Consider the following 115,343-nt stretch of genomic DNA (forward strand, 5'->3'; position numbering starts at 1 on the left):
CCCTCGCGGTCAACGCGGTCCGGGTGATGGTCGTCGACGCCGGCTCCTATGCCGGCGACCCGGCCAACCGGCGGATCGCCATCGCCCGCTACCAGCACCCGCGCGGCGGCATCCTGGTCGGCGGCTCGCCGGTCACCGGCTCGCAGGACACCGGCGGCCAGCTGGCGTACGCCCGTACCTACCGCGCCGGGCCGCTCTACGCGCCGGTGACCGGCTTCGCCTCCCAGACGTACGGCACCTCGCTGCTCGAAGGCACCGAGGACGGGCTGCTGTCGGGCACCAGCTCGCGGCTGGCGTCGGTGCCGCTGTGGAACGAGATCACCCGCAACCGGCAGCGCCCCGGCGACATCCACACCACGATCGACCCGGCGGCCCAGAAGGCGGCCTACGGCGGGCTCGCCGGGCGGCGGGGCGCGGTCGCCGCGCTGGACCCGGCGACCGGGCGCATCCTGGCGCTGGTCTCCTCGCCGTCCTACGACCCGGCGCAGCTGGCCGGCACCGGACCGGCCGTCACCGACCAGTGGCAGCGGCTCAACGACGACCCGGCGCAGCCGATGCTGGACCGGGCCATCCGGCAGACGTACCCGCCGGGTTCGACCTTCAAGGTGGTGACCGCGGCGGCGGCGCTGGAGAGCGGGGCGGTGGGCGACCTGGACGCGCCGACCGACTCCCCCGACCCCTACCGGCTGCCCGGCACCACCTGGTCGCTGACCAACGAGGGCCGCGGCTGCGCCGACGCGAGCGTCTACGACGCCTTCCGGGTGTCCTGCAACACCGTCTTCGCCAAGCTGGGCGCGGACGTCGGCCTGACCGCGATGGTCCGGCAGGCGGAGGCCTTCGGCTTCAACGACACCAGGCTGCGCATCCCCCCGGGGGTGGCGGCCAGCAACTTCGACACGAAGATGAGCCCCGACCAGGTGGCGCTGTCCTCGATCGGGCAGTTCGACACCACCGCGACGCCCTTGCAGATGGCGATGGTGGCCGCAGCGGTCGGCAACGGCGGCGAGCTGATGACGCCGTATCTGGTGGACCGGGTCACCAACCACGGCGGCGCGGTCGTGTCGCACACCACCCCCGTACGGCTGCACCGGGCGGTCGGCGCGGGCACCGCCGAGCAGTTGCAGGAGCTGATGGAGGCGGTGGTCAGCGACGGCACCGGCACCAACGCGGCGATCCCGGGCGCGGTGGTCGGCGGCAAGACCGGCACCGCGCAGCACGGCGTCGGCAACAAGGGCACGCCTTATGCGTGGTTCATCAGCTACGCCAAACCGCCCGGCGCGAACCGGGCGGCGGTGGCGGTGGCCGTGGTGGTGGAGGACGCCGAGGCGGCCAGGGCGGACATCTCCGGCGGCGGCAGCGCGGCGCCGATCGCACGGGCGGTCATGCAGTCGGTGCTGGCGTCGCCGCGGCGGCCCTTCGCCGGCTAGCGGCCGGCGGCCCGGGGCTGTCTCAGCGCACCTTGGGGAAGCTGAAGGCGTAGCCCCGCTTGGCCAGCCAGGTCAGCGTCTGGTCCAGTGCCGCCACGGTCTGGCTGCGGTTGCCGCCGCCGTCGTGGAAGAGGATCGTCGGGCCGTTGCCGATCTCGTTCTTGACGGTGGCCACGATGGCGCCGACGCCGGGCCGGGCGAAGTCCTTGGTGTCGACGTTCCAGCCCAGCGGCCGCATCCCGTGCTGCGCGGCGAGCGCGCGGCTGGCCGGGGTGAAGGCGCCGCCGGGCGCCCGGTAGTACTGCACGGGGGCGCCGCCGGACGCCGCCTCGATCATGGCGAGGGCGTCCATGATCTCCTTCTGCTGGTACGCGAAGGACTTGTGGTCCATCGACTCGTCGTGGGTGACGGTGTGGTCGCACAGCCGGTGGCCCTCGGCGACGACCCGGCGGACCAGGGCGGGGTTGGCCTTGGCCTGCGGGCCGATCATGCAGAAGGTCGCGTGCACGTGGTGCTTCTTGAGGATCGCGAGGACCTGCGGGGTCCACTGCGGGTCGGGGCCGTCGTCGATGGTGATGTTGACGGCCTTGCCGGGCGCCTCGGCCTGGTGCTGGATCGAGTCGGGCACCGCGGCGACGGTGCTGGGCGGGGTGCTCGCCGGGGTGTGCGTGCCGGACGAGTCGGGCGGCACGGGGGCGTGCTGGGTGCCGCCCTTCTGGTCGCCGGTGGGCGAGGCGGCCGCCGCGTCGCCGCCACCGCCGCCGGGGGCCAGCAGCGCCGAGACGAGCGCGGCGATCAGCACCACCGCCACCGCGACGCCTATCACCGCCGCCTGCGGTGCGCTCTTGAACCGTGCGGGCGCGAAGCGCCCCAGGGATATCCGCCGTCCCGCCATGATGTGTGACCGCCCGCCCACGTCGTCGCCCGTCCCGTTCCCGCAGATCCGCGTCCGGTGCGGCCTGCGCACGGATAGATGCGGTCGCCCAGGGTACGGTTCCGCCACCGTCCCGCCGCCAGGGGGTCGTTACACGATCAGGACGTATCAGTGCGGAGCGGTCGCCAGGCCGGTACAGCCGCGCAGTTGCGCGTACCGGTCGGTGACGGCGGTGGCCGCGCCGCCGGTCTGCGGCTGCGGCACCCCGTTGCCGTCGACCAGGGCGGGGGTGAAGACCGCCTTGGCGACCTTGCCCTTGGTGACGGTCAGGGTGGTCACCCCGGTCTGGTCGGAGTGCGGGTAGGGCGAGGAGCCGTACCAGAGGAAGTTGCCGAAGCCGTAGGCGACATAGGTCGGCCCGAGCATGCCGGAGCCGAGCATCACATGGGCGTGGGTGCCGACGACCGCGGTGGCGCCGGCCTGCGAGAGGTCGGCGGCGATCGACTTCTGCTCGGGTCCCGGGCAGTTCTGCCCCTCGGTGCCCCAGTGCAGGTAGACCACGACCACGTCGGCCCGCCGCTTCGCGTCCCGCACGGCCTGGAGCAGCCGCGGCCGGTCCAGCGCGGAGGCGATGCCGGGGCGGTCGGGGCCGGCCCTGAAGGTCTGGTTGGTGTAGTCCTGGACCTGGCTCGCGGCGACCACCGCGAGGCGTACGCCGTTGATCGTGGTCACGTAGGGCCGGTAGGCGGCGGCCTCGTCGGCGCCGATGCCGAGCACCGGGATGGGCGAGGACGCCTGGGCGGCGAGGCTGTCCTGCAAGCCCTGGGCGCCGTAGTCGACGGCGTGGTTGTTGGCCATCGTCACCGCGTCGATGCCCGAGCGCTGGAGCGCGCCGAGCGCGGCCGGGGTGGTGCGGAAGTGGTATTTCTTCGGCTGCGCGGTGCCGCGGGAGGTGATCGCGCTCTCCAGGTTGACCATCGCGAAGTCGGCGGCGGACAGGGCGGTGGACATCGGGCCGAGCGCGGGGTCCACGCCGAGCCGGTTCGCGGTGCGCTCGGTGAAGTGGACGTCGCCGGCGAAGGCGAGGGTGACGGTGCCCGCGGGTTCCGCGGGCGCCTTGGTGGCGGACTTCGCGGTGGGCGTCGCCGCCGGGGCCGTCGCCGGGTCCGCGGCCTGGTGGGCGGCGGCGTCGGCGGGGCTGCCGCCGCGGCCGTAGACCGCCCAGCCGGTCGCCAGGGCGGCGATGAGCAGGACGGACGCGCCGACTGCCGCGTTTCTTCGGCGGCGGCGACGCGCCTTGGCCCGGCGTTGCGCGCGCCGCGATATCGGTCCGGTGTCCGTCATCGGACAAGCGTACGATCCTATGTGGCGCTGTCGGCGCCCCGGTCGATGGTTTCCCTGACCTCCGCGACCCGCGCGTCCTCCTCGGCGGCGAAGCGCTCGGCGTCCAGCCGCTCCGCGATCTCCTCGTCCTCGGTCATCAGCAGGTCCAGGTCGGAGTCGCCGAGGTCGAAGACCCCCAGGTCGACGTACGCCTGCTGGAGCCGCGGCCCCCACAGCCCGATGTCCTTCACGCACGGCACGATCCGGGAGAAGAGCAGCTTCCTGAACAGGTGCAGGAATTCCGACTTCTCGGTCAGCTCGGCCGCCTCCGCCGCGGGGATGCCGAAGTTCTCCAGCACTTCCACGCCCCGCAGCCGGTCCCGCATCAGGTAGCAGCCCTCGATCACGAACTCCTCGCGCTCGCGCAGCTCGGCGTCGGTGAGCTGCTGGTAGTAGTCGCGCAGCGCCATCCGCCCGAAGGCCACGTGGCGGGCCTCGTCCTGCATGACGTAGGCCAGGATCTGCTTGGGCAGCGGCTTGTTCGTGGTGTCGCGGATCATGCCGAAGGCGGCCAGCGCCAGGCCCTCGATGAGCACCTGCATGCCGAGGTAGGGCATGTCCCAGCGTGAGTCGCGCAAGGTGTCGCCGAGCAGCGCCTGGAGGTTGTCGTTGATCGGGTAGAGCATGCCGATCTTCTCGTGCAGGAAGCGGCCGTAGATTTCGGCGTGCCGGGCCTCGTCCATGGTCTGGGTGGCGGAGTAGAACTTCGCGTCCAGGTCGGGCACCGACTCCACGATGCGGGCCGCGCACACCATGGCGCCCTGCTCGCCGTGCAGGAACTGGCTGAACTGCCAGGAGGTGTAGTGCTGCCGCAGCAGCCCGCGGTCCCGGTCCGACATCGCGTCCCAGTAGCGGGTGCCGTAGAGCGACATCGCCTCGTCCGGGGTGCCCAGCGGGTCGTACGGGTCGACCTCCAGGTCCCAGTCGATCCGGCGGACCGCGTCCCACTGCTTGTCCTTGCCCTTCTGGTAGAGCGCCAGCAGCCGGTCGCGGCCGTCGTCGTACTCCCAGGTGAAGCGGGCCGAGCCGTGCGCGGGCACCTGCCAGGTCCACTCGGCGGGCGGTGCGGTGTAGCGGCCCTGCGTCGACATCGATGGCTCCTCTTCTTTCGCTCACTCGCCTCCGGGCGCTTTCGATCCGGTGTCGACGGTCGATCGTGCTCGGTCCTTCGTTCCTCAGGACCTCCGCGCTCCCCCAGAGCTTCGCCCGGGAGGTACCCCCATCCCTTTCGACACCGGCGCGCCCTTTGGCTCGTTCACTGCGGTTGCCGACCCCGGCCGGATCGTGCGCGGGGTCTTGACGGCCTTGTTGACACAGAGTCTCATAAGACCCGTACCGCAGGTAACCCTCGTGCACCGGAGGCCCGTTCGGCATGGACGCCACACTGACCGACCGCGAGAAGACCGCGGAACGCCTCCTCGCGGCGTCCGCGAAACACTCCTTCGACCCCGACACCGAGCTGGACTGGGACGCGCCCTTCGAGGACGGCCGGTGGTTCTGGCCCCCCGAGCTGGTCTCGCTCTACGACACCCCGCTGTGGACCCGCATGTCCGAGGAGCAGCGCATCGCGCTGAGCCGCCACGAGGCCGCGTCCCTGTGCTCGATCGGCGTCTGGTTCGAGACGATCCTGATGCAGCTGCTGCTCCGCCACACCTACGACCTCGACCCCACCAGCGGCCATGTCCGCTACGCCCTCACCGAGATCGCCGACGAGTGCCGCCACTCGAAGATGTTCGCCCGCGCGGTCACGAAGATGGGGACACCCGCCTACCGGCCCTCGCGGCTCGACGTGCGGCTCGGCCGGGTCCTCAAGACGGTGTCCACGACCCCCGGCTCCTTCACCGGCACCCTGCTGGCCGAGGAGATCCTCGACTGGATGCAGCGGCTGACCTTCCCCGACGAGCGGATCCAGCCGCTGGTGCGGGGCATCACCCGCATCCACGTCGTGGAGGAGGCCCGCCACATCCGCTACGCCCGCGAGGAACTGCGCCGCCAGATGGCCACCGCGCCGCGCTGGGAGATCGAGCTCACCCGCCTGTCCTCGGCCCAGGCCGCCCGCGTCATCGCCCGCTCCCTGATCAGCCCGCGGGTCTACGCGTCCGTCGGCCTCGACCCGCGGTACGCCGCGCACCTGGCGGCGGCCAGCCCGCACCGGCAGGACGTGATGCGGCAGTCCGCGAAACGGCTCATGGACTTCTTCGACGAGATCGGGCTGATACGCGGCCCGAGCAAGCGCATGTGGCGGGCCTCCGGCCTGGTCGCCTGAACAGCCGCCTGACGGCGTGTGCCCCTCCGCGCGAGGACCGGGCCCCTCGGGCCTGTCTGGCAAATCCCGTCTGGCTGGCGGGGCCTGGCAGGGACCGGCGCCTGGCGGCGGAGGACGCGGGCCGAAGGAGCGTGTGGGGGTACCCCCAGGCGAAGCTCTGGGGGAGAACCGCGCGGCCGGCCACAACGGCGGCCGCGGACAGGCAGCGCACCGCACGGGGCACCCGCCTACGGGGCCACCTCGCCGGAGGCGAGCAGGTGCGCCGCAGCCGGCGCCAGCGGGGCCAGGCGGGCCAGCAGGGCGCCCGCCGGGCTGTCGCGGGTCTCCTGCGGGAGCGCGCGGGCCGCGGCCTCCGCCGCCTCCGGGTCGGTGGTCGCGGTCACCAGCAGCAGCCCGATGAAGTGGTCGACCAGCCAGTCCCGCAGCTCCTCCACCGGCGGGCGGCGGCCCTCGTCGATCCAGATCAGCGAGACCGCCTCGACCGAGGCGATCCAGGACCGCACCATCATCGCCAGCCGCGGCCCCGGCTCGGTCACACCGAGGTGGTGCAGCACCTGCTCGCCGGCGCGGCGGCGTACGCCGTCCACGATCGCGCCGGTGCGGCTGGTCTCGGCGACGCCGCCACCGCCCAGCAGCGCGGCGTAGGCCGGCGCGTGCTCGTCCACGTAGGCCAGGTAGCGGTCGAGCGCCGCCGCAAGCCGCCCGGTGGGCGGGCCCTCCGACGGCACCGCGAACCGCCCGATCAGCTCCTCGGCCGCGCCGTGCACCGCGGCCTCGTAGAGCTGCTGCTTGCCCCCGGGGAAGTAGCGGTAGACCAGCGGCCTCGACACGCCCGCGGCCGCGGCGACGTCGTCGATCGACACGTCCTCCGGCCTGCGGTGCCCGAAGAGGTCCACCGCGGACCTCAACAGCTGCGCGCGGCGCTCCTCCACACTCATCCGGCGGTAGGCCGGCGCCGCACTGCCCATGGCCCCAGGGTACGGCGCCCCCCGCGCAGGGCGGCGCCGCGCGCGAGCGCGTGGGAAAGTGGCCCGGTGAGGCATGAGGAGTGCGAATTCGTCGGGGGCCCGCTCGACGGGCGGAGCATCGAGGTCATCGTGGGGATGACGGGCCAGCCGCCCAAGGCGTACACCGTGCCGGCCGGGGAGCTGACGTACGTCTACCACCGGGCGCACGGGGAGCGCGGCAAGAACCGCACCCCGTGGGTGTTCGTCTACGCGCCGGACGGGAAGCCCCCGGCGGGGCCGAAGTGGCCCTGGTCGAAGCGCGGCTGACGCGGCGGCGGGACTTTGGTCCGGACCATTGACACGATTGGTCTAAACCTGTTTGCTGCGCGGTGAGCGCCCCGCCCCCCACAGAAGGAGCAGCCGCCATGCTCGCCACGCCCCGCAGGAGAAGCCGCAGAAGATCGCTCGCCGCCGCCTCCGCGGCCCTCGCCGGCGCCGTGGCCGTCGGCGGCCTCGTCGCCCTCGCCCCGACCGCGAGCGCCGGGGAATTCCTGGCCAACGGCGGCTTCGAGAGCGGGAATCTGAGCGGCTGGAGCTGCGACGCGGGCGCCACCGCCGTCAGCGGGCAGGCGCACAGCGGGACCTACGCACTCCAGGGCGTGCCGTCCTCCTCCGCCACCGGCCAGTGCAAGCAGACCGTGAGCGTCGCGCCCAACACCACATACACGCTGACCGCGCAGGTCAAGGGCAGCTACGTCTACATCGGCGTGGACGGCGGCACCAGCACCTGGACACCCGGCACCGGCAGCGGATACGCCCCGCTGAGCGTGTCGTTCACCACCGCCGCGGGCCAGACCAGCGCGGCGGTCTACGTCCACGGCTGGTACGGGCAGCCCGCCTACCTGGCCGACGACATCTCGCTCCAGGGCCCGGGGGGCGGCACCACCACACCCCCCACGACCCCGCCGACGACACCTCCCACGACGCCGCCCACCACCCCGCCGACCACTCCCCCGACGTCGTCGCCGCCGCCGTCCGGCGGACTGCCGGCCCACGCCCTGGTCGGCTACCTGCACGAGACCTTCGCCAACGGCTCCGGCTACACCCGCCTCGCCGACGTCCCCGACAGCTGGGACGTCATCGACCTGGCCTTCGGCGAGACCGGCTCGCCGACCTCGGGCAGCATCCACTTCAACCGGTGCCCGGTCGCCGAGTGCCCCTCGGTCGAGTCGGACGCCGACTTCAAGGCCGCGATCAAGGCCAAGCAGGCCAAGGGCAAGAAGGTGCTGCTCTCCATCGGCGGCGCCAACGGCGAGGTGCAGCTGACCACCACCGCCGCGCGGGACGCCTTCGTCTCCTCGGTGAGCGGCATCATCGACACCTGGGGCCTGAACGGCATCGACATCGACTTCGAGGGCCACTCGCTGTCGCTGAACACCGGTGACACCGACTTCAAGAACCCCACGACCCCGGTGATCGTCAACCTGGTCTCGGCGCTGAAGACCCTCAAGTCCCGCTACGGCAGCGGCTTCGTGCTGACGATGGCGCCGGAGACCTTCTTCGTGCAGCTCGGCTACCAGTTCTACGGCTCGGGCCCCTTCGGCGGCCAGGACCCGCGGGCGGGCGCCTACCTGCCGGTGATCTACGCGATGCGCGGCGACCTGACGCTGCTGCACGTCCAGGACTACAACTCGGGCCCGATCATGGGCCTGGACAACCAGTACCACACCATGGGCGGCGCGGACTTCCACATCGCGATGACCGACATGCTCCTCACCGGCTTCCCGGTGGCGGGCAACACCGCCCACATGTTCCCCGCCCTGTCCCCCTCCCAGGTGGCCATCGGCCTGCCCGCGACCACCACCGCCGGCAACGGCTACACCGCCCCCGCCACCGTCGACCAGGCCCTCGACTGCCTGACGAAGAGGACCAGCTGCGGCGGCTACACCACCCACGGCCAATGGCCCGCCCTGCGCGGCCTGATGACCTGGTCGGTCAACTGGGACCGCTTCGGCGGCTGGGAGTTCAGCAGCAACTTCCACCACTACTTCGGCTGACCCCCGGGCAGCACCCCGCAGACGCGTACGGCTCGGTCCCGAGGGCGGTGACCGGGCCGTACGCTCGCGTGTCCGCGGCGGGGTGCGGCCGCTAGGCGTCCGGCAGCACCAAGGGCAGGCCGAACGACGGGAAGAGGTCGGGGCCGAAGGTGGTGATCTCGGCGATCGTGTCGCCGGTGATCCGCAGGACGTCGAATTTGAAGGCGCGGTAGGCGGTGTCGCCCGGACGGCGCAGGTAGCTGGCCGCCGTGGGCATGCGGTTGGCGCGGGTCGGCACCAGGCGCCAGTCGCCGCCCAGTTCGGGGCCGAAGGCCTGGGCCAGCAGCGGGGCGATGGCGTCGCGGCCGTCGTAGCACATCGGGAAGGGCGGCATCGTGACGCGCAGGTCCTGCGCCGAGATCGCTATCGCGGCCGCCGCGTCACCGCTCTCGTGGGCGGCTATGAAGCGGTCGAGCAGGTCGCGTTCGACCGCGCTGGTCTCCCCCGCGGTCCAGTCGCCGCGCCGGGACGGCAGTTGGAGCCGCATGGCGGCCCTGGCCCTCTGCAGCGCGCTGTTGGCGGCCGCCACGCTCGTCCCCAGCAGCTCGGCCGACTCCCCCGCGGGCCAGCCGAGCACGTCGCGCGCCACGAAGGCGGCCCGCTGGCGCGGCGGGAGCACCTGGAGCGCGGCCAGGAAGGCCAGTTCGATGGTCTCCCGGTCGACCACGACCGCGTCCGGCGACTCCGCGACCGGGGCGACCTCGTCCAACTGCCCGTCGGGGTAGGGCTGGAGCCAGGGCACCTCGGCGAAGGACGCCACCGTGGTCAGCCGGCGCGAGCTGCGCCGCAGCAGGTCGAGGCAGACGTTGGTGGCGATCTTGTAGAGCCAGGGCCGCAGCCCGGCGTCGTCGGTGAGGGTGTCGCGGGCCTTCCAGGCCCGCAGCAGCGCCTCCTGGACGGCGTCCTCGGCCTCGTCGTACGAGGCGAGCATCCGGTAGCAGTGGACGTGCAGTTCGCGCCGGTGGCGCTCGGCGCGCCCGGCGAATCCGCTGTCGTCGTCGGTCACCGGATCGGCCTGCCGGGTCGCGGGGGTCATGGTGTCGCCTCCTGTGTGCTCGTCGTGCCGTCGTCTACCGCAGAACGAGTCCGGAGGACACGTTGACCATGCCGCCGGTCATCCCCGCCGCGCCGTCCGAGGCCAGGAAGGCGGCGGTGGACGCGACGTCCGCGAGCCGGACGTTGCGGCGCAGCACCGACATGGCGGCGATGCCGTCGAGCGCGGTCTGCGGGTCGGGGGCATGGTCGCCGGCGACCGCGGCCAGCTTCTCCTTGGTCAGCGTCTCGGCGACGCCCGCGGTCCAGATGCCGCAGACCCTGACGCCCTGCGGGCCGTTCTCCGCGGCAAGGTAGCGCATGAAGGCCTCGGTGGCGGCGTCGGCCGGACCCGTACTGCCCATGCCGGGCATCGCGCCGGCGCCGGAGCCGCTGTTGAGGTGCAGGATCACCCCCGAGCCCCTGACCGCCATCCGGCGGGCCGCCCCGCCCGCCGTGTGCAGGGCGGTGAGCAGGCCGTTGTCGACGGCGCGCAGCAGGTCGGCCGCGGGCATCGCGGTCAGCGGGACGCCCTGGACGTCGCCGCGGCTGGCGAGGTTGAACGACACGTCGACGGCCCCCGCGGTCGCCACGACGTGGTCCAGGTGCGCCTCGACGGCCGCCTGGTCCAGGGCGTCGACCACCGCGGCCTCGGCCTGGCCGCCCGCGGCCGTGACCGCCTCGGCCACGGCGTCCAGGCTCGCCCGGGTGCGCCCGGTCACGAAGACCCTGGCGCCCTGCCGCGCGAATTCCGCGGCCACCGCGCCGCCGATGCTGCCGCCGCCGCCGTAGATGACCGCGGTCTTGCCTTCGAGGATGCCGCTGCTCATGTCCGCCTCCAGTGGGTGTTTCCGTGTGGCCGTGCTGTGGTCGTGCTGCTCGGTTGCCGGTGTAACGACACGGGGCGCGGAAACTCATCGGTGCGTCGGTGCGTCGGTGCTTCGGGGTTCTGTGGTGGCGGTGTGACAGTGAACGGGTGGGGAAGGGCGGAGAAGCAAGAGGAGACGATCACTCGTCGGAGTGACCCACTTGGGCGGAATTGCCCATTCCTGCTGTCGAAGATATGACAACCTATGACACGATCTTGAGTGATCGTCACAGGGAGGACAAACGGGATGCAGGTGGCCAGGACGACCAGGAGCCGGCTTCGCGCCGCCGTCGTGTGCGGGGCGCTGCTCGCCTCCGCCGCCCTCTCGCTGCCCGCCGCGCAGCGGGCCGCGGCGCGGCCGTACGAGCCGCCGATCCCGTCGCCCTCGGCCACCGCGCCCGCGCCGCAGGACCCGGACCCGACCGGCCCGGCCGCCGCGGTGCCCGCGCCCACCGGGACCGCGGACCCGGCCTCGCTGCCCGACCTGCTGCACCAGCTCCAGACCCTCTACCAGCAGACGGAGACGGCCACCGAGTCGTACAACAAGGCGAAGGAGACCGCCGACCAGCAGCGCGTCAAGGCGCGGGCGCTGGACACGCGGCTCGCCGCGCAGCGGTCGCAGGTCGTCGCCGGGCGGGACCAGGTCGGGCTGATGGCCAGGCAGCTGTACCGCAGCGGCGGGGTGTCCCCGTATCTGTCGATGCTGGGCGGCGAGACGCCGCAGGACTTCTTCGGGAGTCTGCACATCGCCCAGCGTGCCGTCGGGCACCAGCAGGACGTCGTGGCCGGCCTGACCGCGGACGAGCAGCGGCTGGCCGCGCTGAACGCGCAGGCGCAGCGGGCACTGGACGCGGCCCAGGTCGCGCAGAACAGGCAGGCCGCGCAGAAGACGCAGGTCGAGACGCATCTGCGGCAGGTCGAGGCGCTGCTCGCCGGGCTCAGCGGGGTGCAGATAAGCGAGCTGCAGGCGCTGGAGAAGCAGGGCGCGGACAAGGCCCAGCAGGAATTCATGGACTCCAAGGCGCTCGGCCCCGACGCTGCCGAGCGCGCGCCCTCGGCGGCCGGCGACCGTGCCATCGGCTACGCCTTCGAGCAGCTCGGCAAGCCCTACGTGTGGGGCGCCGAGGGCCCCGGGTCCTTCGACTGCTCGGGCCTGACCTCGCAGGCCTGGTCGCACGCCGGAATCCCGATCCCGCGCACCGCGGAGGAGCAGTGGGCGCGGCTGCCGCACGTGCCGCTGTCGCTGCTGCGCCCCGGCGACCTGGTCGTCTACTTCCCCGGCGCGACCCACGTGGCCCTTTACATCGGCGACGGCCTGGTCGTCCAGGCCCCGCACACCGGCACGGTGGTGCAGGTCTCCCCGATCGCCGCCAACCCGATCCTCGGCGCGGTCCGCCCCGACCTGGGCGCCCAGCCGGTCGCGGACTACCAGCCGCGCCCGATCCCGCAGCAGAAAGACCAGCCGCAGACGGCCCGGCCACAGGCCGACCAGCCCTAGACCCCGCCTAGGGAGCGGTGGCCGCCAGATAGTCCGCTGCCGCTCCGGGCTCGTAGAACCAGGGGTCGAAGCCGGCCGGGGTGTCGAAGCCGTTGGCGATACGGTCGGCGACCGGCGGGCGGCTCTCGGCGGCGGCCAGCAGGGCGTGGACGTGGTCGGGCTGCGGGGACGCCAGCATCGCGTTGGTCCAGCGGGAGGAGGGGCCCGCCTCGGACCAGAAGCGGTCGAAGGCGGTCTCCATCCACGGGCGGTCGAAGGGCAGTTCGCCGTGCCCGGCGATGCTCGCCAGGTAGGCGGCCGCGCATTTGGCCGCGTTGTTGGACCCCTGGCCGGTGAGCGGGTCGTTGGCGACGACCACGTCCGCGACGCCCAGCACCAGCCCGCCGCCGGGGAGTTCGGCGACCGGTTCGCGTACGGTCGGGGTGAAGCCGCCGACGAGCGTGGCGTGGGGATCGGTCAACTCGACCGCGGACGCGCGCTCGTACTCCCACGGGGTGAAGCGGCGCATCAGGTCCAGCGTCAGGCGCAGGTGGTCCGCGGGGTCCTTGACGGACTCGAAGGCGTCGACCGGGCCGCCGGGGACGCCCTCCCAGAAGAGGATGTCGCAGGGGCCCGAGGTGGTCAGGGCCGGGATGACGATGAGTTCGCCGACGCCGGGGACCAGGTTGCAGCGGACCGCGTGGACGTCGGGGTGCTCGGGGCGCGGGCGGAGGCCGTGGACGTAGGCGACGGCCAGTGCGCGCCGCGGGGTGCCGTACGGCGAGCGGGCCGCGTCGGGGCGGAACATCGAGACGGTCTCGCCCTTGCCCGCCGCGACCAGGACCAGGTCGTAGGCGAGCGAGAAGTAGTCGAGGTCGGCGGCGGTCGCGGCGTGGACGACGACCTTGCCGCCGCGCTCGGCGAAGGTCTCCAGCCAGCCGGCCATCTTCACCCGCTGGTCGACGGACTGCGCGGGGGCGTCCAGGCGGCCGAGCCAGTCGACGGCGCGGGCGGACCGGGGTCCGGCGGCGGAGCCGGGTCCGGCCGCGGACCCGGGTCCGGCGGCGGAGCCGGCCGCGGGGGCCGCGGCGACGGATATGCCGAGGCCGGTTATGCGCGGCGCGAGGTCCGTCCAGAAGTCCAGGCCGGCCGCCCGCTCGTGGGCCAGGGCGGCGCCGAACATGCACTGGGTGGAGGTGACCCGGCCGGTGCGTATCTCGTCGGCGGTGCGGTTGGACATCACGGTGACGTCGTAGTCGCGGGCCTGGAGGCCGAGGGCCAGTTGGAGGCCGGCCTGCCCGGCTCCGACGATGAGGATCTTGCGCACGGCGCCCCGCTTCGTTCGGCTCTGGTGATGTCGTCGGCCCAAGCGGCCGGGCTAGAAGGGCTGTTCGGCCAGCGCGTGGGTGACGAGCGAGAGCAGTGCCTCGACCACGGAGGACCGTTTCCGCGCGTCGATGATCTGCACCGGGATGTGCGAGGGCACCGCGAGCGCCTCGCGTACGTCCTCGCCGGTGTAGGCGGCGGTGCCCTCGAACTGGTTGACCGCGACCGTGTAGGGCAGGCCGGTGCCCTCGAAGTAGTCGAGCGCGGGGAAGCAGTCGGCGAGCCTGCGCGTGTCGGCGAGCACGACCGCGCCTATGGCACCGCGCACCAGGTCGTCCCACATGAACCAGAAGCGCTGCTGCCCCGGTGTGCCGAAGACATAGAGGACGAGGTCCTTCTCCAGGGTGATCCGGCCGAAGTCCATGGCCACCGTGGTGGTGACCTTGTCGGGGGTGGCGGCCAGGTCGTCGAGCGCCTCGCTGGCCTGGGTCATCACCGCCTCGGTGGTCAGCGGGGTGATCTCGGACACCGCGCCCACGAAGGTGGTCTTGCCCACGCCGAAACCGCCGGCCACCACGATCTTCGTGGAGACCGGCGCGCGGCCGCGCTCGTTCTGCCAGTCCTGCAGGCCGTCCGGCCGGTCAGAGCCTGCGAAGTCCACTGAGCACCCTTTCGAGCAGCGCGCGGTCGGGGCTGCCGGACCCGTGCCCGGTGCCGTACACACGAATTCTTCCCTGGTCGGCGAGATCGCTGAGCAGCACCCGGACGACGCCGAGCGGCATCCTGAGCAGCGCGGAGATTTCGGCCACCGACCGCATTCTCCTGCACAACTCCACGATCGCCCGCCTCTCGGGCAGCACGCGTTCCGCCCAACCACCCCTGGCGGGGGCGTAAGGCTCCTCCGGGCCCTCCACAGTGGCCACGAAGGTCTCGACCAGCAGCACGTGGCCGACCCGCGTCCGGCCGCCGGTCAGCGAATACGGACGGACCCGGTCCGTCCTGCGGTCGGCACCTCGCTGCGGCGCTCCGCGCCTGGGCAGTGCGGACATGGACGACATCAGTCGGCTCTCCCGGTGGCCTGGCGCAACTCGCTGCGGAGCGCGGGGGTCAGTACATGTCCGGCGCGGCCCACGAACAGGGCCATGTGATACGCGATCACGCTCAGGTCGCAGTCGGCGGTCGCGTGCACGCCCAGCAGCGACCCGTCGCTGATCGACATCACCACGAGCACTCCGTCCGCCATCGCCACGGTGGTCTGCCTGACCCGTCCGCCGTCCATCAGCCGGGCGGCGCCCACGGTGAGCGAGGCCAGGCCCGACACGACCGCGGCGAGATCCATCCTGCTCTGGCCGGCCAGACCCGGATGCGCGGGCGCCTCCGTCATATTCTGCCCGCTCTTGCCGTCGGAACCGTCGTCAGGTTCGGAACCGAGCAGCAGCAGGCCGTCGGAGGAGACTACGGCGACCGAGTGGACGCCGTGCACCTCCGCCACGAAATTGTGCAGCAACCACTGGAATCCGCGGGCCTCTTGGCTGAGCGCCCCGGGATGCGTGCCGACCGCGTTCAACGGGTCGCCTCCTCAACGTTTCCTGCCGGATCTGCCGGCTCCCGCGACCCTGCGGGCGCCTCGTCACGTTCGCGTACGGCCTCGGCCCGGCCCGCCCGCAGGCCGCGCTGCAAGCCTTCGAGCCTGCGCCGCAGTTCGGCCGCGTCCACGGGCGGCGCCGCGACGGGCGGCGCGGCCCGCCGGGTGCCCGCGGCCCCGCGCACCCGCTGCGGCAGCCCCTGCCCGGCGCTGCCGCCGGCGGGGCGGGCTATCGGGTAGGCGGCGGGGCCGGGTTCCGGGGAAGGCGCAAGTCTCGCGGCGGGCAGTGGCGCTGGTAGGAGAATGGCGCGGATGGGCGCGGGCACGAACGACGCGGGCGCGGGCACGAACGGCAGGGCCGGGGACGGTTCGGCCGGCGGGTCGGACGGCGGGGCCACGGGCAGGTCCGACGGCAGATCGGCGGGCAGGTCCGACGCCGAGTCGGCGGGCGGCGCGAAGCCGTGGATCTCGTCGGGGCCCGTCGCCTGCGCCGGCAGGCGCACGGGTCCGGCCGCGGAATAGCGGCGCGGGTCGCCGCCGGTGAAGGCGGCCGGGTCGAGCGGGGTGACCGGCGGCTCGTCGGGCCCGACCGGGGGCACCAGCAGGCCGGGCAGCACCACCACGGCCTGGGTGCCGCCGTTGCCCAGCGGGTGCAGCCGCACCCGGACGCCGTGCCTGCGGGCCAGCCGCGAGGCCACGTAGAGGCCCATGCCGGCGACCGCGCCGGGCGGCGACGGATCGGGGTCGGCGAGCAGCGCGTTCAGCTCGTCGATCCGCTCCGCCGGCACGCCGATACCGGAGTCCGCGACCGCGACGACCACCTCGCCGGTCTCCAGCAGCTGCCCCGACAGCAGGACTTCGGTGGTCGGCGCGGAGAAGCCGGTGGCATTGTCGAGGAGTTCGGCGAGCAGGTGCGCCACGTCGTCGGACGCCCGGCCGGCGACCCTGACGCCGGGCAGCACCTCGATGCGCACCCGCTCGTAGCGCTCGACCTCGGAGATCGCGCCGCGCACCACGTCGATCAGCGGGACCGGGCGGGCGGTGGCGCCGTGGCTGTGCTCGGTGCCGCCCAGCACCAGCAGATTCTCGCTGTTGCGGCGCATGCGGGTGGCGAGGTGGTCGAGCTGGAAGAGCGTCGCGAGCCGGTCGGGATCCTGCTCCTGCTCCTCCATGCCCTCGATCAGGGCCAGTTGCCGCTCGACCAGGCCCAAGGTGCGCAGGCTGAGGCTGACATGGGTCATGTGGGCGGCATTGCGGGCCGCCGCCGCGCTCAACTCGCGGTCCAGCTGGGTGACATGGGCGACCAGCTCGTCGTGGGCGCGACGCAGGGCGTCCTTCTCGGCGACGGCCCCGGCCAGCGCGCCCCTGGTGCCCTGGGTGGCGCCGCGCTGCGCGGTCAGCTCGGTGCCCAGCTCGGCGGCGCGGGCCCGCAGTGCCTGCGCCTCGTGGGTCAGCGCGTTGGCGCGGCGGGCGACGGCTGCGTATTCGTCCTGGCCGATCACCTCGACGCCCTGGCCGCCCTGCGCGTCGGAGCGCGACCAGCGGTGCAGGGCCGCCAGCGGGCGGGTCAGGCTGCGGAAGAGGGCGACCAGCACCGCGACGAGCAGCAGCAGGCACAACGCGGCCAGTGCGCACCGCAGTTCGAGGACGGTGACGGTGTGGTCGCGGTGGTGGGTGGCGGCCGCGGCCCGGTCGGCGGCGGCGGACGCCTCGACGCTGCGGAGCAGGCCGATGCGGGCGGTGAGCGCGGACCTGACCGCGGCGGCGCCCAGGGCGCGGTCGGTGCGGGTCAGTTCCGCCCCGTCGAGGAGCGCGGCGGTGTCCTGGTCGGCCTTGGCGACGTCGGCGCCGGTGACCGTCCTGGCGTAGCGGTCGCGCAGGTCGGCGGGCGCGGTGCCGCGGAAGTCGGCGAGCGCGGAGCGCTCCTGGAGCCTGGCCGCCTGCGCGGCGGCCACCAGCGCCGGCTGCGTCCCTCCCTGGGTCAGCGCGCCCACCAGCAGCCCGCGCTGCACCGAGGCGGCGCCCGCCAGCCGGGTGAGCGGGCCGGCGCCCGGCGCGTCCCCGGCACGCCCGAGCGCGTCGATCAGCGGCTGATACGCGGTCACGGCCGCCTGCACCCCGTCGCGGTCCGCGCGCGCGGCGAGCGCCGCCTTGCGGACGCCGGGCAGGGCGGCGAGCGCGGTACGCAGCTCGGCCGGCGGTCCCGCCGCGAGGACGTCCGCCAGCTGCCGGTCGGTCCGGGTGCCGTCGGCGGCGGGCAGCTTCGGCGCCTTGGCGCCCGCGGCGACCAGCGCGGCCACGTCGTCCCGCTCGTCGGCCAGGTCGTGCGCCAGGACGGTGGTGCGGGTGTCCAGGGCCGCGGCGGCGGCCCGGTCCTGCGCCGCCGTCAGATCGCCTATGCCGAGTGCGACCCCGGGTGCGGCGGCGGCCACCACCGCGGCCGCGCACACCAGGAGGGCGGCGAGCATGCGCTGTCCGACCCGACGCTCACGCGGTTGACGTCGTTCACGCACTTCTGGCTCGCAATCACGTATCGCCGGCGGGGATTCCCGAGGAATATGCAGGGGCTGACACGACCCTTGCAGTCCCGCCAGGAAGGGGGCCATCCCTCCCTCCTCCGGACACTCGAACGAGTGAATCGCACTGGCGACACACCGGACAAGCCGAGTAGACCGGACAGGGGTTCGGCGGATCGGGGGCACACTGGCGCCGCCGCGCCGCGTTTGGCAGGATGCCCGCCCACAGCCGCGCCGACCGAGCGTCCGGTCGAACGGTTCGAACGGGGCCTGCCGCACACTGAGTCCATGCGTATCGAGACGGCGACGGCGCCCGGGATGCCGGGGGCGCCCAACGAGGACTTCGCGGCGGTGGCGCTGCCCGCCGGGGGACACGGCGGGTCACTGGTGCTGCTGGACGGCGTGACACCGCCGCCGGACAACGGGGACTGCGTCCACTCGGTGCCTTGGTTCACCTCGCGGCTGGGCGGGGCGCTGCTCGAACTGTCCGTCTCGCGGCCGGACATCACCCTTGCCGACTGCCTGTCGGCCGCGATCGCCGCGACGGCGGAGGCGCACCGGGGCACGTGTGACCTTTCTCACCCGCTGACCCCGCAGGCCACCGTCGTGGCGGTGCGCTGGGGTGCCGACGAGGTGGAGCACCTCGTGCTCTCCGACTCCGTGCTGCTCCTTGAGGGCGCGGGCGGGGCCGTGACCGCGGTCCTCGACGACCGCATCGACCGGCTGCGGGCGGCGGGCACCCGGGTCGGCCCGCTGCGGAACCTGCCCGGCGGCTTCTTCACCGCCGCCGCCGATCCCACGGTGGCCTCGAAGGCGGTCACCGGCCGCACCCCGGTCGCGTCCCTTCGCGGTTTCGCGGCCCTCACGGACGGTGCCGCGCGGGGCGTCGAGGTCTTCGGCTCCGACGACTGGGCGTCGACCTTCGCCTTCCTGCGCAAGGCCGGGCCCGAGGCCCTCCTCACCCGGGTGCGCGACCAGGAGCTGGCCGATCCGGCGGGGGCGGCGGTGCCGCGGGGCAAGCCGTTCGACGACGCGACCGCCGTCCTGGTGGAGCTCTAGGGTCCCCACCGGGCCGGGTCACCCGGGTGGGTGACCGCCGGTCACAGGATTTCCGCCGTGGATTCGTTCAGGTTGTGCAGGAGCCGGGCGAGGTCCGCGAGGTCGGGGTGGGGCCAGGAGGAGAGCTGGCGGAGGTAGGCCGCGCGGCGGGCGTGGCGGACGTGGTTGAAGCGGTTGCGGCCGTCGGGGGTGAGGCGGATCAGGAAGGCGCGGCCGTCCGCCGGATCGGGCTCCCGGGTGACCAGCCCGAGGACCTCAAGTGCCCGCAGCTGGCGGCTCATCGTCGCCTTGCCGACGCCGAAGTAGGACGCCAGGTCGGTGGCCCGCTCCGGCTCGACCTCCTGGAGCCGGACCAGGAGTCCGTACGCCGCGGGTTCCAGCTCCGGATGCACCGCTCGGGCCAGCTCGCCGGAGGCCGCCCGGGCGCGGCGGAAAAGCACCGTCAGCTCCCGCTCCAGCGCGTCCATCGACGGGTCAGCTCCTGCCGCATCTGCCGCATTGCGCGCGTCGGTCACAGCATTCCCGCTTTCAACGCCTGAAAGTTGTCTTCACACACGGTGGTATCCGCAGTACGCCAAGTATTTCGCAGGAGTAGACCAACGGCGGTTACAGGACCCTCTTTCCACGCGCGTAGCGTCCCACGTACCGTCCCCATGTCATGACCATCCCAAGGTCATGCCGAGTCCCCCACCTGGAGGCACGCATGTCCCACGGAGCTATCTCCGTCGTGCACGGCAACGGCTCGGTCCGGACCAGGCTCGCGCTGCTGGCCGGTTCTCTCGTCACGATGCTCGCGATGGCGCTCGCCGCACCCGGCACCGCGCACGCGGCGAATTCCGGTCACATGACCCACCCCGACCTCGACTGGCTGGGCTCCCAGATCCAGATCCACGAGGGCAGGAGCGCCCCCGGGGACTCCAAGGTCGTCACCGCGGCGGTCACCCAGACCCCCGGGATGGACGTCTCCAGCTACCAGGGCAACGTGAACTGGGCGGGTGCCTGGTCCAACGGCGCGAAGTTCGCGTACGTCAAGGCGACCGAGGGCACCTCCTACACCAACCCCAACTTCACGCAGCAGTACAACGGCTCATACAACGTCGGCATGATCCGCGGCTCCTACCACTTCGCCCTGCCCGACGTGTCGACAGGCGCGGCGCAGGCCGACTACTTCGTGGCGCACGGCGGCGGCTGGTCCAAGGACGGCAAGACGCTCCCCGGCGCGCTGGACATGGAGTACAACCCCTACGGCGCCACCTGCTACGGCAAGACGGCCGGCGGAATGGTCAGCTGGATCACGTCGTTCTCGAACGAATACCACGCCAAGACCGGCCGCTACCCGACGATCTACACCTCCACCAGCTGGTGGAGCACCTGCACGGGCAACAGCGGCGCCTTCAGCGCCGGCAACGCGCTCTGGGTCGCCCGCTACGCCGGCACCGTCGGCACCCTCCCGGCCAACTGGGGCTACCAGACCTTCTGGCAGTGGGCCGACTCCGGCACCTTCCCCGGTGACCAGGACCGCTTCAACGGCGCGCTGGACCGCGTCAAGGCCTACGCCAACGGCTGACCGCCGCCGACAGCGAAGAGCGGCCCCTTCCCCCTGGCGCGGGGGGAGGGGCCGCTCGGCGTCCACGGCACGGGACCGTACCGACCGTCAGGCGGCCACCGCTACCTCGCGGAGGGCGGCGTCGGCCTCGGCCGGCTCCAGGGCCAGCGCCAGCACCTGGCGGACGTCGCCGACCGGGTGGACGTCGAGGGCGTCCAGGATCTCGGCGGGGACGTCGTCCAGGTCCGCCTCGTTCCGCTTGGGGATCACCACGGTGGTGATCCCGGCCCGGTGCGCGGCCAGCAGCTTCTGCTTGACCCCGCCGATCGGCAGCACCCGCCCGGTCAGCGAGACCTCACCGGTCATCGCCACGTCGGTGCGCACCCGGCGCCCCGACAGCAGCGACGCCAGCGCGGTCGTCATCGTGACACCGGCGCTCGGCCCGTCCTTGGGCACCGCCCCGGCCGGCACGTGGATGTGCACGCCCCGCTCCTTGAGGTCGCCGACCGGCAGCTCCAGCTCGGCGCCGCGCGACCGCAGGAAGGACAGCGCGATCTGCGCGGACTCCTTCATCACGTCGCCCAGCTGCCCGGTGAGCTGCAGCCCCGACCCGCCGGTCTCCGGGTCGGCCAGCGACGCCTCGATGTAGAGGACGTCACCGCCCGCGCCGGTCACCGCGAGCCCGGTCGCGACCCCGGGCACCGCCGTACGCCGCTCCTCCGGGTCCTGCGCGGACTCCGGCACATGGTGCGGCCGGCCGATCAGGCCGCGCAGGTCGTCGGGGCCGACGGCGAAGGGCAGCTTCTGGTCGCCCAGCTCGTGCCGCGCGGCGATCTTGCGCAGGATGCGCGCGACCGTACGCTCCAGCGCCCGCACCCCGGCCTCCCGGGTGTATTCGCCGGCCAGCCGGCGCAGCGCGTCCTCCTCCAGGGTCACCTCGCCGGTGTCCAGGCCGGCCCGCTCCAGCTGGCGCGGCAGCAGGTGGTCGCGGGCGATGACGACCTTCTCGTCCTCGGTGTAGCCGTCCAGCCTGACCAGCTCCATCCGGTCGAGCAGCGGCTCGGGGATGGACTCCAGGACATTCGCCGTGGCCAGGAAGACCACGTCGGACAGGTCGAGCTCGACTTCCAGGTAGTGGTCGCGGAAGGTGTGGTTCTGCGCCGGGTCCAGGACTTCGAGCAGGGCCGCGGCGGGGTCGCCGCGGTAGTCGGAGCCGACCTTGTCGATCTCGTCGAGCAGCACCACCGGGTTCATCGACCCGGCCTCCTTGATGGCCCGGACGACCCGGCCGGGCAGCGCGCCGACATACGTCCTGCGGTGGCCGCGGATCTCGGCCTCGTCCCGCACACCGCCGAGCGCGACCCGGACGAACTTGCGCCCCATCGCCCGCGCCACGGACTCGCCCAGCGACGTCTTCCCGACGCCGGGCGGCCCGACCAGCGCCAGCACCGCGCCGCCGCGGCGGCCGCCCACCACGCCCAGGCCGCGGTCGGCCCGGCGCTTGCGCACCGCCAGGTATTCGGTGATGCGCTCCTTGACGTCGTCGAGGCCGGAGTGGTCGGCGTCCAGCACCGCGCGGGCGCCGGCGACGTCGTAGGTGTCCTCGGTGGTCGTCTGCCACGGCAGTTCCAGGACGGTGTCCAGCCAGGTGCGGATCCAGCTGCCCTCGGGTGAGGCGTCGGAGGACCGCTCCAGCTTCTCGACCTCCTTCAGCGCCGCCTCGCGCACCTTCTCGGGCAGGTCGGCGGCCTCGACGCGGGCGCGGTAGTCGTCGGCCTCGTCCTCCGGGTCGCCGTTCAGCTCGGACAGCTCCTTGCGGACCGCGTCGAGCTGCTGGCGCAGCAGGAACTCGCGCTGCTGCTTCTCCATGCCCTCCTGGACGTCCTTGCGGATCGTGTCGGCCACGTCCTGCTCGGCCAGGTGGTCGCGCAGCCACTGCGTGGCCAGCTTCAGCCGGGCCACCGGGTCCACGGTCTCCAGCAGCTCCACGCGCTGCTCGGCGCTCAGGAAGGGGCTGTAGCCGGAATTGTCGGCGAGCAGGCTCACGTCGTCGATCTGCTGGACGCGGTCCACCACCTGCCAGGCACCGCGCTTGCGCAGCCAGCTGGTGGCCAGCGCCTTGTACTCCTTCATCAGCTCGGCCACCGCGCCGGGCGACTCCGCGACCGCGGGCTCCTCCATGACGGTGCCCTCGACCCACAGCGCGGCCCCGGGCCCGGTGGTGCCCGCGCCGATCCTGATCCGCGTACGCCCCTTGATCACGGCCCCGGGGTCGCCGTCGGACAGCCGCCCGACCTGCTCCACGGTGCCGAGCGTGCCGGCGGCGGCGTACTTCCCGTCGATCCGCGGCACCAGCAGCACCCGCGGCTTCCCGCCACTCCCGGCGGGATGCGCGGCCTGCGCGGCCTCCACGGCGGCACGTACCTCGGAATCCGACAGGTCGAGCGGCACGACCATGCCGGGCAGCACGACTTCCCCGTCCAGCGGAAGCACGGGCAGGGTCAGCGGGTTGGAGGGGATGGACTCAATCGGCATGATCGCTCCTCGTGCAAGCAAGTTGAGTACACCTGACTCAATGCAAGGCGCTCCGCCGGTGTTCCCGGATGAGTGTTCGCTCTGAGCGATCACCTCCGCGGCGCGCGTGACGGCCCCCGACCGCCGACCGCCGGCGACCGGGCCCGCCCACGGGCGTCCTGGCCGTGGGCCGGGAAAACCGGTTGCCGGGGGACGTAACGTCGGAAGGGTGAGTGAGGACGACGTGATGTTGTTGGCCGCGTATGACGCGCAGATGCGCGGGGTGCCGGCGGTGCGGCCCGCGGGGACGCGGTATGAGGAGGACGGGGGGCTCGTGCGGGTCGTCGGGCAGTTCCGGGGGCTCGTGACGGCGCCGCGGGATGTCGGCGTGCGGGGGGCCGAGCTGGACGCGCTGATCGCCCGGCAGCGGGACTACTTCGCCGCGCGCGGTGAGGCCGTCGAGTGGAAGGTGCGCGGGCATGACGTGCCCGCCGACCTGACCGAGCGGCTGCGCGCGGCCGGCTTCGCCGCCGAGGACCGCGAGACCGTGCTCGTCGCCCGCGCCGCCGAACTGGCCCAGGCCACCGCGGGCCGGCCGCTCCCCGACGGCGTCACCCTGCGGGAGGCCACCGCCGCGGCGGACCTGCGGGGCATCGGCGCGATGCTCAGCACCGTCTGGGGCATCGACATGCGCTGGCTCGGCGACGACCTGGCCGCCAGGATCGAGGCGGCGCCCGACCAGATCGCCGTCCTCGTCGCCGAGGCCGACGGCGGGATCGTCTCGGCCGCCTGGCTGGTCCACCGCCCCGGCACGCAGTTCGCCGGCCTGTGGGGCGGCTCCACCCTGGCCGGATACCGCGGCCGCGGTATTTACCACGCCCTCGTCGCCGCCCGCGCCCGGCTCGCCGCCGACCGCGGTGTCACCTATCTCCAGGTCGACGCGTCCGACGACAGCGCGCCCATCCTGCGGCGGCTCGGCTTCAGCGCCATCACGACGACCACGCCCTACGTATGGACGCCCCCCGCATGAGGCCGGGACTCGCCCCGGACGGCACGATCGTCCGCGAGGGCGCGCTGTCGAAGGTCCCCGCCGCCTACGCCCGGCTGCTGGACGAGACGCGGGACCGTATCCGCGCCGCCTTCCCCGCCGAGCGGCTGCACAGCGCGTACGTCTACGGCAGCATCCCGCGCGGTACGGCTCGCGCCGGGCGGTCCGACCTCGATCTGCTGGTCGTGCTGCGGGAGCCGCCGACCGCCGCCGACCGCTCCACCGCGGACCGCGTCGAAGCCGGCCTCGACGCGGACTTCGACGTCATCGACGGCGTCGGGCTGCTGCTCTCCGACGTCGGCACGCTGCTCAGCGAGCTGGAGCGGTTCGACCTGGGATTCTTCGTGGCGTGCCTCTGCACGCCGCTGCTGGGTGAGGATCTGGCGGGTGCCTTGCCGCGGTACGTCCCGGACGGGCTGCTCGCCCGGGAGACCAACGGGGACCTCGGGCTCGCCCTGGCCCGGTGGGTCGAGCGGGCCGCCGCGGCACGTACCGAGGCGGAGCGCTCGGCGCTGTGCCGGGGCGCGGCCCGGCGGATCGTACGGACCGGCTTCACGCTGGTCATGCCGCGGTGGGGTGGGTGGACCAGCGAACTTGCCCTCCAGGCCGAGGTTTTCGCGACCTATTACCCCTCCCGGGGGGTGGACATGCGACGGGCCGCCGTCTGGGCCCGTACTCCCACCGCCGATCCGGCGGCTCTCAGCCTTCTCCTCGGCGAGCTCGCCCCTTGGCTGACCGCCACCTATCTCGCCGTCCACGGCCCGAAAACTCCCCGCCCCGCGTCCTGACCCGCGCCTTGGTCGGTGGCTGCCGGTCTCCACACGACGGTCCGTCGTGGTTGCGCGCGCAGTTCTCCCCCAGAGCTTCGCCTGGGGGGACCCCCACGCGCCCCTGAAAAACGCGTGCCCTCTGCGGCAGAGCCCAGCCCCTGCCAGGGGCAACAGCAGGTCGGCGGAGGGCGCAGGCCAAAAGGGGCGCGGGGAACTGCGCGGCCAGCCCCCACCGGGCCGCAGGCAGGACGCGGCGCGACGAGCCAGGGCGCGGCCGCGGCCTAAAATGGGGCGATGTTCGCGCAAGACGACGCGCCGGTCGTGGTGGACCGGCAAAACGGCCCTGCCGGGGAAATCGTGCTCCGCAGACGCCGACGCGAGTACGAGATCATCGCCAACGGCTGCTTCCTGATGGACACCTCCGACGGCAGGTCGGAAAGGCTCCTGGTCGACGCCGCGCTGGAAGCGCTGGAAGCGCTGGGAAGGGACGCGCCCAGCGTCCTGCTCGGCGGCCTGGGAATCGGATTCTCGCTGGCCCGGGCGGCGGCCCAGCCGTGGGGGCGGATCGAGGTCGTGGAGCGGGAGGCCGCGGTCGTGGGGTGGCACCGCGAGGGGCCGCTGGGGGCGTATTCCGCGGGCGCCCTGGACGATCCGAGGGTGACGCTCGTCGAGGACGACCTGCTGGCGTACCTGCGGACGAGCACCGCCGGGTACGACGCGCTGTGCCTGGACATCGACAACGGTCCGGACTGGACAGTGACCGAGAACAACGGCAGTCTCTACAGTCCCAGCGGCCTCGACGCCTGCCGGAACCGGCTCACGCCGGGCGGCGTCCTCGCAGTGTGGTCGGCGCAGCCGTCGGCCGCTTTCGAGGCGGCACTGCGGTCCGCGGGGTTCGAACGGGTGCACACCCTGGAGATCCCGGTGATCCGCGGGGTGCCGGATGTCGTGCACCTGGCACACCGGGCGTCGTAAGGCGTGATGGTCACGGCAGCGGCCCGCCCCGTACGCTGCCGGGTATTCCAGGACGATTTTGTGGGGCGGAATTGGACGGCACGCAGATGACGGGCGCTCAGCGCCGGGTGCTGGTGGTCGAGGACGACCAGACGATAACTCAGGCCATCGCGGCGCGGCTGCAGGCCGAGGGCTTCGCGGTACGGACCGCCGGCGACGGCCCGGCGGCGGTGGAGGCCGCGCACTCGTGGTCGCCCGACCTGCTGGTCCTCGACGTCATGCTGCCCGGCTATGACGGCCTTGAGGTGTGCCGCAGGGTGCAGGCGGACCGGCCGGTGCCGGTGCTGATGCTGACCGCCAGGGACGACGAGACCGACATGCTGGTCGGCCTCGGGGTCGGCGCGGACGACTACATGACCAAGCCCTTCTCCATGCGGGAGCTGGCCGCCCGGGTGCATGTGCTGCTGCGCAGGGTGGAGCGGGCCGCGACGGCCGCGCACAGCCCGCGTGGTGCCGCGATCCACCTCGGCGACCTGGAGATCGACCACGCCCAGCGGCGGGTCAGGGTCGGCGGCGCGGACGTGCACCTGACGCCGACCGAGTTCGAGCTGCTGGTGTGCCTGGCGCAGCAGCCCAGGGCGGTGCTCTCCCGCGAGCAGTTGCTGGCCGAGGTGTGGGACTGGGCGGACGCGTCGGGCACCAGGACCGTGGACAGCCATGTGAAGGCGCTGCGCCGGAAGATCGGCGCCGACCGTATCCGTACGGTGCACGGCGTCGGGTACGCGCTGGAGATGCCCGCGAAGTGAGGCGCATCTGGCGGTGGGTGTGGGCGGCGCTGCGGCCGTGGGATCCGTACCGGTCGATCAAGGCCGCGCTGCAGGCGCTGGTGCTGGTGTCGGTGCTGATCACCACGGGTCTGGTGATCCTGGCGATCCACTCGGCGACCGAGCTGCGGGTGATCACCATCTTCTCGGCGATCGCGTCGCTGCTGATCACCCAGATCGTGGCGAACGGCCTGACGGCGCCGCTGCGGGAGATGACGGCGGTCGCCAGGGCCATGGCGGGCGGCGACTACAGCCGCCGGGTGGCGCGGGTGCGCAGGGACGAGGTCGGCGAGCTGGCCGAGACCTTCAACCGGATGGCCGCCGACCTGGCGGCCGCCGACCGGCACCGCAAGGAGCTGGTGGCGAACGTCTCACATGAGCTGCGGACCCCGATCGCGGCGCTGCGCGCGGTGCTGGAGAACGTGGTGGACGGGGTGTCGGCCGCCGACCCCGAGACGATGCGGATCGCGCTCCAGCAGACCGAGCGGCTGGGCAAGCTGGTCAGCCAGCTGCTCGACCTGTCGCGTCTTGACAGCGGGGCGGCGCGGCTCGACGCCAAGCGGTTCGAGGTGTGGCCCTACCTGTCGGCGGTGCTGAAGACGGCGAGCCTGGGCATGGGCTCCGGCGGCGGGTCGCGGTCCCGGGCGCGCGCCGACGTCCCGCTGCACCTGGACGTCTCGCCGCTGGAGCTGACGGCCTTCGCCGACGGCGAGCGGCTGCACCAGGTGGTGGCCAACCTGGTGGACAACGCCGTCAAGCACAGCCCCCCTGGCGGCCGGGTGACCGTACGGGCGCGTGGCGGCACGGCGCCCGGCAGCCTGGAGATCGACGTCGTCGACGAGGGCCCCGGCATCCCGGAGGCCGACCGCGTACGGGTCTTCGAGCGCTTCCACCGCGGCTCCCATCCGGGCGGCGACGGCGGTACGGGGCTGGGTCTCGCGATCGCCCGCTGGGCGGTGGATCTGCACGGCGGACGGATAGAGGTGGCCGAATCTCCTCGGGGCTGCCGGATTCACGTCACCCTTCCGGGTGCCGTCCCGGCCGCGCTTTGACGCAAAGTGCCGGTCGTGCACGTGCAGCGTGACGACGACTTCCGGCCGGGGAACCCTCAAGAGGGACCAATTTCCCGCCAGGAACCGCTCCGAAACCAGATTTCGGGTGTGACTTGCGCGACGACTGGGCCCCGGGCCTGCGGCGGAGGCTCCGGTAGGCGTAGCCTGTATTTCCGCTGTCCACCATCTTGTGAAGCGGAAGAGGGCGGTTACCGCCGTGTCGCCACAGTCCCCCAATAGCTCTAGTGTCACGACCGACCACGAAGCGCAGGGCGAAGGCCCCGCAGCGGGTTTCGGCCCGAACGAGTGGCTTGTCGATGAGATCTACCAGCAGTACCTCCAGGATCCGAACTCGGTAGACCGAGCCTGGTGGGACTTCTTCGCCGACTACAAGCCGGACGGCTCCGCCGCCACGGCGGCCCCCTCGGGCCAGGGCGGGGCGTCGGGTGCCGCGGCACGCGCGACCTCCGCACCGGTGACTTCCGGCCAGCCGGTGCCGTCGGCTGCCGCGCCCGCGGCCCCCGCGGCCACTATCCCGGCGCCGCCGGCCCCGGCGGCCCCGGCTCCCGCGCCGGCCGCACCCGCACCCGCAGCGCCCGCGCCCGCACCTGCGGCCCCCGCGCCCCAGCCCGCCGCACCCGCGGCGCCGGCTCCGGCGCCCGCCGCCGCGGCACCTGCCCCGGCCGCAGCTCCCGCCGCGGCCCCTGCCGCGGCGGCCGGGCCCGAGTTCGTGACCCTGCGCGGCCCGGCCGCCGCCGTGGCCAAGAACATGAGCGCCTCACTCGAACTGCCGACCGCCACCTCGGTGCGGGCCATTCCGGTGAAGCTGCTGTTCGACAACCGCATCGTCATCAACAACCACCTCAAGCGCGCCCGGGGCGGGAAGGTCTCCTTCACCCACCTCATCGGCTACGCCATGGTGCAGGCGCTCAAGGCGATGCCGTCGATGAACCACTCCTTCGCGGTGAAGGACGGCAAGCCGACGCTGGTCAAGCCCGACCACGTCAACCTGGGCCTGGCCATCGACCTGGTGAAGGCCAACGGCGACCGCCAGCTGGTCGTCGCGGCCATCAAGAAGGCCGAGACGCTGAACTTCTTCGAGTTCTGGCAGGCCTACGAGGACATCGTCCGCCGGGCCAGGTCCGGCAAGCTCACGATGGACGACTTCCAGGGCGTCACCGCCTCGCTGACCAACCCCGGCGGGCTCGGCACCGTCCACTCGGTGCCGCGGCTGATGCCCGGCCAGAGCATGATCCTCGGCGTCGGCTCGATGGACTACCCGGCGGAATTCCAGGGCACCTCGCAGGACACCCTGAACAAGCTCGGCATCTCCAAGATCATGACGCTGACCAGCACCTACGACCACCGGGTGATCCAGGGCGCCGCCTCCGGCGAGTTCCTGCGGATCATGAACCAGCTGCTGCTCGGCGAGAACGACTTCTTCGACGACATCTTCGCCGCGCTGCGCATCCCGTACGAGCCGGTCCGGTGGCGCACCGACATCGACACCGCGCACGACGACGACGTCACCAAGGCCGCCCGGGTCTTCGAGCTGATCCACTCCTACCGGGTCCGCGGCCACGTCATGGCCGACACCGACCCGCTGGAGTACCGCCAGCGCAAGCACCCCGACCTGGACGTGCTGGAGCACGGGCTCACCCTGTGGGACCTGGAGCGGGAGTTCGCGGTCGGCGGTTTCGCCGGCAAGTCGCTGATGAAGCTGCGCGACATCCTCGGTGTGCTGCGCGACTCGTACTGCCGGACCGTCGGCGTCGAGTTCATGCACATCCAGGACCCCAAGCAGCGCAAGTGGATCCAGGACCGCATCGAGCGCCCGCACGCCAAGCCCGAGCGCGAGGAGCAGCTGCGCATCCTGCGCCGGCTCAACGCGGCCGAGGCCTTCGAGACCTTCCTGCAGACGAAGTACGTCGGCCAGAAGCGCTTCTCGCTGGAGGGCGGCGAGTCCGTCATCCCGCTGCTGGACGCGGTCATCGACGCGGCGGCCGAGTCCCGGCTCGACGAGGCCGTGATCGGCATGGCCCACCGCGGCCGGCTCAATGTGCTGGCGAACATCGTCGGCAAGTCCTACGCCCAGATCTTCCGCGAGTTCGAGGGCAACCTCGACCCGAAGTCGATGCACGGCTCCGGCGACGTCAAGTACCACCTGGGCGCGCAGGGCACCTTCACCGGCCTGGACGGTGAGCAGATCACCGTCTCGCTGGCGGCGAACCCCTCGCACCTCGAAGCGGTCGACCCGGTGCTCGAAGGCATCGCGCGCGCCAAGCAGGACATCATCAACAAGGCCGGCACGGACTTCACCGTCCTGCCGATCGCGCTGCACGGCGACGCGGCCTTCGCAGGCCAGGGCGTCGTCGCCGAGACGCTGAACATGTCGCAGCTGCGCGGCTACCGCACCGGCGGCACCGTGCACGTGGTGATCAACAACCAGGTCGGCTTCACGGCCGCCCCGGAGTCCGCGCGCTCGTCGATGTACGCCACCGACGTGGCCCGCATGATCGAGGCGCCGATCTTCCACGTCAACGGCGACGACCCGGAGGCCGTGGTCCGGGTGGCCAGGCTGGCCTTCGAATACCGGCAGGCGTTCAACAAGGACGTCGTGATCGACCTGATCTGCTACCGCCGCCGCGGGCACAACGAGTCGGACAACCCGGCCTTCACCCAGCCGCTGATGTACGACCTGATCGACAAGAAGCGCTCGGTGCGCAAGCTCTACACCGAGTCGCTGATCGGCCGGGGCGACATCACCCTGGAGGAGGCCGAGCAGGCCCTTCAGGACTACCAGGGCCAGCTGGAGAAGGTCTTCACCGAGGTCCGCGAGGCCACCGCGGCGCCCGTCGAGCACGAGGCGTCCGGCTCCCAGTCGGAATTCCCGGTCGCCGTGCCGACCGCGGTGTCCGCCGAGGTCGTCAAGCGGATCGCCGCCTCCCAGGTCGACATCCCCGAGCACGTCACCGTCCACCCGCGGCTGCTGCCGCAGCTCCAGCGCCGTGCGGCGATGGTCGAGGACGGCACGATCGACTGGGGCATGGGCGAGACGCTGGCCATCGGTTCGCTGCTGCTCGAAGGCACCACCGTCCGGCTGGCCGGCCAGGACTCCCGCCGCGGCACCTTCGGCCAGCGGCACGCGGTGCTCATCGACCGGGAGACCGGCGAGGACTACACCCCGCTGCTCTACCTGTCCGAGGACCAGGCCCGCTACAACGTCTACGACTCGCTGCTCAGCGAGTACGCGGCGATGGGCTTCGAGTACGGCTACTCGCTGGCCCGCCCGGACGCGCTGGTGATGTGGGAGGCGCAGTTCGGCGACTTCGTCAACGGGGCGGCCACCATCGTCGACGAGTTCATCTCCTCGGCCGAGCAGAAGTGGGGCCAGACCTCCGGCGTCACGCTGCTGCTGCCGCACGGCTACGAGGGCCAGGGCCCGGACCACTCCTCGGCCCGGATCGAGCGCTTCCTCCAGCTGTGCGCGCAGAACAACATGACGGTGGCGGTCCCGACCACCCCGGCGAACTACTTCCACCTGCTGCGCTGGCAGGTCCACAACCCGCACCACAAGCCGCTGATCGTCTTCACCCCGAAGTCGATGCTCCGGCTCAAGGCGGCGGCCTCCAAGGCCGAGGACTTCACCTCGGGCGCCTTCCAGCCGGTCATCGCCGACCACTCGGTCGAGGCCGACGCGGTCCGCAAGGTCGTCTTCTGCTCCGGCAAGGTCTACTACGACCTGGTCGCCGAGCGGGAGCGCCGCGGCGCCGGCGACGTGGCCTTCATCCGCGTCGAGCGGCTCTACCCGCTGCCCGGTGTGGAGATCCAGGCGGCCATCGCGCCCTACACCAAGGCGCAGAAGTTCGTCTGGGCGCAGGACGAGCCGGCCAACCAGGGCGCCTGGCCCTTCATCGCCCTCAATCTGATCGACCACCTCGACCTGCTCCTGGGCGCGGCCCCCGACAACGCGGACCGCCTCCGCCGCGTCTCCCGCCCGGCCTCCTCCTCGCCCGCCGTCGGCTCCGCCAAGCGGCACCAGGCGCAGCAGGAAGAGCTGATCAACGAGGTCTTCGACATCTGACGGCTTCGCACCGCGCACGACGGCGGGTGGCCCGCACCTCTCAGGTACGGGCCACCCGCCGTTTCGCGTGACGGGGCCGGTCAGGGGGCGATCGGCTCGAAGTCCCAGTGCGGGCGGGTCCGGGAGCGGGCCGCGACGGTGTGCGGGTGCTGGGGGCCGAGGGTGGCGGCCAGCGTGGCGAGGGCCTCCTCCTCGACCTTGTCGGCCTCCGGGCGCTTGCGGAGGTTGCGCAGGTCGGTGGCCAGGGCGATACGGCAGGACAGGGTCAGCGGGTGCTCCTTGCCCAGGGTGGCGGTGGCGCGCTCGGCGGTGGCGCGGCTCAGGTCGGCGGCGCTCTCCGGGTCGCCGGCGAAATTGCGGGCGCCCGAGGCGTTCAGCGCGCATCCCAGGGTCCAGGGATGGTCGTCGCCGACCGCGCGGGTCATGGCGACCAGGGAGCTCTCGATCTCGATCTGCGACTGCTGGCGCTCACCGGCGGCCCGCAGGATCAGGCCGTGGTTGCCGAGCACACCGGCGGTGTACGGGTGGTCGTCGCCGAACTGCCTGCGGTATTCGTGCAGCGCGAACTCGCCCAGGTCGCGGGCCCGGTCGAGGTCGCCGTGCTGGCGCTCGAAGCTGGCGAAGGTCACCGCGACCCGCACGGTCAGCGGGTCGAGGTCGCCGAGCACCCGCTGGCAGCGCTCCAACAGCCTGGCCTGGAGGTTCGCCGCCTGCGAGCGGTCGCCGCCGCGGTAGTAGCACAGCGCGAGATTGTGCTCGGCGCGCAGCGTCTGCGGGTTGTCGGCGCCCAGGACGGTCCTGTGGACCTCGCAGTTGCGCTCCTGGACGGAGATGGCCTGCTCGTAGCGGCCCAGCAGCCGCAGGTCGTGGCCGAAGGAGTTCTCCGACGACAGCGTCCAGTTGTGGCGGTCGCGCAGCAGTTCGCGGCGGGCCTCCATGGTGACCTGGTCCAGCTCCATCGCCTCCTGGTAGCGGCCGAGCAGCCGGTAGGTGACGGCGATGTTGTGCTGGGCGCTGAGGGTGCGGGAGTCCTGGGCCCCGACCAGTTCCGCGTAGCCGTCGCGGACGAACTGCGAGAGGTCGAGGGCCTCCTCGTAGCGGCCGAGGTTGCGCAGGTCGGCGGCCAGGCCGCCGCCGGCCCGCATGACCAGCAGGTCGCGGTCGCCGCGGTCGGCGCGCAACTGGTCGTAGGCGGTGCGGTCGAGGGACTCGGTGGCCAGGTAGTCGCCGGTGGCGCGCATCAGGTTGGCGCGGTGGTGGATCAGGTCCCACAGCCGGGGATGCCCGGCGTCCAGCAGCCGCGGCCAGTGCTCGGCCGCGCCGACGGCGATCTCCAGGCCCGCCCCGTATTCCCCGGACAGGTAGAGGTAGCGCAGGCAGTTGAGCACCATGACCTGGATCTCGGGGTTGGTGCTCTCCAGCGCCCCGGACGACGCCAGGTGCGGCACGATCTCGGCGTAGCGCGGCCACAGCCGGGTGTCGCTGGGGCGTCCGGGGTCGGCGGCGGCGAGGATCTTGCGCACCACCCGGGAGTAGGTGTTCAACTCCTCCTCCGGCATGTCGGCGCGGACCGCCTGGTAGACCAGCCGGTGCATCTGGACGACCTCGGTGGAGCCGACCGACTCCTCCGCGGTGGTCTCCTGCGGGTCGGACTGGATGACCGACCACTGGGCGAGCTTGCTGATCGCCGAATTCCACAGCAGCGGGTCCTCCATGAGCCCGATGAGCTGCTCGGGCACATCGCGGATCTGGAGGTCGCGCAGCAGCCGGACCGGGATCGGCCCCGGTGCGAAGAAGACGCACAGCCGCAGCAGGTCGACGGCTTCCGGCTTGTCCTCGCGGAGCCGGTTGAGCAGTATCGAGAAGGCGGTGTAGTACGTCATCTGGAAGTCGGCTGCGACCTTGAGGCCGGGTTCGATGTCGGCCCCGTGCCGCAGCAGTTCGATGTATTCGTCCACCGGGGTGTTGGAGTCGTTGAGCGCCCCGGCGTTCTGGTCCAGGGCCAGGGCCAGGTCGCCGAGCGCCTCGGCCAGCTTGTCGGCGTCGGCCTCGTCCAGGCGGGGCGCGCGGCGGCGGACGAAGGCGACCGACTCGACGCGGTCGTAGACCGGGACCTCGATCAGGACGCTGTTGTGCTCGCTCCACTCGCGGTTCTGCGAGGTGATCAGGACGTGCCCGGGGCCGTTCGGGACGAGGTCGTGGATGTCGTCGGGCTGGTCGGCGCCGTCGAGGATCACCAGCCAGCGCCCGTACGGCTCGCCCCGGCGCAGGGCGTCGCGCACCGCGCGCAGCCGCTCGCCGTACTCGCGCCCGGTGACCAGGCCGAGCGCCGGTGCGAGCCCGGCGAGCTTCTCGCGCAGGGTGCCGCGCTCGGCGGCGCGGACCCACCACACCACGTCGTATTCGGGCAGGAAGCGGTAGACGTACTCGGTCGCGATATGCGTCTTGCCGACCCCTGACAGGCCGAACAGGGTGACGACGCCCGCGCCCGGCTCGGCCTGCTGGAACTGCTGGTGCATCTCGCCGAGCAGTTCCTCGCGGCCGGTGAAGCGGGTGTTGCGGCGCGGCATGCCGCCCCACACGTCGGGCTGCTCCAGGGGGAAGCGGGGTCCGCCGCCACCTCCGAGGGTGTCGCCCGTGGAGCCGCGCGAGGGGTTGATGCCGAGCCGGTTGAGCAGCCGGCGCTCGGCCTCGGCGGCGCCCAGGCCCCACAGGTCGGCGGCGGCGAGGGAGGCGACGGCGCTGGGCAGGGCGGCGGGCGTCACCGAGACGGCGGCGAAGCGCTCGCTGTTGGGCGGCACGATCCGGCGCAGCGCGGCATTCCACTCCTCGTGGGTGCGCGGGCCGAGCCGGAAATACCACTCGGAGAGCACGATCAGCACGCGGCCCTCGGACAGCAGCAGGTCTTCGAGGTCGCTGTCGATGTGGCTGTCAGGGGTGATGTCCAGCCGCTGGAGCACCACCTGGACGCCGTATTTCTCCAGCCTGCTGGCGATCCAGGTGGCCCAGGCCCTGTTGTAGCCAGCGAAGCTGATGGTCACCGGGCCGCGTGCGATTGCCGCCGCCGTGCTGCGCCCTCCGGCCATTCGACCGTCTCCCTCGTCTCCGTGCGGTGTCCTGACGGACCAACAGGTCGCCTGTGCCAGAAACTCTACTGATTGATCCCCCCGTGACGTGGCCTCACGCGCGCTTCCGGCGACTTCCGATCAGGCTGGTCCGCGGTGTCACCCCTGCCCGCGGCGCCACATGACGCGGGCGGTCTCGACGTAGGCGGTGGCCCGTGCGAGGTGCCCGTCGGGTGGCGCGTGGGCCTTGAGCCCGGCCTGGTGCGCCGCCATCGCGGTGACCAGGGTGCGGCCCTGCGGGGTGAGGCAGTTGGAGCCGAGCAGCTGCGGAAGCGCCACGTCGACCTGCTGGCGGCACCGGCAGTGGTCGGCCCAGGCGGCGTCCCTGACGGCGGGCGCGGCGCCGCTGAGCGCGACCCGCAGGTGGAAGTCGGCCAGCGCGATATGCGCGTAGGCCCCCTGGAAGAGGCCGTCCAGGGGCCGGGGGTCGGGGCGCCAGGGCGCCCAGTAGCGGGGGCTGCCGTCCGCGGTGTGCAGGACGGTCAGCGCGGACAGCGCGTACAGCTTGGCGTGCTGGAGCTCGTGCACCAGGGTCGCGGCCAGTTCGAGGCCGCTGCGCGGGGTGCTGCTCAGCAGGGCGCCGAAGGCGTCGCCGCGGGTGGCGCTGTATTGCGCCGTGGTCGAGCCGGCGAGCGGCACGAAGCAGCCGAGCAGCGCGCCGGCCTCCTGGGTGCGCCCGGCGCCGCCGAGCCGCGTCCACGGCTGGGCGTCCTGCCAGGCGCTGCGCCAGCGGGCGTGCTGGCCGGGCTCCAGGGCGCCGGACACGGGCAGCCCGTAGGGGCCGGCCCGGCGCCCTTCGCGGTAGGGGTCGACGTCGTCGAGCAGCACCGGCGGCCCGCCGTCGGCGCGCAGCGCCCTGATGGGCCGCCACCCGGCCGCCGCCGAGCGCCATGTCCCGTCGGGCCCGCGCCGGACCTCGACCTTGCGCGCCGGGGTGCCGCCGCCCGTCTGCACGTGCAGCCACAGGGTCCTGCCCTCGCCGACCACCTTTGCCGCGGCGACGCCGGGGCCGACCGTGCAGGCGCCGACGGTGGGCAGGGTCAGCAGGCCGCCCCGCACGGTGACGTCGGCGCTGAAGCGCAGGCCCGCGCAGGCCGCCGCGGCCGCCGCGAGGGCGCCGAGGTGGGCGAGCGTCACCGCGGGCGGCAGCGGCGGGTCGGGCACGGTGAGGGCGCGCAGCGCGAGGTCCGCCCACGCCCCGGTCATCGGGTAGTGGACGACGCGGTGGGCGGCGGCCGGGTCGGCGCTCTCCGCCGCGGCCAGCAGCCGCCAGTCGGCGAGCGCGCGGGCGGCGGCGGCCGGGGGCAGCACGGAGGGCGGCGCCTCGGCGACGGCGTCGAGCAGCGCGCGCAGGACCAGCAGCCGGCGGCGGCGCTGCTGGGTGACCAGCAGGTCGAGCGCGCGGGCGTCGCCGCCGGTGCCGCCGAGGGCGCGCAGCATGTCGTCGGATACGGTCACGGGACGCTCTCCCGTGGTGCGGGTCCGGCACCTGCCGCCGCGGCGAGTCGGGAGCCGATGTGGCGGATCAGATGGGCCAGGTCGGCGCAGTAGACGGACCGGTTGCGGAAGCCGACGCCCGCCAGGTAGCGGTGGGCGTAGTGGCCGCCGCCGCAGACCGTGACCAGCGCGCAGGCCGCGCATTCGGCGCCGAGCCCGGCCAGGCCCGCCTGGCGGGCGGCGACGCCGGGGTGCGCGAGGACCTCGTCGAAGCTGTGGCGGAAGACGTCCATGCCGGTGGCGGCGGCGCCTTCGTAGGCGGATTTCAGCGAGTCGACCTGCTCGATGCTGCCGTCGGTCTCGACGACGGCGGCGGTGAAAGGCTGGAGCCCGAGGCGTTCGGTGGCCGCGGGCACCCCGAGCAGCAGCGCGACGCACTCCTCGAAGAGCCGGACCCTGGTCTCGCGGCGGTCGGCCTGCCACCAGCGGTCGAAGACAGCGGTCAGCCAGCGGCCGTAGGGTGCCGGGTCGGCGGGCCTGGCGGGCAGTCCGGGCGGCGGCACCGTCCAGTTGCCGTGCGGCAGCAGCAGGTCGATCGCGGGCGGCGCGAAGGCCAGCAGCGACTCGTAGACCTCGACGGGGTCGTGCCGCAGGTCCACCACGCACAGGACCCCGGCGTAGGCCTCGGGCGCGGTGGCGGCGAGCAGCCGCAGCCCGGCCGCGGCGGCGGGCCACCCGGGGCGGCCCGCGTGGTCCACCCGGGCCGTGTTGTGCCCGGGGCGGCCGCCGTCGAGGCTGACGCCGATCCGTATACGCGCGTCGCGCAGCCGGGCGACGCGGTCCCGGGTGAGCAGCGTGGCATTGGTCTGCACGGAGGCGTGCACGGTGCACGGGACGGTCCGCCGGAGCCGCTCGACGTCGGCGGCCAGCCGGTCGGCGCCGGCCAGCAGGGGTTCGCCGCCGTGCAGGACGACGGCGACCTCGCGCAGCCGGTGCGCGGCGGCGTGCTCGGCGATGCGGTGCGCGGTGCGCTCGGCGACGCGGGCCGCGACCGTACGGGGGCGGTGGCGCCAGCCGTCGTCCTGGCCGGCGTAGAGGTAGCAATATGTGCACGCGAGGTTGCACCGGCTGTGCGTTTTGAGTATGAACTGCCTTATGGGCTCTGCGCTCCGCGCGGTGTGCTGCTCCTGCGGCTGCCACTGCTGGGCCACATCGCCTCCCCGTGTCCGGGGCCGCCCCGTCGTCCCTCGCGTTTTTCCCGCCGCACAGCCCACTGCAAACGCACGGCGTTCGTTTTGGCCGTAATCGTGCCCTCCGCGCCCCGGCCGCCCGGCGGGCGGGACGGGACGCTCCCCGGCGGTGGACGGCCGCCGCTACATCGAGTTGTCGAAGCCCCAGAGCGTCTCGCCGCCGGGGGTGGCGACCCGCTCCCGCAGGTCGGTCAACAGGGCGGCGAGCACCGGGTGTTCGACTGTTCGCAGGCTCTCCAGGTCGAGGGTCAGTACATCCGGCGCGGTCGCGCCGGCGGGCGGCTCTGCTTCCATCACGGACCTCCGTGTCAGGGTGCGGCGAGCGCGGCCAGGCGCTCGGCGGTGCGGCGGCCGGCTTCGCCGCCCTCGTCCGGGAGCTGGCGCCAGCCGGCCAGCGCCGAGCGGTACGCCTCGGCCGCGGCACGTTTGCGGTGGGCGGAGGTGTAGACCTCGCCACGCCAATGATGCGCCTGTGCGGCGAGTCGCACCATGGGGCGCGGGTCGGAGGCGCGGGCGGCGGCGGTGTCCGCGGCGTCCGCCGCCCGCCGGTAGGCGTCGGCCGCGCGGTCGAGGCGCTCGGCGCGCTGGGTGTGGTGGTATCCGAGCCGGTGCACCTCCCCCAGTTCGTAGGAGATCCTGGCGATCTGCGCGGGATCGACCGCGGGCTGCACGGCCCGGCCCAGGACGTGCTCCGCCTCGCGCAGGTCGACCAGGTCGCCCTCCGCGGTGTAGCGCAGCACGAGGGCGCGGCCGAGCATCAGCAGCCGGGCGGGCAGCCGGGGGTCGTCGGTGGGGGTCTCCATCCGGCAGTCGCGAAGGACCAGGACCGCCCGGTTGACGAACATCTCGCCGCCGGGGAGCGCGGCCCGGTCGAGCAGGGCGGCGCCCCATTCGGCGACGAGGTTGCTGTATTCGGGGCGGTCGCGCGGGGTGAGGCGGCAGGCCTCCGCGAACCGCCCCGCGGCGGCTTCGAGTTCACCGGGCGGGCCGCCCTCGGAGTGCCGGGCGGCCCTGATCCGGCCGGCCCTGGCGAGGATGGCGGCGCGCAGCAGCCGGTCGCGGGTCTCGCCGAGCGCGCGGTCCACCAGCCGCTGGGCGTCGGCCAGTTGGCCGCCCATCACCAGCAGCGCGTCGACCAAGGCGAGGAGCGCGGGGACCAGCTGCTCGGGGCCCGCGTCCTCGCGTTGCAGCGCGTCCACGCCCGCTTCGAAGGACGCGGCGGCCTGCTGCGCGCAGACCTGCTCGCGCTCCCGGTCGGGGGCCGCGCCGGCCAGCCGCAGCAGGGCGCGGCCGTGGGCCAGGGCGAGCTGGCTGGGGCGGTCGTCGGTCGGCGGCCAGGCGTCGGCGAAGGCTTCGAGCGAGCCGACGGTCTCTTCGAGCAGCACGGTGTCGCCGCTGATGAGCCACTGGTCCTCAAGGATCTGGACCCGCTCCAGGGTGGCGGCGAGCAGCTCGCGGCGTTCGAGGCCCGGCGAGGCGCAGACGGCGGTCAGTTCGCGGTCGGCGCGGCGCAGCAGGTCCAGCGCGCCGCGGGTGTCGCCGACCGCTGACCGGTCGTCGGCGGAGGCGCGCAGCACCTCGGCCCGCACCGAGCGGGCCTTGACGGAACCGGGGTGGGCGGCGGCGGTCTCCGCGGCGTCCTGGGCCTCGCGCAGCAGGCCGGCGCCGCCGCGCAGCCGCCACAACCTGATGAGCTGCTCGGCGAGTTCGCTCCACAGCTCGGGGTCGGTGCCGTGCCGGAATTCCTCGGAGGCGGCGCGGCGCAGCAGTTGCACGGCCTCCATCAGGTTCTGCACCATGCCCTCGTCGCGGAATCTGGCGACGAGTTCCCTGGCCCGCAGGACGACGGACGAGGTGCCGCCCGCGACGCCGTGCCGCGTCCCTCCCCCGGCGCCGCGGATGCCGCCCGCGCCGGAGAGCGGCACGAAGCGCTCCAGGACGCGGGCGGCGACCTCGGCGAAGGGCTGCTGGGAGTCGGCGCCGACCGCGGAGCTCTCGGCGCGGGCGGTGTCCCTGGCCGCGGAGGCGACAGCCGCGTCGGCGACGTCGTCGCTGGGGCCGTCGGCGAGCTGGTTGATGGCCAGGGCGGGGAAGTTGGGGCCGCTGCGGCCGAAGCGCTGCTCGACGTATTCGGAGCAGTGCTTGAGCACCAGGCGGGCCTCGTCGATGCCGAGCGGGCCGAGCAGCACGTCCCGCACGCCGGGCGCGAATTCGTACCACCGGTGGTCGCTGCCCTCGGCTTTCACCACCAGTCCGCTGAGCAGCACTTCGGCCAGTTCCGCGGGGCCCGAGTCGGGCAGCATGGTGCGCTGGACGAGCTGCATGACGGGCAGGAAGAGCGGCGCGGCCGACAGGTAGACGGCGAGCTGGGCTGCGGCGGGCGAGGCGGCGGAGCGGAAGCGGCCGACCAGGGCGGTGGGCGGCGCGGCCGCGCGGCGCGGCCGGGCGGGGCTCGGCGGCTGGTCGGAGCGCACCCAGCCGACGGCGGCGGGCACCTCGCCCGCGCCGAGGCCGGCCAGCAGCCGCGACCAGGCGCCCAGCGCCTGTGCGGTGGGCGGCAGTACGGGCACCGGCAGCGCGTCGCCCGCGGGCGGGGTGGTGAAGCCGCCCGCGCCGGCCGAGAAGCGCAGCGGCGCGGCGGGCAGCGGGCCGTCGGCCCGGTGCAGCACCCCGTAGGAGACCGGCAGCCGGGTGCGCGACCACAGCCGGGCGGGCAGCGGTTGCAGGACCGCCACCGGGCCGTGCCCGGCGAGCCGGTGCAGCAGCCGGTGCGCCTGGCCCGAGCGCCACAGCGGCCCGGCGCAGTCGCTGACCAGCAGGGTGACGCGGCGGCCCGTGGGGTCGATCAGCTGGTCGGCGGAGCGCAGCGCGGACGGCTCGGGGTCGAAGCGGCCGCTGACGGCGGGGGCGCCCCCGGGTGTGGCGTGCAGATGGCGGACCTGCACCTCGTGGAAGGCGCCGAGGCGTTCGAAGACGCCGCCCAGCTCGCGCAGCATCAGCTCCCACACGTACATCGAGGAGGAGGCGTCCATCAGCAGCTGCATGACGGCGTTGCCGCGGCCGACCGGGCGGAAGACCGGCAGCAGCAGCCCGCCGGCCAGGGCGGAGCGCTCGGCGGTGGCGGATTCGTCCAGGACTTCCCGCAGCGGCCGGGCGGGGCTGCGGTAGCGCTGCAACGGGCGCAGCGCCGACTGGAGTTCGAGCAGCCGGGGCAGTGCGGTGGCCTCGGGCACGGCGACGGTGAGGCCGACCGCGCCCGCGTGCCGGCCGCGGCCGGGCTGGGCCGCCCCGGGGTAGAGGTCGACCATGCCGCGGTCGTCCGGCTCGGGCGGCACCAGGCTCTTGCCGCGCCCGTCGGTGCCGTCCGCGGGGACCTGCGGCAGGTCGCCGGGGTCGCCGCCCTGGCCGCCGCCGCTGTCGTGGGCGGGCCCGCTCGGGCGTCCCACCGGCGGCGGTTCCGGGGCGGTGGGTGTGGACCAGCGGGCCAGCCAGAGCGCGTCGGCCAGTTCGTCGGTGCCGGATTCGAGCCCGGCGCCGCTCAGCCTGCCGACGAATTCGGCCAGCGGGTCGGACGCGGCCCGCCAGCCGGTCGCGCCTTCCGCGGGCGGCACCGCCGGCTGCTCGGGTCTGCGGTTCGGCTCGGCATCCACAGCCGCCTCACCTGGGCCGGTCGAGCCGCTGGATGAGCATGTCCGCGAGTCGGGAACGGGTGGGCGGCGCCGCGTGGTGGGTGAGGTAGATCGCGTTCAGCAGCTGGTCGGTGGCGAGCAGTTCGCTGCGGGAGCGGTCGAGGAAGCGGGCGACCAGGTCCTCGCCGAGGGAGGCCGCCTCGTCGCCGAGGTGGGCGCGCACCACGGTGGACAGCCGCTGGTGGTCGGGGCGCTCCAGCTCCAGGTGGATGCAGCGGCGCAGCAGCGGCGCGGGGAAGTCCCGCTCGCCGTTGCTGGTGAGGATCACGAAGGGGAAGGCGCGGCAGCGGACCCTGCCCTCCCGGACGGTGACCTTCGCGCCGTCGTCGGTGAGGACGTCGACCTGGGGTTCGCGCTCCGCGAGGCGTTCGAGTTCGGGGATGCCGTACTCGCCCTCCTCCATCACGTTCAGCAGGTCGTTGGGCAGGTCGATGTCGCTCTTGTCCAGCTCGTCGATGAGCAGCACCCGCGGCTTGGCGGTGGGCAGCAGCGCGGTGCCGAGCGGGCCGAGCCGGATGTAGCTGCCGATGCCGCCGGGCGGGGCGGTGCCGGAGTGGGCGGCGATCTGGTTGTCCTGGAGCCGGGCGATGGCGTCGTAGCGGTAGAGGCCGTCCTGCAGGGTGCTGCGGCTGACGATCGGCCAGTGCAGCACCCGGCCCAGGCCCAGTTCGTACGCCACCGCGTGCGCGAGGGTGCTCTTGCCCGCGCCGGGGCTGCCGGTGACCAGCAGCGGGCGGCGCAGATACAGCGCCGCGTTGACCATCTCCAGCTCTTCCGGGCTGGGCCGGTGCATTTCGGCCATGTGCCGGTAGGCGCCGAGCCTGCGGGCCGAGGAGCTGTCGGGGCCCGGCCCCTGCGAGACCAGCGGCCCGCCGTCGAAGTCCCGCCAGGGCGGCGGCTCGGGCAGCCCGTCGACGCGGGTGTGGGGTTCCCCGGTGCCGCGGTAGATGAGCCAGTCGCCGGACGGGCCGGGCTCGGTCATATCACTCACCTCGATACCTCGTGTCCCTGGTCAAGGGGTCTCCAACGGCTCGTCGGTCCCGGGCAGCGGCCGGGTCGGATCGTGGTAGAAGAGCATGAGTCCCGCGGACCAGAACTTCTCCGGCACCCCGTCGTCCACCTCGGCCCGCAGCTCGGCGAGCAGCCGCGGCAGCCACGCGGCCGACCTGGCATTGCGCACCGCCCTGCCCATGCCGCGGTGGAAGTCCGCGCAGACCGCCTCCTGGGCGACCGGCCGCCGGCGCCACAGGGCGATGCTGTAGCCGCCGCGGACGATACGGTCCAGCGCCTCGGGCGCGGTGGCGGAGCTGCGGCACAGCGCCGGCAGGGTGTCGCGGGGCCGGGCCCGCAGGTCGGCCTCGTCGGGCAGCGGTCCCGCGGCGCCCTCGTCGCAGTCCAGGATGTGCGTACGCGGCGGCTGTTCGTGCAGGGTGCGCCAGCGGGCGGCGCGCTCGTCCGCCTCCGGCCGGTCCTCGTCCGGCATGTCGGTGCGGCGGATCACCACCGGCCGGTCCGGCTCGATGCCGAGCAGCCGCACGTCGGAGAAGCGGCCCACCAGGGCGCCGGGGACGGCGAGTTGGATGACGGCGAGGGTGTCCGGGCCGTCGCAGCGGCGGAAGACCTCGCGCAGCGGCTCGCGCAGCCGGGGCGCCAGCGCCTCCAGGTCGGTGCCCGGGTCGAACTGCTCGTCCACGCACTCCACTTCGCCGCTCTGCGGCACCACGCTCACCCGCCAGTCGTAGCGGCCGGGCTCCCAGCCGCGCGGGGAAATCTGCAACAGGGCCTCGGTGCCGTGCCATTCGGCCGGTGCCCGGTCCGCGCCCGGGGCGGCCCTGACCCGCAGCCGGCTCCTGCGCTCGTCCACCAGAGTACGGCGGAACAGCTTGCCCAGCGTGTCCTCGGCGTCGGCCGCGGTGTGCTGGGCCCACTCCCACAGCGTGCGCTCCGCCGACTCGTCGGCGGCGGCGACCCGGTCGGCGGTGGCGGCGTGCACCGCGTACCGCAGCACCGCCTCCAGCTCTGCGGTGCCGCGCCGCAGGTCGTACAGCAGCCCGAGGCCGTCGCGCCAGCCGCGCGGGGCGACCGTCAGGCCCTGGGAGGGGCCGCCGCGCACCGCCTCGACGACGCCCTTCAGGCTGTTCGCGTCGACCGGCGGCGGCAGTTCGGCCAGCAGGCCGAGCAGCCGGGTGCGCTGGCCGGGGGTGAGGGCGCGGCCCGCGCAGGCGCCGATCTCGCTGTGCGCGTCGGTCCACGTGCCGCCGTCGTCGCGGACGAAGGCGTGCCGGTCGGCGTGGTAGAGGTCGTGCGCGGTCATCACCCGGTGGTAGAGGTCGAGCGACGGGTCCGCCGGGTTGCCCGCGGGCAGCCGGCGTAACTGCTGGATGCCGACGGCCTGCCCGCCGTCCTGCCCGCGCCTGCGGGCCTTGAGCACCCCGATGACCTCGCCGCGCACCAGGTCGACCACCGGCCCGCCGGACACGCCGTGCGGCATCTCGTCCTCGTTGCCGAGCTTGAGGACACCGCCGATGCCGACCTGGCCGCTGATGGTGCACCTGCCGTTGTACGACTCAGGTCCGGCCTCGCCCGGGGTGTAGCCGAAGAAGGCGACCTGGTTGGTCGTGTAGGCCTTGGCGGTGCGCTCGGTCAGCCACACGCAGGGGTGGTCGACCGGGTCGAGCAAGCGGATCAGCGCGAGGTCGGGGGCGGGCCAGATGCCGCCGTCGTGCTCGGCCGGCTGTGCCCACTCGACCACGCCGTCGAGCATGCGGTCGCCCCAGCCGACCGTGACCGCGCGCGCCGCCGGCTGGCCCACACCTGCCGCCCCCTCCGCGTCCTCCGAACTCCGGCACGCCACATGGGCGCAGGTCAGAACCCAGTTGGGCGCGACAAAGAAGCCGCTGCCGTACAGCGGGTGGCCGGGCGTCGCGCCATGGACGCTCACGGTCGCGTCGCGGACCAGTGGGACGAGGAATTCCGCCGGATCGATGGGCTCGAGCTCATCGCTCCGCGGCGTCACCCCGCTCCCCCCGCGCCGTCGATCGCACCTGTCGCATCCGTCACAGCGGTCAGCGCACCCATGCCACCCCCCACTGGCCGATCATCCCCGAAGGCTAGCGCCTGCCGGCGCCCGCACGAGGCCCTTCGGGCAACTCCTATCCTTGTCCAGTCTGTCCCCGTCCTTCGCTGTTCTTCCCCGCCCAGCGACCCTCCCACCCCTGTTTCAGGAGCAGAACTTGTACTTCACCGACCGCGGCATCGAGGAGCTCGCCGACCGGCGCGGAGAGGAGGAGGTCACACTGGAGTGGCTCGCCGACCGCCTGCGCGAATTCGTCGACCTCAACCCGGATTTCGAGATCCCGGTGGAGCGCTTGGCGACCTGGCTCGCCCGCCTCGACGACGAGGACGTCTGAACCGGGGGTCCCCCCGAGCTGCCCCTTTCCCCGGTCCCGGGACCTTCCCCCGGTGGTGGGCTGGTCGCGCAGTTCTCCCCCAGAGCTTCGCCTGGGGGAGAACTGCGCGACCAGCCACGACGGCGCGGCACCTACGCGGCAACCCCCGCCCGGCGGGCGCGCAGTGTTACTTGACTTCCCGCGGACGCGATATATCGTGTGTTGGACGAGGACGCGATATACCGCGTTGAGCCGGCGCTCAGGAAGGACCACCGTGGAACGGACCGTGTCGGAACCCGGGAAGTTCGAGTTCGAGGACGCCATAGACACGCTCTGCGTGCGGATCGTCGGGGGCGACGTCAATGTCGTCGGGATCGACGAGGGGCCGACGCGGATGGAGGTCACCGAGCTGGAGGGGCCGCCGCTGAAGGTCGAGCGGGTCGGGTCGACGCTGACCGTCGCGTACGAGGACCTCAGCTGGAAGGGCCTGCTCAAGTGGCACGACCGCCACGGCTGGCGGCGCCGCGCGGTGATCTCGCTCGCGGTGCCCGCGCACACCTCCGTCGAGGTCGGAGTGGTCGGCGCCGGAGCGGTGATCTCCGGGATCAGCGGGCCCACCGTCGTCCAGGGCGTGAACGGCGACACCACGCTGGTCGGGCTCACGGGACCGGTGAAGGCCAACACCGTCGCCGGGAATGTCGAGGCCCAGTCCGTGTCTGGCGACCTGCGGGTCAACACCGTCTCCGGGCACCTCACCGTCGTGGAGGGCAGCGGCTCCGAGGTCAGGGCGGACTCGGTCAGCGGCAGCATGGTGCTCGACCTGGACCCGTCGGGCGGCGCCGACGTCCGGCTGGCCACCGTGTCCGGCGAGATCGCCATCCGCATCCCGGAGCCGGGCGACGCCGACGTCGACGCCAACACCACCAGCGGCCGGGTGTCCTGCGCCTTCGAGGAGTTGCAGGTCACCGGCCAGTGGGGGGCGAAGCGCATCACCGGCCGGGTCGGCTCGGGCGGGGCCAGGCTGCGGGCGACCACCGTCTCCGGCGCGATCGCCCTGCTGCGCAGGCCCCCGCTGGAGGACGCACCCTCCCTCAGGAAGGACATCTGACATGCCGCCCGTCTTCGCACACGGCCGGCTGCGGCTGTATCTGCTCAAGCTGCTCGACGAGTCACCGCGGCACGGCTACGAGGTGATCCGGCTGCTGGAGGAGCGCTTCCAGGGGCTCTACGCGCCCTCGGCCGGCACGGTCTACCCGCGGCTGGCGAAACTGGAGAAGGAGGGCCTGGTCACCCACTCCACCGAGGGCGGCAGGAAGGTCTACGCCCTCACCGACGAGGGCCGGGCCGAACTGGCCTCGCGGTCCGACGAGATCGCCGGGCTCGAAGCGGAGATCCGCGAGTCCGTCTCGGCGCTGGCCGCCGAGATCCGCGAGGACGTCCGCGGCGCCGCGGGCGACCTGCGCCGGGAGGTGCGGGCCGCGGCCCAGCAGGCGCGCAGCCGGCCGGACGACGCACCGCTCAGGAACAAGGACGTCAAGCAGGAGTGGCGGGAGCGGGCGCAGCGCGCCAAGGACGAGAGCCGCAGGGCCAAGGAGGAGGCGCGGGCCGCGCGCCGGCAGGCGAAGGACGCCCGGGACGCGGTCGACAGCGCGCGCGACGAGGTGCAGCAGATCGTCCGGCAGGTGCAGGAGCAGGTCCAGTCGTATTCGCGCGGCGGCGACTGGCAGGCGGGCGTCCGCGAGGGCCTGGCGGAACTGACCAGGCAGCTCGGGCAGTTCGGCGGCCGGCCGGCCGGTCCCGGGCCGGAGCCGTGGTCGGAGGCGACATCGGAGCCGGAGCCGGGCCCCACCGCCGGGTCGATGAAGGCACCGGCGCCGCCCGACCCGCACGAGGACGAGGCGGACGACGGCACCCCGCCGTCTCGGGACCCGGTGCGCGACCTGGAGCGGCTGCTCGACCGCTTCCGTGACGACGTCCGCGACACCGCACGCGATCTGGGCGTGGACGACGGCCAGTTGCGCGAGGTGCGGCGCCATCTGTCGGCGGCGGCCGCGCAGATCACGGCCGCCCTGGGCGGCCAGAAGCCCTGACGGAAGCCTGACGGAGGCGGGCCGGGTCAGCTGCCGGTGAGCACGATCTTGCCGAACACCTCGCCGCGCTCCAGCTGTTCGAAGGCCTCGCGTGCCCGGTCCATCGGCAGGACGGTGTCGATGACCGGGCGCACACCGGTGGCCGCGCAGAAGTTCAGCAGGTCCTCCAGCTCGTCCTTGGTGCCCATGGTCGAGCCGACGACCCGCAGTTCGAGGAAGAAGATCCGGTTCAGCTCGGCGGCGGGCGGGTTGGGCCCGCTGGTCGCGCCGGAGATGACCAGGGTGCCGCCGGGCCGCAGTGACTTGACCGAATGCGACCAGGTGGCGGCGCCCACCGTCTCGATGACCGCGTCGACCCGCTCGGGCAGCCGCCCGCCGGGCTCCACGACGGCCCGCGCCCCCAATTCCAGGGCCCGTTGGCGCTTGCCCGCGTCACGACTGGTCGCGTAGACTCTCAGTCCCGCCGCTTGTCCCAGCACGATGGCAGCCGTGGCGACTCCGCCGCCGGCCCCCTGCACGAGGACCGCGTCCCCCGGTCGTACGTTCGCGTTGGTGAAGAGCATCCGGTAGGCCGTGAGCCAGGCCGTCGGCAGGCAGGCCGCCTCCTCGAAGCTCAGCTCGGCCGGTTTCTTCAGTACGTTCCAGGTGGGCACGGTGACCCGTTCGGCCAGGGTGCCCTGGTATTTCTCGGTGAGCAGCGAGCGCCGCTCGTGCGGGCCGACCCCGTGGCCGGTCTGCCCGATCACCGAGTGCAGCACGACCTCGTTGCCGTCCTCGTCGATCCCGGCGGCATCGCAGCCGAGGATCATCGGCAGGCTCTCCTGCCCCAGGCCCACCCCGCGCAGCGACCACAGGTCGTGGTGGTTGAGCGAGGCGGCCCTGACCGTGACGGTGCTCCAGCCCTCCCGCTTGCCGGGCTCGGGGCGCTCCCCCAGTTCGAGTCCGTTCAGCGGGTGCTCTGCGTCGATGCCTGCGGCGTATACGGCGAACATGCCCCGACGCTAACGCACCCGCTCAACCCGCGTCGCCGACGCCCGAGGGCCTGTCTGACAAATCCCGTCCGGCTGGCGGGGTCCGGCACGCACGCTTGCTGCGTTGTCGGTCGTCGGCGCAGCCCGCTGCGCTCTTCCTCCCTCCGCCTTGCAATCGCACGCACCAGACCCCGCCAGCCCCGCCCCAAGGGCGGACGACGCTATTTGCCGGACAGGCCCTCGGCGCTCAACCCGAAACCCGCGCCGGCCAGCAGCGGCGCCAGCGAGTCCGCCGTGATCGCGAAGGCGGGCTGCGTCTCGCCGCCCGGTGCCAGCGCGCCGATCACCTCGCCCAGTTCGTTGAGCAGCGGGCCGCCGGCGGCGGCGGCGGGCAGCCGCAGGTCGGTGCGGTAGAGGTGCAGGCCCTGTTCGGGGAAGGCCTCGAACTTCTCGATGATGCCCGGGACCAGCGCCCCGCCCGGCGCCGCCGCCCGTATCGGGTCGCCGATGTGGGTGAGCCGGGGGAAGCCGAGCCGCAGCGGCCGGGTCCGGACGGGTTCGGCCAGCAGCAGCACCGCCGTGTCCAGGGCGGAGGTGTCGGGGAGGAAGGCCCGGCGTACGGCCTGCCCGCCGCCGGCCAGGCGCACTTCGGTCGCGGCGGCGTCCTGGGCCAGCCACCGGCGGCTGGTCAGGACGTGCCGGTCGGAGATCAGGAAGCCGCCGCCGTCCCCGACGCGGACCAGCGCGGAATGGGCCGCCGCCGCGAACAGCTCGGGCCGCCGCGGGTCGCGGACCAGGGCCGGCAGCCGGTCGGCGTCCTGGAGCAGGAACCGCCGGTAGCCCTCGACGTCGCCGACGCCGGCCAGGCAGCGCAGCCGCCGCCGCAGGTCCTCGGGCTGCGCGGGCGGCTCGGTCAGCTCCGCGAGCGCGCGCAGCGCCCGGCTGTGGTCGCCGGCGTCGTGCAGCGAGCGGAAGCGGCGCAGCGGGTCGCTGTCGGCGGCTGCCAGCGACGCCAGGACGTCGTTCCAGCGGGCGATGCGGGCGGTGCCGAGCCGCATCCGCCCGAGGCGCTCGCCGAGCTGGTCGGCCAGGTGCCTGCCCGCGGGGAGCCGGTCCACGGCGGGCGGCTGGGCGAGGTAGTCCCGCACGGTGGTCAGCAGGTCGAGCAACGGGCCGCGCAGGGAGAGCAGTTCGCTCTCCAGCTCGGCCGGCTCCGGGCCGTACATCTCGGCGAGCAGCCGCTGCGTGGCGGCGTCGACCGGTTCGCGGGAGGGCCGGTGGGCGGCGAGCCGCTCCCTGAACTCCCGGCACACCCGCTCGCAGTCGACGTCCGCGCCGGCCGTGAGCTCCCGCAGCTCGTGCCGCACGCGCTCCAGCTCCCGCTGGTCGGTGTGCCGCTGCGACATGGTCCTGATCTCGCCCGGTGACAGCAGGGTGGTGTCGGTGAAGTCGACCGACCTGCTGTTGCCGGTGCCCTTGTCCCGCGCGGTGACCGTCAGGAGGCAGCTGGCGTCGAATTCGAAGATGACCTCGATCTGCGGTTCGCCCGCCGGCAGCGGCGGGATGCCGGTCAGCGGGACGACGCCGATCCGGGAGCGGGGGTCGATCTGCCCGTTGTAGACCTCGATCAGCACCTCGTCCTGCTCGTCCCTGACGGTGGTGAAGACGTCGGAGCGCTTGGTGGGGATCTTGGTGTTCCGCTCGACCAGGACGGAGAAGCCCTCGTTGCCGTTCTCCTCGCGGACGGCGATGCCCAGCGGGAAGGGGGTGACGTCCAGCAGCAGGGTGTCCTTCAGGCGCCCGGCCAGTGCCGCGCCCTGGAGGGCGGCGCCGCAGGCGACGGCGGCCCTGGCGTCGGACAGGACGGTGCGCTTGAGGTCGAAGACCCGCTCGACGGCCCCGCTGACCAGCGGCGAGAGCATCGGGCCGCCCACCAGCACCAGATGCCTGGCCGGCACGGTCATCTCGGCCTTCATCCGCTTGCACACCTCCCGCAGGGTGCGCAGCGAGCCGGCCAGCAGCCGGGCGAGGTCCTCGCGGTTCAGTTCGAGCCTGACCTCGGGGCGGTCGAGGAAGGCGTTGAGGGTGTACTCGGCCTCGTCCTGCGACGACAGGGCGATCTTGAGGTGCTCGGCGGCCAGCGCCAGGCGCTTCCTGGCCCGTCCGGTCCTGGGCACGTCCAGGCCCTGGGTCCGCAGCCGGGCCGCGAGCTCGTCGGCGATCAGGGCGTCGAAGTCCTGGCCGCCGTACTGGTTGTCGCCGAGGACCTGCTCGACGTCGTAGACGTTGCTGTCGACGTCGAGCGAGCTGACGTCGAGGGTGCCGGCTCCGAGGTCCACCACGACGATCTGCCCGTCGAGGCGCCGCTGCTGCGCGGCCGCCATGCAGGCGGCGGTGGGCTCGTGGATCAGCCGTACGGGGGTGACGCCGGCGATCTCGCACGCGTTGCGGGTGGCCTGCTTGGCATTGTTCAGGAAGTAGGCGGGGATGGTGAGGACGGCCTCGGGCCGCAGGACCGAGAAGTCGTGCCTGCCCGCGGCCCACACCAGCCACTCGTCCCTGACCTGCCCCAGCTCGGCGCGGGCCAGCGCGGCGACCGCCTCGGCGACCCGGTCGTGCAGCAGCTTCTCCACCAGGGACCTGGCGTGCCGGATCAGCCGGGCGGCGACCTCTTCCGGGCGGTATTCGCGGTCGCGGATCCTGAAGACGACGCCGTCGCCCATCCGGCGCTTGGCGGCGCTGATGTGGCCGATCACCCAGGGGGCGAGGATCTGGTCGCCGGTCAGGCCGACGATCTCCTCGCCGCGCTCGGTCACCGTCAGCGTCGAGGCGAAGTGCGGCTTGCCGCCGTCCGGGCAGATCGCCGGGCGTCCCGTGGCGCTGTCGTAGACGGCGGCGACGCAGGTGCTCGTGCCCAGATCGAGGCCCCAGACCGGGGCGAAGCGGCTGTCGACCTCGGCCCGCGCGCGCTCCACCCAGCCGGCGATCCGGTCCTCGAAGGCGCCGCGGCCGACCGCCCCGATCGCGTCCAGCGCCTGCCGTACGCGCATGCGCAGCGGCTCGGGTATGGCCGCGTCGTCCTCGGCGACGAGCCGGCGCAGCGCCTCGGCCGCGGATGTGGCGGGCCCGCGGCGGTCGACCGCGTCCAGGCACAGGTGGACGAGCTGGGCGATGTCGCCGGCCTGGCGCAGGAATCCGTGCAGCCGCTCGTCCTCGACGGCTTCGTCGCCCTTGGCCAGGATCAGGCAGCGGGCCGCCGCGGCGGGGTCGTCGGCCCTGGCGTAGAGGGCGGCGGCCTCCTCGTGCCGGCCGGCCTGCTCGTGGACCCGGGCCGCGCCGAGCAGGTCGCCGCCGGCCTCGCGCGCCTCGGCGCGGGCGGCCCGCCCGCGCGGCGAGTCGTCGCCCTGGAGGACGCGGTCGGCCTCGCCGTAGCGCTCGGCGGCGCGGTAGAGGCGGTGCGCCCGGTAGAGGTCGCCGGCGTCAGCGGCGTGCCGGGCGGCCTCGGCGGGGTCGCCCGCGGCCTCCTCGAAGGCGCTCCACTCGTGGTGCACGGCGGCCCGGCCGTCCTCGGGCGCCGCGCGCAGCGCCGCCTCCAGGCGGTGCCTCTCGACCGCCACGACGGCCTCGCGCACGCTGAGCACCTCCGCGCGCCGGCGCAGCACCGGCTCGGTCTGCTCCGCGGCCCGGTCGAGGTGCCCCAGGATCGCCGACGCGAGCCGCAGGGCCTCGGTGTGCTCGCCGCGCTCCACGAGCGCGTCGGCCTCGGCGCGGCACAAGGCGGCGAGCGAGGCCAGGCGGCCGGTGTCGCCGTCGGCGCAGCTGCCGAGCGCGGCGAGGTGGTCGCCGCGCTCCTCGTGGCAGCGGCTGACCAGGTCGCGGCGCCCGGCCCTTTCGCAGTAGGGCAGCGCGTCGCCGGGCTTCCCGGCAGCGAGCAGCAGGGCGCCGGCCCGCTCGGCGAGCACCCGGCCCTCGGCGGCCAGGCCTTCGGCGTCGGCGAGCCCGAGGCCCGCCAGGGCGTCGTCGGGCCGCGGCGAGGCGGTGCAGCACTCCAGGGCCTGCCGCCGGCGGGCGGGGCTGTCGGCGAGGCGTACGGCGTCGCCGCCGCGGCCGAGGAAGAGCCGGACCGCGTAGAGGTCGGGGAGCAGGTGCTCGGGGAGGTGGTCGAAGTAGGCCGTCCACAGGGCCGTGTCGGCGCCGAGCGCCGTCCTGGCGGTGTAGGCGCGCAGGGCGTCGGTCGTCAGGGCGAGGTCGAGCAGTCCGGCCTCCTGCCTGCGGCCCAGCAGCGAGACGAGGTCGTCGGCGCCGGCCTGCTCGGCGGTGCGCACCGCGAGCCGCCCGGCCGCGCGCCTTTCGAGGCCGTCCTCGCCCAGCCGGCCCGCGACCGTCACGACCACCGTGAGCGCGGAGCGGTCGGGGTGGTCGGCGAGGCCGTGCAGCGCCGCCAGCTCGGCCGGGCCGAAGGCCCGCGGATAGGCCTCGGCGGGCAGCCGCGCGTCGTACCGCTGGACCAGGCCGAGCGCGAGGGCGGGGTCGTGCGCGAGGGCCGGCACCAGGGCCCTGCCGTAGGCCGCCGCCGCGGCGTCCAGCTCCTTGCCGCCGAGCACGACCGGCTTGAAACGCTGCTCGACGGCTTTCAGCGCCTTGCGCAATCCGCGGGGCACACCGTCCGACGACCTGCTCAGCACGTGTCCTCATCCCCCGGTGATCACATGGCGGGCATCAGCCACCTCATGCTAACGGCCGCCGGGGGCACGGGATATGAGACCGCGTCAGCCGGGAGGGGCCGGCGCCTCGCCGGCGGCGGCGGGAAAGCACCGCGCCCGGCACCAGCCCCGAGGGGCAGGTGCCGGGCGCGGTGTCGACCAGGGAGCGGGTGGAGGCCGGTCAGGCCTTCTTGGTCTCCCAGAAGATCTTGTCGATCTCCGCGATCAGGTCGAGGGCCTTCTGGCCGGTGGCCGGGTCGTTCGAGGCCTTGGCGGCGCTGAGGGCCTTGAGCGTGTCGTTCACCAACTGGTGGAGCTGGGGGTACTTCTCGAAGTGCGGAGGCTTGAAGTAGTCGCTCCACAGCACCGAGACGTGGTGCTTGGCCAGCTCGGCGCGCTGCTCCTTGATGAGCACGGCACGCGTGCGGAAGTCCGCGTCCTCGTTGGCCTGGTACTTCTCCTGGACCGCCTTGACGGACTCGGCCTCGATGCGGGCCTGGGCCGGGTCGTACACGCCGCAGGGCAGGTCGCAGTGTGCGCTTACCTTCACCTTGGGCGCGAACAGGCGAGTGAACATGGCTGTCCTTCCTCGTGATCGTCTTTCAGGTGGGACATTACTCCCTGGAGGAGTCGTTTTCTCGGGTGCCCCAGGTGGCTTGGGCCAAAAGTCTGGTGTCACTCTGGGTCCGGTGGAGGAACGAACCAGGAGGCGGTCATGCGGGAGCAGGGGTCCAGGCTGTCGTGGCAGCTTGTCGAGGTCACTGGTCCTTCGATGGCACCCACGCTGCTGAACGGGGACTGGCTGCTGATCCAGAAGATCAGCAGCGGCGCCGAGCTGGTACGCGAGGGTGACGTCGTGGTCCTGAAACATCCGCTGCAGCAGGATCTGCTGATCGTGAAGCGGGCGGTGGAGCGGCGCGAGGGCGGGTGGTGGGTGCTGGGCGACAACACCTTCGTGGAGAACGACAGCAGGGAGTTCGGCATCGTGCCGGACGACCTGGTGCTGGCGCGCGCCAGGGGCCGCTTCCGACCGCCCAGCGAGCTTCAGGGCCGCTTCCGGCGGCCCAGGGAGCTTCAGCGGTCGGTGGCGGGTGTCGCGTCCTGGGCTGCGTCCTGCGTGCGGCCGCTGCGTCCCGACCGGTCGCTCTCAAGGCGCTTGCGGGCCCGGTAGGCCGCCACGTTGGCGCGGGTGGCGCAGCGGTCGGAGCAGTAGCGGCGGGACCTGTTGGTCGAGGTGTCGACGTAGGCGTTGCGGCAGGGGGCGGCCTCGCAGATGCCGAGCCGGTCCACGCCCAGCGTGGTCAGCTGGAAGGCCAGGCCCATGCAGGCGGTGGCCGAGTAGCCGGCGGTGGCGGTGACCGCCTGGTCGGCCAGGTGCATGTGCCAGTCGGGGCGCCCGGTCGCGTCGAGGTGGTCGTGCCCGGAGATCTGCGGGCTGACCGGGAATTCCAGCAGCAGGGCGTTCAGCAGGTCGACCGCCCGGACCTCGTCCCCCTCGTCGGCCGCCTCGAACACCCCGCGCAACCGGGTGCGTACGGCGCGCAGCCTGGACACGTCCGCGTCGACGGCGCGCGACGCGGCGTGCGAGGCGCCGAGCAGCTCCCGTATCGCCTCGACCGAGGTCAGCGAGTCGGTGCCGCGCAGCGGTTCCTCGCTGTTGACCAGGCGCACGGCGTAGTCCGAGTAGTAGGCCAGATCCACAGTGGTCCTCTTGGTCCTTTACGGGGGTAGGCCCGGCCCCGGTAACAGCCGGATCTGCGTCCAGGCTATTACCGGGGCGGCCTTCGCGGGCACGGCGGCGCGGGCGGGCACGGTCAGCGCAGCCGGGAGGGGCCGGCGGGCACGGTCACAGCACCTTCGACAGGAAGGACTGCGTCCGCTCGTGCCGCGGGTTGGTGAGCACCTCCCGCGGGTGGCCGGACTCGACCACCACGCCGTCGTCCATGAAGACCAGCGCGTCGCCGACCTCGCGGGCGAAGCCCATCTCGTGGGTGACCACGATCATGGTCATCCCGTCCTCGGCGAGGCCGCGCATCACGTCGAGGACGTCGCCGACCAGCTCGGGGTCGAGCGCGGAGGTCGGCTCGTCGAAGAGCATCAGCTTGGGCTCCATGGCCAGCGCGCGGGCGATGGCCACCCGCTGCTGCTGGCCGCCGGACAGCTGGGAGGGGTAGCTGGCGGCCTTGTCCGCCAGGCCGACCCGCTCCAGCAGTGCCCCGGCCCGCTCCCGGGCGACCGCCCTGGTCTCCCGCTTGACCTGGACCGGGCCCTCCATGACGTTCTCGATCGCGGTCATGTGCGGGAAGAGGTTGAAGCGCTGGAAGACCATGCCGATGTCCCGGCGCTTGGCGGCGACCTCCCGGTCGCGCAGCTCGTGGAGCCGGTCGCCGCGCTGCCGGTAGCCGATCAGGTCGCCGTCGACCCACAGCCGCCCGGCGTTGATCTGCTCCAGGTGGTTGATGCAGCGCAGGAAGGTGGACTTGCCCGAGCCCGAGGGGCCGATCAGGCAGCACACCTCGCGGGGGGCGACCTCCAGGTCGATGCCCTTGAGGATGTGCGCGGCGCCGAAGGACTTGTGGACGTTCTCCGCCCTGACCATCGGCTCGGCGCTGCCGCCGGCCTCGGACTCGGGGGTCGTGCTGGGGATGCTCATGATCAGGCCGCCTTCGGTCGGCGCAGGGTGGTCAGGTTCGCCCTGACCTTCTGCCACGGGGTCAGCGGCAGCGACCGCAGCGAGCCGCGGGCGTACCGCCGTTCCAGATAGAACTGGCCGACGCTGAAGACGCTGGTCAGCACCAAGTACCAGATCGAGGCGACGAAGTACATCTCCATGATCGCGCCGGCGGTGATCCCGATGTCCGAGGTCGCGCGCAGCACTTCCGAATACTGCACGACCGACACCAGCGACGAGGTCTTGAGCATGTTGATGAACTCGTTGCCGGTCGGCGGGATGATCACCCGCATCGCCTGCGGGAGCACGATCCTGCGCATCGTACGGGCGCTGGTCATGCCCAGCGCGTGCGACGCCTCGGTCTGGCCCTCGTCGACCGACTGGATGCCGGCCCTGACGATCTCCGCCATGTAGGCGCCCTCGTTGAGGCCGAGGCCCAGCAGGGCGGCCACGAAGGGGGTCATCACGGCGACCGTGTCGTTCTTGTAGATCGGCCCCAGGTTGATCGTGTGGAAGATCAGCGAGAGGTTGAACCACATGAGCAGCTGGACGTAGACCGGGGTGCCGCGGAAGAACCAGATGTACAGCCAGGAGACGGCGCCGGTCACCGGGTTCTTCGACAGCCGCATGACGGCGAACAGCACGCCGAGGACCAGGCCCATGGCCATCGCGCACACCGAGACGAGCACGGTGTGCCACAGGCCGGTCATCACGGTGTGGTCGAAGAGCTTGTCGCCGACCGTGCTCCAGATGATCTTGCCCTGCGAGAAGCCGTACGCCAGCCAGCCGAGCAGCACCACCACGACGGCGGCGGCGACCCACCGGCCGTAGTGGCGTACCGGAACGGCCCGGATCGCTTCGTACGGGCTGGTCGTGACGGCCGGGCCGGCGGAGAGGGCCGACCGCGCCCTCAGGGGCGCGGTCGGCGGACGTCCCGCTCACGTCACGAGCCGCCGTTGATCGCGACGGTGGTGAGCGCGCCGGAGGTGGCGTTCCACTTCTGCAGGATCTTGGTGTAGGTGCCGTCCGCGACGATCGCGTCCATGGCGGCCTTCAGCGCGTCCCGCAGCTGGGTGTCGTCCTTGCTCACCGCGATACCGAACGGTCCGGCGTCCGTGGGGGCGCCGGCCACCTCGAAGTCCGCGCCCTTGTTGGAGGTCTGGGCGATGTAGGCGGCCACCGGGGTGTCGTTGAGGTCGGCGACCGCGCCGCCGGCCTTGACGCGGGTCTGCGCCTCGGCGTCGGTGTCGAACGCCTGGATCGTCAGGCCCTTGCTGCCGCAGGCGGTCTTCTGCTTCTTGAAGGCGTCCTCGTAGATCGTGCCGCGCTGCACGGCGACGGTCTGGCCGCACAGGTCGTCGAGCGTCTTGACGCCCTTGGGGTTGCCCTTCGCCACCAGCAGCGAGGAGCCGGAGTTGTAGTAGTCCACGAAGTCGACGCCGGTGCCGATCTTCTTGCCCTTGTCGTCCAGTCCGCCCTGGCGGGCCTTGGTGTCGCTCATAGCGGACATCACGATGTCCGAGCGGCCGGTCTGGAGCGAGGTGATGAGCCCGTCGAACTTGCCGTTGGTGAACTTGAACGTCACCCCCAGCTTCTCGCCGAGCGCCGCGCCCAGGTCCGGGTCGATGCCGACGATCTTGCCGTCCACGGTCTGCTCCATCGGCGCGTACGAGGCGTCCGTGCCGACCTGGATCACCTTGGAGCCCTGGTACTTCTGCGGCAGCTTGGAGAACAGCGAGCCGGGTGCGCCGCTGGTCGTCGCGCTGCCGGCGCCCGCGGCACTGCTGCTCGGCGGCGGCGCGTCGTCCTTCTTGGTCTGGTCGCCGCACCCGGTGAGCACCAGGGTGCCGGCGACCGCGACGGCGGCGACCGCGGCGAGCCGGGAAAGGGCGGCGGTACGCCTGGTCGTGCGTGCGGTCATCGCTGTGTCCTCCTGAAGAGGTGAAAGTGTCGTGCTGGTGGCCTGGCACACGCCTTCGAGTGCCGCCACCGTGTGTGATCTGTGCATCTTGCCATCCGGACAGCGCCGACCGGGGTGCCCGTTGTGTCAAAATCGGATAACGGGCGATCCCCGGGCTCCCATCGGGCCGGCACACCACGGCAGGACCACGACGGGGCCATGCCCGGCAGGGCGGATCGAGTCGATCAAACGCCCTGGAACACCCATCCGGTAGAACGGATTCCCCACCCCTCATCAGGGGCCGGTGCGCGTGCGGCGCATCAGGCGTCCCTGTCCGCCTTTTCGCTCACTCGTCTCGGGCGACGCGGACGCCGAGCCCAACTGCTCTCCCCGTCCTGGGGCGAGTAATCTCCCTCATCATGACAAAGGGGTCCAAAGTGGCAACGGAGATCGTCAACCCGCGGATCGACGGCACCACCGGCGCTGACGGGGACACGGAAGACATCCCCCTCGATCCGGTGTTCGCGCTGCACCGCGGCGGCAAGATGGAGATGAATTCCACCGTTCCGGTGCGTGACGCCGCCGACCTGTCGCTGGCGTACACGCCGGGGGTGGCCGAGGTGTGCACCGCCATCGCGGAAAAGCCGGAGCTGGTCCACGACTACACCTGGAAGTCGCAGGTCGTCGCCGTCGTCACCGACGGCACCGCGGTGCTGGGGCTCGGCGACATCGGCCCCGAGGCGTCGCTGCCGGTGATGGAGGGCAAGGCGATCCTCTTCAAGCAGTTCGGCGGGGTCGACGCCGTGCCGATCGCCCTGGCCTGCACCGACGTGGACGAGATCGTGGAGACCGTGGTCCGCCTCGCGCCGTCCTTCGGCGGGGTGAATCTGGAGGACATCTCCGCGCCGCGCTGCTTCGAGATCGAACGGCGCCTGGTGGAACGGCTGGACATCCCGGTCTTCCACGACGACCAGCACGGCACCGCGGTCGTCACACTCGCCGCGCTGCGCAATGCGGCCAAGCTGACGGGCCGTGAGCTGGGCGAGCTGCGCGCGGTCATCTCCGGCGCCGGCGCGGCCGGTGTCGCCATCGCGAAGATCCTGGTCGAGGCGGGCATCGGCGATGTCGCGGTCACCGACCGCAAGGGCGTGGTCCACCAGGGCCGCGACGACCTCAACCCGGTCAAGCGCGAGCTGGCTTCGTATACGAACCGGGCCGGCCTGACCGGTTCGCTGGAGGCGGCGATGGCCGGCGCCGACGTCTTCATCGGCGTGTCCGGCGGTACGGTCGCCGAGCCGGCGGTCGCGTCGATGGCCAAGGGCGCCTTCGTCTTCGCGATGGCCAACCCCACCCCCGAGGTCCACCCCGAGGTCGCGAACCGCTACGCGGCGGTGGTCGCCACCGGCCGCAGCGACTTCCCCAACCAGATCAACAACGTGCTGGCCTTCCCCGGCATCTTCGCCGGCGCCCTCCAGGTGCGGGCCTCGGCCATCACCGAGGGCATGAAGCTCGCGGCGGCCGAGGCGCTGGCCGGCGTGGTGGCCGACGAGCTGAGCGCGGACCGCGTCATCCCGTCGCCCTTCGACGCGCGGGTCGCCCCCGCCGTGACCGCCGCGGTCGCGGCGGCCGCCCGCGCGGAGGGTGTCGCCCGCCGCTGAGCCGCGCGAACGGCCGATGCCCTGGCGGGCACCGGCCGTTCCGTGCTCATGTGACGAGCGTCACATCCAATGCCGTCACATTTTCGGCGCTCCAGTCCTCATAACAGTGCCCGGCGTGGCGTCGGGCATTGAGCACCTCCGTTCGCCCGGCCCCCCGTACCGGCGAGCGGAGGTGCTCCCCCTCTTCGCCGGGCCTCCCGGGGCCCATGGGGGGCCTCCGGGGGCCCTGCGGGGCTCACACCACGTCGGCCAGCTCCTGGAGCAGCCGGCGCTTCGGGCGGGCGCCCACCATGACCTTGACCGGCTCGCCGGCGCGGAAGAGCAGCAGCGTCGGCATCGACATCACGCCGTAGGCGGCCTGGGTGGCGGGGTTGGTGTCCACGTCGAGCTGGACGATTCGCAGCCGGTGCGCCTCCTCCACCGCGATCTCCTCGAGGACCGGGGCGATCATGCGGCAGGGCGGGCACCAGGCGGCGGTGAAGTCGACCAGCACGGGCAGCTCGCCTGCCAGCACCTCCGCGGCGAAGGTGGCGTCGGTGACGGTCGGTACGGCGTGTGCGGTGGCGCTCATGTCGGTCGGTTCCCCTCGTCGTGCCGCCCGGCCTCGGCCAGGACGGCGGTCAGTTCGCACAGCGGTTCGGCGTCGGCGGTCCCGGTAGCGGTCCCGCCGGCGGTGCCGTCCGCGCGCGCCTCGCGCTCCGCGCGCAGCAGCTGGGCGGCGACCTCGGCCCTCACCGAGGTCAGCCGCTCCACCCACGCGTCGATCTCCGCGAGCTTGCTGCGGTAGACCGCGAGCGAGGCGGCACAGGTGTCCCCCGCCGGGTGCCCGGCGCGCAGGCACTCCACGAAGGGCCGGGTCTCCTCCAGGCCGAAGCCGTACTCCTGGAGGGTGCGGATCTGCTCCAGCATCCGCAGGTGCTCCTCGCCGTAGCTGCGGTAGCCGTTTCCCGCCCGGTCGGCCGGCGGCAGCAGGCCGAGGGATTCGTAGTAGCGGAGCGTTCGCGGCGTGGTGCCGGCGCGCTCCGCGAGTTCGCCGATACGCATGAGGACGACGGTAGACCTTGACGTACGCGTCATGGCCAGCCCCGGATTCCGCACCGGCCGGGGCCGGGACCAGCGGATGGCAAAAACTTTCAGGATTTACGCACCGGGAGTTGCTAACTTCCAGTCCGTCTCGACAGGCTGCGCCCAGCACTTCTCTCCATGCACGCACCACCCGCAACGCGAGGAGCCTGAATGCACCGCCCGAACGGACCCACCCGCCGCCGCCGCACCCTGACGCTGGCCGCCGCCCTGTCCCTGCTGGCCGGCCTGTCGGTGACCGCCGTCACCACCGGCGCGGCGCGGGCCGCCGACCCGCAGTCCGCACGGCAGGCGGAATTCACCGCGGCGGCGCGGGAGTTCGGCGTACCACTGCCCGTACTCGAAGCGGTGTCGTACTACGAGACCCGCTGGGAGGCGCACGCCGGGCAGGCCAACGCCGAGGCGGGCTACGGCCCGATGAACCTCACCGACCTGACCGCGGCGACGCTGGACGCGGACGGGCTGAGCACCCAGTCGCCGCGCTACGCCCCGCTTCTCACCGCCCCCGCCGAGCACACCGCGGCAGCCGCGGCCCACCTGCTCGGCGCGGCCACGGCGGACGTCACCGGCGGCGAGGCGCAGAACATCCGCGGCGGCGCCGCCCTGCTCGCCTCGTACGCCAAGGGCTACGGCCACGGCAGGCTGCCGCGCGGCACCGACGGGTGGTACGCCGCCGCGGCCCGCTACAGCCAGTCCACCGAGGACAAGGTCGCGCAGGCCTTCGCCGACGGCGTGTGGTCCACCATGGCCGCCGGCGCCACCCGCACCACCGCGGACGGCCAGCTGGTCACCCTGGCACCCGTCCGCGGCCTGCACCCGGACCGCGCCGACGTGCGCAAACTCGGCCTGACCGAGGTCACCCCGCCCAGGAGCAGCACCCCCGCGGAATGCCCCACGTCACTGCACTGCGACGTCATCCCGGGCGCCTACACCCTGCTCGACCCGTCGAACCTCGCCGACTACGGCAGCCACGACCTCGCCGACCGCCCGAACGGCAGCCTCGACATCCGCTACATCACCCTGCACAGCACCGACGAGACCTACGACGGCACCCTCGACCTCTTCAACGACCCGACCTACGCGGCCGGCGCCCACTACGTCGTCAGGTCCCAGGACGGCCAGGTCACCCAGATGATCCCGACCAAGGACATCGCCTGGGACAGCGCCAACCGCTCCTTCTACCAGCACTCCGTCGCCATCGAGCAGGAGGGCTGGGCGACCCACGGCGCCGCCTGGTTCAGCGAGGACCTCTACCGCTCCACGGCCTCCCTGGTCCGCTACCTGGCCGCGAAGTACGACATCCCGCTGGACCGCGCCCACATCCTCGGCCACGACAACATCCCCGGCGGCACCGAGGCCGGCGTCGCCACCCAGCACTGGGACCCGGGACCGGGCTGGGACTGGGAGCACTTCTTCGACCTGCTCGGCGCCCCGATCCGGGCCACCGCGCCCGCGGGCAGCCCCGTGGTGGCCATCAAGCCCGGTTACGCCCGCAACACCCGGTCCACGACCTACTGCGACGACGTGCAGGGCTACAAGCGGTTCCCCGGCCCTTACCGCAGCTTCGACTGCCCCGTCACCTCGCAGGACGCCCCCGCGTCCTTCGTGCCGCTGCACACCGCGCCCAGCACCACCGCGCCGCTGGTCGCCGACCCCTACCTGCACCCCGACGGCTCCGCCGGGACCAGCGCCATGAACGACTGGGGCGACAAGGCGCCCGCCGGCGAGCAGTACGTCGTCGCCGACCGCGTCCCCGGCTGGACGGCCATCTGGTGGGGCGGCACGAAGGCCTGGCTCCAGGACTCCCCCGCCCACCCCGCGACCGTCCCCGTCCGCGCCACCCGCATCGTCCCCAAGGCAGGCGCCACGTCCATCCCCGTCTACACCACGGCCTACCCAGAAGCCTCCGTCTACCCCCCGGACTTCGTCGCCTTCGAGGGCGGCACCGCCCCCCGCCCCCAGCTGGCCCGCGCCAAATACTCCATCCCGGCCGGCCAGTCCTACGTGGCCGCCGGCCCCGCGGTCCCGACCGACTCCTACTTCGCGATCTACTACGACGGCTCGGCGCCGTACGACCAGCACGATTTCGTCGGGGCGACGAAGGTGTACGAGATCGTCTACAACCACCGGATGGCGTTCGTGAACGCCGCGGACGTGGACGTGGTCACATCAACGTCCTGACCTGAGCCACGTCCCCTTGCGGGTGCATTGCCTGACTGCGGCGGCGGCGTGGTTGCGCGCGCAGTTCCCCGCGCCCCTGAAAAACGCTCACCCTCCGCCCGGAGGGCAACGCCCCCAGCCAGGGGCGAACGCCTGGGCGCAGGAGGACGCAGGCCAAAAGGGGCGCGTGGGGGTACCCCCAGGCGAAGCTCTGGGGGAGAACTGCGCGCCCGCCGACAAGGCGGGAAAGGCGAACGGCCACCGCAAGGGGCACCCACCCAGGGGCGCGTGGGGGTACCCCCAGACGAAGCGCTGGGGGAGAACGGAGCGCCCCGCCGGCGAGGCGGGAAAGGCGAACGGCCACCGCAAGGGGCAGGGTCACGGGCAAGCACCGCGCAGCGAGTGGCTGAGGTCCGGGTTAAGTGGTGCGGTCGCTTTCGAGCGCCTCGTGGGTGAGGCGCAAGGCGCGGCTGGACGTCTCGGGGGTCCGTTGCGCCACGCAGACGAAGAGGCAGTCGACCACGACGAGCTGGCTGATCCGGGAGGCCATGGCCCCCGGCCTGAACGTGGTCTCGCGTCCCGCGGACACCAGCACGTGGTCGGCCAGCCGCGCGGCCGTGGAGAGCGGGTGGTTCGTGATCACCACGGTGGTGGCGCCCTCCGCGGCGGCCCGCCGCAGCGGTTCGAGCACGTCGCGGCTCTCACCGGAGTGCGACACCGCGAGGAAGACGTCCCCGGGACCGAGCAGCACCGCGCTGGTGAGCGCGGACTGCGAGTCGCCGTGCGCATGGCAGGGCCGGCCGATACGGGCCAGCTTCTGCTGGAGGTCCTGGGCGACCAGGCCAGACGCGCCGACCCCGGCGATATGCAGCTGCCCGCCGCCGCAGACCGCTCTGACGGCCCGGTCCAGCTCCGCGGGATCGAGCTGGCTGGCCGTCTCCTGGACGGCCTGCGACTCGGTGTGGACGAGCTTGGCGATGACCTCGGCCGCCGAGTCCTCCCGCGTGATGCCGGCGCTGAGCGTGGAGCGCGGCGCCTGCCGCGCGGCGGAAGCGGCCAGGGCGAGCCGCAGCTCGGGATAGCCGGCGAATCCGAGCGCGCGGGCGGTCCGCACGATCGAGGACTCGCTCGTCCCGGCGAGCGCGCTCAACTCGGAGATGGTGCTGCGGGCGACCTGCGCCGGGTCCTCCACGATGAGGGAGGCGATACGGGCGGCGGCTGGGGTGAGCGAGGGCAGCAGCCCCCGCACCATGGCGGTGAGCGCGTCGGCCGAGTCACTGGGCGCAGTGGCGTCCCACGATCGGTCGGTCGGTGACTCCTGGACTATTTGGTGCACGCCAGCAAGCATGCACCGCGAAACACCCGTCTGGGACCCACGGGTGAAGATTCTCGGCGTCTGGACGTAATGCCGCCATACGGCCGCCCCACGTATCGGCTGTCACACGTCCGGGTGACAATGGCCGCGTGTGTGCCGCGCCGTCGCTCCTGGAACCGCGACCGCCGTCGCCCCTGACCGAGGTGGCGGACGAGCGGCTGGAGCGGCACGGGGTGCGGCTGCTGCTCAAGCGGGACGACCTGGTCCACCCGGATCTGCCGGGCAACAAGTTCCGCAAGCTGCGGCTGAACCTGGCCGCCGCGCTCGCGGACGGGCACGACACCCTGCTGACCTTCGGCGGCGCCTACTCCAACCATCTGCGGGCGGTAGCGGCGGCCGGCCGGCTGCTCGGCCTGCGGACCGTCGGGGTGGTGCGGGGCGAGGAGTTGGCGGGCCGCCCGCTCAACGCGTCGCTCGCGGTGGCCGCGGCCGACGGCATGCGGCTGGATTTCGTCGACCGGGCGACGTACCGCCGCAAGGCGGAGCCGGACGTGCTCGCCGCGCTGCTCGCCCGGCACGGCCGCGCCCGCGTCCTGCCGGAGGGCGGCTCCAACGCATTGGCGGCCGCCGGGTGCGCGGACCTGGGCAGGGAGCTGAGCGGCGCCGCCGATGTGGTGGCGGTCCCGTGCGGCACGGGCGGCACGCTCGCGGGACTGGCCGCGGGACTGGAGGCGGGGCATATTGCCGAGCCGGGGGAATGTACCGAGGCGCGGCAGTGTGCCGAGGCGATCGGCTTTCCCGTGCTGCGCGGCGGCGGCTTCCTGGCCGGGGACGTGCTGCGGTTGCAGCAGGAGGCGTTCGGTGGGCGCCGGGGGCGCTGGCGGCTGGACGACCGCTTCCACCACGGCGGCTTCGCCAGGAGCAGCCCCGCGCTGGAGGAATTCGCCGCGGACTTCGGGCGGCGGCACGGCCTGGACCCGGAGCGGGTCTACGTGGCGAAGATGCTGCACGGTGTCGTGACGCTGGCCTGCGAAGGGGCCTTCCCGCCGGGCACCCGGGTCGCCGCGGTGATCACCGGATGACGGACGGCCGTGTGCCCCTTGCGCCGGTCACATCAGCCGAACGTAACCTGGTGGCATGATCCGCCCCGCGACTCCCGCCGACCTGCCGGTCCTGCACGCCCTGATCCGTGAACTCGCCGACTACGAGCGGGCGCTGAGCGAGGCGAAGGCCACCGAGTCGCAGTTGCACACCGCGCTCTTCGGCCCCGACCCGGTCGCCCACGCGCTGATCGCGGCCGACGACGCCACCGGCGAGCCGGCCGGCTTCGCGCTGTGGTTCCGCAACTTCTCCACCTGGACCGGCACCGCCGGGCTGTACCTGGAGGATCTGTACGTACGCCCGCAGGCGCGCGGCGCCGGCCACGGCAAGGCGCTGCTGGCGGCGCTCGCGGCGATCTGCGTGGAGCGCGGCTGGTCGCGTTTCGAGTGGTCGGTGCTCGACTGGAACGAGAAGGCGCTGGCCGTCTACCGCTCCATCGGCGCCCTGCCGCAGGACGAGTGGACCGTGCAGCGGCTCACCGGACCGGCGCTGGCCGCACTGGCCGCCACCCGGTCGGACAACCGGACGAATTCGCATGCGAATTGAGACCCCGAGGGGAGACCGACCGTCCGTACCTGAGCGCTTACCATGGGTGACAGGACGGTATCGCTCACCGCCCCTGACCGCCCCGCGGAGCGGCTCGCCCATGGCGGTGGCCGTCCCCCGTCCGGGCGACATCAGGGCGCGGATCGCGATAGCGTCGCTGCGAACCAGAGCAATCACTGTGTGCCACCGTGGAGGTGAGGGTGTCCCAGAGCGCAGGCGAGCCCGGGTCGAAGGACTTCGTAGAGGTCCGGCTGCCCGCGGCGGGTGCGTATCTGTCGGTCTTGCGGACGGCCACGGCCGGTCTCGCAGCCCGGCTGGACTTCACCCTTGACGAGATCGAGGATCTGCGGATCGCCGTGGACGAGGCGTGCGCGATCCTTTTGCAGCAGGCGGTGCCGGGCAGCGTCCTCAGCTGCGTTTTCCGGCTGGTCGGCGATTCGCTGTGGGTGACGGTAGCGGCACCCACCACGGACGGCAGGGCGCCGGAGCGCGACACCTTCGCCTGGACGGTGCTCTCCGCACTGGCCGGCGAGGTGGACTCCACCGTCGCCGAGGACAAGACGGTCAGCATCAGTCTGCACAAGAAGCGCGGCGCCGTTCCAGGGCTGTCGTGAAGGTCGTGAAGATCGCGGACAGGGCGGCGCCGCCGCCGTCGTCGTCAGGGTCAGCGTGTCCCGGTCCCCCTGCGGGCCGGTGACGGTACAACCGTGCAGGAAGACGGGGAAACGCCATGAGTGCTGAGCTGTCCCGGGGGGAGAACCCCGGCACACCCGCGGAGCACGACCTGCCCGCGGTGCGCGGTCGCGCCTCCGTACCCGCCCAGCAGCCGGACCCCGCGGGTCCGGTCGGGCGGCCGCAGGCGGCTGGCGACGCGGCCAGGCCCCATCCCGAGCCCGCGGGCGGGCAGACCCCTAGGGACGCAATGGACGCGGCGGAGCAGGCGAGGACGATGGAGCAGCAGCCGGGCCGGCCGGCGGAATCGCGGCACGACGAGCAGCAGCCGGGCGAGTCGCCGCAGCCGGCGGAGCAGTCGCCGCAGCCGGCGGAACCCGCGACGGAGCCGCCGGCGGCGCACGACCCGCACGACCGGGCCGGCGCCCGGGCGCTCTTCGTGGAGCTGAGCAAGCTCCCCGAGGGCTCGCCGGAGCGGGCCGAGCTGCGCAACCAGCTGGTCCGCATGCACCTGCCGCTGGTCGAGCACCTGGCCCGGCGCTTCCGCAACCGCGGCGAGCCGCTCGACGACCTCACCCAGGTCGCCACCATCGGCCTGATCAAGTCGGTGGACCGCTTCGACGTGGACCGCGGGGTGGAATTCTCCACCTATGCCACGCCTACGGTGGTCGGCGAGATCAAACGCCACTTCCGGGACAAGGGCTGGGCGGTACGGGTGCCGCGCCGCCTCCAGGAGCTGCGGCTCGCCCTCACCACCGCGACCGGCGAGCTGTCCCAGCGGCACGGCCGCGCCCCGACCGTCCACGAGCTGGCCGAGCACCTGAAGATCTCCGAGGAGGAGGTCCTCGAAGGCCTGGAGTCGGCGAACGCGTACAGCACGCTGTCGCTGGACGTCCCCGACACCGACGACGAGTCGCCGGCGGTCGCCGACACCCTCGGCTCCGAGGACGAGGCCCTGGAGGGCGTCGAATACCGCGAGTCACTCAAGCCGCTGCTCGAACAGCTGCCGCCCCGCGAGAAGACGATCCTGCTGCTGCGGTTCTTCGGGAACATGACGCAGTCGCAGATCGCGCAGGAGGTCGGCATCTCCCAGATGCACGTCTCACGCCTCCTCGCCCGTACCCTCGCGCAACTCCGCGACAAACTCCTCATCGAGGAGTAGCCCCTCCCCGGGGCGTCCTGCCGCCGGCCGCGGTGGCTGACGGGCGCCCCTGAGAGGCGCCCCCTGGCGAAAGGGGGCCCTTACGTCGTGGTGCGGCGGATGCCGAGTGCGTCGGTCGTGGAGGGGTGGACGAGGCAGACCAGGCCGGCGACGGCGAGGGCGCCGAGAAGCACACCCCCGGGCACCACCGCTCCGGAGGAGTGCAGCATCGTCCAGGCGATGGGCAGGGCCAGCAGTTGCATGATCAGCGCCGGCCCCCGGCTCCAGCGCCGCACCTTGCCGAGCCCGTACGCCGCGGCCAGCGGCAACGCCGCCATGAGCAGCACCGTCAGCCCCGCGAGCACCGCGTTGTCGCTGTCGGTGAAGAACATCGTCACGCCCCACGCGGCGACCGCGAGCCCTTCGAGTCCGGCGACGGCGGCGGCCGCCCGAATCCGGGGGGTCGGGGCCGCGGGCGGCGGCGCGGGGGCCTCGGAAGGCTCGGGCGCGGGGTCGTGGGGGCTCTGGCTCACACCACTCAGCGTAGCCCGATGCGAAAAACCGTAGGTACGCTATCGGGCATGCGCGCACTTCTCGTCGTCAATCCCGCCGCGACCACCACCAGCGCGCGGGTGCGCGATGTGATCAGCACCGCACTGGCCAGTGATCTCAAGCTGGAGGTCGCGACCACCGAATACCGCGGACACGCGCGCGACCTGGCCCGGCGGGCGGTGGAGGGCGGCGAGACCGAGCTGGTGGTGTCGCTCGGCGGCGACGGCACCGTCAACGAGATCGTCAACGGCCTGCTGCACCGTGGCCCCGACCCCGACTCGCTGCCGCAGCTCGCGGTGGTCCCCGGCGGATCGACCAATGTCTTCGCGCGGGCGCTCGGCCTGCCCAATGACGCGGTGGAGGCGACCGGCGCCCTGCTGGACGCGCTGCGCGCCGGGTCCTCGCGGACGGTGGGCCTGGGGCTGGTGAGCGGCACCCCCGGCACCGAGGACGAGGGGGTGCCCGACCGCTGGTTCACCTTCTGCGCGGGCCTCGGCTTCGACGCCGGCGTGGTGGGGCGGGTGGAGCAGCAGCGGGAGTTGGGCAAGCGTTCGACGCATGCGCTGTATCTGCGCCAGGTGGCCCGGCAGTTCGTCGCCGACCCGCACCGCAGGCACGGCACGATCACGCTGGAGCGCCCCGACGCGGAGCCGGTGGCGGGTCTCACGACGGCGATAGTGTGCAACACCGCCCCGTGGACGTATCTGGGCAACCGGCCGGTCTACGCCTCTCCCGAGGCGTCCTTCGACACCGCGCTTGACCTGCTGGGCATCCACAAGATGTCCACTTTGTCCGGCACGCGCTACGCGGCGCAACTGCTCCGCTCCACCGCGGAGCGCGGCCCGCGGGGCAAGCACACCCTGGCGCTGCACGATCTGACGGACTTCACCTTGCAATCGCAGGCGGCACTGCCCTTCCAGGTGGACGGTGACCACCTCGGGCTGCGTACGAGCGCGACCTTCACAGGCGTACGCCGTGCACTGCGTGTGATTGTGTAAGTCGAAGAGCCTAAAGTCCTTTTACTCGAACGTTTAGGCTGCCCTGCACCCCATGGAAGTACGGCTGTGATCGAGGCGACACCGAGGAATCAAAAAAAACTTTCCTGAAGGGGTTGTATCTCCCGCCGAGGTTTGCGAGTCTCTAGGTGGCGATCGGGACGGCCGACAAACCGGCCCCCTTGAGAGCCCGAATCTTCCACCTCACACCAGCGGGACTGCACCAGTGAAGACTGGGTGGCGTCCCGTTCGCCGTGAAGGGATTCGTGAAAGCGTTCACATTCACAAGCAACGTGCTTGTCACACAAGGAGTTGGAGCAGCCATGGACTGGCGTCACCGCGCCGTTTGCCGCGAGGAAGACCCCGAGCTCTTCTTCCCCATCGGCAACACCGGTCCTGCGCTGCTGCAGATCGAGGAAGCCAAGGCCGTCTGCCGCCGCTGCCCCGTCATGGAGCAGTGCCTGCAGTGGGCGCTGGAAAGCGGCCAGGACGCCGGTGTCTGGGGTGGCCTCAGCGAGGACGAGCGTCGCGCAATGAAGCGCCGCGCCGCCCGCAACCGGGCCCGCAACGCCAGCGCCTGACGCGCTTCCCACCGAGCCGCAGCGCGCAGCACCTGTCACACGCGCAGCACGCAGCATCCGAAAGCCCCCGTGCCGATGTCGGTACGGGGGCTTTCGTCTGTCCTGCCGCGATGAACGCGATGAAGGGGTCAGCTTTCCAGGGGGAGTTCGAGGATCACCCGGGTGCCGCGGACCGGGGCGGGGAGCATGTCGAAGGTGCCGCCCAACTCGCCGACCACCAGGGTGCGGACGATCTGCAGGCCGAGGTTGCCGGCCTTCTGGGCGTCGAAGCCCGGCGGCAGGCCGCGGCCGTCGTCCTGGACGGTGATGGTGATCAGCTCACGGCCACGGGTGGCGGTGATGTCGACGCTGCCCGACTCCCCCGGCCCGAAGCCGTGTTCGAGCGCGTTCTGCAGCAACTCGGTGAGCACCATGGACAGCGGGGTGGCGATCTCCGCGGTGAGGATGCCGAAGCGGCCGCCGCGCCGGGCGGTGACCCGGCCGGGTGAGATTTCGGCGACCATCGCCAGCACCCGGTCGGCGATCTCGTCGAACTCGACCCGCTCGTCCAGGGTCTGGGACAGCGTCTCATGCACGATGGCGATCGAACCGACCCGGCGCACCGCCTCCTCCAGCGCCTCACGGGCGCTGTCGGAGTCCATCCGGCGGGCCTGCAGCCGCAACAGGGCGGCGACCGTCTGGAGGTTGTTCTTCACCCGGTGGTGGATCTCCCGGATGGTCGCGTCCTTGGTCATCAACTCGCGCTCGCGGCGCCGCAGTTCGGTGACGTCGCGGAGCAGCACCAGGGAGCCGGTGTGGACGCCCTTGGGCTTGAGCGGGATGGCGCGCAACTGGATGACGCCGTCGCCGCCCTCCACCTCGAACTCGCGCGGCGCCCAGCCACTGGCCAGTTTGACCAGCGCCTCGTCCACCGGCCCGCGGGCCGGGGCGAGTTCGGCGGTGGCCTTGCCGAGGTGCAGGCCGACCAGGTCGGCGGCCAGCCCCAGCCGGTGGTAGGCGGACAGCGCGTTGGGGCTGGCGTATTGGACGATGCCGTCGGCGTCCAGCCTGAGCAGCCCGTCGCCGGCCCGCGGCGAGGCGTCCATGTCGACCTGCTCGGCCGGGAAGGGGAAGGCGCCGGCCGCGATCATCTGGGCCAGGTCGCTGGCGCTCTGCAGGTAGGTGAGCTCCAGCCGGCTGGGCGTGCGGACGGTCAGCAGGTTGGTGTTGCGGGCGATCACCCCGAGCACCCGGCCGTCCCGGCGCACCGGGATGGACTCGACCCGTACCGGCACCTCCTCGCGCCACTCCGGGTCGCCCTCCCGCACGATCCGCCCCTCGTCCAGGGCGGCGTCCAGCAGCGGCCGCCGTCCGCGCGGGACCAGGTGGCCGACCATGTCGTCCTGATACGAGGTCGGTCCGGTGTTGGGCCGCATCTGGGCCACCGAGACGTACCGCGAACCGTCCCTGGTCGGCACCCAGAGCACCAGGTCCGCGAAGGACAGGTCGGACAGCAGCTGCCACTCCGAGACCAGTAGGTGGAGCCATTCGAGGTCGGAGGCGTCGAGCGCCGTGTGCTCGCGTACGAGGTCGTTCATGGAGGGCACGCCTGCGAGCGTACCCGGCGGCGCGAGGGGGGTGCGCTCGGCGCGGTTTGCGGGCACACTTTGTTCAGGCCGGGCACGAAATCCATGGCGTACCCATGGACAACGCGCAATGGTCTAGTCCACAATGTTCCAGCACAGCACCATGTACAAGACCTCCGGGCTCCCCGCACAGGAGCGCGGATCGAGGCGCGGCGTTCTCTGCCCTGACTACGCCCCCGCCTCGTGGTCGGCCCTATCGGGCCCGCGGGGACCGCACACCCCGCCGGCCACGGCGCCGACGTCTGCTCCGGGCTGCGGTGCCAAGAGAGGCTGAGGGTCCTCTCCCGGCACCGCGGCCCGAAGTGTTTTCTCGCCCTTGGGCGGAAAACGCTTCCGCCGCGGTGGCCGGGAGAGGACTCTCCCTTGCGCCCGGAGGGCGCCCCAGGGGCGCCGGCGGTGCCGGACTGCGCGCTCAGCCCGTCGACGGCCGGTGGTCCGGATGCGGCAGAGACAGCCCCTTTCGGCCGGTGGCGACGTGCACCTTGCCGACGGCTGGTCGCGCAGTTCTCCCGGGGTGCCCCCACGCGCCCCCAGGGGGCGCCCTCCCGGGCGCCAGGCAGACGCAAGGCATGGGTCAGTGGGTTTCGGTGACCTTGGCTATGGCGCGGGGGGAGTCGGGGTCCTGGCCGCGGGCCATGGCGATCTCCCAGGCCAGGCGTTGCAAGGGGAGGATCTCCAGGAGGGGCTGGAGGCACTCGGGGACGTCGGTCGTGGGCATCGCGAAGCCGCCGGAGGCCGCGCGGACCTGGAGGCGGGGGCCGATCACCACGAGGTCGGCGCCGCGGCCGCGGAGGCGGTCGAGCACCGGCTGGAGGGCCTCGCCGCCGCGCCCCTCGGTGACGATCGCGATGACCGGCGAGATGTTGTCCACCATGGCCAGCGGGCCGTGCAGCAGGTCGGCGCCGGAGTAGGCGAGCGCCGGGATGTAGCTGGTCTCCATGAGCTTGAGCGCCCCCTCCTTGGCCGTGGGGTAGCCGTAGCCGCGCGAGGTCATCACCATCCGCTCGGCGAAGCGGTAGCGGCCGGCCAGCTCGCTTATCTCGTCGCTGCGGGCCAGCACCTGTTCCGCCAGGCCCGGCAGGCGGTGCGCGGCGGTGGGGTCGAGGCCGCCCAGGCCCTTCACGAAGAGGTAGAGGACCAGCAGCTCGGCCGTATACGTCTTCGTGGCCGGCAGCGCCTTCTCCGGCCCCGCCTGGAGGTCCAGGTGGAATTCCGAGACCTCGGCGAGCGGCGAGTCCGGGTTGTTGGTCACCGCCAGGGTGATCGCCCCGGCCTGCCTGGCCGCCCTGGTGGACGAGATCAGGTCGGGCGAGCCGCCGGACTGGCTCACCGTGATCAGCAGGACGTCGTCCAAGTGCGGAGTGGCGCCGTAGGCGGTGGTGGTCGACATCGAGGTCAGCCCGCAGGGCAGGCCCAGCTCGACCTCGATCAGGTACTTCGCGTAGAGCGCCGCGTGGTCCGACGTGCCGCGGGCGCTGAGCAGCACGAAGCGGGGTTTGCGGTCGGCGATGCGGCGGGCCGTCGCGGTGATCCCGGGGGCCGCGCGGTCCAGCACGCGCCGCATCACCCCGGGCTGCTCGGCGATCTCGCCGGCCATGATCAGGCCCGGCCGGCTCCTGCCGGGCGCCGGGGACCGCGTGCTGTCCGCCATGCCCACCGCCTCCATCCCGCTGCCCGGGTACGGCCGGCAACCGCGGCCCGGAGCATTCCAACAGTCGACCACAGGACCCGGCGGACCGCGCGCGGAAGCGGGTGCGGACGGGGGGCCGGGGGCCCTCGGCCGGGGGGCGGGCACCTGATAGATTGGTCTATACCACACTCACCTCTCCAGAACGGCAGGCCCAGCGTGGAAGTTGTCATCGTCCCGGACGCCGCGGCAGGCGGCGGCCTCATCGCGGATGCCATGGCCGCGCTGCTCCACCGCAAGCCGGACGCGCTCCTCGGCGTGGCCACCGGATCGACCCCGCTGCCCGTCTACCAGGCGCTCGCCGCCAAGGTGCGGGCCGGCGCGGTGGACGCCTCCCGCGCCAGGGTCTGCCAACTGGACGAATACGTGGGGCTGCCCACCGGGCACCCCGAGTCGTACCGCTCGGTCGTGCTGCGCGAGGTCGTGGAACCGCTCGGGCTGTCCCCCGAGGCCTTCATGGGCCCCGACGGCGCCGCCGAGGACGTCCAGGCCGCCTGCGAGGCGTACGACGACGCGCTCGCCTCGGCCGGCGGGGTGGACCTCCAACTGCTCGGCATCGGCACGGACGGGCACATCGGCTTCAACGAGCCGTGCTCGTCGCTCGCCTCCCGCACCAGGATCAAGACGCTCACCGAGCAGACCCGGGTGGACAACGCCCGCTTCTTCGGCGGCGACATCGCGGCCGTGCCGCACCATGTCATCACGCAGGGCATCGGCACGATTCTTGAGGCGCGGCACCTTGTGCTGCTCGCCACGGGCGAGGGCAAGGCGGAGGCGGTCGCCGCCACCGTCGAAGGGCCCGTCGCCGCGGTCGTCCCGGCCTCGGCGCTCCAGCTCCACCCGCACGCCACGGTCATCGTCGACGAGCCCGCTGCCGCGAAGCTCAAGCTGGCCCCGTACTTCCGCGCCACCTACGCCGCGAAGCCCTCCTGGCAGGGCCTGTAGGCCCACCCACCCCTTGCGGGGAGCCGCCACACCCACGTGGTTGCCCCTCGCGGCGGCACCCGCACCTTGCGGTCCCCGTGGCTGCTCGCCGCGCCCTGCGACGCGCTGTCGCGGACTCCACAGTTGCGCTGTGTGGGTGGCCTGTCGCGCAGTTCTCCCCCAGCGCTTCGCGTGGGGGTACCCTCCCGCGCCCCTGAGGCCCTGCCCCTTGCGGTGCGCTGCTTGCCTGCGGCTGCGTCGTGGCTGGTCGCGCAGTTCCCCGCGCCCCTGAAAAACGCTTGCCCTCTGCGCAAGAGGCCCAGCCCCCTGGCAGGGGCGAACGCTTGGCGCAGGAGGACGCAGGCCAAAAGGGGCGCGTGGGGGTACCCCCACGCGAAGCTCTGGGGGAGAACGGAGCGACCAGCCAGGACGCACCGCAACTGTGAACGCAACAGAACGAGGCACCCACCCAGGGGCGCGTGGGGGTACCCCCACGCGAAGCGCTGGGGGGGAACTGCGCGCACAGCCACAACGGACCGCAACTGTGAACGCCACAGCAAGTGGCACCCACCCAGGGGGCGCGGAACGGCGCGAGCAGCCCCCGCGCAGGGGCACCGTGGAGTCCATAGCGGCACCCCGCAGGGGGTGGCGGCCGGCCCCCGGGCGACCGGGGGGAGGAGGTCAGCGCGAGGTCACGATGACCTCGGCCGCGGCTTCGCCGCATACGCGCGCCGCGCCGTGCGTGGCGACGTGGAGGGCGCCGCAGGGCGGCGCCTGGGGGACGCCCATCTCGACGACGATCGTGGAGGGCCTGGCGGCCACCAGGCCGCCGAGCGCCTCGGCCATCCACGCGTGCCGGTGCACGTCGCGGACGACGGCGACGATCCGCCGTGTACCGGCGGCGCCGAGCACGCCCTCGACGAAGGACGCACCGCCCGCGTCCGCCGCGCGGAAGGTGGCTGTCTCGGTGCCGGGCAGCAGGCGGCCCAGCTCCGCGGCCACGCCCCACGGCGTGTCCTCGCCGACGGCGATGTTGGCCACCGGCGTGAAGGCGGCGACGTAGGGCGCCGTGTCGAGCGGCTCGAAGCCGGGCTCGCGGGTGACCCGCAGTGCCCGCCTGGCCGCTTCGAGGCCGACCTCGGCGGCGGGTGCGGTCCCCACCGCGGCACCCGCCTGCTCGGCCGTCCAGGCGGCCAGCTCGCGGACCCGGGCCGCCGCGTCGGCGAGCCGTTCCCTGGGCAGGTCGCCGGACTCGACGGCGGTGACGATCGCGTCCCGCAGGGCGTGCACGGTCTGCTCGTCGGCGAGCCCGCCGCCGACGCAGATGGCGTCGGCTCCGGCGGCCAGCGCCATGACGGTGCCGCGTTCGATGCCGTACGTGGCGGCGATGGCCTGCATCTCGATGCCGTCGGTGACGATGAGGCCGTCGTAGCCGAGACCGCCCGCTTCGCGCGGGGCGCGCAGCAGGCCGGTGAGGGCGGCGGGGCTCAGGGTCGCGGGCAGCTCGGGGTCGAGCGCGGGCACGAGGATGTGCGCGCTCATCACGACCTTGGTGCCGGCGGCCAGGGCGGCGCGGAAGGGCACGAGTTCACGGGACCGCAGGGTCGCGAGGTCGACGTCGATGCGCGGCAGCGCGTGGTGCGAGTCGGTGGCGGTGTCGCCGTGGCCCGGGAAGTGCTTGACGCAGGCGGCGACGCCGGCGGACTGCAGGCCCTCGACGTAGGCGGCGGTGTTGCGGGCCACCAGGTCGGGGTCGGCGCCGAAGGAGCGTACGCCGATGACCGGGTTGCCCGGGTCGGAGTTGACGTCGGCGGACGGCGCCCAGTTGAGGTTGACACCGCATTCGGCGAGCCGGCGGCCGAGTTCGGCGGCCACCGCCCGGGTGAGCTTCACGTCGTCGACTGCGCCGAGCGCGAGGTTGCCGGGGAAGGACGAACCGCCGCGTGCCTCAAGGCGGGTGACGTCGCCGCCCTCCTCGTCTGCGGCGACCAGCACGTCCGGCCGCACCGCCCGCAACTGCGCGGTGAGCGCGGCCAGTTGCTCGGGCGACTCGATGTTGCGGGCGAACAGCGCCACCGCGCCGAGGCCTTCGGCGAGCTGCCGCAGCAGCCACTCGGGCGCTGTGGTGCCGACGAAGCCGGGCTGCAGGACGGTCAGCGCGTCGCGGACCAGGAGGTCCGCAGGCGTGTCGGTGGAAATGACGGTCATCCCTTCACCGCCCCGGCCGTGAGGCCGGCGGCCATCTTGCGCTGGACGAGCAGGAAGAGGATCACCACGGGGACACCCATCATGGTGGATCCGGCCATCATCGGCGCGTACTCGGTTCCGTGCTGGGTGGTGAACGACCCCAGCCAGACGGTCGCGGTCTGGTGGTCCTGGCTCATCACGAGCAGCGCGTAGAGGAATTCGTTCCAGGCCTGGATGAATCCGTAGATGGAGGTCGCGACCAGGCCGGGGGCCAGCAGCGGGAAGACCACCCGGATGAAGGCGCCGGTGCGGCTGCAGCCGTCGACCATGGCGGCTTCTTCCAGCTCCTTGGGGATGTTGACGATGAAGCCGCGCAGCGTCCAGACGGTGAAGGGCAGCACGAAGGTCAGGTACGTCAGCACCAGGCCGGAGAGCTTGTCGATCTGGTGGATCTGGTTGAGCAGCAGGAAGACCGGGATGATCATCGCGACCAGCGGCACCATCTGCACGGTCAGGATGCCGACGATGACGACCTTGCGGCCGCGGAAGGCGAACCGGGAGATGGCCAGCGCCGCGAGCAGGCCGATGATCGAGCCGACCACCACGGTGCTCGCGCTGACGATGAGGCTGCGCTCGACCGGGCCCCAGAAGTCGCTGATGTTCAGGGCGCGGTGGAAGTTCTCCAGCGACACCGGCAGCGGGAAGAAGTGCGGGTTGGGGTCGATGGCGTCCTTGGCGGGCTTGAACGCCGTGTTGATCATCCAGTAGACCGGGAAGGCGGCCACGACGAAGACCAGCAGGCCCAGGATGTTCCAGCCCAGTTTGGCGTTGCGCCGGCGGCGGGTGACCGCGGCCAGGGGGTCGGCTTTGGCGGCGGTCGGCCGCGAGGTCAGCGCGCTCATTCCACCTCTCCGATCTTCAGCATCTGCCGCATGTACACCGCGACCACGCCGAGCAGCAGCAGCACGGTGAGCAGTGCGATGGCGGAACCGGTGGCGTAGTCGTTGACACCGAACGCCTTTTCGTACGAGTAGGTGGTGAGCAGCTGGAACTCGGGTTCCGGGTGGCCGCCGCGCATCAGCCACACCTGGGCGAAGACGCCCATGTCCCAGATCACCGACAGGGTCGTCATCATCACGACCAGCGGCTTGATGATCGGGAAGGTGACGTAGCGGAAGACCCCGAAGGCGTCGGCGCCGTCCAGCCGGGCGGCCTCCTCCAGCTCCTTGGGGACCTGGGTGAGGCCGGCGCTGAGCGTGATCACCACGAAGGGGATCGCGCCCCACACCACCTGGAGCATGATCACGCTCAGGCCCTCGGGCCCCGAGGCGAACCAGTTGTGGCCGGTGTAGTCGACGCCGGGCAGCCGGCTCAGCGTCCAGTTGACGACGCCGTAGTCGCTGTCGAACATCCACTTGAAGACGGTGACGGCGACGACCACGGGCATCGCCCAGCTGGCGACCAGCGCGATGTTCACCAGGGTGCGGACCCAGCCGGAGACCCGTTGGAGCAGCAGGGCGACCAGCATGCCGATGACCATGGTGAGGATCACCGCGCTGCCCGCGAACAGCACGGTCCTGATCACCACCGACCAGAACTCGTGGTCGCCGAGGATCGCCCGGTAGTTGTCGAAGCCGACCCAGGTGGCCGGTTTGAAGCCCCACAGCTGCGGCTTCTTGTAGTCCTGGAAGGACAGCGTCCCCAGCTTGATCAGCGGGTATCCCAGGACGAGCACCAGCACCAGGATGCATGGTGCCAGCAGCAGCCACGGTGTGGCGGCCCGCCCGAGACGGATCCTGCTGCGCCGGGTGGCGCCGGCTCTCCCGGGCCGTCGGCCGGGAGGTGATGAGTGCCGCCGTGGCGGCGGCACCTTGGTGGTGGTGGTATCGGCGGCACTCATCACGTGCTCCTCAGCGGTCCCGGTCTCCTGTTGTGCGAGGACTGGTCAGTTCTTGACGTTCAGAACCTTGTCCATCGCGGCGTCAGCGGCCTTCGCGGCGTCCTGGACGGACTGCTTGCCGGTGGCGATGTTCTGCAGCATGGTCTGCATCGTCTGGGCCTTCTCGACGCTGCCCCAGCCGGGTGCGGTCGGGACGAACCAGCTGCTCTCGGCCGCGGTCGCGGTGACCGTGTTCGCCGGGTCGGCCTTGAGCGTGGCCAGCTGCGTGTTGTTGTTCGGCAGGTTGCCCTTGCTCATCAGGGTGGTCTGCGACTGGGTGTTGGTGAAGTCGTTGATCCACTCGGACGCCAGGTCGGTGTTCTTCGACTTGGACGGGACGGCCAGGTCGGAGCCGCCGAGGAAGACCGGGAGGGCCTTGCCGGACGGGCCGGGCATCACGAAGTTGACCAGGTTGTCCTTGAGCTTGCCGCCGGTCTTGTCGAACTTCGGGTCGGCGGCGGACGGCGCCTCCCAGCCGGGGGCGTAGATCATGGCCGACTTGCCCTGGCCGTAGACGATGTAGCGGTCGGACTCGTCCTTGGTGAGGTCGCCGTGCATGTACTTGCCGATGGCGTCCTTCCACGCGGTCAGGCCCTGGATGGCCGCCGGGGACTCCAGCGAGCCCTTCCACTGGCCGCCCTCGTTGGTGGCGATGGCGCCGCCGGCGTCGTAGACGAAGGACAGGCCGGCGTACCAGTCACGCGAGGGCTGGTACCAGGCGTTGAACTTGGCGCCCTCCTTGGCCTGGATCTTGTCCAGGTCGCCGGTCAGCTCGGCCCACGACTTGGGCGTGGCGGTGACGCCGGCCGCGGCGGCGATGTCCTTGCGCCAGGTGGCGATACGGGCGGCGGCGTAGTACGGCACGCCGTAGGTCTTGCCGTCGTAGTTCACCGACTGCTTCAGGCCGTCCAGCCACTGGGCGGAGTTGTCGAACTTCGACGCGTCCAGCTCGGCGAAGGCGCCCTCCGCCATGTAGGGCACCATCTCGGTGTTGCCCATCTCGACGACGTCGGGCGCCTTGTCGGTGGCGAGCACCGCGTCGAGCTTGGCGTTCTTGTCCGGCCACGCGTAGTACTCGTGCTTGACCTTCAGGCCCGGGTGCTTGGCGATGATCGCGTCGTCGGCGGCCTTCACCAGCTCCGGCCAGTTGTGCTGCGCGTCGACGGTGAGCCAGACGGTGATGGTCTTGTCAGTCGTGGTGGCCGACGACGACGAACCGGCGTCCGCCTTCTTGCCGTCGTCCTTCTTGTCAGATCCACACGCCGCGATACCGACGATCATTGTCGCGACGCCGATCGCCGCGATGAGCTTGCGCTTCACGCCACCCTCCTCAGGATGCCCGAAACTCCCCCCACCGCCCGAATTGCCGGCCGCCGTACGAGAACACGTCGGCCGAGTCCTGCTCGTGGGTCTGGGATTGGTCGTTAATGGTTTAGACCAGTACCGGGAGCTTGGCCTAGACCTTTAGGGGTGTCAAGGGTGTATAAGAACACCCGTCGGACCTGTTATCGGACCGACACCTGAGGGGACCCACACCCCCCGCCGCCTCTCTCCGGCAGGGCCGCGCGTGCCACCATGTGAGCCGCGATCAACGGAGGAGCCGGTGACGGCAGCACGACAGCAGTCGGGAGTAAACGTCATGGAGAGCGACGCGGCCACCAGCGCGGAGACCACGGCGGGCGGCGCCGCGGGCCGCACCGCCCGGGTGCCAAAGTACTACCGGCTCAAGCGCCATCTGCTGGACATCACGCAGACGATGCCCCCCGGCACCCCGGTCCCGCCCGAACGCACCCTGGCCACCGAGTTCGACACCTCCCGCACCACCGTCCGGCAGGCGCTCCAGGAACTCGTCGTCGAGGGCCGCCTGGAGCGCATCCAGGGCAAGGGCACCTTCGTGGCCAAGCCCAAGGTCTCCCAGGCACTGCAACTCACCTCGTACACCGAGGACATGCGCGCCCAGGGGCTCGAACCCACCTCCCAGCTGCTGGACATCGGCTACATCACCGCCGACGACCGGCTCGCCGGGCTGCTGGACATGAAGGCCGGCGGCCGGGTGCTGCGGATCGAACGCCTCAGGCTGGCCAATTCCGAGCCGATGGCGATCGAGACCACCCACCTGTCCGCCAAGCGCTTCCCCGCGCTGCGCCGCAGCCTGGCCAAGTACACCTCGCTCTACACCGCGTTGGCCGAGGTCTACGACGTGCGGCTGGCCGAGGCGGAGGAGACCATCGAGACGTCGCTGGCCACCCCGCGCGAGGCCGGACTGCTGGGCACCGACGTCGGCCTGCCGATGCTGATGCTCTCGCGGCACTCCATCGACACCACCGGCGAACCGGTGGAGTGGGTGCGCTCCGTCTACCGCGGCGACCGCTACAAGTTCGTGGCCAGGCTCAGCAGGCCGACCGACTGACCGCGTAACCCGACCGGCTGACAAGGCGATCGATCCGTGCACGGGTAGTGACGACCGCCGGTAGCCTCCCCTAGATTTCCTGCGCATTACACACGTCGCTCTAGGGGACGGGAGCACCACCCATGCCGGAAGCACCACCGGACACAAGGCCACCGGTCGTCACCCCCACCAGGGTGGTGGCCGGTCTGTGCCTGCTCGTACCGTTCGTCGCCCTGCTGTGGGTGAACTCCTACTCGCGCCTGACGCCGGCCTTCATCGGCATCCCGTTCTTCTACTGGTACCAGATGGCCTGGGTGCCGGTGACCGCCGCGCTGACCTACGTCGCGTACGTGCTCGTACGCCGCGAGGAGCGGGCGCGCAAGGCGGGTGACGCCAGGTGAAGGACGGCGTCAACGGCGTCGCACTCGGCGTCTTCATCTTCTTCTTCCTGGCCGTCACCGTGCTCGGCTTCCTCGCCGCCCGCTGGCGGCGCGCCGCCGACCCGCTGCACCTGGACGAATGGGGCCTGGGCGGCCGGAGTTTCGGCACCTGGGTGACCTGGTTCCTGCTCGGCGGCGACCTCTACACCGCCTACACCTTCGTCGCGGTGCCCGCCGCGATCTACAGCGCCGGCGCGGGCGGCTTCTTCGCGGTGCCGTACACGATCATCACCTACCCGCTGGTCTTCCTCTTCCTGCCCCGGCTCTGGTCGGTCTCGCACAAGCACGGCTACGTCACCTCCTCGGACTTCATCCGCGGGCGGTTCGGCTCCAAGAGCCTCTCGGTGGCCGTCGCGATCACCGGCATCATCGCCACGATGCCCTACATCGCGCTCCAACTCGTCGGCATCCAGGCCGTCCTGGACGTGATGGGCGTCGGCGGCAGCGACTCCGCGAACTGGTTCCTGAAGGACCTGCCGCTGCTGATCGCCTTCGGCGTGCTCGCCGCGTACACCTACTCCTCCGGGCTGCGGGCGCCCGCGCTGATCGCCTTCGTCAAGGACGCGCTGATCTACATCGTCATCGCGGTCGCGATCATCTACATCCCCTACAAGCTCGGCGGCTTCGACGACATCTTCAGCAAGGCGGGCGCCGCCTACGCGGTCAAGACCGACGGGGTCGCCCGCGGCTCGCTGGTGACCGGACCGCAGGCCCAATGGGCCTACGCCACGCTGGCGATGGGCTCGGCGATGGCGCTCTTCCTCTACCCGCACTCGGTGACGGCCGTGCTGTCCAGCAAGAGCCGCGACACCATCCGCCGCAACACCACGATCCTGCCGCTGTACTCCCTGATGCTCGGCCTGCTGGCGATGCTCGGCTTCATGGCGCTCGCCGCCGACGTCGGCGGCAAGGGCTACAACGCCCAACTCGCCATCCCCCAGCTGTTCGAGAACATGTTCCCCTCGTGGTTCGCCGGCGTCGCCTTCGCCGCGATCGGCATCGGGGCGCTCGTCCCCGCCGCGATCATGTCCATCGCGGCGGCCAACCTCTTCACCCGCAACATCTACCGGGACCTGATCAAACCGGACGCCACCCCCGCGCAGCAGACCGCGGTCTCCAAGGCCGTCTCCCTGGTGGTGAAGGTCGGCGCCCTGGTCTTCGTCCTCACCATGGACAAGACCGTGGCGATCAACTTCCAGCTGCTGGGCGGCATCTGGATCCTGCAGACCGTCCCGGCCATAGTCGGCGGCCTGTTCACCCGCTGGTTCCACCGCTGGGCCCTGCTGGCCGGCTGGGCCGTCGGCATGGGCTACGGCACGTGGAAGGCGTACGAGCAGTCCAGCCCGGCGCAGTCGCACTTCGGCGGGAATTCGGACATGATCCCGTGGATCGGCGAGAAGGGCTACATCGGCCTGACCGCCTTCGTCCTCAACATCGGCGTCGCCTTCGTCCTCACCTTGGCGCTGCGCGCGCTCAAGGCTCCGGCGGGGGTGGACGAGACCGTCCTGTCGGACTACACGACCGAATCCGACCCGAGCCCAGTCGGCCCGTCCGACCCGGCCGACCCGACCCCGGGCACCTCCCCGGGCCTGCCCGAGCCCGCAGGGGCCTAAGGGCTGTCCCGGGGGATGTCGCGCCCCCGGGCAAGCGGGTTTTTTTTAAGGGCGCGGGGACTGCGCGACCAGCCGTCGACGGGCTGCACGTCGTCACCGGCCGTGAGGGGCTGTTCGGTCCGTGCCGGACCACCGGCCGGTGGTGGGCTGGTCGCGCAACTCCCCGCGCCCCTGTAAGGCGCCGCCTTCCGCAGACCTGCCCTCCGAGCGGAAGGCCGACCTGGCGCTCCGTCCAGGACAGGACGCCGGCGACCGAGTCGCTGGTGGCGCGGGGCAGCGGCCGGGCCACGTATTGCGCCTGGCCGCCCCCGCGGTGCGGGGGGGGACGACCATGCGGCGGGCGATGCCGTTGGCGACGGCGACGCCCTGCTCCTTGCGCCCCAGGTGCGGGCAGGCGTCGATGCCGGCCGCGGTGCCCGCCGAGGTGACGACGCCGCTGTCGTCCACGGAGAGGACGTCGAGCTCCACCCGGGCCTCGGGGTGGCGGGCGGCGAGCAAGGCCGGTGTGCCGCCGGTGCGCGGCGAAGCGCCCGGAATCCCACCGGAAAAGGCCGCTCCGGCCGGGAAGGACCGGGCTGTACGCTACTGAACCCCCGTCACCGCGACACAACATGTGGGTGTCACCCTGGGACCCGGCACAAGATGTATGCTCAAGTCCGCTGCCCGCAGGGGAAGCCGGTGCGAATCCGGCGCTGCCCCGCAACGGTGAGCGGCTGCGCCCACGCGCCGCCGCACAGCCCGATCGCCTGCCGGCAGCCGGCGCCCGTACGGTCGGCAGACCGCTGTGCGCCGACGAGTCCGGGCCTCGCGGAGTGGGCCTGCGGACGCGGTCCGGCATGCCCATACGCACGCCCGTCCGCCGCCGCTCCTCCCCCGCGTGGCCGCCGCCGCGTACGAGGGAGACCGCACCACCGTGACCATCGCGCCAGAAGCCCCCGCCACCGTCGGGGAATCGCCCGCCACCGAGCCCGACAGCGCCGGCGCCGGCCTGCTGCGTACCCTCGTCGCACTCTGCGCCGACCTGCGGGACACCGATCCGGGGCGGGTCGCCGCGGCGGCGCTGCGGGGGCGCAGCGGCGGCGCCGGCGCCGCCGAACTGCGGGAGCTGGCCGTCGAGGCGGCCGCGGGGCTGATCTCCGAGGACCCGGCCTACTCGCGGCTCGCCGCCCGGCTGCTCACCCTGGCCATCGCCGAGGAGGCCGCCTCGCAGGGGTCGGTGTCCTTCACCACCGCCATCGCGGTGGGCCACCGCGAAGGCCTGGTCGCGGACCGGACGGCGGACTTCGCCGTACGCCACGCGGCCCGGCTGGACGCGCTGGTCGACCGGGCGCTCGCGGAGGGCGCCGACGACCGCTTCGGCTACTTCGGCCTGCGCACCCTCTACAGCCGCTACCTGCTGCGGCACCCGCTGACCCGCAAGGTGATCGAGACCCCGCAGCACTTCATGCTGCGGGTCGCGTCGGGCCTGGCCGAGGACGGCTCGGCGGCCGCCGTGGACGAAGTCGCCGCGCTCTACCGGCTGATGAGCGCCCTGGACTACCTGCCCAGCTCCCCGACCCTCTTCAACTCCGGTACGCGGCACCCGCAGATGTCGTCCTGCTACCTGCTGGACTCGCCGCTGGACGAGCTGGACTCGATCTACGAGCGCTACCAGCAGGTGGCGCGGCTCTCCAAGCACGCGGGCGGCATCGGCCTGTCCTACTCCCGCATCAGGGCCCGCGGTTCGCTGATCCGCGGCACCAACGGGCACTCCAACGGCATCGTGCCCTTCCTGAAGACGCTGGACGCCTCGGTCGCGGCCGTCAACCAGGGCGGCAGGCGCAAGGGCGCCGCGGCCGTCTACCTGGAGACCTGGCACGCCGACATCGAGGAATTCCTCGAACTGCGGGACAACACCGGCGAGGACGCCCGCCGCACCCACAACCTGAACCTCGCGCACTGGGTGCCCGACGAGTTCATGCGCCGGGTCGACGCCGACGCGGACTGGTCGCTGTTCTCGCCCGCCGACGTGCCCGACCTGGTCGACCTGTGGGGCGACGACTTCGACGCCGCCTACCGCGCCGCCGAGGCGGCGGGCCTGGCGCAGCGCACGATCCCGGCACGCGAGCTGTACGGCCGGATGATGCGCACCCTCGCACAGACCGGCAACGGCTGGATGACCTTCAAGGACGCCGCCAACCGCACCGCCAACCAGACCGCGCTGCCCGGCCGCACCGTCCACTCCTCCAACCTGTGCACGGAGATCCTGGAGGTCACCGACGACTCCGAGACCGCGGTCTGCAACCTCGGCTCGGTCAACCTGAGCGCCTTCGTGACCCCGGACGGCGACATCGACTGGCGGCGGCTCGACGAGACCGTGCACACCGCGGTGACCTTCCTGGACCGGGTCGTGGACATCAACTTCTACCCGACCGAGCAGGCGGCCCGCTCCAACTCCCGCTGGCGCCCCGTCGGGTTGGGCGTGATGGGCCTGCAGGACGTCTTCTTCAAGCTGCGGCTGCCGTTCGGCTCGGCCGAGGCCCGCGCGCTGTCCACGAAGATCGCCGAGCGCGTGATGCTCGCCGCCTACGAGGCCTCCTGCGACCTGGCCGAGCGCTACGGGCCGCTGCCCGCCTGGGACCAGACCCGTACCGCCACCGGGGTGCTGCACCCCGACCACTACGGCGTCGAGTCCAGCTGGCCGGAGCGCTGGGCGGCGCTGCGCGAGCGGGTCGCGGCCGGCGGGATGCGCAACGCGCTGCTGCTGGCCATCGCCCCGACCGCGACGATCGCCTCCATCGCCGGGTCCTACGAATGCATCGAGCCGCAGGTCTCCAACCTCTTCAAGCGCGAGACGCTGTCGGGCGAATTCCTCCAGGTCAACTCCTACCTGGTGGCCGACCTCAAGCGGCTCGGGGTGTGGGACGCGCAGAGCAGGGAAGCACTGCGGGACGCCAGCGGCTCGGTGCAGGGCTTCAGCTGGATCCCCGCCGAGGTGCGCGAGCTCTACCGCACCGCGTGGGAGCTGCCGCAGCGCGCGCTGATCGACATGGCCGCGGCCCGCACGCCGTATCTGGACCAGAGCCAGTCGCTGAACCTGTTCCTGGAGACGCCCACCATCGGCAAGCTCTCCTCGATGTACGCCTACGCGTGGAAGCAGGGCCTCAAGACCACCTACTACCTGCGCTCCCGCCCGGCCACCCGGATCGCCCGCGCCGCCCAGGCGGCCGCCCCCGCAGCCGTGCCCGCGACCGCCGACGCCGACGCGATCGCCTGCTCCCTGGAAAACCCCGAGTCCTGCGAGGCCTGCCAGTAATGACCGCCACACCCGTGAAGAACCTGCTCGACCCGGGCTTCGAACTGACCCTGCGGCCCATGCGCTACCCGGACTTCTACGAGCGCTACCGCGACGCGATCAAGAACACCTGGACGGTGGAGGAGGTCGATCTGCACTCCGACGTCGCCGACCTGGCCAAGCTCACCCCGGGCGAGCAGCACATGATCGGGCGCCTGGTGGCCTTCTTCGCCACCGGCGACTCGATCGTCTCCAACAACCTGGTGCTGACCCTCTACAAGCACATCAACTCGCCCGAGGCGCGGCTGTACCTCTCCCGCCAGCTGTTCGAGGAGGCCGTGCACGTCCAGTTCTACCTGACGCTGCTGGACACCTACCTGCCCGATCCGGCCGACCGGGCCGCCGCCTTCGACGCCGTCGAGGAGATCCCGTCGATCCGCGAGAAGGCGCAGTTCTGCTTCCGCTGGATGGCCAACTTCGACGGGCAGGGCGCCGAGCGGATCGACCGCCTCGAATCCCGCGAGGACCGCCGCCGCTTCCTGCTCAACCTGATCTGCTTCGCGGCCTGCATCGAGGGCCTGTTCTTCTACGGTGCCTTCGCCTACGTCTACTGGTTCCGCTCGCGCGGGCTGCTGCACGGGCTCGCCACCGGCACCAACTGGGTGTTCAGGGACGAGACGATGCACATGAGCTTCGCCTTCGACGTGGTCGACACCGTGCGCAAGGAGGACCCCGAGCTCTTCGACGACGCGCTGCGCCAGGAGGTCACCGACATGCTGCGCGAAGCCGTAGACGCGGAGCTGCAGTTCGGCCGCGACCTGTGCGGCGACGGGCTGCCCGGCATGAACACCGAGTCCATGCGGGCGTATCTGGAGTGCGTCGCCGACCAGCGGCTCGCCCGGCTGGGCTTCCCGCCCCTCTACGGGTCGCAGAACCCCTTCTCCTTCATGGAGTTGCAGGGCGTCCAGGAGCTGACCAACTTCTTCGAGCGCCGCCCCTCCGCCTACCAGGTGGCGGTGGAGGGCACGGTGGCACTCGACGAGGACTTCTAGCTAGTCGTTGGGCACGGTCTCGAACTTGGGGGTGGCCTCCGCCATCTGGCGGAGGACGTCCTTGCGGTCGCGCTTCGAGAGGCGGTCGATGTACAGCCGCCCGTAGAGGTGGTCGGTCTCGTGCTGCAGGCAGCGCGCGAAGTAGCCGCTGCCGCGCACGACGATCGGCTCACCGTGCAGGTCCTGGCCGCGGACCACCGCGTAGTCCGGGCGCGGGGTCTCCATGTACGCGCCCGGCACGGACAGGCACCCCTCGTTGGAGTCGTCCAGGTGCCGCTGGTCCGCGGGCAGGTCTTCGAGCACCGGATTGCACACGACGCCGACATGGCGGGCGTCGTTGTCGTCGGGGCAGTCGTAGACGAAAACCTTCAGGTCCACGCCGATCTGGTTCGCCGCGAGGCCTACGCCCTCGGCCGCGCGCTGGCTGGCGAACATGTCGTCCACCAGGGCCAGCAGGTCGTCGCCGAAGTCGGTGACGTCCTGGCATTCCCGGTGCAGCACCGGATTGCCCACGACGGTGATCGGACGCACGGTGCCGCGCTCCCGGTGAGCCAGCTCACGGGCCTCCGCGTCGGTGACGTCGTCGAGGAACAGCTCCTCCGGAGGGGTGGGGGGGGTCTCGGTGTGCTGCTGGGACATCTGAGCCGTACGCCTTCCAGGCGGGGGTGAGTAATCCGTCCAGGGTAAGGCCCCCCTTCGGGTGCCGTCCCCCCTTCCCACCCGCACTCCCCGGGTGGGCGCCACTTGCTGTGGCGTTGCTTACCTGCGACGCCGTCGTGGCTGGTCGTGCGGTTCCCCGCGCCCCTGATGGCTTGCCCTCCGCGCGGAGAGTGACCGTTTTTAGGGGCGCGGGGAACTGCGCGACCAGCCCCCACCGGGGGAAGGTCCCGGTAGCCCGGGGGAAGGGGCAGGTCGGGGGGACCCCGGTCAGCAGACCTCTTCCAGGTCGCGCCATGCCCTCGTAGAGGGAGAATCGGCGACCCACCCGTCGAGAAGCCCCCGGACGAGCCCGACAGGCGCGGCGATTCCGCACTCGCGCTCGGGCGACCAGTGGTGCCCGGTCCCATGGTCACTGAGGTGGCTGAGGTGACCGGGGTGACCCGGCTCACCGTGATCGTGGGGATCCCGCGCAGCGGACCCGTCGTCCGTGGGCATGCGGCTCTCGGAGCAGGTGCGGCACAGCAGGCGCACCGACGAGGACCAGTCCTCGGCGGCGTAGCCGGCCTCCGCGGCCAGCCGTTCGAGCGCGTCGCGGTCGGCGGGCGCGTCGGCCTCCAGCAGGACCAGCCAGGTCGGGACGGGTGAGGGTGCCCACAGTTCGATCTCGTCGAAGACGGGGTAGACCGCCCCGCCGCCCCCGCCCGCGGTGTCGCGCTCGCCGTGCGGCACCCCGTCGTGCAGGACGACCTCGCCCCAGCGCCGCCCTGAGGAGGGCAGCGGGATGGAGAGCACCTCGACCCGCGCGGGGTCGAGCCTGCGGCCCCAGACGACTTCGGCCTCGCCCTCCGGCGAGAGCCGCACGGTCGCGCTGCCCAGCGGCAGCCTCGCGGACTCCTCGCCGGTGCGCGAGCCGGTGCCGGCCGGCATCCGCAGGCCGTACGCCTGCCAGGCGCGGCGGGCCAGCGGCCAGTCCTGGAGCGCGGTGGCGGCGATGCCCAGATTCCACCAGTCGGGGGCGCCGACCGGCCGGTCGAGCAGGGCCACGGCGCGCAGGCCGGCGATCCTGGCCTGCGCCCAGTCGTGGCGGAACTTGTGCAGCAGTGCCAGGTTGTACCAGGACTCGGAAAGCCACGGCTCCAGATCGGCGGCCCGGGTGAGCAGCGCGCCCGCGTCGTCGTAGCGGCCGTCGTCGATCAGCGAGAACGCCTGGTCGGTGGCCTGCCGCCAGGTAGGCGACGGCCGGTGCCGCACTCTGCCGAAGATCTTCAACGTCGTTACCCGCCTGCCCGCTCAGCCGATCACTGCCAGGACGTCGCCTTCCCGCACCACGATCACGTCCCCCGGGGGGACTCGCACCACCTGAGTGCGGCCCCTTCTCGTACCGCCCGCGCGTCGTCGGACAGGCGGGTACGACACCAACCTCGCACATTTTGGCCGTTGTCTCAGCCCGACCCCGTCCCCTTCGGCCGCTGCCCTCCGGCGACGGCCCTCACCCTGCTCCTTGCCATCCCCGGGGGCATCCAACCATGCCCAGGTGAGGCATGTGACGGGCACCCGGGTGAGAGCGACTCACCCGTTTGGACTACAGGTACGCGCAGTGACCGCCGGGGGCCGCGCCAAGGGCGGGTGACGGCGCCGGCGGCGGCCAGGGGTGCCGGGCCAGCGCGCGGGTCAGCGCCTCGACCACGGACGGGTCGAACTGGCTGCCCGCGCACCGCCACAGCTCGGCCAGGGCGGTGGCGACGGGCCTGGCCGGGCGGTAACTGCGGGTGGAGGTCATGGCGTCCAGCGCGTCGGCCACGGCGACGACGCGGGCCGGCCAGGGGATGTGACGGCCCGCGAGGCCGTGCGGGTAGCCGCGGCCGTCGAGGCGTTCGTGGTGGTGCAGTACGGCCACCCGGGCCACGGCGGGCACTTCGGTGTCGCGCACCAGGGCGTAGCCGTGGCCGGGGTGGCACTGCACGGTCTGCCGCTCGGCGGAGGTGAGCGGCCCGGTCTTGCGCAACAGTCCGCCGGGCACGCCGAGTTTGCCGATGTCGTGCAGGGTGCCCGCCAGCCGCAGCGCGGCCACCAGGTCGTCGGCGACCCGCAGTTCGACCCCGATCAGCGCGCTGGCCTGGCCGACGCGGTCGCCGTGGCCGCGCGTGTAGGGGTCCTTGATCTGCATGGCGGCGACCAGCGCCGGGACGAGGCTCACCGCCGCGCCCCGGCGGCGCCCGGTACGGGCGGCAGAACGCGCAGAAAGCTTTCTGTGCGGCAAAGGCGACGACGACCGGCTGCGTAGGGCAACGGCACGGCGAGCGGCCTCCTCCGGCAAGCACGCGGCGGGCGCGGCCCCATCGGAGGCCCCGGGCCCGGCGGGGAATTTCCCGCCGGGACTCAGGACGATAGGACCGCGCCCGCCGTGGCACTGCCGAACGCTCGCTTTACGCCCGTACGGGCGACGCCGCGGTTGCGGCCTTGACGCCGCCCCGGCTAGGACGCCGGCTCGGTGGCGGACTCGCCGGCGCGGATCATCTCGATCCGCATCATCACCTTGGACCGCAGGTCGGTCGGCACGTCGTCGGAGCCGCAGCACCGCTTGACCAGCTTCTTCACGGCCTGTTCGAGCCCGTACTTCTCCAGGCAGGGGTGGCACTCCTCGAAGTGCTGCCTGAATTTGGAGCAGGCGTCGTCCGACATCTCGTTGTCGAGATATTCGTAGAGGTGGTCGAGCACCTCCGAGCAGTCCGTCTCATGCGCGTTGCCGCAACTCATGAATCCGCGCCCTTCTCATTTCCCGCGCCCGCCGGGACCAGGCCGCGGTCGCGGGCGTAGTCCTCGAGCAGTTCGCGCAGCTGACGGCGCCCGCGGTGCAGTCGGGACATCACCGTGCCGATGGGCGTTCCCATGATGTCCGCGATCTCCTTGTAGGCAAAGCCCTCGACGTCCGCGAGGTAGACCGCGATGCGGAATTCCTCCGGAATCGCCTGGAGCGCCGCCTTGACGTCGGAGTCGGGCAGATGGTCGAGCGCCTGCGCCTCGGCTGAGCGCAGACCCGTCGACATGTGGGACTCGGCCCGAGCGAGCTGCCAGTCCTCGATGTCCTCTGAGCCGCTGCGCAGCGGCTCACGCTGCTTCTTGCGGTAGGAGTTGATGAAGCTGTTGGTGAGGATGCGGTAGAGCCAGGCCTTCAGATTGGTGCCCTCACGGAACTGGTGGAAGGACGCGTACGCCTTCGCGTACGTCTCCTGGACCAGGTCCTCCGCGTCGGCCGGATTGCGGGTCATCCGCAGCGCGGCCGAGTACATCTGGTCGAGGAACCCAAGGGCGTCCCGCTCGAAGCGCTCGGTGCGCTCCGCGCTGCTCTCCTGTGCCTCCGCCGCGGCCTGCGGCTCGGGCGGTACCCCCAGACCTGACGCACCCGCGTTTTCCGCCGTGCTGTCGTCGGTGCCGGTGACCGGACCCACCTCCTCAGAAACGCCAGCGAGTCCCAAAGCGGACACGCTCGTCTCGGAGGATATTGCACTGGCGAGCGAGGCGCCTGATCCGCCCTTGCTCCCGTCCTTGGCGTCACCGCCGGCGGACCACTCCGCCCAGTTCACGAACGGCGCTATGGCCGCCTGTGGGGTGGCCTCGGCCCGGGGCCGGCATGCGGCTGAAACCATGCGGATGCCTCTCTCACCAAAGCTTCGTCAGTGCTGTTCTGTCTTTCGACTCGCACAACGCCACTGCCCCTGTCGTCATTCCCGGGGTGGAGATGCCGTGACAGCGGTACGCGGCTCGGCATGGCCGAGGCCGGCCAGCCAGTCGGCGACAGCCCTGGTCAGGACGGTGAGAGCCGCTTCCTGGGTGATATCGGCCCGCTTGGGCACCCCGAAGCCGTGGTCGGCGTACGGCACCTCCACCGGCTCCTGGCCAGACGGGAATTCGCCAGGTCGGCCGAAGGGGTCGTGGCCGCCCTGCACGGTCAGCAGCGGCAGGGCGGCGGCGGCCGCGGTCAGCTCCGCGGCGCGGGAGGACTCCGGGCGGCCCGGCGGGTGCAGGGGGAAGGCCAGCGCCAGGACGGCGGCGGCGCCGAGGCGTTCGGCCGTACGGCAGGCGACCCTGGCCCCGGCGCTGCGCCCGCCGGCGACCACCGGCAGGCCGGGCGCGGCGAGCGCCGGCCACAGCGCGGTCCAGGCGGTGTCCAGGGTGGCGGGCGCGGGCGCGAGCTTGCGGCCGGCGACCCGCCAGGGCTGCTCCACCAGGGCGACGACCACACCGGCCGGGGGCAGTGCGGCCGCCAGGGCCGCCAGGTCGGCCGCCTCGATGCCGCCGCCCGCGCCGTGGCCGAGCGCGAGCACGCTGCGCGGCCTGCTCGCGCCGTACCAGCTGATCCGCGCCGGTCCTGCCGGGGTGTCGGCCTGCTCGGTGCGGGTGGCCGGGGTGGCGGGGTGCGGTGCGGAGGATGCGTCCATCAGAAGAGTGTCTCCTCCTCCGGCGCGGGCAGCTCGTCGAGCAGTTCCGGCCCGTTGTTCGCGACATTGCTCACAGCGGTGCCGACCGGGTAGGCCCGCATCAGGCCCTCGGGGGGCGGCGCGAGCAGGTCGCGGAGCGTGTCGGGCCCGGTGGTGGCCGGGTCGAGCCAGGCCTCCCAGCGGTCCGGGGTGATCATCAGCGGCATCCGGGGGTGGATGTCGGCCAGCGCGCGCGGCCCGCGGCCCTCGTAGCCGGCCAGTTCGCCGGTCTCGGCGGCGGTGGTGATCACCGTGCAGGTGGTCCACCAGGCGCGCGGGTGGTCGTCGGGCAGGGTGCCGTCCCGCCAGAACTCGTACAGCCCGGCCATCGCCATCACCGAGCCGTCGGCGGGCGTCACGAAATAGGGCTGCTTGCGGGCCCGCTTGCGCCTGCCCGCTTCTTCGAGCTGCCGCTCGCCCGCCGCGGTGACCCACTCGTAGTAGCCGTCGGCCGGGATCAGGCAGCGCCTGGCGGCCAGGGCCCGGCGGAAGGACGGCTTCTCGGCCGCGGTCTCGGCCCGCGCGTTGATCAGTTTCACGCCCACGTCCGGCGTCTTCGCCCAGGACGGCACCAGGCCCCAGCGCAGCACGCGCAGCTGGCGTACCGGATCGGGGGAACCGGAGTCGCGCACCGGACGGTCCAGTACGACGTAGACGTCCTTCGTCGGTGCCACGTTGTAGTCCGGCGCCAGGGTCTCGGTGGGTTCCCATCGGGTGACTCCGAAGAGGCCCGTCAGGTCTTCCGGTTTCCGGCTCGCCGCATATCGACCGCACATGGGTGCCAGACTGCCACGATCACCGGCCCCGGCGGCGGCCGGATCGCAAGGACGTACGAGGAGAAGGCGCGGCCGAGGCCGCGGCGGAGGACGTAAGGGAATGGGCACCGAATGAACGTCGCGAACCTCAGCGAGATGTGGGACCGGCTGACCGGGACGCAGACCGACCCGCCGCGCTGGCTGATCGGGGCGACCGCCGCGGTGGCGCTCGCGGCGGTGCTGTCCGGCGGGGTGTGGCGGGTCGTGCGCAATGCGGTGACCATCGCGCACGAGGGCGGGCACGGTCTGGTGGCGCTGCTGAGCGGCCGGCGACTCGACGGCATAAGGCTGCATTCGGACACGTCCGGGTTGACGGTCTCCCGCGGCAAACCGCACGGCCTGGGCATGGTCCTGACCGCCGCGGCCGGTTATTCGGCGCCGCCGCTGCTGGGCCTGGCGGGCGCGGCCCTGCTGGCGGCCGGGCACATAACCGCGCTGCTGTGGGGGGCCACCGCGCTGCTGCTGGTGATGCTGGTCATGATCCGCAACGCGTACGGGGCCCTGACCGTGGTGCTGACCGGCGCGGTCTTCCTGCTGGTGTCCTGGCTGACCAAGGCCCAGGTGCAGGCGGCCTTCGCCTACCTGGTCGTCTGGTTCCTGCTGGCCGGCGGCGCGAGGCCGGTCGCCGAGCTCCAGCGCAGCCGGCGCAGGGACCGCAGCGGCACCTCGGACGCCGACCAGCTGGCCCGGCTGACCAGGACGCCGGCCGCGCTGTGGCTGCTCTTCTTCTACGTGATCGCGATCTGCTCGCTGGTCGGCGGCGGCCGCTGGCTGCTGGCCCGCTGACCGGCCGTTTCGGCCGTGCCCGCGCCCCCGCCCGGTCCCGCGCACCCCGGAATCAGGGGTTCCGCTCCTGATGACCTCCAGATGACCCGCGGTTTCCGGGATGTTTCGGCTCATTCGCCAACTTATCTCCCCGTACCCGAGCCACTACGCTGGGCCTCATGAGCGACAGCGCCGCGCACTCCCCCCTCTGGTGGGCCGCCCCCACCGCGCCCGGTGCCGTGGACGCGACCGTCACGGTGCCAGGATCGAAGTCGGTGACCAACCGCGCCCTGGTGCTCGCCGCGCACTCCTCGGAACCCGGATGGGTGCGCAGGCCGCTGCGCAGCCGGGACACCGTCCTGATGGCGGACGCCCTGCGGGCCATGGGCGTGCAGATCGACGAGACGGTCAACCCGGACGGCGGCGAGGCCTGGCGGATCATCCCGGCCGGGCTCTACGGCCCCGCCACCATCGACGTCGGCAACGCGGGCACGGTGATGCGCTTCCTGCCGCCGGTCGCCGCGCTCGCCGACGGCCCGGTCCGCTTCGAAGGCGACGCGCGGGCCTACGAGCGCCCGCTGGGCGGCGTGATCGACGCGCTGCGCAGCCTGGGGGCGCGGATAGACGACGAGGGCCGCGGGTCGCTGCCGCTGACCGTGCACGGCGCCGGATCGCTGACCGGCGGGGCCGTCGACGTCGACGCGTCCTCGTCGTCGCAGTTCGTCAGCGCCCTGCTGCTGTCGGGACCGCGCTTCAACAAGGGCCTCGAAGTCCGGCACACCGGACGTACGCTGCCGTCGGTGCCGCACATCCGGATGACCGTGGACATGCTCCGCAAGGCCGGCGCCCGGGTGGACGCCCCGCAGGACGGCGGCACCCGCAATGTGTGGCGGGTCACCGCGGGCGCCCTGCTCGGCCGGGACCTCACGGTGGAGCCCGACCTGTCCAATGCCGCGCCCTTCCTGGCGGCCGCCCTGGTCACCGGCGGCCGGGTGACCGTTCCCGGCTGGCCGCGGCGCACCGCCCAGCCCGGCGACGCGCTGCGGGACATCTTCACCCGGATGGGCGGCTCCTACGAGCAGACCGACCAGGCGCTGACCTTCCGCGGCACCGGCCGGATCCGCGGCATCACCGCCGACCTGCGCGACGTGGGCGAGCTGACCCCGGTGATCGCCGCCGTCGCCGCGCTCGCCGAGGGCGAGTCGGTGCTGTCCGGCATCGCGCACCTGCGGCTGCACGAGACCGACCGGCTCGCGGCGCTGGCCAAGGAGCTGGGCGAGCTGGGCTGCGACGCGACCGAGACCGGCGACGGCCTGCGCATCCGCCCGCGCCCGCTGCACGGCGGCGACTTCCACACCTACGAGGACCACCGCCTGGCCACCGCGGCCGCGGTGCTGGGCCTGGCCGTCGACGGCGTCCGGGTGGAGAACGTGGCGACCACGGCGAAGACACTGCCGGACTTCCCCGAGCTGTGGACCGAGATGCTGGGCACACCGGCAGGGCAGGGCTGAGAGTTGCGTCGCTACGGCAAGAACCCGGACGAGGACGACATCAGGGTCCGCCCCAACAGCAAGGGCACCCGCCCGCGTACGACCATCAGGCCCAAGCACGAGGACGCGGCCGAGGGCATGGTGCTCACCGTGGACCGCGGCCGGCTGACCGTGCTGGTCGGGGACCGCGAGGTCACCGCGATGAAGGCCCGCGAGCTGGGCCGCAAGTCCGCGGTCGTCGGCGACCGGGTCGCGGTGGTCGGCGACCTGTCGGGGGCCAAGGACACGCTGGCCCGGATAGTCAGGGTCGAGGAGCGCGGGTCGGTGCTGCGGCGGACCGCGGACGACGACGACCCGTTCGAGCGGGTGGTCGTCGCCAACGCCGACCAGCTGGCCATCGTCACCGCGCTCGCCGACCCCGAACCGCGCCCCCGGATGATCGACCGCTGCCTGGTGGCGGCCTACGACGCCGGCCTCGACCCGCTGCTGGTGCTCACCAAGTCCGACCTGGCGCCGGCAGAACCGCTGCTCGAGACCTACGGCACGCTCGACCTGGCCTATGTGGTCACCAACCGGGAGGACTTCCTGACCGGCGGCGTCGACCAGATCCGCGAGCGGCTCGCGGGCCGGGTCACCGCCTTCGTCGGCCACAGCGGCGTCGGCAAGACCACCCTGGTCAACGCGCTGGTGGAGCGTCAGCGGACCACCGGCGTGGTCAACGCGGTGACCGGCCGCGGCCGGCACACCACCACTTCGGCCCTCGCGCTGCCGCTGCCGGGCGACGGCCCCGACGGCGCGGCCGGCTGGGTGATCGACACCCCCGGCGTGCGCTCCTTCGGGCTGCACCACATCGACCCGTCCCGGGTCCTGCACGCCTTCCCCGACCTGGAGCCCGGCACCGAGGAGTGCCCGCGCGGCTGCTCGCACGACGAGAAGGAGTGCGCGCTGGACGCCTGGGTAGCCGCCGGTCATGCGGAGCCCGCGAGGCTGGACTCGCTGCGCCGGCTGCTCGCCACCCGCGAGCGGCGCGAGGGCGACTGACCGGTACGGTTGGGCCGCCTCGCATCCCGGTGTGCTGTGTGCTGCTCATGGCGCGGTGTGCTGTGTGATGATCGACAGCGCGCCCCGCCGGTGCATCTGACCGAGGGACAGACGGGGCAGCAGCGCATCGAGCCGAACGAGCCGAACGGAGGCGCCCGGATGCCCTGGCTCCTGGTGGTGGTCGCGGGTCTCTTCGAGACCGGCTTCGCGGTCTGCCTCAAGCTGTCGCACGGCTTCAGCCGGCTGTGGCCCACCGTCGCCTTCTGCGTCTTCGCCCTCGGCTCCTTCGGCCTGCTGACCCTGTCGCTCAAGAAGCTCGACGTCGGCCCTGCGTATGCCGTGTGGACCGGCATCGGCGCGGCGGGCACCGCGATCTACGGCATGGCCTTCCTCGGCGACCTGGTCTCCACGCTCAAGCTCGTCTCGATCTCGCTGGTCGTGGTGGGCGTCATCGGCCTGCAGATCTCCGGCTCCTCGCACTGAGGCCCGTTCAGCCGATCGGGCCGATCAGCCAGTTCCCGCCGGTCCCGCCGGCCAGGCCAGCAGGCCGCGGATGAGCTGGGCGATCCGCAGGCACGACTCCTGCTCGTCGGCGCCCGGCGCGATCACGTACGACAGGGTGAGCCGCAGCGCCGCCTCGCAGGCCCAGGCGACGTCGTCGGGGCGCAGCCGCGGGTAGCCGCGGACCAGCGCGCGGACCGCACGGGCGTGGACGGCGTCGGCCAGGTGCGGGGCGGCTGGGGGAGGGTTCTCGGGCTTCTCCGGATCTCCGGGCCGCTCCGGGTGCTCGGCGAAAGGCGGCCGGGGCGGCGGGGAGTCGGTGAGAGCCGAGCGGATCAGCGGGCTGCGGCGGGCGGACCGCAGCGTCCAGGCCGCGGCCGCCGCGAAGCACTCCCCCGCGTCGGCGCCCGAGTGGCGGGCGGCGGCCAGTGCGCGGTCGACACCGGCCAGGAAGCCGTCCGCCTCCCGCCGGGCCAGTGCTCGGGCCAGGCCGTCCTTGCTGCTGAACTCGTTGTAGAGGGTCTGCCGCGACACCCCGGCGGCCGCCGCGACCTCGGCCATCCTGACCGCTTCCCAGGGCCGCTCGCCGAGCGCGGCGAAAGCGGCGTCCATGAGTGCGTCTCGCACGGTAGGCATCAGTGCCTCCAGGCGGTGCCTCCGGGCCACCGCGGGGGTGGCGGTGTGGCGGCGGACGGACGGCCGTCTAGGGAGAATTGACGCGCCGCCGGGGTCTGTCAAGCTTCCGCGTCGCCCCTGCCCCGCGTACCGCCGCGCTACTGTTCGGCCCATGCCCGACTTCAACGACGACCTGCGGCTGGCCCATGTGCTGGCCGACGCCGCCGACGCCGCGACCATGGCGCGCTTCAAGGCGCTCGACCTCAAGGTCGAGACGAAACCGGACCTCACCCCGGTCACCGAGGCGGACAGGGAGGCCGAGGAGCTGATCCGCGGCCAGTTGGGCCGTGCCAGGCCGCGGGACGCGGTGCTCGGCGAGGAGTACGGGAGCCACGGCAACGGACCGCGCCGCTGGATCGTAGACCCGATCGACGGCACCAAGAACTACGTCCGCGGGGTCCCGGTGTGGGCCACGCTGATCGCGCTGGTGGTACGCGGCGAGCAGGGTGACGAGGGCGTCGTCGGCGTGGTGTCGGCGCCCGCGCTGGGCCGCCGCTGGTGGGCGGCGAAGGGCACCGGCGCCTACACCGGGCGCAGCCTGTCGTCGGCGACCCGGCTGCATGTCTCCCGGGTCGGCCGCCTGGAGGACGCGTCCTTCGCGTACTCGTCGCTGAGCGGCTGGGAGGAGCAGGGCCGCCTCGACGGTTTCCTGCACCTGTCGCGCAACTGCTGGCGGACCCGCGGCTACGGCGACTTCTGGCCGTACATGATGGTGGCCGAGGGCTCGGTCGACATCTGCGCCGAGCCCGAGTTGAGCCTGTGGGACATGGCGGCGAACGACGTGATCGTGCGCGAGGCGGGCGGGCGCTTCACCTCGCTGGACGGCGTCGCGGGGCCCTTCGGCAGCAATGCGGCGGCCTCCAACGGGCTGCTGCACGAGGACCTGCTGGGCTATCTCGGCGGTTGATGACGGTGCGTCGGCCGCTGCCGCGCGGCCGGCTCGCCCCACGCCGCGCGGGCCGCGGCTCGTGCACGTACCCTTGCCCACCGCTGGTGCGCGTGTGATTATGAAGGTACTCCCGCTTGTGAAATTGTGAATCCGTTCACGGACGGCTGCACACACCACCAGGAGGTGCCTGCCCATGCTGGTCCGCGACGCGATGAGCACAGTGGTGCTCACCATCGGCCCCGCCCACACGCTCCGCCAGGCCGCCCAGTTGATGTCCGCCCGCCGCGTCGGCGCGGCCATCGTCCTCGACGCCGACACCTGCGGCCTCGGCATTCTGACCGAGCGCGACGTACTGAACGCCGTCGGCGCGGGCCTCAGCCCCGACCAGGAGCTGGCCGACGCCCACACCACCACCGACGTGGTCTTCGCCGCCCCCCAGTGGACCCTGGAGGAGGCGGCCACCGCGATGCTGCACGGCGGCTTCCGCCATCTGATCGTCCTCGACGGCCGCGATCCGGTCGGCGTGGTCTCGGTGCGCGACATCATCCGCTGCTGGGCGCCGCTGAAGTCGGCGATCCCGGCCTAGCGTTCCCCGCCCAAGGCATGCCAAAGGGGCCGGAGCCCAATGGCGTCCGGCCCCTCCGGCCTCTCGGTCAAGCGCCCCCGGTCAGCCGCGAAGGGCCTGGACCGCGACCGCCAGGCGCTCGCCGAAGCAGGTGTCCGCGCGGTGGAGCCTTCTCCGACCATCGCGGATTCGATCCTACAGTAGACATTGTCCAATCAAAGAAAAAGGCTACTTACGGACACCTTCGGAGTCCGGACCCCCGCTGATAAGCTGACCCCTATGAGTGACCTGCTGGAACGACTGCGCGAACGCGGCTGGCGGCTGACCGCCCAGCGGCGGGTCGTCGCCGAGGTCCTCGACGGCGAGCACGTCCATCTCACCGCCGACGAGGTGCACGCCCGCGCCATAGCGCGGCTGCCGGAGATCTCCCGCGCCACCGTCTACAACACGCTGGGCGAGATGGTGACGATCGGCGAGGTCACCGAGGTCGCCACGGACGGCCGCGCCAAGCGCTACGACCCCAACGCCCACCACCCCCACCAGCACCTGATCTGCACGCACTGCGGCACCGTCCGCGACGTCCACCCGGAGGGCGACCCCCTCGCCGCGCTCCCGGCCGCGGAACGCTTCGGCTTCACGGTCGCCACGGCCGAGGTCACCTACCGGGGGCTCTGCCCGGACTGCTCCTAGGAGCGGGCCTTCACGCCCGGCCGGCCGGTGGCGATACGGGCCGCGGCCCGGCGGACGGCGGCCTCCGGGCGGACACTGCCGATCCAGCGGATCTCCACCGGGACATCGGCGGGCGCGCGGGCGGCCAGGGCCTCGAAGACCTCGCGAGCCGCGCCCGGATCCGGGTCCATCGCCAGCGGCCCGAGCAGGCCGACCAGGTCGTCCCGCGGGGCGAGGCGGCCCACCGCCCGCACCGCGGCCCTGCGCACCAGCGGCGGTGACGAGCGGCGCTGGTCGAGCAGCCGCATCAGGGCCGGTACGTCAGCCGCGTCGCCGCATTCCCCGAGCCCCGCCGCCAGCCCCGCGACCAGCCGTACCGGCGTCGACCTGCCCGCCCGGCCGAGCTGCCTGCGGTAAACAGCCGCGGGCGGCTCTCCACGGCCGTACAACTGCCAACGGGCCGTCGCGCGCACCATCCGCGCCCGGTCCGCCAGCGGGGCCACCAGGCGCGTCGCCGGAACATCCGCGGGCAGCGCCGCCACCGCCAGCTCCCGCACCGCCGCGTCCCTGGCCAGCAACAGCCGGCCCGCCTGGTCAGCGTCCAGGTCGAGCAGCCGCTGCGCGCACAGCGTTCGGCACACCTGGTCGCGGTCGCGCAGCGCCGTACGCAGCAGGTCGCCGCGGGCGTATTCGCCCAGCTCCAGCGCCAGTGCCACACCGAAACGGCGGGCCGCGCAGTCGGCGTCCACCACCAGGGCCCGCACGGCCCTGCGGTGCGGCAGGCGGCACAGCAGGCCGCGGTAGTCCGTGAGCAGCCCGCCGGTCCTGCTGCGGCCCGCCAGCCGCAGCAGCACGCGTACGGCCGCGGCCACCTCCTCGGGGGCGCTGCGCACCAGCAGGGCCGCCGTCGCCCTGGCCCTGACCGCGTCCACCCAGTCGGCACTGCGCAGCGCCAGCCCCGCCACCGCGGCCGGGCCGCCGCAACCTGCCAGGCTCTCGACGGCCGCCTCCCGCACATGCCCGTCGGGTGCGAAGGACCGCAGCAGCAGGCCGAGCACATCGGTGCCGCCCGCCGCGGGTGTGCCGGGTGTCCGCGCCGCGCGGTCCAGGAGCAGCAGCAGCCGGGGCGGCGCCGCGGTCAACGCCGCCAGGGCGGCGGCCCGCTCATGCGCGGCGCCCTGGGCGGGCAGCGCCAGCAGGCGGCCGAGCAGGGCGTCGACCTCCGTGGGCCGCCCGCGGCCCGCGGCCCCGCACCACTCGGCCCAGCGCCCGCTGACCTCGGCTCCCCCGCCCTGGGGGCACCGCCCCCGCCGCCTGCGCAACAATCCCGCCTCCTGAGGACCCGTCACCTCGTCCTCCCTCCAGCATCCCGCGCCCCGCCCCACCCCCGACCGAATCCGGCCGGACTTTGCCCGAACAAGAAGAAGGCCCAGAGGCGGCAGCCTCTGGGCCTTCTTCTTCTACTTCACCAGTAGCGGGGACAGGATTTGAACCTGCGACCTCTGGGTTATGAGCCCAGCGAGCTACCGAGCTGCTCCACCCCGCGTCGTTGTGCCCTCACTGTAGCCCCCGCGTTTCGATCAACGCAAATCCCTTCCCGGGAGCCTTCCTCCCGCCTACCTCTGCGCAAGCTCCGCCCCACCCCGGGGCCCGGCCGGTGGTGGGTTGCGCGCGCAGTTCCCCGCGCCCCTGAAAAACGGTCACCCTCCAGGGGCAACCACCCAGGGGCGCGGGGAATGCGCGACAAGCCACCCACACGGCGCAAGCGTGGAGTCGTCACAGCACGCCGTCAGGCGGATAGCTCCTGGTTGACCGCCGCCGTGAGGCGGGCCGCGCGCTCGGCCACTTCCGCGGGGCCGTAGGCCACAGCCTTGGCGCACCACGAGCGGGCGTCGGTGAGACGCCCGTGGCGGGCCGCGAGGAGGGCGAGGCGGAGCGCCGCACGGCCATGGCCGGCCTCGGCCGCACGGGTCCACCAGAGGGCGGCCTCGGGCTCACTGCCCTCACGGGCGAGCAGCAGCCCGAGGTTGAAGGCACCGTTGCGGGAGCCGGCCTCCGCCGCCAGGCGGTACCAGTGGGCCGCCTGCTCGACGTCGCCATGCTGCGCCGCGGTCATACCGAGGCGCACCTGCGCGCGCCGGTGGCCCTGCTGGGCCGCCCGCTCGTACCACTCGTCCGCCTCCGCGGAACTGTCCCGCCGGTCGAGCAGCGCGCCGAGGCGGAAGGCCGCCTCGGGGCTGCCGCCGCCCGCCGCGCAGCGCAGGTGGCGCTCGGCCCCGTGGTGGTCGCCCTCGCGCTGGAGCGCGAGGGCCACCTGGAGCGCGGCACCGGCGTGCCCGGCCGCGGCGGCACGTTCGTACCAGCCGCGGGCGGCCCCCTCGTTGCCGCGCCCGGCGTGCAGGATGCCGAGGTTGAAGGCGGCGTCGATGCTGCCGGACTCGGCGGCCTTGGAGAACCACGGCTCGGCCCCGTCGGCGTCGCCGTGCTGCAGCAGCAGCACGGCGAGCGCGTTGGCGGCCTCGCGGTGCCCGGCGTAGGCGGCCTTGCGATACCACTGCTCGGCCTGGGGCGTACGCCCCTGGCCTGCGCAGAGCAGCCCGAGGTTGTACGCCCCGTTGACGTCGCCGGCCTCCAGGGCGGCGCGATACCACCGCTCGGCGGTCTGCGTCTCGCCCTCCTGCGCGTGCAGCGCGCCCAGCGCGTTGGCCGCGTTGCCGTCGCCGGCCTGCGCGGCGCGGCGCCACCAGGTCGCGGCCTGGTCGAGGTCGCCGGCGTCACGCAGCAGGAAGGCCAGGGCGCAGGCGGCCCGCGCCTCGCCGTCGCGGGCGGCGGTCAGATACCAGTGCCCGGCCTCCTTGGTCTCGCCGCGCTCCTCCAGCAGGGTGCCGAGCCGCAGCGCGGCCCGCCGGTGGCGGCGCGCGGCGGCCTGCCGATACCACTGCTCGGCCTCGTGGTTGTCGCCGCGCTTGGCGCAGTAGCGGGCGAGCCGGTAGGCGGCCTCGCGGTGGCCGTGCTCCGCCGCGGCGTGGAACCACCGCTCGGCGCCGGCGTCCCGCCGGTGGTCGAGGAGGTCGGCCAGCGCGTAGGCGCCCAGCGCGTGGCCGGACTCGGCGGCCTGGCGCAGCCAGTATTCGGCGCCGGGCTCGTCGCCGCGCTCGCGGTAGTGGCGGCCGAGCGCGTGCGCGGCGGGTGCGGAGCCCGCGACAGCGGCGATACGCCACCAGCCGGCCGCGTCGTCGGCGTAACCGCGCTGGTGCAGCAGCAGGCCCAGGTTGTTGGCGGCGGCGCGGTCCCCGTGCTGGACCGCCTCGCGCAGATACGGCTCGGCGCCGTCGAGGTCGCCGCGGCGCAGCAGCAGGGTGCCGAGCGCGCTCATCGCGAAGGGGTCGCCGTGCTCGGCGGCCCGCCGGTGGCGGGCCTCGATCTCGGCCTCCTCGCGCAGCGCGAGGGTGTCCTCGTCGGGCAGTTCGGCGAGCAGCGCCGGGGGCGCCGCGTCCGCCGCGGGCACGGCGAGGGCGTCGCCCTCCCGGGGCGCGGGCAGCAGCACGGCCACATTCGTCACATCATCGGTCACGGTCGTGGGCGCCGCCGCGGTTGCGGTCGCGGGCGCGGTCACAGCTACGGCGGGCAGCTCCGAGTCGCCCGTCGCGCCATGACGATCATGGTTCTGACGAGCGTTCAGCAGCCTTGCACCATCCCCCATAAGCCCCATCGTCGCACCACCCGCTACCGCCGTACACCTGGTATACCGCAACCCACTTGGTCTCTACAGCGTTTTGTCGACTTCCCGACAAGACGGCATGTCAAACCCATTTCCACGACGTTCACCCGTACAAGCGAAGAGGCCCGAAGTCGCTTGACTTCGGGCCTACTTCATGCAGTAGCGGGGACAGGATTTGAACCTGCGACCTCTGGGTTATGAGCCCAGCGAGCTACCGAGCTGCTCCACCCCGCGCCGTTGTGTCCTAACCGTACCACGACGCGGGGTGTCGCCCGTTCAGCCCTTCTTCGCGGGGGTCTGCGAAGCGCTCGGCTCGGCCTCCTGGGCCCGTTTCAGCGCGTCCCCGAGCCGCCGCTGGGCGTCGCCGTAGGCGTCCCAGTCGGCCTTCTTCATGGCCGCCTGCCCGTCGTCGTACGCCTTCTGCGCGTCGGCCAGCGCCTGGCGCAGCGCGGAGCTGCCGCCGGGCGCCGCCTTCCGGCCGCCCGCGGCGGGCGGTGCGGTGGCCGACGCGGGCGGATCGGCCGCGGCCGCACTGCCGCCGGACGGGCCGAAGAGGTCGTCCAGCGCCGCGGCCAGCGTGGGCTGGTAGGTGATGTCGTCGCCGTAGAGCACCGCCACGCTGGTCAGCACCGGATAGTCGACGCCGGTGGTGCGGACGTAGACCGGCTCCATGTAGAGCAGTCCGCCGTCCAGCGGCACGGTCAGCAGATTGCCGTACTCGACCGTGGAGTCGGAGCCCGAGCGCTTCAGGTCGTTGATCTTGGGCGCCGACTGGCTGTTGGAGTTGATCTTCGCCTGCACCTGTTTCGGCCCCGCGACCGTGGGGCTGGTGGGCAGTTGCAGCAGACGGATGGTGCCGTAGTCGGGGCTGGCCCCGTCCGCGTCGACCGCCATGAAGGCGCTGAGGTTCTGCCGCCCGCTGGGGGTGAAGGTGGTGGTCAGCGAGAAGGCCTTGGCGTCCTGGCCGGGCATCCGCAGGCTCATGTAGTACGGCGGCACGGCCTTGCCCGCCTTGGCCGCCGGGTCGTCGGGCACCGCCCACGCCTGGCTGCTGCTGGAGAAGTCCGACGCCTTGGTGACGTGGTAGGTCGTCAGCATCTCCCGCTGCACCTTGAACAGGTCCTCCGGGTAGCGCAGGTGCGCCAGCAGGTCCCGCGGGATGTCCGCCTTGGGCTTGACCGTGTGCGGGAAGGCCTTCATCCAGGTCATGAGCACCGGGTCCTCGGTGTCCCACTGGTAGAGCGTCACCGTGCCGTCGTAGGCGTCCACGGTGGCCTTGACCGAGTTGCGGATGTAGTTGACCTGGTTCTGCCGGGCGACGACCGAGCGCTGGCTGTCGGTCTGCGAGTCCGCCGTGGTGTCCCCGAGGGTGGTGCGCGAGGCGTACGGGTAGCTGTTGCTCGTGGTGTAGGCGTCCACCACCCACTCCACCTTCTTGCCGACCACCGCCGGATAAGGGTCGCCGTCGATGGTGAGCCAGGGCGCCACCGCCTCCACCCGCTCCTTCGGCGTGCGGTTGTAGAGGATCTTGGAGTCCTTGCCGATCGCCCCCGAGTAGAGGATCTTCGGCTCGCCGAGGCTCACCGCGTAGGCGGCACGGGTCAGCGGATTGCCGAGGCTCACGCCGTCCTTGCCCGTGTAGGCGGTGGTCGTCTCGTGGCCCTTGTCGGCGTAGTCCAGCTCGGGGGTCGGGCCGCCGACGATCGAATACTGCCGGGTCTGCTCGCCGAAGTAGATCCGCTGCTGGACGCCGCCGGTGTCGTCGCCGGGCAGGCCCTGCTCGGTGAAGTCGGGTGCGCCCTGGCTGTCGACCTCGGTGCCCTTGGCCGCGACGACGCCGTAGCCGTGGGTGTATTTGAAGTGGTCGTTGATCCAGTTGTTCTTCGGTATGCCGCTGACGTTCAGCTCGCGCAGGCCGACGACGGTGTCCTGGTCCTGGCCGCCGCCCGCGTCGCGGCCGACGTCCAGGGTGGACGGGAACTGGTAGTAGTCGCTGCTCTGCTGGAGTTGCTGGAAGGTCGGCGAGACCACGTTGGGGTCGAGCACCCGCAGGCTCGCCGAGGCGTCGGCGTCGGCCCGCAGGGTGGTGGCACCCGCGGCGGCCGGGGTGCCGGCCGGCGCCGCCAAGGGCTTCGCGGCCGGCTTGCCCGGGTAGGCCGTCACCTCGGTCTTCGTCAGGCCGTACGCGGCCCTGGTCGCGTCGATGTTCTTCTGGATGTAGGGCGCCTCTTTGGCCGCCTCGTTCGGCAGCACCTGGAATTTCTGCACGATCGCCGGGTAGAGGCCGCCGATCAGGATCGCCGAGAGCACCAGCAGGCCGAAGCCGATGGTGGGCAGCGACCACGTGCGCCGCCACAGGGTGGCGAAGAAGAGCAGCGCGCAGATCACCGCGATGAAGAACAGGATCGTCTTGGCCGGCAGATACGCGTTGGAGTCGACATAGCGCAGCCCGGTCCAGTTGTCGGTGGTCTTGAAGCCGCTGGAGCGGACCGCGAGCGAGTAGCGGTCCAGCCAGTAGGCGGCGGCCTTGAGCGACACGAAGAGGCCCAGCAGCACCGCCAGGTGCCCGGTGGCCGCCGAGGTCGCCCTCGCCCCCGGTGAGGTGATCCGCAGGCCGCCGTAGAGGTAGTGCACGACGGCGGCGGCGATCAGGGACAGGATCACCACGGCGAAGCCGAAGCTCAGCAGGAACCGGTAGAAGGGCAGGTCGAAGGTGTAGAAGGAGATGTCCTTGTGGAACTGCGGGTCCTTGGTGTGGAAGGGCGTCGCATTGACCATCAGCAGCCACAGCCGCCACTGGGTCGCGGCCGAGCCGCCGGCGATCAGCCCGACCACCGCGCTGACCCCGAGCAGCACCCAGGTCTTGTACGGCGCCAGGCCCATCCGGTAACGGTCCAGGCTCTGCTGCTCGCTGGACATCGCGCTCAGCGGCGGCCGCAGCCGGTGCGCCAGGTAGATGGAGGAACCGACGCTTCCGGCCATCACCAGGCCGAAGGAGAGGAAGAGTCCGATCTTGGTCCACGCCATGGTGGAGAAGACCGAGGAATAGCGCACCGAGCGATACCAGAGCCAGTCCGTCCACATACCGGCGAAGGTCACGAACCCGACCAGCAGGACGGCCAGCACACCGAGCACGATGAGCAGGGCGACGGCCCTGCGTGACGGGCGTACGGCCCTCGTGCCGCTGGGCCGTGCCGCCCCTTCACCGCGGTCCGGCATCTGGAATACCAAGGGTGACGCACCTCGAATGTCAGCGTTTTCTGCGGCGTCCCGGGTCGGACTCCCACAGATGCAACTTCACCACGCTTTGGCCGGTTCCCGATTCCGGCGGGGAAGGGGGGAGGATACGCACCATGTCCAACATTGCGACCGATGGAACACCCCTCGCGGCGAACCCGCTGACCCGTGCCGTACTGGAGATCGACGCCTACGCGGCCGGTCTGGGCTGGGACCAGCCCGCACGGCTGTTCGCCCTTGTCGACACCGACCAGCTGCGCAGCCAGGAGCCGGGGCTCGCCGACCAGCTCGGGCTCGGCGAGCAGGGCGAGGCGGGCTCCCTGACCCCGATCGAGCAGGAGGAGCTGCCGTCGGGCACCGCGCTCGACGACTTCCTCGCCACCATCGCGTGGCCCGACGTGATCGCCGGCTGCGCGCTGACCGTGGAGCGGCTGATGCTGCCGCCGTCCGCGGAGGCGGCGCTGCCCGAGGACCTGGACGACGCGGCGCTGGCGTCCTGGGTGGCCGCCCACCCGGAGCGGCAGGAGGTGCGGATGACGGTCGCGGTGCTGCGCGACGGCGCCCGGGAGTCCGCGGTGCGGCTGCGGGAGAAGGACAGCCCGACCGAGGTGCTGACCGGCGCGGACCTGGTGCCGGGCCTGGCGCAGGCGCTGACGGCGACGTTCGAGGCGTAATCCGGCGGCAATGTGCCGCCGCGGGCGCGGCAATGGGGGTCGGGCGTGGCAATGTGCCGCGCCCGACGCGCCGGGTTCAGCTCGTTGAGCAGCTGGGCAGCGCGGCGGTGTCGCCGGACTTGATGTCCTTCAGCGCGGACATGGCGTCGTCCAGGGTCTTCACCTTGACCAGGGTGAGGCCGTGCGGGATGTCCTTGGCGGCCTCACCGCAGTTGTCGGCCGGGGTGAGGAAATACTGGGCACCCTTGTCGCGGGCGCCGATCGTCTTCAGGCTGATGCCGCCGATCGGCCCGACATTCCCGCTGTCGTCTATCGTGCCGGTGCCCGCCACGAACTTGCCGCCGGTCATGTCGCCCGGTGTGAGCTTGTCCACAATGCCGAGCGCGAACATCATGCCGGCGCTGGGGCCGCCGACGTCGGCGAGCTTGATGTCGATGCTGAACGGGAAGAGGTGCTCGACGCCGGCCTGGATGCCGACGACCGCCCGGCTCGGCCCGGTGTCGTCGGACTTCCTGGTGGTGATCGTCACCTGGTGGGTCGGCAGCCCGTCGGCGGACTTGCCCTTCGCGTCGGCGGCGTCCACCACCGTGAAGACCACCTGCTGGCCCGGCTGGTGCTCGGTGACCAGCTTGGCCACGTCGTCGGGCTGCTTGATCGCGGTGCCGTCCACCGCCTTGATCACGTCGCCCGCGTGCAGCCGCCCCTGCGAGGCGCCGCCGCTGACCACCGCGCCCACGATCACCCGCGAGGGGACCGGGATCTTCAGCTCGTTCAGCGCCGCGACCTTGGCGCTGTCCTGGGACTGGGTGAATTCCTCGGCATTCTGCTGGTCGGCCTGTTCGGCGGTCTGCCCCTTGGGGTAGAGCGTGTCGTGCTCGACGACCTTGTCGTCGTGCCGCAGCCAGCCGAAGACCGATTCGATCAGGTTCATGTGGTAATCGGCGCCGGTCACCCGGACCGTCGTCATGTTCAGATGGCCGTCCGCCGGGAAGGTCTTCCGGCCGGCGATCTGGATCACGGTGTCGCCGTCGTAGGTGCCCAGGGTGTTCACGGTGGGGCCCGGCGACATCTCCGAATACGGGGACGGCACGAGCAGGGCCACGCTCAGCAGCGCTATCAGCGTCAGTGTCGAGGCGAGCAGCGTCGCGGTACGGCTGGGCATGCAACGACATTACGTGACCGGCCGGCGATTCGGCTCCCCGGGTGACTCCGGACGGGGACGCCGCCAGGCCGCGCGCACAGCGGCCCCACAGGCCTCACACAGGCTCGGCGTCGGTTGCGTCACTCTCGCCCGGTTCGCCCTTCGGCGACCCCATCGGGGGCGGCTCGCCGGGCTGCATGGCCGTACGGAACCGCTCGTAGCCCGCGAGGGAGGCCCCGTCGGCGGTGCTGCGGGTGCGCGCGGCCCAGCGCGCCCAGACCACGGCGACCAGGAAACCGACCAGCGGAATGAGCAACCAAGCGACTGCTGCCACAGCGAACTCCCGACCCCACACACCGGCAAAACGGACCTATGAGCAGATTAACGACTCAACAGGTCAACGTTCTGCCGGGCCACGGGGTTACGCAACCGGAATTCCCCCTGGCAGCCGACCGGCCCGGCCGGGCCGGGCTCTAGCTGCCGACCCACTCCTCGGTGCCGTCGCCGAAGCTCTGGTGCTTCCAGATCGGCACCTGGCTCTTGAGGTCGTCGATCAGCCGGCGGCTCGCCGCGAAGGCCTCGCCGCGGTGCGCGCAGGACACCGCCACGATCACCGCGAGGTCGCCGACCCGCAGGTCGCCGACCCGGTGCACGGCGGCCAGCGCGCGGACCGGGAAGTCCGCCGCGACCTTCTCCGCGACCCGGCGCAGCTCCTGCTCGGCCGAGGGGTGCGCGGAGTACGACAGGCCGGTCACCGCGGCAGCGGACGGCCCGTCGTGGTCCCGCACCGTCCCGACGAAGATCGCCGTGCCGCCCGCCGCGTCGTCGCCGACCGCCGCGAAGACCTCGTCCAGCGACAGCGGGGTGTCGCGGACGGCCAGCAGCCGGATCGGGTCGTCGGAGGATGCCATGCGGGACATGCTGCCTCATCTGCCCGCGATACGGAAAGAGGCTTCCATTGGCACCGGGCCGGGTCGCTGCCGTGCCAGGGCGCCGCCGGGGCACGTCTCCGCCGGGCCGGGTCTCGGCCGGGCGCGGCGCCGCCGGTCAGATGCCGCGCCGCTTCCTCGCCCTGCGCACCAGTGCCGCCGTACCGACCAGGGCGACCGTGGCGCCCGCCGCGCCCAGCGTGGTGGCGTCCTTGCGGCCCAGCCGCCGCCCGGCCACCGAATTGCGGCCCGCGACCTCTTCGAGCAGCTCGGCGAGCACCTCCTCGTTGGTCCAGCGCGGCCGCCAGCCCGCCTCGTGCAGCCGGCTGCCGCTCACCACCCACGGGTGCATGGTGTACGCCAGGTCGCCGGCCGGCGACGGCGTCAGGCCGAGCCGGTGCAGCCTCGACGCGGCGCCGAAGGCGATGGCCGGCGGCAGCTCCATGCGCCGGATGCCGCTCAGCTCCTCGACCTCCTCCTGCTCCAGCCAGCCGTCGCAGCCGACCGCCATCTCGCCGTCGACCTTCTCCAGCACGGCGTATTCCAGCGCCGAGACCAGGTCCTCGACATGGCAGAACTGCCAGCAGGGCCGGCTGCCCGCGACCACCAGCAGCCGCGGCGACTCGAAGTAGCGGGTCAGCGCGGTGTCGGTGCCGCCGACGAGCACGGCGGGCCGCAGTATCGTCACATTGAGCCCGGGGTGGGCCCGCGGCGCCCGGCGGCCGAGCCGCTCGATCTCCAGCAGGTCGTCCACGAAGCTGGCCTCCGAGGTGGCGCGCAGCGGCGCGTCCTCGGCCAGCGGCACATCGTTGTCGGCCTGGGCCCCGTAGACCATCGCCGACGTGCACAGCACCACCCGGTGCACCCCGGCCGCCGCGGCGGCCGTCAGCACGGTCTGGGTGCCGCGCACGTTGAAGGCGGACCTCGCCTTGGCGTCGGACTCCAGATCCAGGTCCATCGCCAGGTGCACCACGACGTCCGCGCCGCGCAGCTTGTCGGCGATCGCCGGGTCCCTGACGTCGAGCACCCGCCAGGCCGCCCCCGGCAGGTCCCCGCGCCGCTCGTCGATCGCCACGACCTTCCTGACCTGGTCGGACTCGACCAGCCTGGAGGCCAGCGCGAGGCCGACGCCGGAGGCGGCACCGGTGATCGCGACCACCGGTCCCGAGGCGCCTCTGGCGGTGCTCCGCTCTGGGCGAACGTGTGCTTCTGGGGAACTCACCGGGTGTCTCCCACGGTTGTCTCAGTTGCGTACTCAGCTGTACCTGCTACGGCGTACGCAGCCATCCTGCCGGACAGGTGTCTAGGCTTGGAGGTACAGCCCATCACACCCGGACCACCACGACAGCCCACCACGACACAGATCCGAGGAATCCCGTGAGCGACACTCCATTCGGATTCGGCGTCCCTCCCGAGGAGCCGGAAGACGGCGACGAAGGCAAGCAGCGCAAGGGCGGCAGTGGCGGCGGTCAGCCGGCGAACCCCTTCGGATTCGGCGGCGGGAACCCGTTCGGACCGGGCGGCCCAGGCGGCGACAACCCGTTCGCGGCCATGTTCGGCTCCATCAACCCCAACGACCTGGGCGCCGCCTTCCAGCAGCTGGGCCAGATGCTCTCCTACGAGGGCGGCCCGGTGAACTGGGACATGGCCAAGGACATCGCCCGGCAGACCGTCGCCCAGGGCACCCCGGACGGCGTCAAGGACGCCACCGTGGGCCGCGCCGACCGCGCCTGGATCGAGGAGGCGGTCCGCCTCGCCGACCTGTGGCTGGACGGTGTGACCTCGCTGCCCTCCGGGTCCGGCACCGCGGTGGCCTGGAGCCGCGCGGAGTGGGTCGAGGCGACCCTGCCGGTGTGGAAGGAACTGGTCGACCCGGTCGCCGAGCGGGTGGCGGGCGCCATGGGCGATGTGCTGCCCGAGGAGATGCAGGCCATGACCGGGCCGCTGCTCGGCATGATGCGCTCGATGGGCGGGGCCATGTTCGGCTCGCAGATCGGGCAGGCGCTGGGCACCCTGGCCGGCGAGGTCGTCGGCTCCACCGACGTCGGCCTGCCGCTGGGTCCGGCGGGCAAGGCCGCGCTGCTGCCGGCGAACATCGAGGCGTTCGGTGCCGGGCTCGGCGTGCCGCAGGAGGAGGTGCGGCTGTATCTCGCCCTGCGCGAGGCCGCCCACCAGCGGCTCTTCGCCCACGTGCCGTGGCTGCGGGCGCACCTGTTCGGCGCGGTCGCCAGCTATGCGCGCGGCATCAAGGTGGACACCGCCCGGCTCGAAGAGGCGGTGGGCCAGCTCGACCCGACGCAGCCCGAGCAGCTGCAGGAGGCCCTGCAGCAGGGCATGCTCCAGCCCGAGGACACCCCGGAGCAGAAGGCGGCGCTCGCCCGTCTGGAGACGGCGCTCGCGCTGGTCGAGGGCTGGGTGGACGCGGTGGTGCACGCGGCCGCCGCCCCGCACCTGCCGTCCGCGGGCGCGCTGCGCGAGACGCTGCGCCGCCGCAGGGCGTCCGGCGGCCCGGCGGAGCAGACCTTCGCCACCCTGATCGGGCTCGAACTGCGGCCCAGGCGGCTGCGGGACGCGGCCCGGCTGTGGGCGTCGCTGACCGACGCGCGCGGCGTCGACGGGCGCGACGGCCTGTGGGCGCACCCGGACATGCTGCCGACCGCCGACGACCTCGACGACCCCGACGGCTTCGTCCACCGGGACTCCCCCGACTTCGACTTCTCCGAGCTGGACAAGATGCTCGGCGAGGCCGCGGAGAAGTCCGGGTCCTCCGCCGCGGACAAGGACGCCTCCGCTGGCCAGGACGCCTCCGCTGGCCAGGACGCCTCCGCTGACTCCGGCGAGGACACCGGCTCCGGCAAGGACGCGGGCGACGACGGCGACACCGGCCGGAAGGGCGGCGAGAGCGGCAAGTGAGCGCACTGCACAAGGACGCGGTGGGCGTCCTGGAGGGCTGGAGTGCGCCCGACGCCGGCCAGGAGGCGCTGCGCACGGACTATCTGGCGTATCTGGCCGCGCACCCCGACGGGATGTGGAAGCCGTGTGCCTCCGGGCACATCACGGCCGGCGCGCTGGTGATCGACCCGCCGCGCGAGCGCGTGCTGCTGACGCTGCACGCCAAGCTGCGGATGTGGCTGCAGATGGGCGGCCACTGCGAGCCCGAGGACACCACGGTCGCCGGGACCGCGCTGCGCGAGGGCGTCGAGGAGTCCGGCATCGAGGGGCTGCGGCTGCTGGTGCCCGAGCCGGTGCAGCTCGACCGGCACCTGACTCCGTGCGCCTGGCATCTGGACGTGCAGTATGCGGCGGTCGCGCCGGAGGGCGCGGTCGAGGCGATCAGCGACGAGTCGCTCGACCTGCGGTGGTTCGGTTACGACGAGGCGGCCGAGATCGCGGACGGCTCGGTGCGCTCGCTGCTGGCCAGGACCCGCGCGCTGCTCTGAGCGGGTCCCGGCCCGCGGTCGGGCGGGGCGGTCAGTTCGACCAGATGTTGCCCTGGTTCTGCGCGTGCGAGCCCTGCGGGCCCAGTCCGTACTGAGCGCGCAGGCCGCCGCCCAGCGGCATGTTCTGCGGCGGCATCAGCTCGCTGGGCTGCACCAGGACGTGGCCCTGGCCGACGAAGTTCAGCTCCCAGCCCTCCCCGGTGTTTCCGCGGCGGCGGAAGACCGAGCTGCTGCTGGTCTGCGCCTGCATCTGCACCCGCAGGCTGCTGGACCAGGCGACGACGGCGTCCGCGTCGCAGGACACGTACTTGTCGGGGGTGACCGGCATCAGCAGCGGCTTGCCCGACGTCATCAGGGCGACCTTGCCGCTGCCCGAGATGTTCAGGTTGTACTGCCCGGTGCCCGACAGGCCGAACTGGCTGTCGACCGCGATGACGTCCCAGTGCAGCCCGGAGTCCAGCGCCAGGACGTAGGCGCTGTCCACGGTCAGGCCGTCGTGGTCGACGTCGAGGATGTGGATCTGCTGGGCCAGGTTGGCCAGGTAGACGGTGCCCTGGCCCGAGCAGCGCATCAGGTCGAGGCCCTCGCCCGTGTGGCCGCGGGCGCCGCGCTGCTGGCGCGACTGGTATTCGCCGTCGAATTCGATCATGCCCTGGTAGGCGACCATCGAGCCCTTGCGGGCCAGGCAGTCGGGCCCGGTGCTGCCGTCGAGGCGGACCCGCAGCAGATACGAATTCTGCAGGCTGTAGTGGTCCTGGTTCTGGACCTCGGTGAACGCGAAAAGCGGACTCTGCATGATGTGTCGCTCCCCCTCAGCCCCGCGCCCGCAGGCGGTCGGTGCTGTCCTCGCTCGGCTGTACGACCACGAAGCCCTGCCCGGAGAAGGCGATCTGGAAGGCCTCCCCGCTGCCCCGCCCGATCAGCGACGACGCCTTGAAGCTCCGCTTGGCCTTCATCTTCAGTCCCGACGACCAGGCCACCAGCGCGTCGGGATCGACATAGGTCTCGTCGGCGCCCCTGCCGCAGTCCACCACGATCGGTGTGCCGCGGGAGGTCACCGCCACCCAGCCGGCGCCCGACACCCCGACGTTGAAGAGGCCCTGCCCGGCGAATTTGGCCAGGCCCTTGACCCGCTCGACGCCCCAGGTCAGATGGGCGTCGAAGGCGAGCAGATTGGTGCCGTTGACCGACACCGACTCGTTGTTCAGGTTCAGGCACACCACGTCGGCGCCGTAGTCCGCGAGATAGAGCAGTCCGTCGCCGCTGCACTTCATGATGGGTGTGCTCTCACCGGTCAGCCAGGCCGACGCCATCTGCCGTACGGCGGGCGGATTCGGCTCGTACTGCACGAAGCCCTCGTAGGCGACCATCGAACCGGTGCGCGCGAAGAGGTCCTGGCCGGTCGACATGGCGACCTTGAGCATCGAGGAGCCGTGGTTCTCCATCCGGGCGACGACCGGTGCCGGTGCGTAGCCCGCGATCATCTGCTGGTCCATGGCGGGTCACACCTCGTAGGGCTGGACGACGATGAAATTGCCGGGAGCGCCGCGGAACTGGAGGTTCACGGTCTCGCCGCTGTGGCCGGGGTAGGCGGTCCTGCGCAGCCGCACCTGGCTGGAGACGATCACCTGGGCGGCGGACGACCACGCCACGATGGCGTTGCTGTCGGCGTAGGTGGTCGGGGTGACGGGCAGGACGACCGGGGTGCCGTGGGTCTTCACGACCACCGTGCCCGTGCCCTGGAACTGCATGGTGAACAGCGCGCCGCCGGGGATGCCGTGGCCCTCGATCCTGCGCACCTCGTGCTGCAGGCTCTCGTCGAAGGCGAGGACATTCTCCGCGGACACGCAGATGGCGTCGCCCTGCAGCTCGATCGGGTGCAGATACGCGGCATTCTCGGCGAAGAAGACCTGGCCGCCGCCGGTGCAGCGCATCAGCTGCATCTCCTGGCCGGTCATATTGCCGACGATCCGGCCGGTGAAGCCGGCGCCCTTGTATCCGAAGTCGACCTTGCCCTGGTAGAGCACCATGCTGCCCTGCCGGGCGAGCACCGGCTGGCCGCCGGCCTGGCTGAGGTCGGCGCGCATCATCTTGGGATTCTGCTGCGTCCAGCGCTGGCCGGTGGGCAGCTCGCGGTATTTCTGCATCGCCACGGCCATGCCCGCGCCCTGCGTGGGCGCCGGCGGCTGCGCATATCCGGCGGCGGGCTGCTGGCCGAAGGCAGGCTGCGCTCCGTATCCGGGCGGCGGCTGCTGGCCGAAGGGCGGCTGGGCATATCCGGGCGGTCCGGGCGGCGCGGGCTGGCCGGGGATCTGGCCCGGGGTCGGTCCGGGCGGCGGGACCTGGCCGAAGGGCGGCGGGGCCGGCTGGCCGGGGGCGGGTGCGAGCGGCGCGATGATCGTCGGCGCCTGGTGCAGCCCGGGGCCGCCGGGCGGCGTGCCGTAGCCGGGCGGCGCGGGGGCGGGAGCAGGCGGGGGCCCGCCGAAGGACGGGGCGGGCGGCGGCGTGCCGAAGGCGGGCGGGGCCGGAGCCGGGGCGGGCGGGGGTGCGCCGAAGGACGGGGCCGGGCCGCCGGGCGGCGGGGCGAAGCCGGGGGCGGCTCCCGCCGGGGGCGCGAAGCCCGGCGCCGCGGCCTGCTGCGGCGCCGGCTCCTCCTCGGCGACCTCGCCGCCGAAATTCTGCAGCAGCGCGGCCAGCCCGCCGTCGAAGCCCTGCCCGACCGCGGCGAAGCGCCAGACGTCCTTGAGATAGATGTCGGCGAGCATCACCGCCCGCTCGGTGCTGAATTCCGAGCCGGTGAAGGCGTATCGGGCGACTTCCTCGCCCCCCGCGACGATCCGCAGATAGCCGGGGCCGACCTGGGACATCTGGCCGCCGCCGTCGATGGTGGCGGTGAAGGACAGCCGCTGCACGGCGGCCGGGATGCGGTCGAGGGTCACCCGGAAGGACTCGGTGTCACCCGACTGCGCCCCGAGCAGCTGGATGGACTCCTCGGGGGACTTCGGCTGGTTGAAGAAGATGAAGTAGCGGTCGTCGGACAGCTCTTCCTTGGCGTCCAGACCGAAGCAGCTGATGTCGAACGTCAGGCCGGGACCCGCGATCGACACGCCGACATAGAGATCCGTCCCCGCGGTCAGATCGCTGATCTTGGCCTTGTGGCCACGCTCGAATTCCCTGGCCATGGATCGACCGGCCCCCATCCCGTCCTCGCTGCTCTTTGCGTTGCGTCAGGCTAACCGGTCGCGCCGACAGGGGCTATTCCCCCCGGACCTCGTGGCCCTCGCGGCTCTCCCGGCCCTCCCTGTCGCCCCTGCCGTCACCGATGCCGCGGCCCTCCCGGCCGGCCGGCGGATGCGGCAGCCGGTCGGCGGCGACGACCCCTTCGAGGAAGCCGCGGGCCCGCTCGGTGCGCGGATAGCGCTCCAGCAGTTTCCAGAAGGCGGGGCCGTGGCCCGGCACCAGCAGATGCGCCAGCTCGTGCAGCAGCACGTAGTCGATGACGTACTCGGGCATGCCCTGCAGCCGGTGCGACAGCCGGATGCTGCCCTCGGACGGGGTGCAGGAGCCCCAGCGGGAATTCTGGTTGGTCACCCAGCGGACCGTGTCGGGCACCGCCCGACCGGTCAGATACTGCTCGGAGAGGCGCTCGGCGCGGGCCGCGAGCTCGTCGTCGCCCGGCATCCTGCGGCTCTCCTGGGCCGCCAGCTTCTCCAGCATCACGGCGACCCAGCGCTGCTCCTCCGCGGCCGACATCCGGGCCGGGATGAGGACGACCGTGCGGTCGCCGTCGCGGTACGCGGACACCGTCCGCCGCCGCCGGGCGCTGCGGCGTACTTCGACCGCGCT

Annotated in this window: 96 protein-coding genes, 2 tRNA genes, 2 pseudogenes and 1 riboswitch (2 of these 101 cut by a window edge); of the genes and pseudogenes, 41 read left to right on the top strand and 59 right to left on the bottom strand. The window is 72.6% G+C overall.

Features of this window, described 5'->3' with window-relative positions:
* Positions 1 to 1,427 carry the 3' portion of a penicillin-binding transpeptidase domain-containing protein gene (locus OG900_13560; GenBank protein WUH91028.1) on the top strand. Its footprint begins 52 nt before the window's first position, so 1,427 of the gene's 1,479 nt are visible here — the last part of the coding sequence; its start codon lies beyond the left edge, outside the window; its stop codon occupies positions 1,425 to 1,427.
* A 22-nt stretch (positions 1,428 to 1,449) separates the two neighbouring features.
* Here the strand turns inward: OG900_13560 and OG900_13565 are convergent, their stop codons facing one another.
* From OG900_13565 to OG900_13575, 3 genes are all read right to left on the bottom strand, one after another.
* Positions 1,450 to 2,322: a polysaccharide deacetylase family protein gene (locus OG900_13565; GenBank protein WUH91029.1), complete on the bottom strand. Its 873-nt coding sequence runs from the start codon at positions 2,320 to 2,322 to the stop codon at positions 1,450 to 1,452.
* 147 nt (positions 2,323 to 2,469) lie between these two features.
* A complete protein-coding gene (locus OG900_13570; GenBank protein WUH91030.1) occupies positions 2,470 to 3,645 on the bottom strand; it encodes a CapA family protein in 1,176 nt (391 codons plus the stop codon).
* A gap of 17 nt (positions 3,646 to 3,662) precedes the next feature.
* Positions 3,663 to 4,775 (bottom strand): ferritin-like domain-containing protein, encoded by a 1,113-nt coding sequence (locus OG900_13575; protein ID WUH91031.1) that lies wholly within the window; start codon positions 4,773 to 4,775, stop codon positions 3,663 to 3,665.
* Positions 4,776 to 5,056: 281 nt separating this feature from the next.
* On the opposite strand from OG900_13575, the gene OG900_13580 reads away from it, so the two are divergent.
* Positions 5,057 to 5,950 carry a diiron oxygenase gene (locus tag OG900_13580; GenBank protein ID WUH91032.1) on the top strand — a complete coding sequence of 298 codons (894 nt, stop codon included), beginning with the start codon at positions 5,057 to 5,059 and terminating at the stop codon, positions 5,948 to 5,950.
* A gap of 227 nt (positions 5,951 to 6,177) precedes the next feature.
* On the opposite strand, the gene OG900_13585 is transcribed toward OG900_13580, so the two are convergent.
* Positions 6,178 to 6,918, bottom strand: coding sequence for a TetR/AcrR family transcriptional regulator (locus tag OG900_13585; protein ID WUH91033.1), 741 nt, complete (start codon positions 6,916 to 6,918; stop codon positions 6,178 to 6,180).
* Between the two features lie 66 nt (positions 6,919 to 6,984).
* On the opposite strand from OG900_13585, the gene OG900_13590 reads away from it, so the two are divergent.
* Positions 6,985 to 7,224 (top strand): hypothetical protein, encoded by a 240-nt coding sequence (locus tag OG900_13590; protein WUH91034.1) that lies wholly within the window; start codon positions 6,985 to 6,987, stop codon positions 7,222 to 7,224.
* A gap of 98 nt (positions 7,225 to 7,322) precedes the next feature.
* The gene (locus tag OG900_13595; protein ID WUH91035.1) at positions 7,323 to 8,954 is read left to right on the top strand and encodes a glycosyl hydrolase family 18 protein; all 1,632 of its coding nucleotides are present in this window, start codon (positions 7,323 to 7,325) and stop codon (positions 8,952 to 8,954) included.
* Positions 8,955 to 9,045: 91 nt separating this feature from the next.
* Here the strand turns inward: OG900_13595 and OG900_13600 are convergent, their stop codons facing one another.
* Positions 9,046 to 10,029 (bottom strand): RNA polymerase subunit sigma-70, encoded by a 984-nt coding sequence (locus OG900_13600; GenBank protein ID WUH91036.1) that lies wholly within the window; start codon positions 10,027 to 10,029, stop codon positions 9,046 to 9,048.
* A gap of 34 nt (positions 10,030 to 10,063) precedes the next feature.
* Complete coding sequence (locus OG900_13605) at positions 10,064 to 10,855, bottom strand: SDR family oxidoreductase (protein WUH91037.1); 792 nt, start codon at positions 10,853 to 10,855, stop codon at positions 10,064 to 10,066.
* A 285-nt stretch (positions 10,856 to 11,140) separates the two neighbouring features.
* Here OG900_13605 and OG900_13610 point away from each other — a divergent pair, with 285 nt between their 5' ends.
* Positions 11,141 to 12,391 (top strand): NlpC/P60 family protein, encoded by a 1,251-nt coding sequence (locus OG900_13610; GenBank protein ID WUH91038.1) that lies wholly within the window; start codon positions 11,141 to 11,143, stop codon positions 12,389 to 12,391.
* Positions 12,392 to 12,398: 7 nt separating this feature from the next.
* On the opposite strand, the gene OG900_13615 is transcribed toward OG900_13610, so the two are convergent.
* From OG900_13615 to OG900_13635, 5 genes are read right to left on the bottom strand one after another with little or no spacing between them, the layout of a single operon-like run.
* Positions 12,399 to 13,697, bottom strand: a complete 1,299-nt coding sequence (locus tag OG900_13615; GenBank protein ID WUH91039.1) for an FAD-binding oxidoreductase — start codon at positions 13,695 to 13,697, stop codon at positions 12,399 to 12,401.
* A gap of 51 nt (positions 13,698 to 13,748) precedes the next feature.
* The gene (locus OG900_13620; GenBank protein WUH91040.1) at positions 13,749 to 14,357 is read right to left on the bottom strand and encodes an ATP/GTP-binding protein; all 609 of its coding nucleotides are present in this window, start codon (positions 14,355 to 14,357) and stop codon (positions 13,749 to 13,751) included.
* The gene (locus tag OG900_13625) at positions 14,338 to 14,754 is read right to left on the bottom strand and encodes a DUF742 domain-containing protein (GenBank protein WUH91041.1); all 417 of its coding nucleotides are present in this window, start codon (positions 14,752 to 14,754) and stop codon (positions 14,338 to 14,340) included. The genes OG900_13620 and OG900_13625 overlap by 20 nt, the downstream gene beginning before the upstream one ends.
* Positions 14,754 to 15,263: a roadblock/LC7 domain-containing protein gene (locus OG900_13630; protein ID WUH91042.1), complete on the bottom strand. Its 510-nt coding sequence runs from the start codon at positions 15,261 to 15,263 to the stop codon at positions 14,754 to 14,756. Before OG900_13630 ends, OG900_13625 begins: the two co-directional genes overlap by 1 nt.
* Positions 15,260 to 17,749: a nitrate- and nitrite sensing domain-containing protein gene (locus OG900_13635; protein WUH91043.1), complete on the bottom strand. Its 2,490-nt coding sequence runs from the start codon at positions 17,747 to 17,749 to the stop codon at positions 15,260 to 15,262. The genes OG900_13630 and OG900_13635 overlap by 4 nt, the downstream gene beginning before the upstream one ends.
* 336 nt (positions 17,750 to 18,085) lie before the next feature.
* On the opposite strand from OG900_13635, the gene OG900_13640 reads away from it, so the two are divergent.
* Positions 18,086 to 18,856: a hypothetical protein gene (locus OG900_13640; GenBank protein WUH91044.1), complete on the top strand. Its 771-nt coding sequence runs from the start codon at positions 18,086 to 18,088 to the stop codon at positions 18,854 to 18,856.
* A 41-nt stretch (positions 18,857 to 18,897) separates the two neighbouring features.
* On the opposite strand, the gene OG900_13645 is transcribed toward OG900_13640, so the two are convergent.
* Positions 18,898 to 19,323: a MarR family transcriptional regulator gene (locus OG900_13645; protein WUH91045.1), complete on the bottom strand. Its 426-nt coding sequence runs from the start codon at positions 19,321 to 19,323 to the stop codon at positions 18,898 to 18,900.
* 236 nt (positions 19,324 to 19,559) lie between these two features.
* Here OG900_13645 and OG900_13650 point away from each other — a divergent pair, with 236 nt between their 5' ends.
* Positions 19,560 to 20,423 (top strand): lysozyme, encoded by an 864-nt coding sequence (locus OG900_13650; GenBank protein ID WUH91046.1) that lies wholly within the window; start codon positions 19,560 to 19,562, stop codon positions 20,421 to 20,423.
* An 87-nt stretch (positions 20,424 to 20,510) separates the two neighbouring features.
* Here the strand turns inward: OG900_13650 and lon are convergent, their stop codons facing one another.
* A complete protein-coding gene (lon, locus tag OG900_13655) occupies positions 20,511 to 22,937 on the bottom strand; it encodes an endopeptidase La (GenBank protein ID WUH91047.1) in 2,427 nt (808 codons plus the stop codon).
* Between the two features lie 226 nt (positions 22,938 to 23,163).
* On the opposite strand from lon, the gene OG900_13660 reads away from it, so the two are divergent.
* The 6 genes from OG900_13660 to OG900_13685 all read left to right on the top strand — a co-directional run bounded on the left by OG900_13660 (position 23,164) and on the right by OG900_13685 (position 31,648).
* Positions 23,164 to 23,946 (top strand): GNAT family N-acetyltransferase, encoded by a 783-nt coding sequence (locus tag OG900_13660; GenBank protein WUH95743.1) that lies wholly within the window; start codon positions 23,164 to 23,166, stop codon positions 23,944 to 23,946.
* Complete coding sequence (locus OG900_13665; protein ID WUH91048.1) at positions 23,943 to 24,752, top strand: nucleotidyltransferase domain-containing protein; 810 nt, start codon at positions 23,943 to 23,945, stop codon at positions 24,750 to 24,752. Before OG900_13660 ends, OG900_13665 begins: the two co-directional genes overlap by 4 nt.
* A 276-nt stretch (positions 24,753 to 25,028) precedes the next feature.
* Positions 25,029 to 25,709 (top strand): spermidine synthase, encoded by a 681-nt coding sequence (locus tag OG900_13670; GenBank protein ID WUH91049.1) that lies wholly within the window; start codon positions 25,029 to 25,031, stop codon positions 25,707 to 25,709.
* Between the two features lie 86 nt (positions 25,710 to 25,795).
* Positions 25,796 to 26,494: a response regulator transcription factor gene (locus OG900_13675; GenBank protein WUH91050.1), complete on the top strand. Its 699-nt coding sequence runs from the start codon at positions 25,796 to 25,798 to the stop codon at positions 26,492 to 26,494.
* Positions 26,491 to 27,564 carry an ATP-binding protein gene (locus tag OG900_13680; GenBank protein WUH91051.1) on the top strand — a complete coding sequence of 358 codons (1,074 nt, stop codon included), beginning with the start codon at positions 26,491 to 26,493 and terminating at the stop codon, positions 27,562 to 27,564. Before OG900_13675 ends, OG900_13680 begins: the two co-directional genes overlap by 4 nt.
* A 217-nt stretch (positions 27,565 to 27,781) precedes the next feature.
* Positions 27,782 to 31,648: a multifunctional oxoglutarate decarboxylase/oxoglutarate dehydrogenase thiamine pyrophosphate-binding subunit/dihydrolipoyllysine-residue succinyltransferase subunit gene (locus OG900_13685; GenBank protein WUH91052.1), complete on the top strand. Its 3,867-nt coding sequence runs from the start codon at positions 27,782 to 27,784 to the stop codon at positions 31,646 to 31,648.
* An 80-nt stretch (positions 31,649 to 31,728) separates the two neighbouring features.
* Here the strand turns inward: OG900_13685 and fxsT are convergent, their stop codons facing one another.
* The 7 genes from fxsT to OG900_13720 form a co-directional block, all read right to left on the bottom strand.
* The gene (fxsT, locus tag OG900_13690) at positions 31,729 to 34,734 is read right to left on the bottom strand and encodes an FxSxx-COOH system tetratricopeptide repeat protein (GenBank protein WUH91053.1); all 3,006 of its coding nucleotides are present in this window, start codon (positions 34,732 to 34,734) and stop codon (positions 31,729 to 31,731) included.
* Positions 34,735 to 34,872: 138 nt separating this feature from the next.
* Positions 34,873 to 36,231 carry an HEXXH motif-containing putative peptide modification protein gene (locus OG900_13695; protein ID WUH91054.1) on the bottom strand — a complete coding sequence of 453 codons (1,359 nt, stop codon included), beginning with the start codon at positions 36,229 to 36,231 and terminating at the stop codon, positions 34,873 to 34,875.
* A complete protein-coding gene (locus OG900_13700; protein ID WUH91055.1) occupies positions 36,228 to 37,421 on the bottom strand; it encodes an FxsB family radical SAM/SPASM domain protein in 1,194 nt (397 codons plus the stop codon). The genes OG900_13695 and OG900_13700 overlap by 4 nt, the downstream gene beginning before the upstream one ends.
* Before the next feature lie 162 nt (positions 37,422 to 37,583).
* Positions 37,584 to 37,754: an FxSxx-COOH protein gene (gene fxsA, locus OG900_13705; GenBank protein ID WUH91056.1), complete on the bottom strand. Its 171-nt coding sequence runs from the start codon at positions 37,752 to 37,754 to the stop codon at positions 37,584 to 37,586.
* 14 nt (positions 37,755 to 37,768) lie between these two features.
* Positions 37,769 to 41,110, bottom strand: a complete 3,342-nt coding sequence (locus tag OG900_13710) for an SAV_2336 family protein (GenBank protein ID WUH91057.1) — start codon at positions 41,108 to 41,110, stop codon at positions 37,769 to 37,771.
* A gap of 7 nt (positions 41,111 to 41,117) precedes the next feature.
* Positions 41,118 to 42,131: a MoxR family ATPase gene (locus tag OG900_13715; GenBank protein WUH91058.1), complete on the bottom strand. Its 1,014-nt coding sequence runs from the start codon at positions 42,129 to 42,131 to the stop codon at positions 41,118 to 41,120.
* Between the two features lie 30 nt (positions 42,132 to 42,161).
* Entirely contained in the window at positions 42,162 to 44,165 is a 2,004-nt protein-coding gene (locus tag OG900_13720; GenBank protein ID WUH91059.1) for a serine protease, read from the bottom strand.
* A 217-nt stretch (positions 44,166 to 44,382) separates the two neighbouring features.
* On the opposite strand from OG900_13720, the gene OG900_13725 reads away from it, so the two are divergent.
* From OG900_13725 to OG900_13735, 3 genes are all read left to right on the top strand, one after another.
* A complete protein-coding gene (locus tag OG900_13725; protein WUH91060.1) occupies positions 44,383 to 44,559 on the top strand; it encodes a DUF6104 family protein in 177 nt (58 codons plus the stop codon).
* 226 nt (positions 44,560 to 44,785) lie between these two features.
* Complete coding sequence (locus OG900_13730) at positions 44,786 to 45,646, top strand: DUF4097 family beta strand repeat-containing protein (protein WUH91061.1); 861 nt, start codon at positions 44,786 to 44,788, stop codon at positions 45,644 to 45,646.
* Between the two features lies 1 nt (position 45,647).
* Complete coding sequence (locus OG900_13735) at positions 45,648 to 46,628, top strand: helix-turn-helix transcriptional regulator (GenBank protein WUH91062.1); 981 nt, start codon at positions 45,648 to 45,650, stop codon at positions 46,626 to 46,628.
* 26 nt (positions 46,629 to 46,654) lie between these two features.
* On the opposite strand, the gene OG900_13740 is transcribed toward OG900_13735, so the two are convergent.
* The 3 genes from OG900_13740 to sodN form a co-directional block, all read right to left on the bottom strand.
* On the bottom strand, positions 46,655 to 47,620 hold the full coding sequence (locus OG900_13740; GenBank protein ID WUH91063.1) for a zinc-binding dehydrogenase: 966 nt from the start codon (positions 47,618 to 47,620) through the stop codon (positions 46,655 to 46,657).
* A 200-nt stretch (positions 47,621 to 47,820) separates the two neighbouring features.
* Positions 47,821 to 52,284, bottom strand: coding sequence for an Hsp70 family protein (locus OG900_13745; protein ID WUH91064.1), 4,464 nt, complete (start codon positions 52,282 to 52,284; stop codon positions 47,821 to 47,823).
* Between the two features lie 199 nt (positions 52,285 to 52,483).
* A complete protein-coding gene (sodN, locus tag OG900_13750) occupies positions 52,484 to 52,879 on the bottom strand; it encodes a superoxide dismutase, Ni (GenBank protein WUH91065.1) in 396 nt (131 codons plus the stop codon).
* Between the two features lie 138 nt (positions 52,880 to 53,017).
* On the opposite strand from sodN, the gene sodX reads away from it, so the two are divergent.
* Positions 53,018 to 53,473: a nickel-type superoxide dismutase maturation protease gene (gene sodX, locus OG900_13755; protein ID WUH91066.1), complete on the top strand. Its 456-nt coding sequence runs from the start codon at positions 53,018 to 53,020 to the stop codon at positions 53,471 to 53,473.
* Here sodX and OG900_13760 read toward each other — a convergent pair.
* From OG900_13760 to OG900_13775, 4 genes are all read right to left on the bottom strand, one after another.
* Positions 53,377 to 54,003 (bottom strand): CGNR zinc finger domain-containing protein, encoded by a 627-nt coding sequence (locus tag OG900_13760; GenBank protein WUH91067.1) that lies wholly within the window; start codon positions 54,001 to 54,003, stop codon positions 53,377 to 53,379. The two genes, sodX and OG900_13760, sit on opposite strands and share 97 nt — an antisense overlap.
* 145 nt (positions 54,004 to 54,148) lie before the next feature.
* Positions 54,149 to 54,901, bottom strand: coding sequence for an amino acid ABC transporter ATP-binding protein (locus OG900_13765; GenBank protein WUH95744.1), 753 nt, complete (start codon positions 54,899 to 54,901; stop codon positions 54,149 to 54,151).
* A 56-nt stretch (positions 54,902 to 54,957) separates the two neighbouring features.
* Positions 54,958 to 55,887 (bottom strand): amino acid ABC transporter permease, encoded by a 930-nt coding sequence (locus tag OG900_13770; GenBank protein WUH95745.1) that lies wholly within the window; start codon positions 55,885 to 55,887, stop codon positions 54,958 to 54,960.
* 29 nt (positions 55,888 to 55,916) lie between these two features.
* Entirely contained in the window at positions 55,917 to 56,894 is a 978-nt protein-coding gene (locus OG900_13775; GenBank protein ID WUH91068.1) for an ABC transporter substrate-binding protein, read from the bottom strand.
* Positions 56,895 to 57,310: 416 nt separating this feature from the next.
* Between OG900_13775 and OG900_13780 the strand changes: the two genes are divergently transcribed.
* Positions 57,311 to 58,531, top strand: coding sequence for an NADP-dependent malic enzyme (locus OG900_13780; GenBank protein ID WUH91069.1), 1,221 nt, complete (start codon positions 57,311 to 57,313; stop codon positions 58,529 to 58,531).
* Positions 58,532 to 58,766: 235 nt separating this feature from the next.
* Here the strand turns inward: OG900_13780 and trxA are convergent, their stop codons facing one another.
* Complete coding sequence (gene trxA, locus OG900_13785; protein WUH91070.1) at positions 58,767 to 59,102, bottom strand: thioredoxin; 336 nt, start codon at positions 59,100 to 59,102, stop codon at positions 58,767 to 58,769.
* A complete protein-coding gene (locus OG900_13790) occupies positions 59,099 to 59,575 on the bottom strand; it encodes a MerR family transcriptional regulator (protein WUH91071.1) in 477 nt (158 codons plus the stop codon). Before OG900_13790 ends, trxA begins: the two co-directional genes overlap by 4 nt.
* Positions 59,576 to 59,767: 192 nt before the next feature.
* Between OG900_13790 and OG900_13795 the strand changes: the two genes are divergently transcribed.
* A complete protein-coding gene (locus OG900_13795) occupies positions 59,768 to 61,795 on the top strand; it encodes an N-acetylmuramoyl-L-alanine amidase (protein ID WUH91072.1) in 2,028 nt (675 codons plus the stop codon).
* A 397-nt stretch (positions 61,796 to 62,192) separates the two neighbouring features.
* Here OG900_13795 and OG900_13800 read toward each other — a convergent pair whose 3' ends face one another.
* The gene (locus OG900_13800; protein ID WUH91073.1) at positions 62,193 to 63,110 is read right to left on the bottom strand and encodes a MurR/RpiR family transcriptional regulator; all 918 of its coding nucleotides are present in this window, start codon (positions 63,108 to 63,110) and stop codon (positions 62,193 to 62,195) included.
* A gap of 128 nt (positions 63,111 to 63,238) precedes the next feature.
* On the opposite strand from OG900_13800, the gene OG900_13805 reads away from it, so the two are divergent.
* The 4 genes from OG900_13805 (at position 63,239) to OG900_13820 (ending at position 66,570) form a co-directional block, all read left to right on the top strand.
* Positions 63,239 to 64,171, top strand: coding sequence for a pyridoxal-phosphate dependent enzyme (locus OG900_13805; GenBank protein ID WUH91074.1), 933 nt, complete (start codon positions 63,239 to 63,241; stop codon positions 64,169 to 64,171).
* 55 nt (positions 64,172 to 64,226) lie between these two features.
* A complete protein-coding gene (locus OG900_13810) occupies positions 64,227 to 64,736 on the top strand; it encodes a GNAT family N-acetyltransferase (protein ID WUH91075.1) in 510 nt (169 codons plus the stop codon).
* 200 nt (positions 64,737 to 64,936) lie between these two features.
* The gene (locus OG900_13815; protein ID WUH91076.1) at positions 64,937 to 65,350 is read left to right on the top strand and encodes an anti-sigma regulatory factor; all 414 of its coding nucleotides are present in this window, start codon (positions 64,937 to 64,939) and stop codon (positions 65,348 to 65,350) included.
* A 116-nt stretch (positions 65,351 to 65,466) separates the two neighbouring features.
* The gene (locus tag OG900_13820) at positions 65,467 to 66,570 is read left to right on the top strand and encodes a SigB/SigF/SigG family RNA polymerase sigma factor (GenBank protein ID WUH91077.1); all 1,104 of its coding nucleotides are present in this window, start codon (positions 65,467 to 65,469) and stop codon (positions 66,568 to 66,570) included.
* A gap of 80 nt (positions 66,571 to 66,650) precedes the next feature.
* On the opposite strand, the gene OG900_13825 is transcribed toward OG900_13820, so the two are convergent.
* Positions 66,651 to 67,082: a hypothetical protein gene (locus tag OG900_13825; protein ID WUH91078.1), complete on the bottom strand. Its 432-nt coding sequence runs from the start codon at positions 67,080 to 67,082 to the stop codon at positions 66,651 to 66,653.
* Positions 67,083 to 67,130: 48 nt separating this feature from the next.
* Here OG900_13825 and OG900_13830 point away from each other — a divergent pair, with 48 nt between their 5' ends.
* Positions 67,131 to 68,099 (top strand): diacylglycerol kinase family protein, encoded by a 969-nt coding sequence (locus tag OG900_13830; protein ID WUH91079.1) that lies wholly within the window; start codon positions 67,131 to 67,133, stop codon positions 68,097 to 68,099.
* 320 nt (positions 68,100 to 68,419) lie between these two features.
* Positions 68,420 to 68,677 carry a WhiB family transcriptional regulator gene (locus OG900_13835; GenBank protein ID WUH91080.1) on the top strand — a complete coding sequence of 86 codons (258 nt, stop codon included), beginning with the start codon at positions 68,420 to 68,422 and terminating at the stop codon, positions 68,675 to 68,677.
* A gap of 128 nt (positions 68,678 to 68,805) precedes the next feature.
* On the opposite strand, the gene OG900_13840 is transcribed toward OG900_13835, so the two are convergent.
* Both OG900_13840 and OG900_13845 read right to left on the bottom strand, forming a co-directional pair.
* Positions 68,806 to 70,254: a PAS domain-containing sensor histidine kinase gene (locus OG900_13840; GenBank protein ID WUH95746.1), complete on the bottom strand. Its 1,449-nt coding sequence runs from the start codon at positions 70,252 to 70,254 to the stop codon at positions 68,806 to 68,808.
* Between the two features lie 622 nt (positions 70,255 to 70,876).
* On the bottom strand, positions 70,877 to 71,953 hold the full coding sequence (locus OG900_13845) for an SIS domain-containing protein (GenBank protein WUH91081.1): 1,077 nt from the start codon (positions 71,951 to 71,953) through the stop codon (positions 70,877 to 70,879).
* A 195-nt stretch (positions 71,954 to 72,148) separates the two neighbouring features.
* On the opposite strand from OG900_13845, the gene nagB reads away from it, so the two are divergent.
* Positions 72,149 to 72,934, top strand: coding sequence for a glucosamine-6-phosphate deaminase (gene nagB / locus OG900_13850; protein WUH91082.1), 786 nt, complete (start codon positions 72,149 to 72,151; stop codon positions 72,932 to 72,934).
* A 660-nt stretch (positions 72,935 to 73,594) separates the two neighbouring features.
* Here the strand turns inward: nagB and OG900_13855 are convergent.
* Genes OG900_13855 through OG900_13870 form a run of 4 tightly spaced genes read right to left on the bottom strand, consistent with a single transcriptional unit; the run spans position 73,595 to position 78,359 of the window.
* The gene (locus tag OG900_13855) at positions 73,595 to 75,121 is read right to left on the bottom strand and encodes a glycoside hydrolase family 3 protein (GenBank protein WUH91083.1); all 1,527 of its coding nucleotides are present in this window, start codon (positions 75,119 to 75,121) and stop codon (positions 73,595 to 73,597) included.
* On the bottom strand, positions 75,118 to 76,002 hold the full coding sequence (locus OG900_13860; GenBank protein WUH91084.1) for a carbohydrate ABC transporter permease: 885 nt from the start codon (positions 76,000 to 76,002) through the stop codon (positions 75,118 to 75,120). The genes OG900_13855 and OG900_13860 overlap by 4 nt, the downstream gene beginning before the upstream one ends.
* Positions 75,999 to 77,000 (bottom strand): sugar ABC transporter permease, encoded by a 1,002-nt coding sequence (locus tag OG900_13865; GenBank protein ID WUH91085.1) that lies wholly within the window; start codon positions 76,998 to 77,000, stop codon positions 75,999 to 76,001. The genes OG900_13860 and OG900_13865 overlap by 4 nt, the downstream gene beginning before the upstream one ends.
* Positions 77,001 to 77,045: 45 nt before the next feature.
* Positions 77,046 to 78,359 (bottom strand): extracellular solute-binding protein, encoded by a 1,314-nt coding sequence (locus OG900_13870; GenBank protein ID WUH91086.1) that lies wholly within the window; start codon positions 78,357 to 78,359, stop codon positions 77,046 to 77,048.
* A 319-nt stretch (positions 78,360 to 78,678) separates the two neighbouring features.
* Between OG900_13870 and OG900_13875 the strand changes: the two genes are divergently transcribed.
* From OG900_13875 to OG900_13885, 3 genes are all read left to right on the top strand, one after another.
* Entirely contained in the window at positions 78,679 to 79,449 is a 771-nt protein-coding gene (locus tag OG900_13875) for a GntR family transcriptional regulator (GenBank protein WUH95747.1), read from the top strand.
* A 122-nt stretch (positions 79,450 to 79,571) separates the two neighbouring features.
* Positions 79,572 to 79,829, top strand: coding sequence for a DUF3311 domain-containing protein (locus tag OG900_13880; GenBank protein WUH91087.1), 258 nt, complete (start codon positions 79,572 to 79,574; stop codon positions 79,827 to 79,829).
* Positions 79,826 to 81,481, top strand: coding sequence for a sodium:solute symporter (locus tag OG900_13885; GenBank protein WUH91088.1), 1,656 nt, complete (start codon positions 79,826 to 79,828; stop codon positions 81,479 to 81,481). The genes OG900_13880 and OG900_13885 overlap by 4 nt, the downstream gene beginning before the upstream one ends.
* A gap of 217 nt (positions 81,482 to 81,698) precedes the next feature.
* On the opposite strand, the pseudogene OG900_13890 reads toward OG900_13885, so the two are convergent.
* Positions 81,699 to 81,982, bottom strand: a pseudogene (locus OG900_13890) (AraC family transcriptional regulator).
* Between the two features lie 138 nt (positions 81,983 to 82,120).
* Positions 82,121 to 82,250: riboswitch (cobalamin riboswitch) on the top strand.
* Positions 82,251 to 82,394: 144 nt separating this feature from the next.
* Here OG900_13890 and OG900_13895 point away from each other — a divergent pair.
* Together OG900_13895 and OG900_13900 are read left to right on the top strand one after the other, a co-directional pair.
* Entirely contained in the window at positions 82,395 to 84,776 is a 2,382-nt protein-coding gene (locus tag OG900_13895; GenBank protein WUH91089.1) for a ribonucleoside-diphosphate reductase subunit alpha, read from the top strand.
* Complete coding sequence (locus tag OG900_13900) at positions 84,776 to 85,807, top strand: ribonucleotide-diphosphate reductase subunit beta (protein WUH91090.1); 1,032 nt, start codon at positions 84,776 to 84,778, stop codon at positions 85,805 to 85,807. The genes OG900_13895 and OG900_13900 overlap by 1 nt, the downstream gene beginning before the upstream one ends.
* Here the strand turns inward: OG900_13900 and def are convergent, their stop codons facing one another.
* From def to OG900_13935, 7 genes and pseudogenes are all read right to left on the bottom strand, one after another.
* Positions 85,808 to 86,446 carry a peptide deformylase gene (def, locus tag OG900_13905; protein WUH91091.1) on the bottom strand — a complete coding sequence of 213 codons (639 nt, stop codon included), beginning with the start codon at positions 86,444 to 86,446 and terminating at the stop codon, positions 85,808 to 85,810.
* Positions 86,447 to 86,734: 288 nt separating this feature from the next.
* Positions 86,735 to 87,736, bottom strand: a complete 1,002-nt coding sequence (locus OG900_13910) for a hypothetical protein (GenBank protein WUH91092.1) — start codon at positions 87,734 to 87,736, stop codon at positions 86,735 to 86,737.
* A gap of 370 nt (positions 87,737 to 88,106) precedes the next feature.
* Positions 88,107 to 88,661 (bottom strand): annotated as a pseudogene (locus OG900_13915) (HD domain-containing protein).
* Between the two features lie 281 nt (positions 88,662 to 88,942).
* Positions 88,943 to 89,224 (bottom strand): mycothiol system anti-sigma-R factor, encoded by a 282-nt coding sequence (gene rsrA, locus OG900_13920; protein WUH91093.1) that lies wholly within the window; start codon positions 89,222 to 89,224, stop codon positions 88,943 to 88,945.
* Positions 89,221 to 89,859, bottom strand: a complete 639-nt coding sequence (locus OG900_13925; protein ID WUH95748.1) for a sigma-70 family RNA polymerase sigma factor — start codon at positions 89,857 to 89,859, stop codon at positions 89,221 to 89,223. The genes rsrA and OG900_13925 overlap by 4 nt, the downstream gene beginning before the upstream one ends.
* A gap of 330 nt (positions 89,860 to 90,189) precedes the next feature.
* Complete coding sequence (locus OG900_13930) at positions 90,190 to 90,906, bottom strand: hydrolase (protein WUH91094.1); 717 nt, start codon at positions 90,904 to 90,906, stop codon at positions 90,190 to 90,192.
* Positions 90,906 to 91,721, bottom strand: a complete 816-nt coding sequence (locus OG900_13935) for an SOS response-associated peptidase (GenBank protein ID WUH91095.1) — start codon at positions 91,719 to 91,721, stop codon at positions 90,906 to 90,908. The genes OG900_13930 and OG900_13935 overlap by 1 nt, the downstream gene beginning before the upstream one ends.
* A 111-nt stretch (positions 91,722 to 91,832) precedes the next feature.
* On the opposite strand from OG900_13935, the gene OG900_13940 reads away from it, so the two are divergent.
* The 4 genes from OG900_13940 to OG900_13955 all read left to right on the top strand — a co-directional run bounded on the left by OG900_13940 (position 91,833) and on the right by OG900_13955 (position 95,539).
* Entirely contained in the window at positions 91,833 to 92,546 is a 714-nt protein-coding gene (locus OG900_13940) for a M50 family metallopeptidase (GenBank protein WUH91096.1), read from the top strand.
* Positions 92,547 to 92,704: 158 nt separating this feature from the next.
* Entirely contained in the window at positions 92,705 to 94,036 is a 1,332-nt protein-coding gene (aroA, locus tag OG900_13945; protein WUH91097.1) for a 3-phosphoshikimate 1-carboxyvinyltransferase, read from the top strand.
* Positions 94,037 to 94,039: 3 nt separating this feature from the next.
* The gene (rsgA, locus tag OG900_13950; GenBank protein WUH91098.1) at positions 94,040 to 95,056 is read left to right on the top strand and encodes a ribosome small subunit-dependent GTPase A; all 1,017 of its coding nucleotides are present in this window, start codon (positions 94,040 to 94,042) and stop codon (positions 95,054 to 95,056) included.
* A 159-nt stretch (positions 95,057 to 95,215) separates the two neighbouring features.
* The gene (locus OG900_13955) at positions 95,216 to 95,539 is read left to right on the top strand and encodes a multidrug efflux SMR transporter (GenBank protein WUH91099.1); all 324 of its coding nucleotides are present in this window, start codon (positions 95,216 to 95,218) and stop codon (positions 95,537 to 95,539) included.
* 24 nt (positions 95,540 to 95,563) lie between these two features.
* Here OG900_13955 and OG900_13960 read toward each other — a convergent pair whose 3' ends face one another.
* Positions 95,564 to 96,193, bottom strand: coding sequence for a TetR/AcrR family transcriptional regulator (locus OG900_13960; protein ID WUH91100.1), 630 nt, complete (start codon positions 96,191 to 96,193; stop codon positions 95,564 to 95,566).
* A 151-nt stretch (positions 96,194 to 96,344) separates the two neighbouring features.
* On the opposite strand from OG900_13960, the gene hisN reads away from it, so the two are divergent.
* From hisN to OG900_13975, 3 genes are all read left to right on the top strand, one after another.
* A complete protein-coding gene (gene hisN / locus OG900_13965; protein WUH91101.1) occupies positions 96,345 to 97,139 on the top strand; it encodes a histidinol-phosphatase in 795 nt (264 codons plus the stop codon).
* Between the two features lie 175 nt (positions 97,140 to 97,314).
* Positions 97,315 to 97,707: a CBS domain-containing protein gene (locus OG900_13970; protein ID WUH91102.1), complete on the top strand. Its 393-nt coding sequence runs from the start codon at positions 97,315 to 97,317 to the stop codon at positions 97,705 to 97,707.
* 258 nt (positions 97,708 to 97,965) lie between these two features.
* Positions 97,966 to 98,376: a transcriptional repressor gene (locus OG900_13975; GenBank protein WUH91103.1), complete on the top strand. Its 411-nt coding sequence runs from the start codon at positions 97,966 to 97,968 to the stop codon at positions 98,374 to 98,376.
* Here the strand turns inward: OG900_13975 and OG900_13980 are convergent.
* The 5 genes from OG900_13980 to OG900_14000 all read right to left on the bottom strand — a co-directional run bounded on the left by OG900_13980 (position 98,373) and on the right by OG900_14000 (position 105,295).
* Complete coding sequence (locus OG900_13980; GenBank protein WUH91104.1) at positions 98,373 to 99,704, bottom strand: hypothetical protein; 1,332 nt, start codon at positions 99,702 to 99,704, stop codon at positions 98,373 to 98,375. The genes OG900_13975 and OG900_13980 overlap by 4 nt on opposite strands.
* Before the next feature lie 123 nt (positions 99,705 to 99,827).
* Positions 99,828 to 99,901 (bottom strand) — tRNA-Met (locus OG900_13985).
* 243 nt (positions 99,902 to 100,144) lie between these two features.
* Positions 100,145 to 102,067 carry a tetratricopeptide repeat protein gene (locus tag OG900_13990; GenBank protein ID WUH91105.1) on the bottom strand — a complete coding sequence of 641 codons (1,923 nt, stop codon included), beginning with the start codon at positions 102,065 to 102,067 and terminating at the stop codon, positions 100,145 to 100,147.
* 169 nt (positions 102,068 to 102,236) lie between these two features.
* A tRNA-Met gene (locus OG900_13995) sits at positions 102,237 to 102,310 on the bottom strand.
* Between the two features lie 42 nt (positions 102,311 to 102,352).
* On the bottom strand, positions 102,353 to 105,295 hold the full coding sequence (locus OG900_14000) for a UPF0182 family protein (protein ID WUH91106.1): 2,943 nt from the start codon (positions 105,293 to 105,295) through the stop codon (positions 102,353 to 102,355).
* A 134-nt stretch (positions 105,296 to 105,429) separates the two neighbouring features.
* On the opposite strand from OG900_14000, the gene OG900_14005 reads away from it, so the two are divergent.
* The gene (locus OG900_14005) at positions 105,430 to 105,987 is read left to right on the top strand and encodes a PPA1309 family protein (GenBank protein ID WUH91107.1); all 558 of its coding nucleotides are present in this window, start codon (positions 105,430 to 105,432) and stop codon (positions 105,985 to 105,987) included.
* 76 nt (positions 105,988 to 106,063) lie between these two features.
* Here the strand turns inward: OG900_14005 and OG900_14010 are convergent, their stop codons facing one another.
* The 4 genes from OG900_14010 to OG900_14025 form a co-directional block, all read right to left on the bottom strand.
* Positions 106,064 to 107,149 (bottom strand): PDZ domain-containing protein, encoded by a 1,086-nt coding sequence (locus OG900_14010; protein ID WUH91108.1) that lies wholly within the window; start codon positions 107,147 to 107,149, stop codon positions 106,064 to 106,066.
* Positions 107,150 to 107,243: 94 nt separating this feature from the next.
* Positions 107,244 to 107,462 (bottom strand): hypothetical protein, encoded by a 219-nt coding sequence (locus OG900_14015; GenBank protein ID WUH91109.1) that lies wholly within the window; start codon positions 107,460 to 107,462, stop codon positions 107,244 to 107,246.
* Between the two features lie 139 nt (positions 107,463 to 107,601).
* Positions 107,602 to 108,039, bottom strand: a complete 438-nt coding sequence (locus OG900_14020) for a molybdenum cofactor biosynthesis protein MoaE (GenBank protein ID WUH91110.1) — start codon at positions 108,037 to 108,039, stop codon at positions 107,602 to 107,604.
* Between the two features lie 136 nt (positions 108,040 to 108,175).
* Positions 108,176 to 109,279 carry an SDR family oxidoreductase gene (locus OG900_14025; protein ID WUH91111.1) on the bottom strand — a complete coding sequence of 368 codons (1,104 nt, stop codon included), beginning with the start codon at positions 109,277 to 109,279 and terminating at the stop codon, positions 108,176 to 108,178.
* A gap of 155 nt (positions 109,280 to 109,434) precedes the next feature.
* Between OG900_14025 and OG900_14030 the strand changes: the two genes are divergently transcribed.
* Positions 109,435 to 110,970 (top strand): zinc-dependent metalloprotease, encoded by a 1,536-nt coding sequence (locus tag OG900_14030; protein ID WUH91112.1) that lies wholly within the window; start codon positions 109,435 to 109,437, stop codon positions 110,968 to 110,970.
* Positions 110,967 to 111,497, top strand: coding sequence for an NUDIX hydrolase (locus OG900_14035; GenBank protein ID WUH91113.1), 531 nt, complete (start codon positions 110,967 to 110,969; stop codon positions 111,495 to 111,497). The genes OG900_14030 and OG900_14035 overlap by 4 nt, the downstream gene beginning before the upstream one ends.
* A 31-nt stretch (positions 111,498 to 111,528) precedes the next feature.
* Here OG900_14035 and OG900_14040 read toward each other — a convergent pair whose 3' ends face one another.
* The 4 genes from OG900_14040 to OG900_14055 form a co-directional block, all read right to left on the bottom strand.
* Positions 111,529 to 112,293, bottom strand: a complete 765-nt coding sequence (locus OG900_14040; GenBank protein ID WUH91114.1) for an AIM24 family protein — start codon at positions 112,291 to 112,293, stop codon at positions 111,529 to 111,531.
* Positions 112,294 to 112,309: 16 nt separating this feature from the next.
* On the bottom strand, positions 112,310 to 112,993 hold the full coding sequence (locus OG900_14045; protein WUH91115.1) for an AIM24 family protein: 684 nt from the start codon (positions 112,991 to 112,993) through the stop codon (positions 112,310 to 112,312).
* A gap of 6 nt (positions 112,994 to 112,999) precedes the next feature.
* Positions 113,000 to 114,679, bottom strand: a complete 1,680-nt coding sequence (locus tag OG900_14050; GenBank protein ID WUH91116.1) for a TerD family protein — start codon at positions 114,677 to 114,679, stop codon at positions 113,000 to 113,002.
* A gap of 73 nt (positions 114,680 to 114,752) precedes the next feature.
* Positions 114,753 to 115,343, bottom strand: partial view of a M48 family metallopeptidase gene (locus OG900_14055; GenBank protein WUH91117.1) — the 3' portion only. The gene runs 57 nt beyond the window's last position; 591 of the gene's 648 nt are visible here — the last part of the coding sequence; its start codon lies off the right edge, out of view; it ends in the stop codon at positions 114,753 to 114,755.

The sequence above is a fragment of the Streptomyces sp. NBC_00433 genome, from assembly GCA_036015235.1.
GTDB lineage: Bacteria > Actinomycetota > Actinomycetes > Streptomycetales > Streptomycetaceae > Actinacidiphila.

Coding starts and splice junctions, on each gene's coding strand:
- OG900_14010 (WUH91108.1), bottom strand. CDS start 107,149: ATGCCCAGCCGTACCGCGACGCTGCTCGCCTCGACACTGACGCTGATA.
- OG900_13775 (WUH91068.1), bottom strand. CDS start 56,894: ATGACCGCACGCACGACCAGGCGTACCGCCGCCCTTTCCCGGCTCGCC.
- lon (WUH91047.1), bottom strand. CDS start 22,937: ATGCCGATTGAGTCCATCCCCTCCAACCCGCTGACCCTGCCCGTGCTT.
- trxA (WUH91070.1), bottom strand. CDS start 59,102: ATGAGCGCCACCGCACACGCCGTACCGACCGTCACCGACGCCACCTTC.
- OG900_13900 (WUH91090.1), top strand. CDS start 84,776: ATGACCGCCACACCCGTGAAGAACCTGCTCGACCCGGGCTTCGAACTG.
- OG900_13790 (WUH91071.1), bottom strand. CDS start 59,575: ATGCGTATCGGCGAACTCGCGGAGCGCGCCGGCACCACGCCGCGAACG.
- OG900_13635 (WUH91043.1), bottom strand. CDS start 17,749: ATGCTCGCCGCCCTCCTGGTGTGCGCGGCCGCGGTGGTGGCCGCCGCC.
- OG900_13830 (WUH91079.1), top strand. CDS start 67,131: ATGCGCGCACTTCTCGTCGTCAATCCCGCCGCGACCACCACCAGCGCG.
- OG900_13670 (WUH91049.1), top strand. CDS start 25,029: ATGTTCGCGCAAGACGACGCGCCGGTCGTGGTGGACCGGCAAAACGGC.
- OG900_13765 (WUH95744.1), bottom strand. CDS start 54,901: ATGGTCAGGGCGGAGAACGTCCACAAGTCCTTCGGCGCCGCGCACATC.
- OG900_13990 (WUH91105.1), bottom strand. CDS start 102,067: ATGGGGCTTATGGGGGATGGTGCAAGGCTGCTGAACGCTCGTCAGAAC.
- OG900_14040 (WUH91114.1), bottom strand. CDS start 112,293: ATGCAGAGTCCGCTTTTCGCGTTCACCGAGGTCCAGAACCAGGACCAC.
- OG900_14050 (WUH91116.1), bottom strand. CDS start 114,679: ATGGCCAGGGAATTCGAGCGTGGCCACAAGGCCAAGATCAGCGATCTG.
- OG900_13960 (WUH91100.1), bottom strand. CDS start 96,193: ATGCCTACCGTGCGAGACGCACTCATGGACGCCGCTTTCGCCGCGCTC.
- OG900_13865 (WUH91085.1), bottom strand. CDS start 77,000: ATGAGTGCCGCCGATACCACCACCACCAAGGTGCCGCCGCCACGGCGG.
- OG900_13570 (WUH91030.1), bottom strand. CDS start 3,645: ATGACGGACACCGGACCGATATCGCGGCGCGCGCAACGCCGGGCCAAG.
- OG900_13740 (WUH91063.1), bottom strand. CDS start 47,620: ATGTTCGCCGTATACGCCGCAGGCATCGACGCAGAGCACCCGCTGAAC.
- OG900_13820 (WUH91077.1), top strand. CDS start 65,467: ATGAGTGCTGAGCTGTCCCGGGGGGAGAACCCCGGCACACCCGCGGAG.
- OG900_13605 (WUH91037.1), bottom strand. CDS start 10,855: ATGAGCAGCGGCATCCTCGAAGGCAAGACCGCGGTCATCTACGGCGGC.
- OG900_13600 (WUH91036.1), bottom strand. CDS start 10,029: ATGACCCCCGCGACCCGGCAGGCCGATCCGGTGACCGACGACGACAGC.
- OG900_13955 (WUH91099.1), top strand. CDS start 95,216: ATGCCCTGGCTCCTGGTGGTGGTCGCGGGTCTCTTCGAGACCGGCTTC.
- sodN (WUH91065.1), bottom strand. CDS start 52,879: ATGTTCACTCGCCTGTTCGCGCCCAAGGTGAAGGTAAGCGCACACTGC.
- OG900_13575 (WUH91031.1), bottom strand. CDS start 4,775: ATGTCGACGCAGGGCCGCTACACCGCACCGCCCGCCGAGTGGACCTGG.
- OG900_14045 (WUH91115.1), bottom strand. CDS start 112,993: ATGGACCAGCAGATGATCGCGGGCTACGCACCGGCACCGGTCGTCGCC.
- OG900_13735 (WUH91062.1), top strand. CDS start 45,648: ATGCCGCCCGTCTTCGCACACGGCCGGCTGCGGCTGTATCTGCTCAAG.
- fxsT (WUH91053.1), bottom strand. CDS start 34,734: ATGGCCGGAGGGCGCAGCACGGCGGCGGCAATCGCACGCGGCCCGGTG.
- OG900_13930 (WUH91094.1), bottom strand. CDS start 90,906: ATGGACGCATCCTCCGCACCGCACCCCGCCACCCCGGCCACCCGCACC.
- OG900_13650 (WUH91046.1), top strand. CDS start 19,560: ATGTCCCACGGAGCTATCTCCGTCGTGCACGGCAACGGCTCGGTCCGG.
- OG900_13610 (WUH91038.1), top strand. CDS start 11,141: ATGCAGGTGGCCAGGACGACCAGGAGCCGGCTTCGCGCCGCCGTCGTG.
- OG900_13595 (WUH91035.1), top strand. CDS start 7,323: ATGCTCGCCACGCCCCGCAGGAGAAGCCGCAGAAGATCGCTCGCCGCC.
- rsrA (WUH91093.1), bottom strand. CDS start 89,224: ATGAGTTGCGGCAACGCGCATGAGACGGACTGCTCGGAGGTGCTCGAC.
- def (WUH91091.1), bottom strand. CDS start 86,446: ATGTCCCAGCAGCACACCGAGACCCCCCCCACCCCTCCGGAGGAGCTG.
- OG900_13640 (WUH91044.1), top strand. CDS start 18,086: ATGCGTATCGAGACGGCGACGGCGCCCGGGATGCCGGGGGCGCCCAAC.
- OG900_13860 (WUH91084.1), bottom strand. CDS start 76,002: ATGAGCGCGCTGACCTCGCGGCCGACCGCCGCCAAAGCCGACCCCCTG.
- OG900_13715 (WUH91058.1), bottom strand. CDS start 42,131: ATGACCGAGCCCGGCCCGTCCGGCGACTGGCTCATCTACCGCGGCACC.
- OG900_14005 (WUH91107.1), top strand. CDS start 105,430: ATGTCCAACATTGCGACCGATGGAACACCCCTCGCGGCGAACCCGCTG.
- OG900_13880 (WUH91087.1), top strand. CDS start 79,572: ATGCCGGAAGCACCACCGGACACAAGGCCACCGGTCGTCACCCCCACC.
- sodX (WUH91066.1), top strand. CDS start 53,018: ATGCGGGAGCAGGGGTCCAGGCTGTCGTGGCAGCTTGTCGAGGTCACT.
- OG900_13835 (WUH91080.1), top strand. CDS start 68,420: ATGGACTGGCGTCACCGCGCCGTTTGCCGCGAGGAAGACCCCGAGCTC.
- OG900_13585 (WUH91033.1), bottom strand. CDS start 6,918: ATGGGCAGTGCGGCGCCGGCCTACCGCCGGATGAGTGTGGAGGAGCGC.
- OG900_13970 (WUH91102.1), top strand. CDS start 97,315: ATGCTGGTCCGCGACGCGATGAGCACAGTGGTGCTCACCATCGGCCCC.
- OG900_13795 (WUH91072.1), top strand. CDS start 59,768: ATGCACCGCCCGAACGGACCCACCCGCCGCCGCCGCACCCTGACGCTG.
- OG900_13810 (WUH91075.1), top strand. CDS start 64,227: ATGATCCGCCCCGCGACTCCCGCCGACCTGCCGGTCCTGCACGCCCTG.
- OG900_14000 (WUH91106.1), bottom strand. CDS start 105,295: ATGCCGGACCGCGGTGAAGGGGCGGCACGGCCCAGCGGCACGAGGGCC.
- OG900_14020 (WUH91110.1), bottom strand. CDS start 108,039: ATGGCATCCTCCGACGACCCGATCCGGCTGCTGGCCGTCCGCGACACC.
- OG900_13845 (WUH91081.1), bottom strand. CDS start 71,953: ATGGCGGACAGCACGCGGTCCCCGGCGCCCGGCAGGAGCCGGCCGGGC.
- OG900_13675 (WUH91050.1), top strand. CDS start 25,796: ATGACGGGCGCTCAGCGCCGGGTGCTGGTGGTCGAGGACGACCAGACG.
- hisN (WUH91101.1), top strand. CDS start 96,345: ATGCCCGACTTCAACGACGACCTGCGGCTGGCCCATGTGCTGGCCGAC.
- OG900_13665 (WUH91048.1), top strand. CDS start 23,943: ATGAGGCCGGGACTCGCCCCGGACGGCACGATCGTCCGCGAGGGCGCG.
- OG900_13935 (WUH91095.1), bottom strand. CDS start 91,721: ATGTGCGGTCGATATGCGGCGAGCCGGAAACCGGAAGACCTGACGGGC.
- fxsA (WUH91056.1), bottom strand. CDS start 37,754: ATGGAAGCAGAGCCGCCCGCCGGCGCGACCGCGCCGGATGTACTGACC.
- OG900_13940 (WUH91096.1), top strand. CDS start 91,833: ATGAACGTCGCGAACCTCAGCGAGATGTGGGACCGGCTGACCGGGACG.
- OG900_13660 (WUH95743.1), top strand. CDS start 23,164: ATGTTGTTGGCCGCGTATGACGCGCAGATGCGCGGGGTGCCGGCGGTG.
- OG900_13840 (WUH95746.1), bottom strand. CDS start 70,254: ATGAACGACCTCGTACGCGAGCACACGGCGCTCGACGCCTCCGACCTC.
- OG900_13855 (WUH91083.1), bottom strand. CDS start 75,121: ATGACCGTCATTTCCACCGACACGCCTGCGGACCTCCTGGTCCGCGAC.
- OG900_13645 (WUH91045.1), bottom strand. CDS start 19,323: ATGGACGCGCTGGAGCGGGAGCTGACGGTGCTTTTCCGCCGCGCCCGG.
- OG900_13565 (WUH91029.1), bottom strand. CDS start 2,322: ATGGCGGGACGGCGGATATCCCTGGGGCGCTTCGCGCCCGCACGGTTC.
- OG900_13625 (WUH91041.1), bottom strand. CDS start 14,754: ATGTCGTCCATGTCCGCACTGCCCAGGCGCGGAGCGCCGCAGCGAGGT.
- OG900_13580 (WUH91032.1), top strand. CDS start 5,057: ATGGACGCCACACTGACCGACCGCGAGAAGACCGCGGAACGCCTCCTC.
- aroA (WUH91097.1), top strand. CDS start 92,705: ATGAGCGACAGCGCCGCGCACTCCCCCCTCTGGTGGGCCGCCCCCACC.
- OG900_13875 (WUH95747.1), top strand. CDS start 78,679: ATGGAGAGCGACGCGGCCACCAGCGCGGAGACCACGGCGGGCGGCGCC.
- OG900_13975 (WUH91103.1), top strand. CDS start 97,966: ATGAGTGACCTGCTGGAACGACTGCGCGAACGCGGCTGGCGGCTGACC.